At 61.0% G+C, this 115,343-nt stretch carries 96 protein-coding genes and 1 tRNA gene (2 of these 97 running past the window's edge); 36 read left to right on the forward strand and 61 right to left on the reverse strand.

Annotated elements, in window-relative coordinates; genetic code table 11:
- The 3 genes from CKW40_RS42745 to CKW40_RS03605 form a co-directional block, all read right to left on the reverse strand.
- A protein-coding gene (locus CKW40_RS42745) for a hypothetical protein (protein ID WP_143748241.1) crosses the window boundary here: on the reverse strand, positions 1-39 show its 5' end (the start). It extends 252 nt beyond the left edge of the window; 39 of the gene's 291 nt are visible here — the first part of the coding sequence; it begins with the start codon at positions 37-39; its stop codon lies off the left edge, out of view.
- Between the two features lie 506 nt (positions 40-545).
- Complete coding sequence (locus tag CKW40_RS03595) at positions 546-974, reverse strand: hypothetical protein (protein ID WP_095198573.1); 429 nt, start codon at positions 972-974, stop codon at positions 546-548.
- Positions 975-2,638: 1,664 nt separating this feature from the next.
- Positions 2,639-2,860 (reverse strand): DUF6471 domain-containing protein, encoded by a 222-nt coding sequence (locus CKW40_RS03605; RefSeq protein ID WP_095198575.1) that lies wholly within the window; start codon positions 2,858-2,860, stop codon positions 2,639-2,641.
- Positions 2,861-2,984: 124 nt separating this feature from the next.
- On the opposite strand from CKW40_RS03605, the gene CKW40_RS03610 reads away from it, so the two are divergent.
- The 3 genes from CKW40_RS03610 (at position 2,985) to CKW40_RS03620 (ending at position 6,064) form a co-directional block, all read left to right on the forward strand.
- On the forward strand, positions 2,985-3,203 hold the full coding sequence (locus CKW40_RS03610; RefSeq protein WP_095198576.1) for a hypothetical protein: 219 nt from the start codon (positions 2,985-2,987) through the stop codon (positions 3,201-3,203).
- Positions 3,204-3,265: 62 nt separating this feature from the next.
- The gene (locus CKW40_RS03615) at positions 3,266-3,952 is read left to right on the forward strand and encodes a hypothetical protein (protein ID WP_095198577.1); all 687 of its coding nucleotides are present in this window, start codon (positions 3,266-3,268) and stop codon (positions 3,950-3,952) included.
- An 840-nt stretch (positions 3,953-4,792) separates the two neighbouring features.
- Complete coding sequence (locus CKW40_RS03620; RefSeq protein ID WP_244571077.1) at positions 4,793-6,064, forward strand: site-specific integrase; 1,272 nt, start codon at positions 4,793-4,795, stop codon at positions 6,062-6,064.
- 259 nt (positions 6,065-6,323) lie between these two features.
- On the opposite strand, the gene CKW40_RS03625 is transcribed toward CKW40_RS03620, so the two are convergent.
- Complete coding sequence (locus tag CKW40_RS03625; RefSeq protein WP_095198579.1) at positions 6,324-6,578, reverse strand: hypothetical protein; 255 nt, start codon at positions 6,576-6,578, stop codon at positions 6,324-6,326.
- 338 nt (positions 6,579-6,916) lie between these two features.
- On the opposite strand from CKW40_RS03625, the gene CKW40_RS03630 reads away from it, so the two are divergent.
- From CKW40_RS03630 to CKW40_RS03650, 5 genes are all read left to right on the forward strand, one after another.
- Positions 6,917-7,225, forward strand: coding sequence for a hypothetical protein (locus tag CKW40_RS03630; RefSeq protein WP_143748243.1), 309 nt, complete (start codon positions 6,917-6,919; stop codon positions 7,223-7,225).
- Positions 7,226-7,351: 126 nt separating this feature from the next.
- Complete coding sequence (locus tag CKW40_RS03635; protein ID WP_095198581.1) at positions 7,352-7,633, forward strand: hypothetical protein; 282 nt, start codon at positions 7,352-7,354, stop codon at positions 7,631-7,633.
- A 691-nt stretch (positions 7,634-8,324) separates the two neighbouring features.
- Entirely contained in the window at positions 8,325-8,453 is a 129-nt protein-coding gene (locus tag CKW40_RS45565; protein ID WP_342202917.1) for a hypothetical protein, read from the forward strand.
- Between the two features lie 4 nt (positions 8,454-8,457).
- A complete protein-coding gene (locus CKW40_RS03645; RefSeq protein WP_095198582.1) occupies positions 8,458-8,874 on the forward strand; it encodes a hypothetical protein in 417 nt (138 codons plus the stop codon).
- A gap of 331 nt (positions 8,875-9,205) precedes the next feature.
- The gene (locus tag CKW40_RS03650) at positions 9,206-9,550 is read left to right on the forward strand and encodes a hypothetical protein (protein ID WP_095198583.1); all 345 of its coding nucleotides are present in this window, start codon (positions 9,206-9,208) and stop codon (positions 9,548-9,550) included.
- Positions 9,551-9,590: 40 nt separating this feature from the next.
- Here CKW40_RS03650 and CKW40_RS03655 read toward each other — a convergent pair whose 3' ends face one another.
- The 4 genes from CKW40_RS03655 to CKW40_RS03670 all read right to left on the reverse strand — a co-directional run bounded on the left by CKW40_RS03655 (position 9,591) and on the right by CKW40_RS03670 (position 15,021).
- On the reverse strand, positions 9,591-11,210 hold the full coding sequence (locus CKW40_RS03655) for an ABC transporter ATP-binding protein (RefSeq protein ID WP_095199118.1): 1,620 nt from the start codon (positions 11,208-11,210) through the stop codon (positions 9,591-9,593).
- A gap of 17 nt (positions 11,211-11,227) precedes the next feature.
- Entirely contained in the window at positions 11,228-12,349 is a 1,122-nt protein-coding gene (locus CKW40_RS03660) for an ABC transporter permease (protein WP_095198584.1), read from the reverse strand.
- Positions 12,342-13,265 carry an ABC transporter permease subunit gene (locus tag CKW40_RS03665; protein WP_095198585.1) on the reverse strand — a complete coding sequence of 308 codons (924 nt, stop codon included), beginning with the start codon at positions 13,263-13,265 and terminating at the stop codon, positions 12,342-12,344. The genes CKW40_RS03660 and CKW40_RS03665 overlap by 8 nt, the downstream gene beginning before the upstream one ends.
- A gap of 163 nt (positions 13,266-13,428) precedes the next feature.
- Positions 13,429-15,021: a peptide ABC transporter substrate-binding protein gene (locus tag CKW40_RS03670; RefSeq protein ID WP_095198586.1), complete on the reverse strand. Its 1,593-nt coding sequence runs from the start codon at positions 15,019-15,021 to the stop codon at positions 13,429-13,431.
- A 283-nt stretch (positions 15,022-15,304) separates the two neighbouring features.
- Between CKW40_RS03670 and CKW40_RS03675 the strand changes: the two genes are divergently transcribed.
- Positions 15,305-15,751, forward strand: a complete 447-nt coding sequence (locus tag CKW40_RS03675; RefSeq protein ID WP_095198587.1) for a TadE/TadG family type IV pilus assembly protein — start codon at positions 15,305-15,307, stop codon at positions 15,749-15,751.
- Positions 15,752-17,521: a Tad domain-containing protein gene (locus CKW40_RS03680; protein WP_095198588.1), complete on the forward strand. Its 1,770-nt coding sequence runs from the start codon at positions 15,752-15,754 to the stop codon at positions 17,519-17,521. It begins immediately after the preceding gene.
- A gap of 38 nt (positions 17,522-17,559) precedes the next feature.
- On the opposite strand, the gene bglA is transcribed toward CKW40_RS03680, so the two are convergent.
- From bglA to CKW40_RS03730, 10 genes are all read right to left on the reverse strand, one after another.
- Positions 17,560-19,218, reverse strand: coding sequence for a beta-galactosidase BglA (gene bglA / locus CKW40_RS03685; protein ID WP_095198589.1), 1,659 nt, complete (start codon positions 19,216-19,218; stop codon positions 17,560-17,562).
- Positions 19,208-21,211 (reverse strand): glycogen debranching protein GlgX, encoded by a 2,004-nt coding sequence (glgX, locus tag CKW40_RS03690; protein ID WP_095198590.1) that lies wholly within the window; start codon positions 21,209-21,211, stop codon positions 19,208-19,210. The genes bglA and glgX overlap by 11 nt, the downstream gene beginning before the upstream one ends.
- A gap of 172 nt (positions 21,212-21,383) precedes the next feature.
- Positions 21,384-23,012: an alpha-D-glucose phosphate-specific phosphoglucomutase gene (locus CKW40_RS03695; protein WP_095198591.1), complete on the reverse strand. Its 1,629-nt coding sequence runs from the start codon at positions 23,010-23,012 to the stop codon at positions 21,384-21,386.
- A gap of 3 nt (positions 23,013-23,015) precedes the next feature.
- Positions 23,016-24,461 (reverse strand): glycogen synthase GlgA, encoded by a 1,446-nt coding sequence (gene glgA, locus CKW40_RS03700; RefSeq protein ID WP_095198592.1) that lies wholly within the window; start codon positions 24,459-24,461, stop codon positions 23,016-23,018.
- A gap of 70 nt (positions 24,462-24,531) precedes the next feature.
- Positions 24,532-25,797: a glucose-1-phosphate adenylyltransferase gene (gene glgC, locus CKW40_RS03705; protein WP_095198593.1), complete on the reverse strand. Its 1,266-nt coding sequence runs from the start codon at positions 25,795-25,797 to the stop codon at positions 24,532-24,534.
- Between the two features lie 54 nt (positions 25,798-25,851).
- Complete coding sequence (glgB, locus tag CKW40_RS03710; protein WP_095199119.1) at positions 25,852-28,065, reverse strand: 1,4-alpha-glucan branching protein GlgB; 2,214 nt, start codon at positions 28,063-28,065, stop codon at positions 25,852-25,854.
- A gap of 106 nt (positions 28,066-28,171) precedes the next feature.
- On the reverse strand, positions 28,172-30,640 hold the full coding sequence (locus tag CKW40_RS03715; RefSeq protein ID WP_095198594.1) for a glycogen/starch/alpha-glucan phosphorylase: 2,469 nt from the start codon (positions 30,638-30,640) through the stop codon (positions 28,172-28,174).
- A 131-nt stretch (positions 30,641-30,771) separates the two neighbouring features.
- Positions 30,772-31,581, reverse strand: a complete 810-nt coding sequence (locus tag CKW40_RS03720; protein ID WP_244571078.1) for an ATP-binding cassette domain-containing protein — start codon at positions 31,579-31,581, stop codon at positions 30,772-30,774.
- Positions 31,557-32,618 carry an ABC transporter permease gene (locus tag CKW40_RS03725; protein WP_095198595.1) on the reverse strand — a complete coding sequence of 354 codons (1,062 nt, stop codon included), beginning with the start codon at positions 32,616-32,618 and terminating at the stop codon, positions 31,557-31,559. The genes CKW40_RS03720 and CKW40_RS03725 overlap by 25 nt, the downstream gene beginning before the upstream one ends.
- A 160-nt stretch (positions 32,619-32,778) precedes the next feature.
- On the reverse strand, positions 32,779-33,756 hold the full coding sequence (locus CKW40_RS03730) for a sugar ABC transporter substrate-binding protein (protein WP_167448946.1): 978 nt from the start codon (positions 33,754-33,756) through the stop codon (positions 32,779-32,781).
- A gap of 267 nt (positions 33,757-34,023) precedes the next feature.
- Between CKW40_RS03730 and CKW40_RS03735 the strand changes: the two genes are divergently transcribed.
- The 4 genes from CKW40_RS03735 to CKW40_RS03750 all read left to right on the forward strand — a co-directional run bounded on the left by CKW40_RS03735 (position 34,024) and on the right by CKW40_RS03750 (position 38,022).
- The gene (locus CKW40_RS03735) at positions 34,024-35,250 is read left to right on the forward strand and encodes an ROK family transcriptional regulator (RefSeq protein WP_095198596.1); all 1,227 of its coding nucleotides are present in this window, start codon (positions 34,024-34,026) and stop codon (positions 35,248-35,250) included.
- The gene (locus CKW40_RS03740; protein WP_095198597.1) at positions 35,251-35,697 is read left to right on the forward strand and encodes an RbsD/FucU family protein; all 447 of its coding nucleotides are present in this window, start codon (positions 35,251-35,253) and stop codon (positions 35,695-35,697) included.
- Complete coding sequence (locus CKW40_RS03745) at positions 35,694-36,617, forward strand: carbohydrate kinase family protein (protein WP_095198598.1); 924 nt, start codon at positions 35,694-35,696, stop codon at positions 36,615-36,617. Before CKW40_RS03740 ends, CKW40_RS03745 begins: the two co-directional genes overlap by 4 nt.
- A 262-nt stretch (positions 36,618-36,879) precedes the next feature.
- The gene (locus tag CKW40_RS03750) at positions 36,880-38,022 is read left to right on the forward strand and encodes a DegT/DnrJ/EryC1/StrS family aminotransferase (protein ID WP_095198599.1); all 1,143 of its coding nucleotides are present in this window, start codon (positions 36,880-36,882) and stop codon (positions 38,020-38,022) included.
- Positions 38,023-38,098: 76 nt separating this feature from the next.
- Here CKW40_RS03750 and cysQ read toward each other — a convergent pair whose 3' ends face one another.
- The 3 genes from cysQ to cysD are packed head-to-tail and all read right to left on the reverse strand — an operon-like array spanning position 38,099 to position 41,746.
- Complete coding sequence (cysQ, locus tag CKW40_RS03755; protein WP_179297849.1) at positions 38,099-38,890, reverse strand: 3'(2'),5'-bisphosphate nucleotidase CysQ; 792 nt, start codon at positions 38,888-38,890, stop codon at positions 38,099-38,101.
- Positions 38,891-38,900: 10 nt separating this feature from the next.
- Positions 38,901-40,838 carry a sulfate adenylyltransferase subunit CysN gene (gene cysN / locus CKW40_RS03760; RefSeq protein WP_179297818.1) on the reverse strand — a complete coding sequence of 646 codons (1,938 nt, stop codon included), beginning with the start codon at positions 40,836-40,838 and terminating at the stop codon, positions 38,901-38,903.
- Positions 40,839-40,840: 2 nt separating this feature from the next.
- Positions 40,841-41,746, reverse strand: coding sequence for a sulfate adenylyltransferase subunit CysD (gene cysD / locus CKW40_RS03765; protein WP_095198602.1), 906 nt, complete (start codon positions 41,744-41,746; stop codon positions 40,841-40,843).
- A 494-nt stretch (positions 41,747-42,240) separates the two neighbouring features.
- On the opposite strand from cysD, the gene CKW40_RS03770 reads away from it, so the two are divergent.
- Together CKW40_RS03770 and CKW40_RS03775 are read left to right on the forward strand one after the other, a co-directional pair.
- On the forward strand, positions 42,241-43,593 hold the full coding sequence (locus tag CKW40_RS03770) for an O-antigen ligase family protein (protein ID WP_095198603.1): 1,353 nt from the start codon (positions 42,241-42,243) through the stop codon (positions 43,591-43,593).
- Positions 43,594-43,611: 18 nt separating this feature from the next.
- The gene (locus CKW40_RS03775; RefSeq protein ID WP_095198604.1) at positions 43,612-44,547 is read left to right on the forward strand and encodes a UDP-glucose 4-epimerase family protein; all 936 of its coding nucleotides are present in this window, start codon (positions 43,612-43,614) and stop codon (positions 44,545-44,547) included.
- On the opposite strand, the gene CKW40_RS03780 is transcribed toward CKW40_RS03775, so the two are convergent.
- The 5 genes from CKW40_RS03780 to CKW40_RS03800 all read right to left on the reverse strand — a co-directional run bounded on the left by CKW40_RS03780 (position 44,544) and on the right by CKW40_RS03800 (position 54,111).
- Positions 44,544-45,098: a sugar transferase gene (locus CKW40_RS03780; protein WP_179297819.1), complete on the reverse strand. Its 555-nt coding sequence runs from the start codon at positions 45,096-45,098 to the stop codon at positions 44,544-44,546. The genes CKW40_RS03775 and CKW40_RS03780 overlap by 4 nt on opposite strands.
- Positions 45,099-45,177: 79 nt before the next feature.
- Positions 45,178-47,166, reverse strand: a complete 1,989-nt coding sequence (locus CKW40_RS03785) for a nucleoside-diphosphate sugar epimerase/dehydratase (RefSeq protein ID WP_179297820.1) — start codon at positions 47,164-47,166, stop codon at positions 45,178-45,180.
- A gap of 485 nt (positions 47,167-47,651) precedes the next feature.
- Positions 47,652-52,229, reverse strand: a complete 4,578-nt coding sequence (locus CKW40_RS03790) for an FkbM family methyltransferase (protein ID WP_143748244.1) — start codon at positions 52,227-52,229, stop codon at positions 47,652-47,654.
- Positions 52,230-52,552: 323 nt separating this feature from the next.
- Entirely contained in the window at positions 52,553-53,293 is a 741-nt protein-coding gene (locus CKW40_RS03795; protein ID WP_095198607.1) for an ABC transporter ATP-binding protein, read from the reverse strand.
- An 8-nt stretch (positions 53,294-53,301) separates the two neighbouring features.
- A complete protein-coding gene (locus tag CKW40_RS03800) occupies positions 53,302-54,111 on the reverse strand; it encodes an ABC transporter permease (protein WP_095198608.1) in 810 nt (269 codons plus the stop codon).
- A 365-nt stretch (positions 54,112-54,476) separates the two neighbouring features.
- Here CKW40_RS03800 and CKW40_RS03805 point away from each other — a divergent pair, with 365 nt between their 5' ends.
- From CKW40_RS03805 to CKW40_RS03820, 4 genes are all read left to right on the forward strand, one after another.
- Positions 54,477-55,595 carry a glycosyltransferase family 4 protein gene (locus tag CKW40_RS03805; RefSeq protein WP_095198609.1) on the forward strand — a complete coding sequence of 373 codons (1,119 nt, stop codon included), beginning with the start codon at positions 54,477-54,479 and terminating at the stop codon, positions 55,593-55,595.
- 1 nt (position 55,596) lies between these two features.
- Positions 55,597-56,712 (forward strand): glycosyltransferase family 4 protein, encoded by a 1,116-nt coding sequence (locus tag CKW40_RS03810; protein ID WP_095198610.1) that lies wholly within the window; start codon positions 55,597-55,599, stop codon positions 56,710-56,712.
- 198 nt (positions 56,713-56,910) lie between these two features.
- Positions 56,911-59,247, forward strand: coding sequence for a glycosyltransferase (locus CKW40_RS03815; protein ID WP_095198611.1), 2,337 nt, complete (start codon positions 56,911-56,913; stop codon positions 59,245-59,247).
- A 38-nt stretch (positions 59,248-59,285) separates the two neighbouring features.
- The gene (locus tag CKW40_RS03820) at positions 59,286-60,422 is read left to right on the forward strand and encodes a glycosyltransferase (protein WP_095198612.1); all 1,137 of its coding nucleotides are present in this window, start codon (positions 59,286-59,288) and stop codon (positions 60,420-60,422) included.
- On the opposite strand, the gene CKW40_RS03825 is transcribed toward CKW40_RS03820, so the two are convergent.
- Positions 60,419-62,158 carry an FkbM family methyltransferase gene (locus CKW40_RS03825; protein WP_179297821.1) on the reverse strand — a complete coding sequence of 580 codons (1,740 nt, stop codon included), beginning with the start codon at positions 62,156-62,158 and terminating at the stop codon, positions 60,419-60,421. The two genes, CKW40_RS03820 and CKW40_RS03825, sit on opposite strands and share 4 nt — an antisense overlap.
- A gap of 597 nt (positions 62,159-62,755) precedes the next feature.
- Between CKW40_RS03825 and CKW40_RS03830 the strand changes: the two genes are divergently transcribed.
- Positions 62,756-64,357, forward strand: coding sequence for a glycosyltransferase family 4 protein (locus tag CKW40_RS03830; protein ID WP_179297822.1), 1,602 nt, complete (start codon positions 62,756-62,758; stop codon positions 64,355-64,357).
- Positions 64,358-64,386: 29 nt separating this feature from the next.
- Here CKW40_RS03830 and CKW40_RS03835 read toward each other — a convergent pair whose 3' ends face one another.
- The 15 genes from CKW40_RS03835 to CKW40_RS03905 all read right to left on the reverse strand — a co-directional run bounded on the left by CKW40_RS03835 (position 64,387) and on the right by CKW40_RS03905 (position 79,687).
- Positions 64,387-65,172 carry a hypothetical protein gene (locus tag CKW40_RS03835; RefSeq protein ID WP_143748245.1) on the reverse strand — a complete coding sequence of 262 codons (786 nt, stop codon included), beginning with the start codon at positions 65,170-65,172 and terminating at the stop codon, positions 64,387-64,389.
- 239 nt (positions 65,173-65,411) lie between these two features.
- Positions 65,412-66,152, reverse strand: coding sequence for an ABC transporter ATP-binding protein (locus tag CKW40_RS03840; protein WP_095198616.1), 741 nt, complete (start codon positions 66,150-66,152; stop codon positions 65,412-65,414).
- 8 nt (positions 66,153-66,160) lie between these two features.
- Entirely contained in the window at positions 66,161-66,970 is an 810-nt protein-coding gene (locus tag CKW40_RS03845; protein WP_095198608.1) for an ABC transporter permease, read from the reverse strand.
- A 63-nt stretch (positions 66,971-67,033) separates the two neighbouring features.
- Entirely contained in the window at positions 67,034-67,738 is a 705-nt protein-coding gene (locus tag CKW40_RS03850) for a hypothetical protein (protein ID WP_095198617.1), read from the reverse strand.
- 123 nt (positions 67,739-67,861) lie between these two features.
- The gene (locus tag CKW40_RS03855; RefSeq protein ID WP_095198618.1) at positions 67,862-69,106 is read right to left on the reverse strand and encodes a class I SAM-dependent methyltransferase; all 1,245 of its coding nucleotides are present in this window, start codon (positions 69,104-69,106) and stop codon (positions 67,862-67,864) included.
- A gap of 63 nt (positions 69,107-69,169) precedes the next feature.
- Entirely contained in the window at positions 69,170-70,126 is a 957-nt protein-coding gene (locus tag CKW40_RS03860) for an NAD-dependent epimerase/dehydratase family protein (RefSeq protein WP_095198619.1), read from the reverse strand.
- A gap of 21 nt (positions 70,127-70,147) precedes the next feature.
- Complete coding sequence (gene gmd / locus CKW40_RS03865) at positions 70,148-71,137, reverse strand: GDP-mannose 4,6-dehydratase (protein WP_095198620.1); 990 nt, start codon at positions 71,135-71,137, stop codon at positions 70,148-70,150.
- 109 nt (positions 71,138-71,246) lie between these two features.
- Positions 71,247-72,662, reverse strand: coding sequence for a mannose-1-phosphate guanylyltransferase/mannose-6-phosphate isomerase (locus tag CKW40_RS03870; RefSeq protein ID WP_198421136.1), 1,416 nt, complete (start codon positions 72,660-72,662; stop codon positions 71,247-71,249).
- A 3-nt stretch (positions 72,663-72,665) separates the two neighbouring features.
- Entirely contained in the window at positions 72,666-74,093 is a 1,428-nt protein-coding gene (locus tag CKW40_RS03875; protein ID WP_244571079.1) for a phosphomannomutase, read from the reverse strand.
- A gap of 430 nt (positions 74,094-74,523) precedes the next feature.
- The gene (gene rfbD, locus CKW40_RS03880) at positions 74,524-75,411 is read right to left on the reverse strand and encodes a dTDP-4-dehydrorhamnose reductase (RefSeq protein ID WP_095198622.1); all 888 of its coding nucleotides are present in this window, start codon (positions 75,409-75,411) and stop codon (positions 74,524-74,526) included.
- Positions 75,408-76,478, reverse strand: a complete 1,071-nt coding sequence (gene rfbB / locus CKW40_RS03885) for a dTDP-glucose 4,6-dehydratase (protein ID WP_095198623.1) — start codon at positions 76,476-76,478, stop codon at positions 75,408-75,410. Before rfbB ends, rfbD begins: the two co-directional genes overlap by 4 nt.
- Complete coding sequence (gene rfbC / locus CKW40_RS03890) at positions 76,478-77,029, reverse strand: dTDP-4-dehydrorhamnose 3,5-epimerase (RefSeq protein ID WP_095198624.1); 552 nt, start codon at positions 77,027-77,029, stop codon at positions 76,478-76,480. Before rfbC ends, rfbB begins: the two co-directional genes overlap by 1 nt.
- Before the next feature lie 3 nt (positions 77,030-77,032).
- Entirely contained in the window at positions 77,033-77,914 is an 882-nt protein-coding gene (gene rfbA, locus CKW40_RS03895) for a glucose-1-phosphate thymidylyltransferase RfbA (RefSeq protein WP_095198625.1), read from the reverse strand.
- A gap of 83 nt (positions 77,915-77,997) precedes the next feature.
- Positions 77,998-79,032: an NAD-dependent epimerase gene (locus CKW40_RS03900; protein ID WP_095198626.1), complete on the reverse strand. Its 1,035-nt coding sequence runs from the start codon at positions 79,030-79,032 to the stop codon at positions 77,998-78,000.
- 64 nt (positions 79,033-79,096) lie between these two features.
- Entirely contained in the window at positions 79,097-79,687 is a 591-nt protein-coding gene (locus CKW40_RS03905; RefSeq protein WP_095198627.1) for a biotin transporter BioY, read from the reverse strand.
- Between the two features lie 115 nt (positions 79,688-79,802).
- On the opposite strand from CKW40_RS03905, the gene CKW40_RS03910 reads away from it, so the two are divergent.
- Positions 79,803-80,711, forward strand: coding sequence for an MBL fold metallo-hydrolase (locus CKW40_RS03910; RefSeq protein WP_095198628.1), 909 nt, complete (start codon positions 79,803-79,805; stop codon positions 80,709-80,711).
- Positions 80,712-80,745: 34 nt separating this feature from the next.
- Here the strand turns inward: CKW40_RS03910 and CKW40_RS03915 are convergent, their stop codons facing one another.
- Genes CKW40_RS03915 through CKW40_RS03935 form a run of 5 tightly spaced genes read right to left on the reverse strand, consistent with a single transcriptional unit; the run spans position 80,746 to position 85,467 of the window.
- Positions 80,746-81,666 carry a phosphorylase family protein gene (locus tag CKW40_RS03915; RefSeq protein WP_095198629.1) on the reverse strand — a complete coding sequence of 307 codons (921 nt, stop codon included), beginning with the start codon at positions 81,664-81,666 and terminating at the stop codon, positions 80,746-80,748.
- 14 nt (positions 81,667-81,680) lie between these two features.
- Entirely contained in the window at positions 81,681-82,472 is a 792-nt protein-coding gene (locus tag CKW40_RS03920) for an ABC transporter permease (RefSeq protein ID WP_095198630.1), read from the reverse strand.
- Positions 82,465-83,352, reverse strand: coding sequence for an ABC transporter permease (locus CKW40_RS03925; protein WP_095198631.1), 888 nt, complete (start codon positions 83,350-83,352; stop codon positions 82,465-82,467). Before CKW40_RS03925 ends, CKW40_RS03920 begins: the two co-directional genes overlap by 8 nt.
- Positions 83,349-84,386 (reverse strand): ABC transporter ATP-binding protein, encoded by a 1,038-nt coding sequence (locus tag CKW40_RS03930; protein ID WP_095198632.1) that lies wholly within the window; start codon positions 84,384-84,386, stop codon positions 83,349-83,351. Before CKW40_RS03930 ends, CKW40_RS03925 begins: the two co-directional genes overlap by 4 nt.
- Before the next feature lie 37 nt (positions 84,387-84,423).
- Positions 84,424-85,467 carry an ABC transporter substrate-binding protein gene (locus CKW40_RS03935; protein ID WP_095198633.1) on the reverse strand — a complete coding sequence of 348 codons (1,044 nt, stop codon included), beginning with the start codon at positions 85,465-85,467 and terminating at the stop codon, positions 84,424-84,426.
- A gap of 213 nt (positions 85,468-85,680) precedes the next feature.
- On the opposite strand from CKW40_RS03935, the gene CKW40_RS03940 reads away from it, so the two are divergent.
- Positions 85,681-86,679: a LacI family DNA-binding transcriptional regulator gene (locus CKW40_RS03940; protein WP_095199124.1), complete on the forward strand. Its 999-nt coding sequence runs from the start codon at positions 85,681-85,683 to the stop codon at positions 86,677-86,679.
- A gap of 71 nt (positions 86,680-86,750) precedes the next feature.
- Here the strand turns inward: CKW40_RS03940 and CKW40_RS03945 are convergent, their stop codons facing one another.
- Positions 86,751-87,536 carry a DUF1499 domain-containing protein gene (locus CKW40_RS03945; RefSeq protein WP_095198634.1) on the reverse strand — a complete coding sequence of 262 codons (786 nt, stop codon included), beginning with the start codon at positions 87,534-87,536 and terminating at the stop codon, positions 86,751-86,753.
- A gap of 80 nt (positions 87,537-87,616) precedes the next feature.
- Complete coding sequence (locus tag CKW40_RS03950) at positions 87,617-89,245, reverse strand: fatty-acid--CoA ligase (RefSeq protein WP_095198635.1); 1,629 nt, start codon at positions 89,243-89,245, stop codon at positions 87,617-87,619.
- Positions 89,246-89,565: 320 nt separating this feature from the next.
- On the opposite strand from CKW40_RS03950, the gene CKW40_RS03955 reads away from it, so the two are divergent.
- Both CKW40_RS03955 and CKW40_RS03960 read left to right on the forward strand, forming a co-directional pair.
- Positions 89,566-89,922: a hypothetical protein gene (locus CKW40_RS03955; protein ID WP_095198636.1), complete on the forward strand. Its 357-nt coding sequence runs from the start codon at positions 89,566-89,568 to the stop codon at positions 89,920-89,922.
- Between the two features lie 130 nt (positions 89,923-90,052).
- Positions 90,053-90,442, forward strand: a complete 390-nt coding sequence (locus tag CKW40_RS03960) for a DUF427 domain-containing protein (protein WP_095198637.1) — start codon at positions 90,053-90,055, stop codon at positions 90,440-90,442.
- A 32-nt stretch (positions 90,443-90,474) separates the two neighbouring features.
- Here the strand turns inward: CKW40_RS03960 and CKW40_RS03965 are convergent, their stop codons facing one another.
- The 3 genes from CKW40_RS03965 to ppdK form a co-directional block, all read right to left on the reverse strand.
- Complete coding sequence (locus CKW40_RS03965; RefSeq protein ID WP_095199125.1) at positions 90,475-91,215, reverse strand: polysaccharide deacetylase family protein; 741 nt, start codon at positions 91,213-91,215, stop codon at positions 90,475-90,477.
- A 177-nt stretch (positions 91,216-91,392) separates the two neighbouring features.
- The gene (locus tag CKW40_RS03970) at positions 91,393-92,496 is read right to left on the reverse strand and encodes a glycosyltransferase family 9 protein (protein ID WP_095198638.1); all 1,104 of its coding nucleotides are present in this window, start codon (positions 92,494-92,496) and stop codon (positions 91,393-91,395) included.
- A gap of 119 nt (positions 92,497-92,615) precedes the next feature.
- Positions 92,616-95,294 (reverse strand): pyruvate, phosphate dikinase, encoded by a 2,679-nt coding sequence (gene ppdK, locus CKW40_RS03975; protein ID WP_095198639.1) that lies wholly within the window; start codon positions 95,292-95,294, stop codon positions 92,616-92,618.
- 225 nt (positions 95,295-95,519) lie between these two features.
- Between ppdK and CKW40_RS03980 the strand changes: the two genes are divergently transcribed.
- A complete protein-coding gene (locus tag CKW40_RS03980) occupies positions 95,520-95,864 on the forward strand; it encodes a VOC family protein (RefSeq protein WP_095198640.1) in 345 nt (114 codons plus the stop codon).
- A gap of 228 nt (positions 95,865-96,092) precedes the next feature.
- Positions 96,093-96,167, forward strand: a tRNA-Gln gene (locus CKW40_RS03985).
- Positions 96,168-96,226: 59 nt separating this feature from the next.
- On the opposite strand, the gene CKW40_RS03990 is transcribed toward CKW40_RS03985, so the two are convergent.
- Entirely contained in the window at positions 96,227-96,928 is a 702-nt protein-coding gene (locus tag CKW40_RS03990) for a WbqC family protein (RefSeq protein ID WP_095198641.1), read from the reverse strand.
- 59 nt (positions 96,929-96,987) lie between these two features.
- Complete coding sequence (gene rffA, locus CKW40_RS03995; RefSeq protein ID WP_095198642.1) at positions 96,988-98,166, reverse strand: dTDP-4-amino-4,6-dideoxygalactose transaminase; 1,179 nt, start codon at positions 98,164-98,166, stop codon at positions 96,988-96,990.
- 250 nt (positions 98,167-98,416) lie between these two features.
- Between rffA and CKW40_RS04000 the strand changes: the two genes are divergently transcribed.
- Complete coding sequence (locus tag CKW40_RS04000; RefSeq protein ID WP_095199126.1) at positions 98,417-99,421, forward strand: glycosyltransferase family 2 protein; 1,005 nt, start codon at positions 98,417-98,419, stop codon at positions 99,419-99,421.
- On the opposite strand, the gene CKW40_RS04005 is transcribed toward CKW40_RS04000, so the two are convergent.
- The gene (locus tag CKW40_RS04005; RefSeq protein WP_179297823.1) at positions 99,389-100,402 is read right to left on the reverse strand and encodes a class I SAM-dependent methyltransferase; all 1,014 of its coding nucleotides are present in this window, start codon (positions 100,400-100,402) and stop codon (positions 99,389-99,391) included. The genes CKW40_RS04000 and CKW40_RS04005 overlap by 33 nt on opposite strands.
- 85 nt (positions 100,403-100,487) lie before the next feature.
- On the opposite strand from CKW40_RS04005, the gene CKW40_RS04010 reads away from it, so the two are divergent.
- The 5 genes from CKW40_RS04010 (at position 100,488) to CKW40_RS04030 (ending at position 104,559) form a co-directional block, all read left to right on the forward strand.
- Positions 100,488-101,141 (forward strand): class I SAM-dependent methyltransferase, encoded by a 654-nt coding sequence (locus CKW40_RS04010; RefSeq protein ID WP_179297824.1) that lies wholly within the window; start codon positions 100,488-100,490, stop codon positions 101,139-101,141.
- Entirely contained in the window at positions 101,138-101,803 is a 666-nt protein-coding gene (locus CKW40_RS04015; protein WP_095198645.1) for an acetyltransferase, read from the forward strand. The genes CKW40_RS04010 and CKW40_RS04015 overlap by 4 nt, the downstream gene beginning before the upstream one ends.
- Entirely contained in the window at positions 101,800-102,726 is a 927-nt protein-coding gene (locus CKW40_RS04020; RefSeq protein WP_143748246.1) for a glycoside hydrolase family protein, read from the forward strand. The genes CKW40_RS04015 and CKW40_RS04020 overlap by 4 nt, the downstream gene beginning before the upstream one ends.
- Before the next feature lie 47 nt (positions 102,727-102,773).
- Positions 102,774-103,676: a glycoside hydrolase family protein gene (locus CKW40_RS04025; RefSeq protein ID WP_244571081.1), complete on the forward strand. Its 903-nt coding sequence runs from the start codon at positions 102,774-102,776 to the stop codon at positions 103,674-103,676.
- 127 nt (positions 103,677-103,803) lie between these two features.
- Positions 103,804-104,559: a class I SAM-dependent methyltransferase gene (locus tag CKW40_RS04030; protein WP_244571082.1), complete on the forward strand. Its 756-nt coding sequence runs from the start codon at positions 103,804-103,806 to the stop codon at positions 104,557-104,559.
- Between the two features lie 43 nt (positions 104,560-104,602).
- On the opposite strand, the gene CKW40_RS04035 is transcribed toward CKW40_RS04030, so the two are convergent.
- Entirely contained in the window at positions 104,603-105,091 is a 489-nt protein-coding gene (locus CKW40_RS04035; RefSeq protein ID WP_143748247.1) for a DMT family transporter, read from the reverse strand.
- Positions 105,092-105,351: 260 nt separating this feature from the next.
- Here CKW40_RS04035 and CKW40_RS04040 point away from each other — a divergent pair, with 260 nt between their 5' ends.
- Positions 105,352-107,436, forward strand: a complete 2,085-nt coding sequence (locus CKW40_RS04040) for a hypothetical protein (protein WP_095198650.1) — start codon at positions 105,352-105,354, stop codon at positions 107,434-107,436.
- A 40-nt stretch (positions 107,437-107,476) separates the two neighbouring features.
- Here CKW40_RS04040 and CKW40_RS04045 read toward each other — a convergent pair whose 3' ends face one another.
- Together CKW40_RS04045 and CKW40_RS04050 are read right to left on the reverse strand one after the other, a co-directional pair.
- On the reverse strand, positions 107,477-108,292 hold the full coding sequence (locus CKW40_RS04045; protein WP_095198651.1) for a phytanoyl-CoA dioxygenase family protein: 816 nt from the start codon (positions 108,290-108,292) through the stop codon (positions 107,477-107,479).
- Entirely contained in the window at positions 108,289-109,290 is a 1,002-nt protein-coding gene (locus CKW40_RS04050; RefSeq protein WP_179297825.1) for a class I SAM-dependent methyltransferase, read from the reverse strand. Before CKW40_RS04050 ends, CKW40_RS04045 begins: the two co-directional genes overlap by 4 nt.
- 395 nt (positions 109,291-109,685) lie before the next feature.
- Here CKW40_RS04050 and CKW40_RS04055 point away from each other — a divergent pair, with 395 nt between their 5' ends.
- A complete protein-coding gene (locus tag CKW40_RS04055) occupies positions 109,686-110,054 on the forward strand; it encodes a VanZ family protein (RefSeq protein ID WP_095198653.1) in 369 nt (122 codons plus the stop codon).
- A 45-nt stretch (positions 110,055-110,099) separates the two neighbouring features.
- Here the strand turns inward: CKW40_RS04055 and smc are convergent, their stop codons facing one another.
- From smc to CKW40_RS04070, 3 genes are all read right to left on the reverse strand, one after another.
- Entirely contained in the window at positions 110,100-113,558 is a 3,459-nt protein-coding gene (gene smc / locus CKW40_RS04060; protein WP_095198654.1) for a chromosome segregation protein SMC, read from the reverse strand.
- Between the two features lie 57 nt (positions 113,559-113,615).
- Positions 113,616-114,359 carry a DsbA family protein gene (locus CKW40_RS04065; RefSeq protein ID WP_095198655.1) on the reverse strand — a complete coding sequence of 248 codons (744 nt, stop codon included), beginning with the start codon at positions 114,357-114,359 and terminating at the stop codon, positions 113,616-113,618.
- Between the two features lie 154 nt (positions 114,360-114,513).
- Entirely contained in the window at positions 114,514-115,023 is a 510-nt protein-coding gene (locus tag CKW40_RS04070) for a DUF721 domain-containing protein (protein WP_095198656.1), read from the reverse strand.
- 53 nt (positions 115,024-115,076) lie between these two features.
- Here CKW40_RS04070 and mutY point away from each other — a divergent pair, with 53 nt between their 5' ends.
- Positions 115,077-115,343, forward strand: the beginning of a protein-coding gene (gene mutY / locus CKW40_RS04075) for an A/G-specific adenine glycosylase (RefSeq protein ID WP_095198657.1). The gene runs 852 nt beyond the window's last position; the window shows 267 of its 1,119 coding nt (coding positions 1-267); its start codon is at positions 115,077-115,079; its stop codon lies off the right edge, out of view.

Consider the following 115,343-nt stretch of genomic DNA (forward strand, 5'->3'; position numbering starts at 1 on the left):
CTTCTTGGAGGACATCGCTGACGAGAATGCCAGATGCATTGAGTTCCTCACGAGCTGCCGCTGATATCGCGTTGATCTGCGGCAGATCTGCCCCGCAACCGACGCCTGTGTTCAACAGCTGATTGCGCCCGAGATCGCGCCGCACAAAGCTATAGGTGGTTCCCCTGTACCGCACGGAGTGCCTCTCCTCGAAAGGCCTCCACCATTGGCGAGAGCTGCGGATCGCGACAAGCCGTCCAGGATCGTTCTCAGAACGGTGCAAAAGCGCACGTTGGACTAGTTGCCGATGGCGTCCCAGAGCGTGCTGTTGCCCTGCTCGCGCTCGCTGTCGGCGCGGGCCATCTTAGCTCCTGCGATGAAGCTCGCCGGGGAGCTCGTTGTCGTGAACATCCGCACGACAGTGGCCGACCTGGTAGTCGTGATTGAAGGCCCCCATGCCTTCGCGGCCTTCGACGCGCTAGACGATAGGCATGACAAATCTCCGCCTGCGCCTCGTCCCCGCCAGGACGAGGACTAGAGCGGGTTGCTGTTACTGTTGGTGGGACCTAGGTGGCGCTGGCGCGCCGGAGGATCTCGGCCACGACTTCGGGCCGGTACCACTTCGCGAGCTCGACCTCGTCGAGGTTCCCTTCCTCGACCAGCATCTGGATCTCCTCGACCTCTTGGTCGCTGAAATCGGCCGTTGCGGTGTCGCGAGGGTCGCGCCACGTCACGGGCGGGAGGTCTTGGTATTTGTAGTCGCGCTCCTTCACCACTTTCCAGTGGTGGGGCTCGATGCATCGTGGCTCAAGGCAGGTGGGACGGATTGAAATCCGTGGGAAATCCACCAGATTGAGCAGCACACGGGCGGGGTTGCCGAAGTCGTGGAGGTGTGGGCGCCGGCCGCGCATTGGACCATCCCAGATCAGGTGGTTGCCCTCAATGTGGGACTTCCGGTCAACTCTCTCACGCAGCGTCGTTTTGGGTCTGGCCATGGGTGCTCACATAGTGACGCGGGAATAAACCGAACAGCCTGAGTGCCCAACTCGTAAGACCATTATTTTATACATACTATAGTCAAACTTTTTGGGCCCCCCTGCGATTTCAAGTACCGTTCTGTTAGGTTTATTATTTCCCCGCGTTGGGGAATGGAGGGAGAATAAAAGAACTTATAATAGCGAAAAAAGCCACGCAATTAGAATGGCTTATTCCAGTTTCTTAATCTAGCGCCTGACGTCGATTGCCTCGAGCACCCTACCGGCCCGTCTGCGAACGCTGGCCTCGTCGAGGTAGCGGATGGCTTGATGGCCCCAAGCGCGGTCGGGATTCGTCCGTGTCGGGGCCAAGTGTGATTGTCTTGCCAATCCCGCAAACTGGCGGCTATGCAATCAAAATCGTGAAGCCGCACACGCAATGAAAATTTGGTAGACAGCCGAACTGGTTTGCCCGCCGCCGCTACACCCCGCCGTAAGGCGGGATATCCACATTCTCACGCGCATCTGCAGTACAACGATCGTCGTTGCCCCAAAGAAAGCGTGTTTGCAGGTGAGAGGCAATCGACCAGAGCAGCCTGACGCTCTGGCGTCCACCTCCACCTCCCGCTACGCCCAGACTTACGCCACGCAAGGACAGCTCACATGGCGCACAACCGCCTCCTCATGTCTGCTTGCGGCGCGTGTGACACGCCGCAAGCATGCACCGCCAAATGAGCGGTGATTTAAGGTTCCAACCTAAAGTGGAGGATAGCGATGGTTGTCCTCTCCTCGCATTCTGTCGCTTGCGCGCCATCTTCCCTAGAGCGGCGGAGAACTGGACCAAGGTTGCGCCCACTCCATGGCCCCTTTGGTCGCGTTTAGCTGCAGCAGACCTCCCTGCGGCTGCTAAGCTCTGCAAACTCGGCAAAGCAAGGGCTGCAAGGGGCCTGCCGAGGTTAGTGCTTCACGATTGGAGCTACAGGCACGTTTGCCAGATCGTGTTGCCCGACCCACTGGTATCCCCACACGATCGAAGCGGGCTCAGGCAGATCTTCCAACCTGACCTCCGGAACATTTGCGTCCTGACACGAAAGCAGAATGGCATCGTGATCGGGGAGATCGTCAACGATGTGGGTGAGCCAAGGGCGGATGTGAAGGCTTCCGTCCCAGAGCGTGAAGGCAGCGAACGGCCAATTCCTGTAAAGGACCGTGTGGCTGGCCTTCACCACTTTGTAATAGAAAAAGCCCCCTCCCCCAGAGAGGTAAACGCCGGTAGAAGGGACAGCGTCATCCTCTTCCTCGCGCCGAAGCAAAATAGGCTCCTTCGGAAGTGTGGTTTCCCATCAATGGTAACCGGCTGAGGCAGGAGGCCATGCTGAGCCATTCGCAGAACATCTTCTTTGCGCATGCCAAGCATTTCGGAGACTTCAATTACTGTCAAATATTCGTCGGACATGTGTTTCCTTTCATTACGTGTGTCCGACCGGGATGTGGCGCCGTCGCGCTTCACGCGCTAGGTACGTTCTTCGCAATACTATAGGGTAAGTGAACTACTTCCGCCGGGACCATCGACCCGTACGTGGCCACGCCTGCGCCACAGCCTGACTCAGGTCCAATGTCCGAACTACCCAGTGCTGCTATTGCTGCCTCTACATCACTGCAGGGGGGAGGCGCAGGCGCCAACGTCAATCGAGCTTCAGCCTCTGCGACCCTATCGCCTTGAGGCACTGCGCGAAGAAGACGGCACTGAAGCGTCCACGTGAGAGCTTGTTGCGGATGTTGGCCGCCTTTTCCTCGACGCCAATGGCAGCCAACTTCTCGGCCAGGTCGGCGTAGCTCAGGCCCTGAAGCTTTAGCTCGGCTTTCAACACCCCGCTGATCAGTCGCTCCCACTCGGTCTCGGTCATCCAAACATTCTCCTGCAAAAAATCTTCGGCGGCCTATTGAACGCAATTTTGCGCCACTTATGTATCGTAAACAGTGCAAACGCACCGTATACGATCAACAACTACCGCTAAGGAAACTCACAACATGACCATCGACCACACAACAGCAAAAGTGCTGACCGACCTCCTGCGCGAACTCTCCTCGGAACTGGACCTTCATCACGAAGATGACCAGTTCCCCGCCCTTAAGCCAACGATCGAAGCGCTGCGAAGGGCTGCTACCCTGATGACGGACGCCGGCCACAAGAACCCGAAAGTCTACCACCATGTTATGCGCCGCTTCGAACGGGCGACTCGCTCTTAACATAGCGATCGGACAGCGGAATTTCACGGCGCCCAGCCACCCTCCTCCACAGGACTTTCAAAATGACCGAACCATTCGACCGTTCCATATCAAGCTCCGACTATTTGGCCACGGCGCGCGACCGCCACCAGGACGGAACATCGAGACTGAACGAGGATCTGGCCCAGATGCTCGAAGATGACTACGCCTGCGGCCTAAACCAAGAGCACGTCGACGTCCTGATCTATCCCGCCAACTGGAGCCCCCTCGTACGCCAGGAGAACAGACCGCCCCGGGTATTTCTTAACGCCAGGATCAACCAGAAGGGCAACGCCGAGATCAACTGGGCGCGCGGCGACCACGACATCCTCTATGACGAGGACTTTCTGGCAAGGTACGCAGATGCGGCTCAGTCTGCACACTCGGTCCCATGGCGGGGCATCGGGGAACTGATGTGGTGGAAGGGCTTCGAGCTCCTGGTCAGCAATGTAATCATCCGCAGATCGCCTGTGGCCACGGCTCTCCTGTACGCCCACGCTGCCAGCCTCAACGAGCTTGCTTCAGTCCTTACCCAGCACCTGAACCTGGTCGGAGCGACGACGCTCAACTTCACCTATCAGGATGGCGAAATCACCGCGGCCGACTTCGTGCCGACCATTCCCTCTGATCGGCTCAGAGAGATGATCCAGGAGCGAGGCCGGCGGAAGGCGGCAACGCTTCGAGAGGCCGTCGAGCGCATCGCTAAGTTTGACCCTAAGGATCCTGGATGATCCTCCCACACTCTGCTACCTCTCCCTCCTTCTTCAAGCAGCCGATGTTTGTCCAATGTTCTTCTTCGGCGCCACGTTCGCCCACGGCTCTCGCAGCGTTCTTCGGGTCTGCCGATTGGCAGTCCTACCACCCAACGATCCATCGGCACCTCGCGGGCGACACCTTCTCGGCCGAGCTGTCCCGCTGCAGGCGCGAGGAGCAGCGGCACAGTCAGCTGGATTTTCTGCTGACATTTCTCTCCTGCAGCTCAACCGCCGGCCTGAAGGTTTTGGAACCGGCTCGATCGCGGATCTTTCGATCACATTCGCGCCTGGTGGCGGACGGGTGAAGGTGTACACGATATTCTGTGCTGACCAGCAGGGTTTGCGCGGGAATGGACCTATTTACGGCCCGAAAATATTTTTGCGTTTTCGGGTAATAGCACTCGCCGCCGGACGGTCCGCGGTCGAGAAAGCCGCTCCCCCTATAGTACCACGCCCAAGGGCCATAGAACCGTATTGTCCAGCGAACTAGATCAGGCTGGCTCCGCCATCAATGGCCTCCACACACCAGCGTGTCTTCTGATCTATGACCAACCGCATTTTTGAGAAAAGCAATCACCCTGACCAAAGCGCGCCGCTCCGGCTGGACATAGCCGCTCGCATCGCTTTCCCCGACGGTACTATGGGGGCGCCAGGGCTGCGCAAGGAGCGGGATGCTGGCCGACTAGTAACAGAGATGATCGCGGGGAAGGAATATGTCACCTTGGCCGCGATCGCCGAGATGAGGGAAAGATGTCGAGGACTTCGAAAGGGGCACGCCTCGTCTGGCGGGACGAAAGCAGGAAGCAGGACGGGTCCTTGCGGAGCCGGGCCGGCTGGTTCATCCGTGACGGCAACACATTCATCAGCGCTTGCGGCGGCACTGGCAACCGCGAACACGCTGAGAAAAGGCTCGCCAGCTACATCACCGAAAAGTACCAGCCAGTCCGCGAGCACGGTCGTGATCCCGCTACGGTCGCAATAGCCGACGCCATTAGTGTCTACCTAACAGATGTCGCGCCACATCACGCCAAGCCAAAGGAAACCGCTGGTCGTATGGTCTCGGTGCTGAACTGGTTCGGCGATATGATGATCGGCGACATCGACGGCAAGGTCTGCCGCGACTACGCTAAAGCGCACGGCGGCGGTGCGGCCGCTAGGCGGCAGCTGGAGGATTTGCGGTCGGCGCTCAACAACTATCATCGAGAAGGCTACATAACCTCGACGCCGGCGATCGTCCTGCCGCCAAAGTCCGCGTCAAGGGACCGTTGGCTCACTCGTGATGAGGCGGCGGCGTTGATACGCGCCGCTTGGCGGATGCGTCAGTCCTGGAAGGGCCAGCCTAGCGACCGGCGCACAGGACGCCACGTCGCTCGCTTCATCCTGGTCGCTCTTTATACCGGGACTCGATCAGCCGCGATCTGCGGCGCCGCTGTGAGACCAACTGATGGGGCAGGCCATGTGGATCTCGAACGAGGCGTGTTCTATCGTCGCGCAACTGGTCGCCTTGAGACGAAGAAGCGGCAGCCACCGGTGCGCCTACCCGATCGTCTGCTTGCCCATGTCAGGAGATGGTCAGTCACGCCACTGGAGATCAAGACCAAGGGCCGGGGCAAAAGCTCAAATATCGGTCGAATGATCGCTCACGACTATGTGGTGGAGTGGAACGGCAAGCCAGTCCAGTCAATCAAGAAGGCCTTTCGCTCGGTGGTCGAGGCTGCCCGGCTCGGCTGGTACGACGACGTTGCATCGCAGGACGGCACCACCAAGCGGGTGTTCCGCACGGACGTGACCCCGCACATCTTCCGCCACACTGCGGCTACATGGCTGATGCAGCAAGGCGCTGATCCTTGGGCCGCCGCTGGCTTCCTTGGCATGACCGTCGAGGTGCTGATCCAGACGTACGGTCACCATCATCCAGACTTCCAGGCGGATGCCGCCGAGGCGATCGTCTCCAAGTCGCGGTCCAGAAATGCTTCAAAAAACGTGGTCCGCATGCCGATGGCACAGAAGACGAACGCCCCCACAACTCCCCACAGATACCCCACAGCTATGTCAGAAACAAAGGTGAACAAAGGTCGCCGGCCATAACGAAGAATGGCGGAAATCCAGGCTTTTGCTGGCAGATCCCGTCGTTCGGGACGAGGGGGTCGCAGGTTCAAATCCTGCCACTCCGACCAGAAAAACAACGTGTTAGCGCATCCCGACTTTGGCGCTCAAACTGATATCACAGCTGAAAATACGGCGAGATGAGCTGCCTCCTCGGCGCGGCCCTTCCCTTTGTCGCCAATGCGCTACGCCAGTGGGCTTGTTGAAAACGCTGACGACGTCGGCGGCTGCAGTCTGTCGGTCATTGCGCGTGAATTTTCACCCGCCGCGCGGCATTCAACAACGCCGCGCCATCCGTGTCGATCGTGTCGACAAGTTCGCTGGCCTGGTCGACGCTGATGCCTGTTTCATTGGACAGGAACCAGACGCGGAAGCTCCTGTCTTCAGGTGGAAAAGGGGCGACGAACTCCCTGCCATCGTTTCGGTCTTCGGCTGATAGCCTGCGGCGCTTTCGCAGTGTCCGCTTCGGCTGGTCATCTTCCGATGAAAGGTCCATGGGCATATCGGACGTCGAGCTTATCGCAGGCCGAAGAAGCTCAATATCACTAGTACGATGACCACCGCTCCAACGAGCCAAATTATATTGTTCATGATCCTTCTCCTGTTGCCTGGAAAGCTCGCGCCTCTGGTGGAGAAACGCGTGCCGATCAGCCTTTGTCCGGCTGATCTTCTGCCGATGCCAAGCGATGGCGTTGGCCGTGAGGACAGAACAATTAGATGCACCTAATGTTCCGTCGCATGGGCAAGATCGAGCAATGGCCTATTGAATTGCCTTTATATTAGCTATGGCGCATGTTCTGTCCTGAGGGACTGCCGGTGATGCCTGGAGCCGCCATGGAAAAACTGGTTCTCACAGCAGCATTGGCGCTTGCCTGCCATTGCTCGCCGTCCCACGCGGACGACGAGCGGTCATGCGAAATCGTGGCGGCGTCAGCCCAGCTTTCCGGCAAGACCAACTGTAGAGACGGCGATGTCGCCACCATCTCCGGCATGAGCACCAAAGAGGTGCCGGAAGCGATAGCCCGATATTGCGATTTCTGGGCACAGATCGTCGTGTTGCCCGATGCGAGCACGACCGATGCATCGAGCCACTTCGTTGTTTGCAAGTACCGTCAGCGAGGGGCGGCCCCTTCTCGGCCTTAGGCTAAGCGATAGCCCGTCCTTCGACTTTCCGGAGGCTTCCGAGACTTGTCCTGGGACAGCCCGGAACCAAAGGGGCCAGCGGCAGTTATCCGACGAAGGGCTAATCAAGATAATGGAGAAATTGCAATGAGATCGATGATCATGTGCGCTTTGGCGCTTTCCATCGGATTGCCGGCTGTCGCGTCGGCGGCCCAAACCGACGTAATCATCAAGACCCACCATCGTCACCACAGCAACGTCAAGATCATCAACGAGAACGGCCAGCGTCTGCATCACCGCCACCACGGCACCGTCGCGTTCTATGATCACGGCCGCCGGCACCATCGTCCGGATACCGTCATCGTCACCGGCGCCGTCTCCAAGCGCCATCACCATCGCCCCGTCGTAATCGAAAACAACGATTACTGATCGACGCCGAAGGCTCGGCTCTTTGTAGCCGAGCCTTCCGGCAAGATTTTTTGGAGTGGCCCCGCACTCACAGGTCGATGACCATTGATGTCTGGGTCTCTTGAGAAAATCCGAGATGCGTAAAGCGCCATTCAGCTCCTCCGAAAAGGTCACACAATCTCACCTCGTTGGCTGGAATGCACAGGCCGCGGCGCCTGCCGACATTTAGGGTTCGCTCGCCACACGGATGCGGCGGGCGAACCCTATCGGCGCAGGAAGGGACGTAGCTGCGCCAATCTGCAAATCCATTCGATCTTTCCGATGGTCAGCTATGGGTCATTCCAATCGCCATGAAAGTGATGGCCGCCGCAAAGATCAGTGCGAGCAACCAGCGCGCTTGGCCAACACTCTTGTCCATCAACTTCCTCCTGACGTGCGGTGGACAACGGCTACGAACAGTGGCCGTTCCGAACAGCACCACAGGTAAGACCATTGCATTTTGCGGCCGGACTAAAGTCTGGGGTTCCACCGGACCGAAGCCCAGCCAGGGAACGTTTGCGCTGCGGCCCTGTTCGGTTGCTGGACCCGAAGATAATCAGACGAGCAGAACTGGATGAACGTCACCATGTCTAACATTGAGGCCATAAGATCCGATGCCTTGGGAACGCGCGTAGCGGACCTTAGGACCAGAATGCAGCATGCCCGAATTACCATGAGCGAAATGAAGACCTTCCAAAGGGTCGCGGCCATGATGGAGGACGGGCGGGGCAGCATTGACCATGACGATTTGATCGCCGCGTCCTTCGTTACCGACACGTTGCTCGACAAGAAAACGCCCTGAGACCATGCGGACAATCAGCAAGCTTTTTGATTCCCATGCTGAAGCAGCCCGGGTTGCTGGAGAACTGGTGGCGGTCGGTGTTCCTCGCGTTCAGATTGCCATTATCGGGCCCTACCGGGACGAAGTCACGGTTCTGAGTTCCCCGAGTGTCATCCTTGCGGCATTGGCCTGCCTGAGCGCCATGGCCGTTTGCGGCGTCAGTCCTCTTCCGGCAGGATTGCCGGCAACAGCACTGGTTTGCGCGGTCTGTGCTGGCGGGTTGCTCGGCACATTCATCACCACTGCGGCAATGCCGGATGATCGGAGCGTTGCCGACGGGATCGTCTTGGTGACGGCGCATGTTGATGAAAATGCAACCGACATCGCTCAAGCAGTGCTTGGCGGTTGCACTCCCACCGCATTGATCGCCGAAGCGGCGTGAGTTTCCAGGGAAACTGAGGGAAAGGCGCGGCACGAAGGCGGGTTGCCACAACCAACCGGAACCGCGGAGGTTTGCATCGGCCAAGGACCGACGAAAAGCCGCCCCGGCGTCAACCGAGGCGGACTCTCTCCGTTTCCAGTGATTGCATTTAGACACTCGACAGACACCAACTTCGAGCGATCGCGAACGTTCCCGCATTTGGCTGGAACTCCGTGCATTCATGTATCCACAGGGTTCTGTCGCGAGCACAATCTTTGACGAAATAATCGTCGGCTCCAGATAGTTCGGTGGATATGATGAAGCCCGTGAAACTGGCGCGCCGGATGTGGACATGAATTTTATTTCAACGACAGCCTCGGCACCGGTTCTTGTGATTGCGATGTTTCTGGTTACCGGCTGCTCGTCGATCGGCAGGACGGTCGATCCGGCGAAGTACGACAGTATGAGTTGCACCGAGCTCAACAGCGCGCTGGGCGAAAACGCCAGCGAAATCTCGCAAACCGCAATCACCCGCGGCAAGGTCGCCAACGCCAGTGTTCCGCGCTGGCTGCTTGGTGGCTCGCGCGTGAAAACCGCTGTCGCCAACCGCGAAACAGCCAGGATCGACCGGCTGAAACAGCAGCAGGATGCCATTGCTGCCGTACGCGCGCGCAAGTGCCCCAAATCAGCAGGCTGAGCGAACAGCCCCGATGATTGCCCTTAGCTGAAGTGACGCCTCACGCGCTTAGCCGAAAGCGCGTCACATCGATCGCCGCGGCCATCAGCGTCTGCGTGTAAACGTGCTGCGGATTGCTGAAGATCGCCTCGGTCGGCCCCTCCTCGACGATCTTGCCCTGTTTCATGACGATGATGTAGTCGGCCATGGCGCGCACGACCGAAAGATCGTGGCTGATGAACAGGTAGGACAGTTCATGGTCGGCCTGCAGCTTGCGCAGCAGTTCGACGATCTGTTTCTGCACCGATCGGTCGAGCGCCGAGGTCGGCTCGTCCAGCACGACCATTTTGGGCTTCAGGATCATGGCCCGCGCTATGGCGATGCGCTGCCGCTGGCCGCCTGAGAATTCATGCGGGTAGCGGTTGCGGGCGTTGGGATCGAGGCCGACCTCGAGCAAGGCCTCGACCGCGCGCTGGTCGCGCTGCTTGCCCGAAAGATTGGGCTCATGCACCAGCAGCCCTTCTGTGATGACCTGGCCGACGGTCATGCGCGGCGACAGCGAGCCGAACGGATCCTGGAAGACGAGCTGCATCTGGCGCCGCAGCGGCCGCATCTGCTGCCGGTCGGCGGTGGAAATGTCGCGATCGCCGAAACGGATCAAGCCATCGCTCGGCAGCAGCCGCAGCAGGGCGCGGCCGAGCGTCGATTTGCCCGATCCGGATTCGCCGACGATGCCGATGGTCTGGTTGCGCTGCAGCCGGATCGAGATGTCATCGACGGCGCGCAGCATTAGCGGTTCGCCGGCCAGGAACCCGCCGCCGATCTTGAATGTGACTTCGACATTCCTGCCTTCGAGCACCACGGGCGCATTGGCGGGCGGTGGCGCCTTGGTTCCCGTCGGCTCGGCCGCCAGCAGCATTTTTGTATAGGCATGCTGCGGGTTGACGAAGATCGCCTCGGCGTCACCCTCCTCGACCACCTCGCCCTGGCGCATGACATAGACCCGGTCGGCAAAGCGCCGGACGATGCCGAGATCATGGGTGATGAAGACGATCGCCATGCCGAGCTTGCGCTGCAGTTCTGCGAGCAGCATCAGGATCTGCGCCTGGATGGTGACGTCGAGCGCCGTCGTCGGCTCGTCGGCGATCAGTATGTCGGGATCATTGGCGAGCGCCATGGCGATCATGACGCGCTGGCGCTGGCCGCCGGACATTTCGTGCGGATAGGATTTCATCCGCCGCTCGGGATCGGGAATATGCACCAGCCGCAAGAGCTTGAGCGCCTCCTCGCGTGCCTCGGCGGCATTCAGGCCGCGATGCCGGCGGATCGGTTCGATCAGCTGGTTGCCGATCGAATAGAGCGGATCGAGCGAGGTCATCGGCTCCTGGAAGATCATGCTGATCTTGGCGCCGCGCACCTTGTTCAGGTCGGATTTGCTCAGGGTGAGCAGGTTGCGGCCGCGATAGTCGACGCTGCCGGTGGCTTCGCCATTCGAAGCCAGCAGGCTCATCGCCGCCATCATCGTCTGGCTCTTGCCGGAGCCGGATTCACCGACCACGGCAACGGTCTCGCCCGCGTTGACGTGGATGTTGATGCCCTTCACCGCTTCGACGGCGCCGTCGAGCGTGCGGAAGCGGACGCGCAAATCCTTGACGCTGAGGATCGTTTCGGGAGTGGCCATGTCAGCGATCCCCATCTTTATCGATCCCTCGGGTCAAGTGCGTCGCGCAGGCCGTCGCCGACGAAATTGAGCGCAAACAGCGTCGAGACGAGGAAGAAGGCGGGGAACAGCAGCAGCCAGTTGGCGGTGCCGATGTTCTTGGCGCCGACCGAAATCAGCACGCCCCAGCTGGTCATCGGCTCCTGCACGCCGAGCCCGAGGAACGACAGGAAACTCTCCAGGATGATGACCTGCGGCACCAGCAGGGTCATGTAGATCACCACCGGGCCGAGCAGATTGGGGATGACGTGGCGCAGCAGGATGCCGCGCTGGCCGACACCCATGGCTTCCGCCGCCTGGACATATTCCTGGCGGCGGATCGACAGTGCCTGGCCGCGCACGATACGGGCCATGTCGAGCCACAGCACCGCACCCACGGCCAGGAACATCAGCACGAAGTTGCGGCCGAAGAACACCACCAGCATGATGACGAAGAAGATGAACGGCAAGGAATAGAGCACATCGACGATGCGCATCATCACCTCGTCGATCTTGCCGCCGGAAAAGCCGGCGGCAGCACCATAGATGACGCCAATCACCACCGCCACGACGCCGGCGAGCAGGCCGATGGCGAGCGAGATGCGCCCGGCCATCAGCGTGCGCGAAAGAAGATCGCGGCCGGTGTTGTCGGTGCCGAACAGGAAATATTGCTGCTTGACCGACGTGCTCATCGTCACTTCGAGCCCGTCGGCCGACTTGCTCTCGATCTTGGTGTCGTCAAAGGCATCGGAACGGTCGAGGTAGCGGATGTTGCGATCATCGACCGGCTTGGTCGAGGTGACCGTGACTGTGACGTGGCTGCCTTCCTGATGCCACTCCTTGAGATCGACCCGCATGCGCTTGATGGCATCCGTGAGTGCCCCTTGAATCATGTCGGCCTTCGGATAGGCCGACAGGCTTGGCGGCATGCGCACATAGTCGGCATAGATCGTCGTGTACTGATGCGGCACGAACCAGGGGCCGAACACACTGACGATCCCGATCAAGGCGAGGTAATAGAGGCTGAACATGGCGGCGCGGTTGGCCTTGAGGCGCGCCCAGGCGTCACCCCAGAGCGAACGGCCGACGATTGCGGGAGCTGTGGCTGCGATGTCAGTCATAGCGCACCCTCGGGTCGACGACCGCGTACATGACGTCGACGATCAGGTTGAAGATGATGGTGAAGATGGCGATCACCACCACCGTCCCCATCACCAGCGTATAATCGCGGTTGAGCGCGGCATCGACGAAATAGCGGCCGACGCCGGGAATGGAGAAGATCGTCTCGACGATCACCGAGCCAGTCAAAAGAGCCGCCGCCGCTGGACCGGTGAATGAGACGATCGGCAAGATGGCGCCGCGCAAGGCGTGCTTGACCACCACCGACCAGTCGGAGAGGCCGAGCGCGCGTGCCGTGCGGATATGGTGAGAGCGCAACGATTCAATCATCGAGCCGCGCATCAGGCGGGCAACGATGGCGATCTGCGGCAGTGCGAGCGTCAGCACAGGGCCGACCTTGTTGATGAAGGCGCCGTCCCCCCAGCCGCCGATCGGCAGCAGCTTCCAGGTCAGCCCGAACAGGAGCTGGATCACCGGCGCGATGACGAAGGTGGGGATGGTGCTGCCGGCCGTCGCCAGCGCAATCACCGTATAGTCGCCAAGCTTGTTCTGGTTGAGCGCGGCAATGGTGCCGAGCACGCTGCCAAGCAGCAGCGCCAGGATCAGGGCCGAGGCGCCGAGCTGGACGGAAATGGGCAGGCCCTTGGCAAACAGTTCGGTGACGGTGAAGTCCGGCATGTTGTAGCTCGGGCCGAAATTGCCGCGTAAGAGATTGCCGAGATAGTGGACATATTGCAGCCAGAGCGGATCGTTGAGGCCGAACTGGGCTTCAAGGTTGGCCTTGATCTCTGGGCTAAGCCCCCGCTCCTGGTTGAATGGGCCGCCTGGCGCGACGCGCATCAGGAAGAACGCCATCGTCACGATGACGAACAGCGTCGGTATGGCGGTCAAAAGCCGCCGGAATACATATCGCAGCATCGGTGCCCCACTTGATCCGGAACACGCCCATCCAGTTGGATGATTGTGCTCCAGCGTTCAAATCTTCGCACCGGATTTTCCGAAAATCGATTCCGTTTCCCGGCCGATGCGATGGCAAACCAGCACCGCCGCGCCTCTCGGGGCGCGGCGGCTTGGCCAGGGATCAGTCCTTGCTGACGAAGCGCGACGGATGGACGTCCATCACATTGTCGACGAAGCCATGCAGCTTCGAGGACACGATGTCGTGGTAGCTGTAGTAGAGAAGCGGGATCTGGCCGACATCGTCGACGAGAATGCGCTCGGCCTCGGAGAGCTCCTTCATGCGCTCCTCGGGCTTGCCGCCGGCGGCGGCCGCCTTGTCCATGGCCGCTTCATAGGCCGGGCTGTTGTAGTTCGAGTAGTTGTTGCCGCTCGCCTTGCGCGAGATGCCGAGGAAGGTTTCCGGGTCCTTGTAGTCGGCGATCCAGGCGGCACGCGCCACGTCATAGTCGCCCTTCTGCTCCAGGAAGGAGTAGTGGGTCTTGGTGTCGGTGTTGAGCAGCGTGACGTCGACGCCGAGGGGCTTCAGCTGTTCCTGGATGGCGACCGCGGTGTTCTTGTGGTTCTCCGAGGTGTTGTAGCGGATTTCCATCTTCAGCGGATGTTCGGGCGTATAGCCAAGTTTCTCGAGGATCTTCTTGGCCGCGTCCTCGCGGTCGATCTGCGGCATGTCGGCATATTTGGCCATTGCCGGCGTGTAGCCCTCGATGCCGGGAGGCACCATCGAATAGCCGGGCAGCATCGAGTTCTGCCAGACCTTTTCGGCGATGAAGTCGCGATCGATCGCCATCGAGATGGCGTTGCGCAGCTCAGGGTTGTTCCACGGCGCCTTGTCGGTCTTGATCGCGTAATAATAGGTGCCGAGATACGGGCCGACATGGATCTGGTCGCCGAACTTGGTCTTGAGGTCGGCGAGCTGTTCGGTCGGCAGATCGTCATAGCTGTCGAGCTCGCCCGCCTCGAAGCGCTTCATCGCCGAGGAGCGGTCTTCAGTCGGGATGTAGTTGACCACGTCGAACTTGACGGTCGCGGCGTCCCAGAATTTCGGATTCTTGACCAGTTTCATGTGGTCGTTGGGAACCCATTCGGCCAGCGTATAGGCGCCATTCGAGACGAGCTTGCCGGGCTTGATCCAGTCAGCGCCGAGCTTGTCAATCGAGGCCTTGCTGACCGGATAGGTCGCCTGATGGGTCAGCATCTCCAGGAAGTACGGCGTCGGCGCCTTCAGCGTCACTTCCAAGGTGTTGGCGTCGATCGCCTTGACGCCCATATCCTCGGGCTTGCCCTTCTTGGTGTTGAAATCCTCCGCACCCTTTACCGGGTACAGCATCGAGGCGTATTCGGCGCCGGTCGCCGGGTCTTCCAGCCGGTGGAAGGCGTAGACGAAGTCGTCCGCCGTCACCGGGCTGCCGTCCGACCACATGCCGTCCTTGCGCAGCTTGAAGGTGTAGACGGTGCCGTCATCCGATACCGTCCAGCTTTCGGCGGCGCCCGGAATGAGGTTGGCCTTCTCGTCCTGCATGACCAGGCCCTGGAACAGGTCGCGCAGCACATTGGCTTCATAGACCGTCGAAGTCTTGTGCGGGTCGACCGATTCCGATTCGGCGGCGGTGCCCCTGTTGTAGACGGTCTCGGCGAAAGCCGGCGTGTAGAATGCGCCGGCGACGACCGCCATGGTGGTGGCGAATACCGTCGCCTTCAGCATGTTTTTCAGCATGAAGTTCTCCCTGTCGGCGCTGCCGTTGGCGCGCCTTTTCGTGTTGACGCCCCGGAACCGATGCCTGGTTCCTTTGAGCGCGCCGCCGGTTCCCTCCGGCAGCTGGTGGCAGGAGACTAGACAGGAGGTAAGCTCTTTTCAACCGAGTACTGATTGACCCTAAGTCAATCCTCAGAATCGAAGAAGCAACGGCTAAATTAGAGCGGCATTTTCAATCACACACATCCCCAGGTTGTGCCTGGAGTTTTCGCTTTCTGCATGCGAACTTTGGCATGCTATTCGCATGGTTCAGAACCTCATTTCCCGGGTCCGAAGGCGCGCGTTCCGAACAGACAATTCGGGAACTTCCGCGGTCGAGTTCGCCCTGCTATCGCCGCTTTTTATCCTTCTTCTACTCGGAATGGTTGCGTACGGCATTTATTTTGGCGCTGCCAACTCTATACAGCAGATCGCGGCGGATGCCGCGCGGACGGCCATCGCCGGGCTGAACCAGACCGAGCGGCAGACGCTGGTGGCCAGCTACCTTACCAACAATGCCGGCGGATATCCGTTCGTGGACGCCAGCAAACTGACCTACCAGGCCAATGACAGCTTGGCCGATGGCAGCCAGTTCGTGGTGTCGATCTCATACGATGCCCGCAACCTGCCGATCTGGAACCTGTTCCCGGGCATAGCCATGCCGGGGACCACGATCACGCGCCAGTCGACAATCAGGGTCGGAGGTATCTGAATGTTGCTGCGCGCGCGCACGACGGTCGGCCGGATCGCCCAGCGTCTGCTGGCGGACAAGAAGGCGAACTTCGCCGTCATGACCGCCCTGAGCGCGCCGGTCGCGCTGGCGCTGGCCGCCGTGGCCATCGATGAGGCCTCAATCTACTCCGAGCGCCGGCAAGCCCAGGCGATGGTCGATCTGGCTGCGATCACCGCGGCCTCGAACATCAACAATGTCAACACTGCGGTCGTCACCACGCTTACCGACAACGGTATGCCGGGTGTCGTCGTTCAAGCCCCAGGCCAGACCATTGCCCCGGCTGTCGGGAAGACGGTGGTGACGGTGACGCAAGGCCGATATGCCTCGTCGACCACCAATGTCACCCAGCGCTTCCAGGCGGGCGTGACACCGTACAATGCGGTGCGTGTCACGCTGACGAAAATCCCTGCCCGCTATTTCGCGAGCTCGCTCATCCCCAGTCCGGTCATCGGCACCCAAGCCACCGCCAGCATGACGCCGCAGGCGACTTTCTCGGTCGGATCGAGACTGCTCAGCGTCAATGGCGGCATCCTCAACGCTTTGCTGAGTGGACTTCTCGGCGGCAACATCTCGCTCAGCGTCATGGACTATAACGGGCTGATCTCGGCCGATGTCAGCGTGCTTTCCTTCGTCAGTGCGCTCGCCACACAACTGAACATCACGGCCGGCACCTATTCGGACGTGCTGGCCTCGAAGGCAACAGTCGGCCAGATCGCCACGGCCATGGCCAATGTTCCCGGCCTCGGCAATACGGCCAAGGTCGCCCTGCAGACCATCGCCTCCAAGTCGACCAGCACGGTCAAGATCCCGCTCAGCAGTCTTATCGACCTCGGTTCCGTCGGCAGCCTGGGCCTTGGTCAACAGCCGTCCGGCCTCGGCGTCGACGCAAGCGCCATGGGGATGCTGACCGCCGCCGCCGTGCTGGCGAACGGCACCAACCAGGCCGCGATCAATCTCGGCGCCACCATCCCGGGGCTGCTCAACACCCAGCTCAGCATCGCCATTGGCCAGCCGGCGCAATCCTCGCCCTGGCTGGCGATCGATGGCATCGGCACTACCGTGCGGACAGCCCAGACGCGCATCAAACTGACGGCCTCCGTCGGTGTCGGCACGCCAGGTCTCGGCGGCGGCATCAGCCTGCTGGCCGTCAATCTGCCGCTCAACGTGGAAGTCGCCTATGCCGAAGCGAAGCTCACCGACATCAGCTGTCCGACAGGGCCCTCCAGCATCAGCGTCTCCATCGCCGCGCACCCCGGTATTGCCCAGCTGAACCTCGCCAACAGCAACAACCCGTCAGGTTTTGCAGATTTCAGCCAGCCGCAGACCTTCACCGATGCCGAGATCGCCGATGTGAGCCTTCATCTGTTGCTGATCAACATTCCCTTGATCCAGGTGATGGGCTCGGCCGCGACCGCGATCACCAACAACAGCCCGCAAACCTTGACCTTCAACGCGACCGACATCGCCAACAAGACGGTGAAAACCGTTTCGACGCGCAACATCTCGCAGTCGCTCACCACGTCGCTGGTCAACAACCTGTCGCTTTCGGCCAATGTGCTTGGTCTCGGCATCGATCTCACCGCCTTGCTCGGAACGGTCAAACCCGCGGTGGTGACACTGCTCAACGGTGTAACGGCGCCCGTCGACGACTTGCTCTACAATGTGCTGTCGGCCCTGGGTGTCGGTGTTGGCCAGGCTGACGTGCGTGTCACCGGGGCGACCTGCGGACGGGCGGTGCTCGTACAGTAGCCATTTGTGGCCAGGCAGATCGCTTGGCCGATCCGCCATCAGTCGAGCTGACCAAGGAAGCAACCGAGAGCCGGCAGCGAGAGCGCTTCCTTCCCGACACCAGCGCCGCTATCGAAGACAGCCGCAATAGCTCCGATATCCCTTGGCAACGGCCAATCCGCCGGCTCCCCAGCGAAATTGAAGACGCAGAGCAGCCTCTGCCCACCGCCTTCGCGGATGAAGGCGAGCACGTCGCCCTCGGCGTCGAGAAAGCGGATCGAACCGCTGACCAGCGCCGGATAGCGCCTGCGCAAGGCAAGCGTCGAGCGATAGGCGGACAGCACCGATTGCTCGTTGCCGTTCTGCACATCGGCGGCGCGGGCGCGATGGCTGGCCGGGACCGGCAGCCAGGGCTTGCCCGTTGAGAAACCCGCATTGTCGGCGCCGGCCTCCCAGACCATCGGCGTGCGGCAACCATCCCTGCCCTTCACACCCGGCCAGAAGCGGATGCCGACGGGGTCGCGCAGATCCTCATAGGCAAGCTCCGCCTCCTCCAGGCCGAGCTCCTCGCCCTGATAGAGGCAGATCGAGCCGCGCAGGCAGGCGAGCAGCATGATCGAGAATCTGGCCACCGCGTCGGCATCGCCGTCCGGCCCGGTCCAGCGGCTGACATGGCGCACCACGTCATGATTGGAAAACGCCCAGCAGACCCAGCCGTCAGCGACCGCATGTTCGAAGGCCTCGACACAGCCGCGCACATGCGCCGCCGAAAACTGCGCGCCGAGCAGATCGAAGGTGTAGCACATTTGCAGCTTGTCGCCGCCGGAGGTGTAGGCGGCCAGCGTCTGCAGCGAGCGACCCTCATCGCCGATTTCGCCGACAGCGGCGCGGTCCTGGTACTCATCAAGCAGTGCGCGGAAACGCCTGAGGAAGGCCAGGTTTTCCGGCTGCGTCTTGTCGAACAGATGCTCCTGGTAGAGGTAGGTGTTGGTCTCGCCATTGGTGCCGGCGACGCTCGACGCCAAAGGCGGATTGCTGCGCAGCCAGCGGTCATGGACATAGTAGTTGACCGTGTCGAGACGGAAACCGTCGACGCCACGCTCCAACCAGAAGCGCACCGTGTCCAGCAGCGCGTCCTGGACCTCCGGATTGTGGAAATTCAGGTCGGGCTGCGAGGCCAGGAAATTGTGCATGTAATATTGCCGGCGGGTCGAATCCCACTCCCAGGCCGGACCACCGAAGACGGACAGCCAGTTGTTGGGCGCGTTGCCGTCGGGTTTCGTATCGGCCCAGACGTACCAGTCGGCCTTGGGATTGTCGCGGCTGGCGCGGCTTTCGACGAACCATTCGTGTTTGTCGGACGAGTGGGAAATCACCTGGTCGATGATGAGCTTCAGGCCGAGCCGGTGCGCCTCGGCGACCAATGCGTCAAAATCCTCCAGCGTTCCGAACATCGGATCGACGTCGCGATAGTCCGACACGTCATAGCCCATATCGGCCATCGGCGACTTGAAGAAGGGCGACAGCCAGACGGCATCGACGCCGAGCGAGGCGATGTGGGCAAGCCTGGCGGTGATACCCCTTAGATCGCCGCTGCCGTCACCGGTCGTGTCCTGGAAGGAACGCGGATAGACCTGGTAGATGACGCAGCCGCGCCACCATTCGGTCCCCTGCTCCGCCCCGGGATCGGCCCAAGGGTTGGCATTGTCATCGGCCATTACGAACCTTCCCGGCGCGGCCCTTTGCGGTCCAGCGCTCGATCATGAAATTGACGCTGCGGCCCGGCAGCGGCCGCGCAAGATCGATCGCCTGCGTCTCTATCGCCGGTTGCCATCGGAACCCCTGCCGCTCGGGCAAGGTGAAGACGCATTGGCGACGATCGCCGTTGATGATGACGGCAAGGCGGCCGCCGGCATCGCCAAGCAGCATCACGAGGCGGTGCCGGGCGGGGTCGTTCCAGTCCGCCTCGGCAAGCGGCATGCCGGTCTCGGCCAACCAGACGACGTCTGGGATGCCGGAAGCATCGGCCGGTTCTCCAGTCAGGAAATGCGTCTCTGACAGGGCCGGTATGGCGCGGCGAAGCATGCCGAGTGCCGATGCGTAGCGCTCCAGCGCCTGGTCTCGTCCGGCCCAGTCGAGCCAGGTGATGGCATTGTCCTGCGCGTAGGCGTTGTTGTTACCCTGCTGCGTGCGGCCGAACTCGTCTCCGGCGGTCAGCATGATGGTGCCGCGCGAGGCAAACAGCGTGGCGAGCAGTGCACACTGGTCGCCGAAGCGGGCATCGGCGATCGCCGCGTCGCCCGTCTCGCCCTCGGCGCCATTGTTCCAGGACAGATTGTCGTTGTGGCCGTCGCGGTTCTGCTCGCCATTGGCGGCGTTGTGCTTGCGCTCATAGGCGACGATGTCGGCCAACGTCATGCCGTCATGGGCGGCGATGAAATTCACCGTGCGGCTGGCCGGTTGACCGGTTTTGCCAAAAACGTCGGACGAGCCGGCAAGCCGTGTCGCCAGCGCTCCGACCGCGCCGGCATCGCCACGCCAGAAGCGCCTGGCATCGTCGCGATAGCGATCGTTCCATTCAAGGAAGCGCGGCGGGAAGTTGCCGAGCTGATAGCCATCGGGACCGATGTCCCAGGGTTCGGCGATCAACACGCGATCGGCAAGCACGGGATCGCCGGCGATCGCCGCGAGCAAGGGCGCCGTGGGATCGAACGTGCCGTCTACGCGCCCCAGAACCGGCGCCAGATCGAAGCGGAAGCCGTCGACGCCGGCATGGCGAACGAAGTGACGGAGCGTGTCGAGCACCATGTCCCGCACCGCCGGGTGATCGCAGGCGACGGTGTTGCCGGTGCCGGTGTCATTGACCAGCCGGCCGTCAGCCTGGTGCCGGTAATAGGCCTGATTGTCGAGCCCGCGTAGTGACAGCGTCGGCCCCAGCCGGTCGCTTTCACCCGTGTGGTTGAAGACGAGATCGAGGATGGTGCCGATGCCGGCCTGACGCAGGGCGGCGACGGTGGCGCGCAATTCCGCCAGGCCGCCGGGAGCCAGGCGCGGGTCGAGCGCCATGAAGGTGACGGGGTTGTAGCCCCAGGCGTTGCTCAGACCCAGCGGCGGCAGATGCCGCTCGTCGATCGACGCCGTCACCGGCATCAGTTCGATGGCCGAGACGCCGAGGCGCTTCAGATGCGCGATGATGGCGGGGTGGGCGAGCGCAGCGATGGTGCCGCGCTGGGCTTCAGGCACATCCGGATGCAGCTTGGTGAAAGAGCGGACGTTGAGCTCATAGATCAGGCCGCCGGGCTGAAACAAGGGCGGCAAGGTAGGCACAGTGGGCAAGACCTTCGCCACGGTCTTGGGCATCAGCGGCGCGGTGTCGGAGCCCTCGTTGCGCCGCGCGGCGAGCCGCCAGTGATAGGCATAGGGCCGGTCGATTTCGACGGCGTAGGGATCGGCGAGCAGCTTGTCGGGATCGAACCACAGCCCGCGCTCGGGCGCATAGTCACCGTCAGCGCGAAAGCCATACCGCGTGCCTGCGGCAAGGCCGGAGACGACGAGCGCATGCACCCCGTCGCCTTCCGGCTGCAGTTCCAGCCGGTCGAGTTCGCGGTTTCCCTGCCCGTCGAAGATCGAGACCCAGAGGCGACGGGCCGACGAGGACCAGGCGGCGAACCGGATGCCTTCTGGGGTGACGGTGGCGCCGAGTTGGGTCATGCGGGCTCCCCCTTCTCCCCTTGTGGGAGAAGGTGTCGCCGAAGGCGACGGATGAGGGGTGCTCCAGCTTCGCAAGGACGGCGATCCTTCGCGCACCCCTCATCCGTCTCGGCGCTGCGCGCCGATCCACCTTCTCCCACAAGGGGAGAAGGAAAGACGCGCACCACCACTCTCAAGTAATCACGCTCGGCTTGTTGCGGCCGGTGTGGCTCTTGATCCCGGCAATGTCGTCGGCGGCGGCGATGAGGTCGGCGAGTGCTGCCTGCGTGTAGAGATCGTGCCTGGCCTTGTCCGGTTCGTAGCGCTCGATATAGACGCGCAGCGTCGCGCCTGACGTGCCGGTGCCGGAAAGCCGGAAGACGACGCGCGAGCCACCTTCGAACAGGATCCTGATGCCCTGGTGCTCGCTGGTCGAGCCGTCGACCGGGTCGTGATAGGCGAAGTCATCGGCCTTGGCGATCTTCAGGCCACGCACGCTGGTGCCGGGCAAAGAGCCGAGCTTGGCCCTGAGTTCGTCGACCAGCGCGTTGGCGCGGTCACTCTCGACCTCTTCATAGTCGTGGCGCGAATAGTAGTTGCGCCCATAGGCCGCCCAGTGCTCGGTGACGACCTGCTTGCAGCTTTCGCCGCGCGCGGCAAGGATGTTGAGCCACAAGAGCACGGCCCACAGCCCGTCCTTTTCGCGGACATGGTTGGAGCCGGTGCCGGCGCTCTCCTCGCCGCAGATCGTCGCCATGCCGGCGTCGAGCAGATTGCCGAAGAACTTCCAGCCGGTCGGCGTCTCGTAGATGCCGATGCCGAGTTTTTCGGCGACGCGGTCGGCCGCACCACTGGTCGGCATCGAACGGGCGATGCCCTTCAGCCCGTCCTTGTAGCCGGGCGCCAGGCGGGCATTGGCGGCAAGCATCGCCACCGAATCCGACGGGGTGACGAAAATGCCCTTGCCAATGATCAGATTGCGGTCACCGTCGCCGTCGGAGGCCGCACCGAAATCCGGCGCATCCGGACCCATCATCTCGTCATAGAGATGCTTGGCGTGGACCAGGTTCGGATCCGGGTGATGGCCGCCGAAATCCGGTAGCGGCTTGAAGTTGCGGCACGTGCCGTTGGGTGCGCCGAGCCGGTTTTCGAGGATCTCCTTGGCGTAGGGACCGGTCACGGCGTGCATGGCGTCGAAGCGCATGCGGAAGCCCGATTTGAACAGTTTGCGCAGCGCGTCGAAATCGAACAGGCTTTCCATCAGCTCGGCATAGTCGGCGACCGGATCGATGATCTCGACCGTCATGCCCGCGGCTTTGACCGTGCCGATCGTGTCGATGTCGATCGGATCGATGTCTGATATCTTGAAGCTCGAAATCGCCTTGGTCTTGGCGAAGATCGCGTCGGTCAGCTTTTCCGGCGCCGGGCCGCCATTTCCGGCGTTGTACTTGATGCCGAAGTCCTCATGCGGGCCGCCCGGATTGTGGCTGGCCGACAGGATGATGCCGCCGAAGGTCTTGTATTTGCGGATGACATGCGAGGCGGCCGGCGTCGACAATATGCCGCCCTGCCCGACCATCACCTTGCCGAAGCCGTTGGCGGCGGCCATGGCGATCGCCTTCTGGATGACCTCGCGGTTGTAGAAGCGGCCGTCGCCGCCGATCACCAGGGTCTTGCCCTTGAAGCCGTCGAGCGCGTCGAAGATCGACTGGATAAAGTTCTCGGCATAGTGCTCCTGCTGGAACACAGGCACCTTCTTGCGCAGGCCCGACGTGCCGGGCTTCTGGTCGGCATAGGGTTTGGTGGGGACAGTCCGTATCATGCTTCAGGCAACCCTTTTCGAAAGCAGCAGGCGATAGAGTTCGATGTATTTTTCCGCGCTTCGGTCCCACGACACGTCGGACTTCATGCCCTGGCACTGGATGGTCTCGAAGGCCGCGGGATTGGCATAGGCGTCGGCAAGGCGGCGTATGGCGTGCAGCATCGCGCCGCCATTGTTGGGAGCGAACTGGAACCCTGTCGCCACGCCGGCCGCCATCGCCGCTTCATTGGCGTCGATGATGGTGTCGGCAAGGCCGCCGGTGCGGGCAACCATCGGCACGCAGCCATAGCGCAGGCCGTAAAGCTGCGTCAGTCCGCAGGGTTCGAAGCGTGACGGGATGATGATGGCGTCGCAGCCGCCCTGCATTGTGTGCGACAGCCCCTCATCATAGCCGATGACCACGCCGATACGGCCACGGTGGCGTGCGGCAGCGGCAAGCAGCGCGCCTTCAAGGCCCGCGTCACCCGAGCCCAGTATGGCCAGCCGCGCGCCCGTCGCGACGACGCCGTCGATCACCGTTGCCAAAATATCCATGCCTTTCTGCCAGGTCAGCCGGCTGATGACACAGACAATCGGGCTGTCGTCGCGATCGAGGCCGAAGCGCTCTTCAACGGCCGCCCTGTTCGGCGCCCGTGCCTTGAGCGTGGCGGCCGTATAGTTCGACACCAGATGCTTGTCCGTCTCCGGATTCCAGATGGCGGTGTCGATGCCGTTGACGATGCCGTAGAGGTCGCTGGAGCGCATGTTGATCAGGCCGTCGAGGCCCATGCCGAATTCCGGCGAGCGTATTTCCTGCGCATAGGTGGGGCTGACCGTGGTGATCGCCCAGGCGGCCTGCAGGCCGGCCTTGAGGAAGCCGACGCCGCCATAATATTCGACGCCGTCAAGCGCCATCGCCACCGCCGGCAGGCCAAGCTCGCCAAAGATGCCGGCGCCGAACTGGCCCTGGAAGGCGAGATTGTGGACGGTCATCATCGATGGGACGCCGACCGCCTTGCCGTAGCGCATATAGGCCAGGGTCATCGCCGACTGCCAGTCATGGGCGTGGACGATGTCAGGTTGATAGCCCGATATGGCACCACCGGCGATATCGCCACCAACCTGGCTCAGCGCCGCGAAGCGCCGCCAATTGTCCGGCCAGTCCGCACCCGAAGCATTGCCGTAGGGGCCGCCCGGGCGGTCGAACAAATGCGGCGCGTCGAGCACGAACAGATCGAGCCCGGCAAGCTGGACGGCATGGACCGAAGCCTTGCCACCCTGCAGCAGTGGGTATTGGTAAACAGCCTTCTTTTTCTTGAAGCCGTCCATCACCACGGGAAAGCCTGGAATGAGCGTGCGCATGGTCACGCCCTTGGCTGCGAGCGCAATGGGCAGCGCGCCGGTCACGTCGGCAAGCCCGCCGGTTTTGATCAGCGGAAAAATCTCGGGCGTGACCGACAGAACCTGCATGCGTCTATCCCGATCCTGTTTTGAGCAATTGCCGCGGGAAAACCGTTCTCACACTTTTCCTGGAATTGCTCTAGAGCCCGAGCTTGTTGATCATGTCCTGCGTGACCAGGCAGATGCCTTTCTCCGAAACGCGGAAGCGCTTGGCGTCGAGAGCGGGATCCTCGCCGACGACCAGCCCCTCCGGTATCCTTACACCGTGGTCGATGACGACGCGCTTCAACTTTGCGTTCCGGCCGACATGAACGTCGGGCAGCATGACGACCTCTTCCAGCGTCGAATAGGAATTGATGCGCGCGCCGGTGAAGATCAGGCTCTTCTTCAGCGAAGCGCCGGAGACGATGCAATCGCCCGAGACCAGCGAGGAAACGGCCGAGCCGCGCCGGCCATCCTCGTCATGGACGAATTTTGCCGGCGGCTTCAACTCGGCATAGGTCCAGATCGGCCAGTCGCGGTCGTAGAGGTCGAGTTCCGGCGTCACGTCGGTCAGGTCGATATTGGCTTCCCAATAGGCGTCGACGGTGCCGACATCGCGCCAATAGGCTTCGTTCTCGGCGGTCGAACGCACACAGGACTTGGTGAAGCGGTGCGCGATCGCCTTACCGTGCTGGACGATATAGGGGATGATGTCCTTGCCGAAGTCGCGGCTGGAGCCGGGCTCGGCGGCGTCGCGGCGCAACTGCTCCATCAGGAACTTGGTCTTGAAGACGTAGATACCCATCGAGGCCAAAGCGAAGTCCGGATTGCCGGGAATTCCGGGCGGATCGGCGGGCTTTTCGACGAAGGCGATGATGTTGTCCTTGGCATCGACATGCATGACGCCGAAGCCGGTCGCTTCCATCCTCGGCACCTCAAGACAGCCGACCGTGACGTCGGCGCCGGCATCGACATGCTGGCGCAGCATCAGCTCATAGTCCATCTTGTAGATGTGGTCGCCGGCGAGGATGACCATGTATTCCGGGCCATAGGCCTCGATGATGTCGATGTTCTGGTAGACGGCGTCGGCCGTGCCTTCATACCACTGCGTTTCCGAGACGCGCTGGCTGGCCGGCAGGATGTCGAAGCTCTCGTTTCGTTCCGGCCGCAGGAAGTTCCAGCCGCGTTGCAGGTGGCGGATCAGCGAATGCGCCTTGTACTGCGTGGCGACGCCGAGGCGGCGAATGCCGGAGTTGAGCGCATTGGAGAGCGCGAAGTCGATGATGCGCGTCTTGCCGCCGAAATAGACCGCCGGCTTGGCGCGGCGGTCGGTCAGTTCCTTGAGGCGGCTGCCACGGCCGCCGGCCAGTACATAGGCCATGGCATCGCGCGCCAGCGGCTGGGTCCGTTTCAAGTCTGCCATTTCTACCCTCCCAAGTTACTCAAGTCTCGCCCTGTTACCTCGGCCTTGACGGGCTCAGTCGACAACGAGTTCAAGCATGATTGTCGACAGCGGCGGCAGAAGCATCGTTGCCGAGATGCTCTTGCCTTCCGCCCTTGCCTCGACCATGCCGCCATTGCCCATGCCGGAGCCGCCATATTCGGATGCGTCGGTGTTGATGATCTCGCGCCACTTGCCGGCCTTGGGCAGCGGTACGCGATAATTGTCGCGCGGCACCGGCGTGAAATTGGAGATCACGGCCACCGGGCTGCCGCCAGTTGCGTTGCGCACCCAGGCGAAAACCGAATTCTGGCTGTCGTCGACGATCAGCCAGGAAAACCCTTCCGGCTCGCAATCGCGGCCATGCAGCGCCGGGCGCGACCGGTAGAGATAGTTGAGATCGCGCACCGTCTGCCAGACGCCGCGATGCGGGCGGAAATCGAGCAGGTTCCAGTCCAGCGCACGCGCCTCGCTCCATTCGCGGCGCTGCGCGAACTCCTGTCCCATGAACAAGAGCTTCTTGCCGGGATAGCCCCACATGAAGCCGTAATAGGCCCGCAAGGTCGCGAATTTCTGCCAGTCGTCGCCGGCCATCTTGCCCAGTAGCGTGCCTTTGCCGTGCACGACCTCGTCATGCGAGAGCGGCAGCACGAAATTCTCCGAGAAGGCGTAGGTCAGGCCGAAGGTCAGGTCGTTGTGGTGGTGCTTGCGGAAAATCGGCTCCTTGGCAAAATACTCCAGCGTGTCGTGCATGAAGCCCATGTTCCACTTGAAGCCGAAACCCAGCCCGCCTTCATGCACCGGCGCCGAGACCTTCGGCCATGAGGTCGATTCCTCGGCGATGGTCATGACGCCGGGATGGTGGCCGTAGACCTCCTTGTTCATCTTCTGCAGGAAAGAGACCGCTTCGAGGTTCTCGCGGCCGCCCTTCTCGTTAGGGATCCACTCGCCGGCCTTGCGCGAATAGTCGAGGTAGAGCATCGAGGCGACCGCATCGACGCGCAAACCGTCGACATGGTATTTTTCGGCCCAGAACAGCGCGTTGTTGACGAGGAACGATATCACCTCGCGGCGGCCGAAATTGTAGATCGCGGTGTTCCAGTCGGGATGGAAACCCTTGCGCGGGTCCGCATGCTCGTAGAGCGCTGTACCGTCGAAATGGGCCAGGCCATGCGCGTCGACCGGGAAATGCGCCGGCACCCAGTCGAGGATGACGCCGACGCCAGCGCGGTGCGCGCCATCGACGAAACGGGCAAAGCCGTCCGGATCGCCGAAGCGGGCCGACGGCGCATAAAGACCGGTTGTCTGATAACCCCATGACGGGTCATAGGGATGTTCGGAGATCGGCATGAATTCGATGTGGGTGAAACCGGTTTCGACCGCATAGGGGATCAGCCGGTCGGCCAGTTCGTCCCATGACAGGAACGTGCCGTCGTCGCGAAGCTGCCAGGACCCGGCGTGGACCTCGTAGATGGAGATCGCTTCGCGCCGGTGATCGGCATTGCGCCAGAAATTGCGGTGCGCCTCGTCGCCCCACTCATGCGCCGGCGGCACGGCGACCACCGAAGCCGTGGCCGGACGCAGTTCGGACTTGAATGCAAACGGGTCGGCCTTCAGCGGCAGCCTGACGCCATCGGGGCCAATGATCTCGTATTTGTAGGGCCGCCCGGCGCCGATGTCGGGGATGAACACCTCCCAGATGCCGGTGTCGCGGCGATCGCGCATCGTATGGCGCCGGCCATCCCAGTCGTTGAAATCGCCGACCACCGAGACGCGTTTTGCATTGGGAGCCCAAACGGCGAAATGCACGCCGGTGGCGCCTTCATGCTCGATGACATGCGCGCCAAGCTTGTCGAACAGCCTGAGGTGCGACCCCTCGGCGATGTAGTAATCGTCCAATGGCCCGAGCACCGGGCCGAACGAATAGGGATCGGTCAGCCACCAGTCGCCGCCGGCATTGCGCGCGTGATAGCGCAGCGGCTGCCGTTTCTTGATCGACAGTCTGCCTTCGAAGAAGCCGGCGTCGTCGCGCCTCGACAATTGACCAGCCTCGATGCCCGTCAGCGTATAGGCGGTGACGGTTTCGGCATGCGGAACGAAGCAACGGGCAAACAGGCTTTTGCCGACCTCATGGACACCGAGGACCGCAAACGAATCTCCGTGCGTACCGGCGACAATCGCCGCAACATCGCTGGCTGGCGCCAGTCCGTCCGGCCCGCTTGTCGCAGCGGTCGCGCGCGGCTTCCTCATCAGGCAGTGTCCCTCCCAGGGCACCAGGTGTTTGTTTCTGATGATGCGCGTTGGCATTCAACCCGCATCACCGGGACCACATTGTTCGTGGCCTCATGCAATCACATCAGGCAGGCACGTTCCAGATTTCTTTCGCGTATTGGCGGATGGTGCGATCGGACGAGAACCAGCCGACGCGCGCGACATTGCGGATTGCCTTGGCATACCAGTCGGGGCTGTTGCGCCAGACAGCGTCGACATCCCGCTGGGCGGCGGCGTAGGCGTCGAAATCGGCGGCGACCATGAACCAGTCGCTGTTGTAGAGGCCGTTGATGAGGTCGCGGTAGCGATCGGGATCGTCGGGCGAGAAGACACCCGAGGAAACGGCCGCGACCGCCTGCGCCAGTTCGGGCGAGCCCTCGATCACGGCGCGCGGGTTGTAGCCATTGTTGCGCCGCTCGGCGACTTCGGCCGTCGTCAGGCCGAAGATGAAGATGTTGTCGTCGCCGACGCATTCCTTGATCTCGACATTGGCGCCGTCGAGCGTGCCGATGGTCAGCGCACCGTTCAGCGCGAACTTCATGTTGCCGGTGCCCGATGCTTCCATGCCCGCGGTCGAGATCTGCTCGGACAGGTCGGCGGCCGGCATCATGATTTCGGCCAGGCTGACATTGTAGTTCGGCACGAACACCACTTTCAGCAAACCGCGAACCGCCGGATCACGGTTGATCACCTTGGCGACATCGTTGGCGAGTTTGATGATCAGCTTGGCATTGTGATAGCTGGGCGCCGCCTTGCCGCCGAAGAATTTCACGCGCGGCATCCAGTCGCGTTCGGGATGCGAACGGATCTGGTCGTAGAGCGCGATCGCCTCGAGGATGTTCAGGAGCTGGCGCTTGTATTCATGGATGCGCTTGACCTGGATGTCGAACAGCGCCGAAGGGTCGACCTTGATGCCGAGCCGGTCGGCGACGAGATTGGCCAGCCGCACCTTGTTCTGCCGCTTGACGCCCGCGAATTTTTCCCGGAACGCGCTGTCATCGGCAAAGCCCTCGAGCCCTTTGATAGCGTCGATGTCGTCGAGAAAGCGGTCACCGATGGCCTCACGGGCGAGCGAGGTCAGCCCAGGATTGCACTGGATCAGCCAACGCCGCGGCGTGATGCCGTTGGTCTTGTTGTTGATGCGATCGGGATAGAGCTTGTGCAGGTCGGCGAACACCGTTTCCTTCATCAACTCGGTATGCAGCGCCGAGACACCATTGATCGAGTGCGAGCCGACAAAGGCAAGGTTGCCCATGCGCACGCGGCGGTCGCCATTCTCCTGGATCAGCGAGATGCGGCTGATCTGCTCGTCCGAGAACTGGTCGGTGGCGCGCGCCTCCAGAAGCACCTGCGCGTTGATGGCGTAGACGATCTGCATATGGCGCGGCAACAGCCGCTCGAACAGCGGCACCGGCCAGCTTTCCAACGCCTCGGGAAGAAGCGTGTGGTTGGTGTAGCCGAAGGTGCGCTTGGTGATGTCCCAGGCGAGATCGAAGTCCATGCCGTGGACATCCATCAAGAGCCGCATCAGCTCCGGCACCGCGATCGCCGGGTGGGTGTCGTTCAAGTGGATCGCCGCCTTGTCGGGCAGCGACTTCAGGTCGCCATATTGGCTGAGATGGCGTTGCACGATGTCCTGCAGCGAGGCGGTGGAGAAGAAATACTCCTGCCGCAGTCTGAGCTCCTGCCCGGCCTTATGGGAATCGGCAGGATAGAGAACGCGTGACAGCGCGTCCGCCTTGTTGCTTTCGGCCAGCGCGCCGATGTGATCGCCGGCATTGAACTTATCGAGCAGGATCGGATCGACCGGCATGCCCGACCACAGCCGCAGCGTGTTGACGCGGTTGCCCCGCCAGCCAACGACAGGCGTGTCGTAGGCGACGGCCAGAACATGCTCGGTCGGCTTCCAGACGTGACGCTCGAGCCGGCCGTCCTTCGAGGTGATGGACTCCACCGAACCGCCGAAACCGACTTCGAAGGAGCGTTCGCGCCGTTCGAATTCCCAGGGGTTGCCGTGATCGAGCCAGGTCTCGGGCAGTTCGACCTGCCAGCCTCCTTGAATCTCCTGGCGGAACATGCCGTTGGCGTAGCGGATGCCGTAGCCATGTGCGGGAATGTCGACGGTCGCCATGCTTTCCATGAAGCAGGCCGCGAGCCGGCCAAGGCCGCCATTGCCGAGTGCTGCATCGGGTTCGAGCGCCGCGATAAGATCGAGGTCGACACCGAGCGACGACAGCGCCTCGCGCATATTGGCCATCAGCCCAAGATTGGAGAAAGCGTCACGCATCAGGCGGCCGATGAGGAACTCCAGCGACAAATAGTAGACGCGCTTTTCCTGCTGGTCATAGGCCTCTTTCGTTGCCTGCATCCAGCGATCGACGATGCGGTCGCGCACGACCTTGATCGAGGCCGTCAGCCAGTCGTACTGGGTCGCGACGGTGGTGTCCTTGCCGACCCGGTATTTGAGGGCCACCAAGACTTCCCTTGCGAGCGTCTTCGGATCAGGATTTTCGAGCAGTGGAGGAAGGGTTTCGGATGTCATCGCGCGCGTCATGCTGCCTCTCGTGCGGTTGCAATGATCATACCGGCTTTCACCATTCATCCCAGCCCATGTTACTGCATTGCAACATATATTCAATCGATTTAGATGAGCGTGCGCCGGCTTACCCTGCGGCAATTTGACAATCAGGCGGCGAGCGCAGCCTCCGGAGGTGCCTTCGCGCCGGTCATGAAGGCGACGGCATCGGACATCGTATATTGCTTGGGATCGATGACGCACAGGCGACGGCCCAGGCGGTGAATGTGGATACGGTCGGCCACCTCGAAGACATGCGGCATGTTGTGTGAGATCAGCACGATCGGCAGGCCGCGCTTCTTGACGTCGAGGATCAGTTCAAGCACGCGGCGGCTTTCCTTGACGCCGAGGGCGGCCGTCGGTTCGTCCATGATCACCACGCGGCTGCCGAAGGCAGCGGCGCGTGCCACCGCCACGCCCTGGCGCTGGCCGCCCGACAGCGTCTCCACCGCCTGGCTGATGTTCTGGATGGTCATCAGTCCGAGTTCGGTGAGCTTGTCGCGGGCGCGCTTTTCCATCGCCGGGCGATCGAGCATGCGCAACCACTGGCCGAGGAAGCCGGGTTTGCGGATCTCGCGGCCGAGGAACATGTTGTCGGCGATCGACAGTGCCGGCGACAGCGCCAGGTTCTGGTAGACGGTCTCGATACCGGCTTCGCGGGCTTCCATCGGTGATTTGAAGGAAACGGCTTTGCCTTCAAGCCGGATTTCACCTTCGTCGGGCACGGCCGCACCGGAAATCGCCTTGATGAGCGACGATTTTCCGGCGCCATTGTCGCCGATGACGGCAAGGATTTCGCCGGGATAAAGGTCGAAGTCGGCATTGTCGAGAGCGGTGACGCGGCCATAGCGCTTGATCAGACCGCGCGCGGTGAGGATGGGTTCCTGGGTCATGACTATGCCGAAACCTTTCTGATCCATTGGTCGATCGCCACGGCGCCGATGATCAGCACACCGGTGAGCAGCACTTTCCATTGCGGATCGGCGCCCAGCATGTTGAGACCCATGGAGACGACGCCGACGATCATCGCGCCGAACAGCGTGCCCAGGATAGAGCCGCGCCCGCCGAACAGAGAAATACCGCCGATCACCGTCGCGGTGATGGCCTGCAGATTGTAGTCGGTGACGGCGGCGGACGGTGAGATCGAGCCGTTGCGGCCGACAGAAACCCAGGCAGCGAAAGCGGCGATCAGCCCGGCAAGGGTATAGACCGTCACCAGCACCTTCTTGGTCTGGATGCCCGACAGCTTCGCCGCCTCCTGGTCGTCGCCGACGGCGTAGACATGGCGGCCCCATGCCGTGTGGTTGAGCACGTACCAGAGGATCATCACGAGCACGACCGTGGCTATGACGCCGAGCGTCAGCACCGCCGTGCCGATCTTGAAGCTCAGAGCGAACAGATGCAGCAGCGGCGCCTGGGTGTCGACGTCGGTGTCGCGGATCGTCTCATTGGCCGAATAGATGAAGTTCGTGGCCATGACAATGTTCCAGGTGCCAAGCGTCACGATGAAGGGCGGCAGTTTCATATAGGCGACCAGCAACCCGTTGAGCAGCCCGCAGGCCGCACCCGCGGCAAGCCCGATCGCCACGGCGAGAATGGCCGGCATACCGTAGCTGACCGCGCAATTGCCCATGATCACGGCTGAAATCACCATGATGACGCCAATCGACAGGTCGATGCCGGCGGTCAGGATGACCAGTGTCTGCGCGGCACCCAGAATGCCGACGATGGCGATCTGCTGCAGGATCAGCGTCAGCGTATAGGACGAAAAGAAACGTCCGCCGATGGCGATGCCGAAAATGATGATCGACAGGACCAGCACGATCAGCGGCACTGCCGCCGGCGTCGAATGCAGAAAATGCTGGATGCGCTTGACGGCCGATTTGTGTTCGTCGAACGCGGCAACGCTGGTGTCGCTGCCCGAGAGAACCTTCTCGAATTCCTGAGCTTGAGCCATGTTTCCTCCCCGTGAGGTGTCAGCCTAGCGCTGACGCCCGTCCACGCCTTTCCGGTCTGCTGCCGGGATTGTTCGCGGTCACGCGACCCATCGTCCACCCGAAGCGGTCGGGGATCAAGCCCCAACCGCTCGAGTTCGGTAATTGCCGGTCAGACCAGCATCAGCCCCAGCACTTGGCGAGGCCTTCCTTGGTGTCGATGGACTTCACGCCGTTGGCCGGCTTGTCGGTCACCAAATTGACGCCGGTGTCGAAGAAGTTCTTGCCTTCGGTCGGCTTCGGCTTGGTTCCATCCTTGGCGAAGGCGGCGATCGCCTCGATGCCGAGCGCTGCCATCTGCAGCGGGTACTGCTGCGACGTCGCACCGATGACACCTTCGGTAACCGACTTCACGCCGGGGCAGCCGCCGTCGACGGAGACGATCAGCACCTGCTTTTCAAGACCGACGGCCTTGAGCGCCTGGTAGGCGCCGACAGCAGCCGGCTCGTTGATGGTGTGGATGACGTTGATGGTGTTGTCCTTCTGCAGAAGGTTCTCCATCGCCTTACGGCCGCCCTCCTCATTGCCGTTGGTGACGTCGTGGCCGACGATGCGCGGATCGGTCTCGTCGCCGATCTTGTTGGGATCCTTCACGTCGATGCCGTAGCCCATCATGAAGCCCTGGTCGCGCAGCACGTCGACCGTCGGCTGCGAAGGCGTCAGGTCGAGGAAGCCGATCTTGGCGTCCTTGGCCTTGTCGCCGAGCGTCGCCGCGGCCCAGGCGCCGATCAACTTGCCGGCTTCGAGATTGTCGGTGGCGAAGGTCGCGTCGGCCGCATCGATCGGATCGAGCGGCGTGTCGAGCGCGATCACCAGCAGGCCGGCGTCACGCGCCTTCTTCACGGTCGGCACGATGCCCTTGGTGTCGGATGCGGTGATCAGGATACCCTTGGCGCCGTCGGCAATGCAGCTTTCGATGGCCGCCACCTGGCTCTCGCTGTCGCCGTCGATCTTGCCGGCATAGGTCTTGAGGTCGACGCCGAGTTCCTTGGCCTTAGCGGTCGCGCCTTCCTTCATCTTGACGAAGAAGGGGTTCGTGTCGGTCTTGGTGATCAGGCAAGCGCCGACACCGGCCGCGGAAGCGGACGACGCAAACGCCATCAGACCCAGGGCGGCCGCGGCAAACACGGTCGATTTCAGCAGTTTTGTATTGGTCACGATCTTCCTCCCAGTGGAACCATTCCGGATGCCGGCCACCGGCATCTACGGCGCATCCTACGAATTTCTCCCAGCGTGGACGCCGCCTCAACAGACACCAGACCGCAGGCGCTGTCAATAATTAAATCACTCTTATTTATTATTGACAGCCTTGCGCCGTTCACTCATTCTGGCCCAAAAGCATTGAGGGGAAACGACGGGAGGAACAGGGTGGAGACCGCCACTGCGAGGCACGGTTCGCCCGAAGCGAATGACAGCCTGATTCACCGCGGCACCAACCAGAGCGGCATGCGCGACCACAACGAGCGGTTGGTGCTCTCGCTGGTGCGCCAGCATGGCAGCCTGGCGAAATCCGACATCGCCCGCATGACCGGACTTTCGGCGCAGACGGTTTCGGTCATCATGCGCGAACTGGAGGAAGAAGGCCTGCTCGTCCGCCAAGCGCCGTTGCGCGGCAAGATCGGCCAACCCTCCATTCCGATGGCGCTCAATCCGGAAGGCGCCTTCTTCATCGGCCTCAAGATCGGCCGCCGCAGCGCCGAACTGGTGCTGATCGATTTTCTTGGGCATGTGCGCTCGATGCTGCAGCACTCCTATCGCTATCCGGCTCCGCGCGAGACTGTAGAGTTCGTCACCGATGGCATGAAAAGGATGCGCGGCGAACTGACGCCTGCCCAGGACAAGCGCATCGCCGGCCTCGGCATCGCCATGCCGTTCGAACTGTGGAACTGGGCCGACACCGCCGGCGCGCCGCGCGACGTCATGGACGAATGGCGCCACCGCGACATCAGGGCCGACATCCAAGCGCAATGCGAGTTTCCGGTCTATCTGCAAAACGATGCCACCTCGGCCTGCGGCGCCGAGCTCGTCTTCGGCCAGGCGGGCGGCGCGCGTGACTTTGTCTATTTCTATATCGGCGCCTTTGCCGGCGGCGGCATCGTGCTGAATGGCCGGCTGTTCGGCGGCCCGACCGGCAATGCCGGCGCGCTCGGCTCGATGCCGGTGCCCGGACCGGACGGCAAGCCGACCCAGCTGATCGATGTGGCCTCGATCGCCATGCTGGAAAAAGCGCTCAATGCGCGCGGCGTCGAGGCCTCGCACCTGTGGACCTCGCCCGAAGACTGGGGCGACATCGGCTCCGAACTCGACGACTGGATCGCCAATGCCTCGCAGGCGCTTGCCTATGCCATCGTCGCCGCGGCCTCGGTCATCGATTTCGAGGCGGCGGTGGTCGACGGCTGGATGCCGCAGGCGGTGCGCCGCCGACTGGTCGATGCCATTGTCGCCGCCATCGCCACAATCGACGGCGAAGGCCTGAAACTCCCCGTCGTTCGCGAAGGAACTGTCGGCATCCATGCCCGGGCGCTCGGCGGCGCCAGCCTGCCGCTTTCCGAACGCTTTCTGATTGGTTCGACGACGATTTCCAGGAGCGCCTGAATGCTGATCGGAATCCCGGCGCTGCTCGGTCCGGACCTTCTGGCGACACTGCGCGCCATGGGCCATGGCGATGAGATCGCCCTGGTCGACGGAAACTATCCGGCAGAGGAGCAGGCAAGGCGCCTGGTCCGAGCCGACGGTCATCATCTCATCCCGGTGCTCGATGCGATCCTGAGCGTGCTGCCGGTCGACGACGCCGTTCCGGAAGCCCTGTTTCGCGCTTCAGTCAAAGGCAATCCCTCGATTGCCGATCCAGTCCATCACGAGATCGAGGCGATCTGCGCCAAGCGCGCGCCGGGCCGCAAGGTGGTTGCACTGGCCGGCGCCGACTTCTATGCACGGGTCAAATTGGCGCATGCCATCGTCGCGACAAGCGAGCCGAGGCTTTACGCCAACATCATCATCCGCAAGGGCGTGATCTATCCGCCGGAGACCAGAAAACCATGATCCTTTGCTGCGGCGAAGCCCTGATCGACATGCTGCCGCGCACCACGACGCAAGGTGAGCCGGCTTTTGCCCCCTATGTCGGCGGCGCGGTGTTCAACACGGCGATCGCGCTGGGACGACTCGGCGCGCCAGCCGGCTTCTTTTCCGGCCTGTCGTCCGACCTTTTCGGTGGCCAGTTCAGGGATGCGCTCGGCGCTAGCAAGGTCAGCTCCACCTATGCCCACACGTCGCCCAGGCCGACCACGCTCGCCTTCGTGCGGCTCACCAACGGTCAGGCGACCTACACATTCTACGACGAGAACACCGCCGGGCGCCTGCTGACGATCGATGACCTTCCGGCGCTCGGCAATGAGATCGAGGCCATGCTGTTCGGCGCCATCAGCCTGATCTCGGAGCCTGCCGGCAGTGCCTATGAGGAGTTCATGAAGCGCGAGCACGCGAGCCGCGTCATGATGCTCGACCCCAACATCCGACCGAACTTCATCCCGGACAAGGCAAAGCACCTCAGGCGCATTCGCGCCATGATGGCGATGGCCGACATCGTGAAGCTGTCGGATGAGGACCTGAACTGGTTTGGCGAAGCCGGCTCGCATGAGGATGTCATCCGCAATTGGCTCGACCGCGGCCCCAGGCTGATCGTCGTCACGCATGGCAGCGAAGGCGCGGTTGGTTACACCAGGGATCACGCCGTCACCGTGATGCCGGAAAAGGTCGAGGTGGTCGACACGGTCGGAGCCGGCGACACGTTCAACGCCGGCATCCTCGCCTCCTTGCACGAGCAGGGCCTGCTGACGAAAGCGGCAATCGCCGGTCTGTCGAAAGAAGCCATTCATAAGGCGCTGGCGCTTGGTGCCAAGGCAGCGGCAGTGACCGTGTCGCGCGCGGGCGCCAATCCGCCATGGCGGCATGAAATCGCCTGAGCAACGCTCACCTTAAGTTGAGCCAGCCGATCACTTTATGTTTCGCGGGGCCGCTCGGTGAGGCTACACGGGCGCAATTGCACCCGACGAAGCCCGGATTTCCGGCATCTTGCTAGGATTCACCTGAAATCAGCGGTAACAGACTGCAATATCCAGGCGATTGGTGGCCCCGGCTGCCCGGCTTTCTCGGCAGGCGCAACTCTGGTACCAGCGGGCCGTTATTTGGCTAAACCGCCTGATTGAAATCGTTTTTGAGGCTGACATGCAGTTCATCGATCTTGGCGCACAGCGCGAACGTATCCGCGACCGGCTGAAGGCCGCGATCGACCATGTCGTCGAGGACGGTCGCTACATCCTCGGGCCCCAGGTGGCGGAGTTCGAGAAGAAGCTCGCCGCCTATGTCGGCACCAAGCATGTCGTGGCCTGCGCCAACGGCACCGATGCGCTGCTGTTGCCGCTGTTTGCCGCCGGCATCGGCCCGGGCGATGCGGTGTTCGTGCCGAGCTTCACTTTCGCGGCCACCGCCGAAGTGGTGGCGCTGGCCAAGGCAGAGCCCGTCTTCATCGACGTCGATCCAGTGACCTACAACATCGACATCGCCAGCCTCGAAGCCGCCATCGCCATGATCAAGAAGGAAGGAAGGCTGAAGCCCAGGGCAATCATTCCTGTCGACCTGTTTGGCCTTGCCGCCGATTACGATGCGATCATGGCGATTGCCAACCGCGAAGGGCTTCTGGTGATCGAGGACGCCGCCCAGTCGATGGGCGGGTCGCTTGACGGCAAAATGTGCGGTGCTTTCGGCCATGTCGGCTCGACCAGCTTCTACCCGGCCAAGCCGCTTGGCTGCTATGGCGACGGCGGCGCGATGTTCACCAACGACGACGCGCTGGCCGACAAGCTCAGATCCTTCGCCTTCCACGGCAAGGGCGAGACGCAATATGACAATGTCCGCGTCGGCATCAATTCGCGGCTCGACACGCTGCAGGCGGCGATCCTCATCGAAAAGCTCGCCATTCTCGAAGACGAGATGGTGGCGCGCCAGGTGGTGGCAAACCGCTATGCCGAAGGGCTTGGCGATGTCGTCACGGCAGCCCGTAACCTCGACGGCAGCCGTTCTGCCTGGGCCCAATACGCCATCGAGACGCCCAAGCGCGACGGCCTGAAGGCGCATCTGAGCGAAAAGGGCATTCCGTCCGTCATCTATTACGTCAAGCCGCTGCACGCCCAGGTCGCCTATCGCGACTACCCACGCACGCCGACCGGTCTTGCCGTCTCGGAGGATCTGCCCAAGCGCATCCTGTGCCTGCCGATGCACCCCTATCTCAGCGAAGCCGACCAGGACCGGATCATCGAGACGATCCGCAACTACATCGGCTCGAACTCGGCGCAGGCCGCGGCCGAGTAATCAGCAGCCGGTCTATCTCTCTGTTCTTATGCATGTCGTGCGCCCAAAACCGAGGATCACTTTTGGGCGACATGCGTTAGACGGGGCTCGCCCCTGCCCTGCCGCTAGCGATGAAATGCGGGTTGGCGAAATCCTCGTCGTCGGCCTGGTCGCGTTTGCCGTAGGCCAAGAGCTTGCCATCCAGCGTGCGTGTCGTGCCGCCCGCCGCGCGCAGCACCGCGTCGCCCGCCGCGGTGTCCCATTCCATGGTGCGTCCGAAGCGCGGATAGACATCCGCCTCGGCGCTGGCGAGAAGACAGAATTTCAAGGACGAACCGACCGAGACGATCTCGGCGGCACCGAGGTCGCGAATATAGGCTTCGGTTTCCGGCGTGTTGTGGGAGCGGCTGGCCACCACGGCCAGCGGCGCTGCTGCCGTTCTCACCGAAATCGGCCGGCGGCCGACGATCTGGTAATCGCCATCGATTTCCAGGGATTCCGCCCTGCCCGGCCGGCCGGAAAAGAAACGTCCAGTGCAAGGTGCGAAGACGACGCCGACTTCCGGGACGCCATGGCGGACAAGCGCGATGTTGACGGTGAAATCGGTGCGGCGATTGACGAATTCCTTGGTGCCGTCGAGCGGGTCTATGAGGAAGAAGGCCTCGCCCAGATCGGTCGGCATTATTCCGGCCGCCGCTTCCTCCTCAGCCACGCAAGGAATCTCGGGAAATGCAGCGCGCAGCCCGGCGAGAATGATCTTTTCGCTCTCGCGGTCCGCCTCGGTCACCGGCGAGGCGTCCGACTTGCGGTCGACCGCGCAGCCGGCGTGGAAAACGCGCATGACCTCGCGGCCGGCCGCCAGAGCCAGTTGCTCGAAGATATCGAGCATCGACCTGTCGTCAGATACCGCCGCCGCTGTCATATTGGTCTTCGGCAATGTCACGCTCGTTCAGCCAGTGTTCCAGGGCATCTACCATCTCTTCCGCCGATCTGCCGAGCGTCTTCAGATGGATTTCCGGTTTTTCCGGCGCTTCGTATGGGGAATCGACGCCGGTGAAGTTCTTGATCTCGCCATTCAGCGCGCGGGCATAAAGGCCCTTCGGATCACGCCTGGCGCACTCCCCGAAGGGCGTGTCGACAAACACCTCGATGAACTCGCCATCGGCCATCAACTCGCGCGCCATGCGCCGCTCGGCGCTGAACGGCGAAATGAACGAAACAATGACGATCAACCCGGCATCGGCCATCAGCTTGGCCACTTCGGCGACACGACGGATATTCTCGACGCGGTCGGCATCGGTGAAGCCGAGATCGCGGTTGAGACCGTGACGGACATTGTCGCCATCCAGGATATAGGTGTGCCGGCCGGTGGCGAACAGCTTCTTCTCGAACAGATTGGCGATGGTCGACTTGCCGGAGCCCGAAAGCCCGGTGAACCAGAACACGGCGGGGCGCTGGTTCTTGATGTCGGCGCGCACGCGCTTGCCGACATCGAGCGATTGCCAGTGGATATTCTCGGCACGACGCAGCGAGTGCACGATCATGCCGGCGCCGACAGTGGCGTTCGAGATGCGATCGATCAGGATGAAGGCGCCGGTGGTGCGGTTCTCGGCGAAGGGATCGAAGGCGATCGGCGCCCGCGTCGAGATGTTGCAAATGCCGACTTCGTTCATCTCAAGCGACTTGGCCGCCTCATGGGCGAAGTCGTTGACATTGATGCGGTATTTCAGGTCGGTGACGGTGGCGCTGGTCTGGTCGGTTTCGGTGCGCAGGATGTAGGAACGACCCGGCAGCAACGCATGCTCGTCAAACCAGACGATGTTGGCGGCGAACTGATCGGCGACCTGCGGGCGAGCAGCCGGCGATACCAGCATGTTGCCTCTGGAGACCTCGACCTCGTCGTCGAGGACGAGCGTGATGGCCTGGCCGGCCACCGCCTGTTTGAGATCGCCGCCATAAGCGACAATGCGTTTGACATGCGAGGACTTGCCGGATTTGGCGACGACGACCTCGTCGCCTTGCGCGATGGCGCCGGACGCGATCGTGCCGGCAAAACCGCGGAAGTCGAGATTGGGGCGGTTGACGTACTGCACCGGAAAACGGAACGGCAGCTCGACAGCCGCCTCTTCGACCGAAACGGTCTCGAGGTGCTCGATCAGCGTCGGGCCGGAATACCATTGCATGTTGTCGGAGCGGCCGCTGACATTGTCGCCGTAGCGGGCCGACATCGGGATCGGCACGATGGTGTGGAAGCCGAGATCACGTGAGAATTGGCCGTAGTCTTCGACGATCCGGTCGAAAACCGCCTGGTCGAAATCGACGAGATCGATCTTGTTGACGGCCAGAACGATGTGACGGATGCCGAGCAGCGAGGCGATGATCGAATGGCGCCTTGTCTGACGTAGCACCCCTTGCCTTGCATCGATCAACACGATCGCCAGGTCGGCGGTCGAGGCGCCTGTCGCCATGTTGCGGGTGTACTGTTCGTGGCCGGGGGTGTCGGCGACGATGAACTTGCGCTTGGGCGTGGCGAAGAAGCGGTAAGCGACGTCGATGGTGATGCCTTGCTCGCGCTCGGCCTCGAGACCGTCGACCAGCAGCGCGAAATCGATGTCGTCGCCGGTGGTGCCGTGCTTGCGCGAATCGCGTTCGAGCGCGGCGAGCTGATCCTCGAAGATCTGCTTGGTGTCGGACAAAAGACGTCCGATCAGCGTCGACTTGCCGTCGTCGACGGAACCGCAGGTCAGGAAGCGCAGCAGCGACTTCTTCTCCTGCGCAGCCAGGTAGTCGCGGACGCTGTCGGTCGGGGCGAGGCTTTTTGCCATGATGTGACGCATGGTCAGAAATACCCCTCGCGCTTCTTCTTTTCCATCGAGCCTGCCTCATCGCGGTCGATCAGGCGGCCCTGCCGCTCGGAGGTGCGGGCGGTCAGCATCTCGCCAACGATGGCTTCGAGCGTGTCGGCATCGGATTCGATAGCGCCGGTGAGCGGATAGCAGCCAAGTGTGCGGAACCGGACCAGCCGGTTCTCGACCGTCTCGCCGGGGCGCAGTTTCATGCGATCGTCGTCCTTGAGGATCAGCATGCCGTCGCGCTCCACCACCGGCCGCTCCTTGGCGAAATAGAGCGGCACGATCGGGATGTTCTCCTGCAGGATGTACTGCCAGATATCGAGTTCGGTCCAGTTCGACAGCGGGAAGACGCGGATCGATTCGCCCGATGCGATGCGGGTGTTGAATATCTTCCACATTTCGGGGCGCTGGTTCTTCGGATCCCAGACATGCTGGGCATTGCGGAACGAGAATATGCGCTCCTTGGCGCGCGATTTCTCCTCGTCGCGGCGGGCGCCACCGAAGGCGGCATCGAAACCGTATTTGTCGAGCGCCTGGCGCAGCGCCACGGTCTTCATCACATGGGTGTGGGTGTTCGAGCCATGGTCGAACGGATTGATGTTGTCGCGCACGCCGTCTTCGTTGACATGCACCAAAAGGTCGAAGCCCAGTTTTTGCGCCATCTGATCGCGAAAAGCGATCATTTCACGGAATTTCCAGGTGGTGTCGACATGAAGGAACGGGAACGGCGGCTTGGCGGGATAGAACGCCTTCATTGCCAGATGCATCAGCACGGATGAATCCTTGCCGACCGAATAGAGCATGACCGGCTTGGAGAAGGCGGCCGCGACCTCGCGGAAAATGTGGATGGACTCGGCTTCAAGCCGCTGCAGATGCGTAAGTGCTATGGTCATAGACTGTGAGCGTTCTCTCGTGCCTTGCGCCAAAAGACCTTGCGTCAAATCATCGAGCCTTTTGCGCCCGGTTCAAGCTTCGCTTCTGGACAAAGTGTTTTCGTGCGGGCGTTCTAGCAGATCGGCGCACGGCAGAACAATGCAAGACCAGTCCAGCAGCGGTCGGTTCGGGAATGAATTTTCCACGCTTTCGCCATAACCCGAAAATTTCTGTTCGCAAGGCCGCCAACCGGGAAAAGGCAGGAAAAATATTGCTCGGGATGACCTGACGACAAACACCCCTGGCGCCCTTTGCCAATCGACGGGCGCCGGGCCGCCGATTTTCCGTGACAACAAGCCCCGGCGCACTATCGAAAAGACAGCCCAGCCGTTATACAACCCGCGGAAGCGGGCAAGATGCGTCATCAGGCATGGGCAATTTCGAGGCGAGCATATTCGGTTCCGCTGAACAGGATGTGCCGCATAGAGCTACTCGAGAATAGCGAGCCCGAAACTTGAACCGGCTATCGTCCATAAGACCGCAACTCACGCCGTCGCGGATCAATATCTACTTCTCCATTCTTTGCTTCTTTTTTCCACCGGTCCTGGGATCGCTGGTCAGCTTCGTGTTCAATGGCGGCGGCCTGTGGTCCGTCCTGTTGATCGCCCTGAAGAAGAGGCGCTTCAACATCGACAGGGCGATGATGGCGCTGACGATCGCGATCTATGCGTATTGCGCGGCCAATATCGTGGCGTCCATCGTCAACAACGCGATCGTCCAGGACGCGCCACGCCTTATTCCGCTCGTGACCTTCCTGCTTTTCCCCATCTCCTATTCGACCTGGAGCATCACGCAGAAAACCACGCTCGTCCGCATCATCGTGCTCAGCAGCCTGGCCGCCTGTTTCGTCGCGCTGCTGCTGGCCGTTATCCAGCAATATTGGGTGGGGATGAGGGCCAAGGGCGGGGCCGGCAATGCGATCGTGTTCGCGGAGGTGCTTTGCCTTGCCGTAATGGTCTGTGTGGCCGGCGCCTTGTCGGGTATCGAGAGACACAGGAACGCCCTCATCTGCGCAGCCCTTGGCGGAACGATCGCCATCATCTACTCCGGTACGCGCATTATCTGGCTTTCGCTGCTGATCGCCGGCATCGCCGTCCTGCTGATCAACCAACAGAGGCTGAAAGGAAGGAATGCCATTCGCCTGCTGCTGCTGCTGGTGGCGGTCGGCGCCGTGATCGCTGCCGTCGGTTTCCAGACGATATCCGGGCGTGTCGACTTTATGCGTTCCGACTTGGACGCGCTCGCCACCCATGGTGACTACACGACGCCCATCGGATTGCGATTCGCCTTGTGGGATATCGGCCTGAAGGCGTTTCGTGAGATGCCCTTGTTCGGACATGGAGTGGGTGCCACCCAAACCTTGATAAAACAGGGCTTCCGCGATCAGTTCGGAATGGATGCAGGCTTCAGCCATTTCCACAACGGCATCCTGACCGCCTTGGTGCAGGCGGGAATCCTGGGCGCGGTGACGCTGGCGGCGATCTTTGTCGTTGCCGCCAGGAATGCCGCCTTGGTCCTGCGAAACAGCACCGATCCGATCGAGCGGTTCGGCGCCACCATGATTGTCATCGTGGTGATCACCTATCTCACGGCCGGAATGACAGGCATCCTGGTCGGCCACGACATTCTGGACTCGATGCTGATGGTCTTCCTGGTGTCGGGAACGTATCTCGCCTCCGGACGTCAGGCTCCGTTGCCGCAAGATCAGGCACTTGCGCCGATGACGGACGAACGAGAGCATGCGCCAGTGGCGGAAGAAGTCCTTCCGCCAGCAATGAAAGACCAGGCGCTTCCATCCACCCAATAGGCGTTCAGGGCAAATGCAATGAAAGTCCTGGTCACAGGCGCGACGGGCTTTATCGGCCGTCAGGTGGTCAGCCAGCTTCTAAAGGCCGGCGCCGAGCTTCGCCTCGCGTCCCGCCACCCGGAGAGGCTTGGTCCCGGACATGACGCCGTGCAGATGCCCGGTTTCGATGCGCCGACGGCTGCCTTCCTGGCGTTGACCAGGGACGTTACGGATGTCGTTCATTGCGCGGGTCTGAACAATGATGAAGGCAGCGCCACCGATGCCGATTTTCGCGCGGCCAATGCGGAATTGAGCGCAAGGCTGGCGCAAACGGCGGCCGAACAGGCAAGCGGACGGTTCATCCAGCTCTCCTCGATCCGGGCCGTGATCGGCGCGCGCGTCAGCGCAACGATCGACGCGGACACGATACCCGATCCGCAATGCGCCTATGGGCGCTCGAAGCGCGAAGCAGAGATCAGAGTGCTGGACGCCTATGCGTCGCATGGCCGTTCCGACGCGACCGTGCTGCGACTGCCTCCGGTCTACGGAAGCGGCATGAAAGGAAACCTGGCGACACTGATGCGCGTGGCCGACACGGCTCTGCCGCTGCCGACAGGCGCACTGACGGGAACCCGCTCGCTGCTGTCATCGCAATCCGCGGCAGGAGCGATATGGCATCTGCTCAGCCATTCGGGGCCGCTGCGCCCGATCTATATTGCCAGCGATGCGCCGCCGGTCTCGATCGCTGATATCGTCGGCGCTTTTCGCAGCGGTTTGCGACGGCCGACGCGCCTGGTGCCCGTGCCGGCCGGGCCGTTGCGGGCAGCCGCGATCCTGCTGGGCAAGCGGACGTCCTGGGACAGCTTGACCGCTACACAGATATGCGACCCTTCCTTGCTCGTATCGGAAGGCTGGCTGCCGGAAACCGGCACGCTGGAGCGGCTGGCCGAGATCGCGCGGCTCGGAAACGCTTAATCGCCGCCGTTGCGATAGAGCGTTCCAAACAGGATGCGAAGATCGAGCCAGAACGACGCCGCCTTGAGATAGGCGGCATCCGTTTCGGCCAGAAGCTGCGGGTTCGACATGTCGATGCCCCTGATCTGGGCCATGCCGGTAATGCCTGGACGTGCTGCCAAAACCCCCAGCCGCCTGCGACGCTCGATCAGTTCCGTCTGTGTCGGCAGACAAGGACGCGGCCCGACCAGGCTCATCTCGCCCTTGAGAACATTCCAGAATTGCGGCAGCTCATCGAGCTTGAACTTACGCAAGGTCCTTCCGACCGCGGTCACGGCATTCGCCGGCGCTTCGTGCGAGGGCAAGGACGGCGTTCCCTGAACCATCGTCCGCAACTTGTGGCAGCGAAACAACGCACCATCGCGGCCGACCCGCGTTTGCGAAAAAATCACCGGACCAGGCGACGATGCCCGCACCGCAAGGACGCAGAGCAACAGAACAGGCGACGTCACCACCAACAACAGGGCTGTCGCGACGAGATCGAAGGCTCGCTTCAGTCCCTTCACGGCCATCCCCCGATCACTAAAACCGCCGGCCGCGGGATCGATATCCCAGCAAGATCTCGCCGTCCAACCGTCAGCTGCAACGTCTCTAACCTGCTTGCCCGACTGTTCTCGTGCCAGTTTCCTGCCGCGTGTCGGGTGCTGATGTCTCCGGCCGATGGAGTTCCGCCAACACGGCAAGGGCGGAAGCCTTGTCCTGGTTCTTCATTGCCCCCTGCAGCGCAGCCAGTGCGGCCTGAACCGCCGGCCACGCCACGACATCGGTCCTGAGACCGAAGATCTTGGCGATGTCGAGCGTGACGATCTCTTCATTGGCGCCCTGCAGCGTCTCATGCAGCTTCTCGCCGGGCCTGATGCCGGTGAAGCGGATCGGGATATCCGCATAGGGCGTCTTGCCGGCCATGCGGATCATGGTTTCGGCGACTTCCAGAATCGGCACGGGCTTGCCCATGTCGAGCATGTAGATGGCATAGTCGTCCTTGCCGTTACGCGACTGTGCGTCGGCGGCGGCCATGATGACGAGGTCGACAGCTTCCGCCACCGTCATGAAATAACGCGTCATGCGTCGATCGGTAATCGTGACTGGGCCGCCGGCTTCGATCTGTGCCTGGAAGATGGTCGCCACCGAACCATTGGAGCCAAACACGTTGCCGAACCGCACGGCTATGAACTTGGTGCCGGAACGGCGCCCATCCGCCGCGATTGCATGGCTTTCGTGCAGAGAGCTGACGAGCTGCTCGGCGGCTCTCTTGGTGATGCCAAGCACGGAGGTCGGATCCACGGCCTTGTCGCTCGAGATGAGCAGGAACTGCGGGACGCCGCATTTGGCGGCAACCTCAGCGCAGACAAGCGTGCCGAAAACATTGGTCTGAATGGCCGATTCCCAGTTTTCCTCGAGCAGCGGAACGTGCTTGAGCGCCGCGGCATGGAAGATGATGTCCGGTTTGAATTCCGTGACGACACGGGTCATCTGGCGCCGATCCGCGACATCGACAATACGGACCTTCAGGCGATCATGGTCCTTCTCGTCGACATACTGGCTCAACTGGAAGATGCCGAACTCGGAATTGTCGGCGACCAGCACCGCCCCTGCCCCCAGCTCCAGCGACCGCTTGACCAGTGTGCGGCCGATAGACCCGGCGCCTCCGGTCACCAGGACGCGCTTGCCGCCGACGAAAGCGCCAATGCGTTCGATATCGGACGGCACCGTCGGACGGCGCAGGATCGTTTCCATCTCGACTTCGTCGAGAACGATCTTTCCCTCCTGCCCTAGTTGCGAAAGCCTCGAGAACTGCACGACGGCTATGCCGCCATGGCGGGCGACACGCACAAGCTCGGAATATTCCTCGATCTCATGCTCGACGCCGCTGCCGAAAATAAGCAGGTCGATGCTCTTGGTGCCGGCGGCGTAGTCCTCCAGCACATCGATCAGACGCGGCCGGGACGCCACCACGGGAACACCTTGAATCCGTGTGCCCAATGGCGCACCGCGCTCGGTCGCCATGATGCCGGCAATGGAATAGTCGGCCGGCTCTGCCGTGCGTGTGAAGCGGATGATCAGGTCGGCCTCGCCAAGCCGACCGACGAACAGCGCCCGCCTGGCCTGCGTTTTATTGGCCTTCTGGGTGAGGATGCCCCAACTCGCGCCGTCGCGAAGAAATCGGTAGAACAGCCGAGGCGCCGATATGATGGTGAAGGAGACGAGGAAGAAGACGATGAATTGACGCTCGTTGAGGCCAGCCACGGGCTCGAGGAAACGAGACATCAGCGAAACGGTATAAAGCACAACCGTCAGAATCGCGCAGCTCTTCAGAATGTTGAAAAAGTCCGGGGTCGAGGCAAAGCGCCAGATCGTGGTGTAGAGACCACAATATCTGAACAGCAGGTGGCTTATGAGAACGACCCCAGCCCAGGTGACAAAGCCTTCGTAGGAGAATGCATCGAACGAAAGGTCTGACCTGGAGAGGACGAGACTAAGCGCCACCGCAACCAGGACCATGGCCATATCCTGGATCATGATGAAGGCGCGCCGCATCTTCGGCCGACTTCCGGATACGGCTTTTACATAGGAAGTCATTGGCCAGTACTATACTCCAGGCAAGGATTCGAACATTACAGCCTCGCGCGATCGAATGACATCCCTCACAGATCGCTCGTTTCGAAGTTCTAATCCTCAGCCCCCGCTGCAATCATCGCATAGCGTGGAGTTGCAGCCATCGCCAGAGTTTTTTTGATTTCCGGTTGGGCAGAGCGTCAGGCGGCATGGCTACCGCTCCCCGCTTTAGCGCGCCGCCGGCTTCGGGAGACTGAACCGCCTGTCCTTGCGCGCAAAGCCGCAGTCAATCAGATGGCATCGATGGCTTCTGATTCGTGGCATGCATAAGACCAGTCAATCGCCTGAAGGGAGCAGGCAATCGGTGCTTGAGCGATACGGAGGCTCTACACCGCGCAGCCCTTGCGTATCTTTATCTCGACCTCGTAGAGCGGACTACCTGCCCTTCTTGCTCCTATGACGTCAGCTCCCATCCACACTGTGACACCTAAATCCGTCAGGGCATAGCGTCACGTATCGAACCCGGTTTCCCTACCGAGTTGCATCACCACATTGAAGAAGCGCTTGGACAAGACATTCCAGCTATGCTGCCCGACCCAAGCGAGCTGATCTTCCCTGCGTGCCAACAGTATATTGGGATCAGCGGCCCTCTCAGAGATGCAGTTGGCGATCTGTCCCGGCTCCGTCGACGGCATAAAATCCACCACAGACCGAACATCTTCGAAAATTGAGAGGGGCGAGCAGAGCACTGGAGTGCCTGACGTGAGGCATGTGCGGACTGCGGCACTGCTCGATTCAGTTGTATGCTGGTATGCCAAAACGATCAAATCGAGATTCGACAGAAGCTGCTGCAACTCCCCACCGGGGATGAAGTCGGTCCTAAAGACCACCGAGTCTCCAAGCCTCAATTGCTCTATCAGATCCTTGCACTGCGACGCATACCGTTGGGACCTTTCGTCCAATGCGCTCGTGTACAGATGCAAGCGATAGCGCGGTGCACCTTCGTTCAAAATCGACATCGCCCGTATCAGATTTTCAATGCCTTTATGCGGCAACAGAAAACCGAACGTTCCAATTTCGAAAATTGCACGATCCTGTTCCTTCGGACGAGGCTCATTCGCGGTTACAGCCACTCCATGTGGGAATAAGGTCGCGTTTCCAAGGAGGAAGGGTGACCGGCTCTTGATCGAGTTCAGATCATTGACCGAGTGAACGTAGATATGAACTCGCAAATCCCTAAAAGCCGCGATGTTTTTCCCGTTCAAATGATCGCAGAAATTGCTTGCGTTGTGCAGGAAGATGACGACTCTTTTGTTCCTTGCAGTCGACGCATCAACAATTTCGGCCAGACTATCTATGGTCATAAATGACGGCTGGTGCTGGATCACCACAACGTCGACCGACTCATCATTCGCCACGAGTTCGGCCAACCCGTCAACTTCACGTGGCCTCCAGGTACGCAGTATCTCGCAGTCGTCTGGACGCGTAAATTCTGTTGGGGTCGCTTGCGACGCATACACCTTCAGTTCGGACTTATCAAAACTGGAGACAAGATTGCGAACGTATTCAGCAATGCCACATCTGGTGTTCCAGCTAGAAACAATGCCAAGCCGAACCTGTGTGGAAGCGGCCAAGCCAGAGGGATTGCTTCGTAGGTCCTCCAAAAAACCTGCCGTGCGTTTTGCCACATGCGACCAACGAAACCTAGACAGCAAGCGTTCACGAAAGTCATCGACCATCGACATGCGCTCGTCAGCGTTGGTCTCGAACGCCTGTCGAAGCAAACGACGGAGGTGATCCACGCTGGGCTCCGCCCAATAGGAATCCGTCAACCCAAAATGGGTGCCAGCATACTGAAACGTATAGTCAATTAGCCAAGGGTAATCTTCTCCCAACATGTCCATATGACCGCCATGCCCGGTCGTTATGACTGGAACACCTGCGAACAACGCCTCCGCGACCGTAAGCCCGAATCCCTCGCCGCGGCTGGGCGCTACAACAGCCTGGGCGTTCGCATAAAGATCCGAAATCCGACCGTCATCCGCCCAGTCTTCATTGATCAGGACGATGGTTGGACAATCGCCATTCACCCGGTAGGCGGACACCAACGCCTCGGCATCATTGTGGGGATTCGGGAACGTCTTGATCACCAGTTCCACTGCTTCGTTGTTGGAAAATTCCTTGGCATAAGCCTCCAAAAGCACGTCGAGCCCCTTCCTAGGGAAACAACTCGAAATGTGAAGGAAGGTAAATTTTGTCGAGCTTCGTTGCCTGGGGGTTGAAACTCGCTCAGTCCCGAGATGATCAACGCCAAGGCCGGTCACCAGTACGGGAATTCGCAAGCCATGATCTAAAAGAATCTTTTTGACGTAAGCAGACATAACCGTGATGCCGCTGAGGGAATCATTAAAGAGATCAATGGCCCGGAGATCGAAACTCGACTCTTCCCAGCCAAACGAATGATATACATTGATATCCCCCGCCATTCCCGCAGCGGTTATCGGATAGGTGTACCGCAGCACGGTCGATGGTGCGAAGCCCGGCGGCTGCGAAGCGCGATAGAGGGACCACGTCGTCGCATCTACCTGACTTTCGCGTATGGAAAAATTGTCCCCCTCAGTAGGTGACGGGCCAAGGGCCACCTGCCCACCGAGACGCTTCAGATTCAGGGCAATTGCCCTGTTGACGATCGCGAGACTGTAGGAGCCGACAAAGGGACCCTGGACAATCACCGGCCCCGGAAATGGGTCATCCAAGGCCTGCAAGTCCAACTGAACACCCTTCAGCTTAGCGGCCTCAATCAGCCCCACAATTTCCGGTAAAGCTTCTTGAAACGCAGGTATGTGATTGTACGTCATGAATAGCCGACGCAAAGTAATCCAGCCTAAGTTACTTGAGTTGTTCTTCAATACTTCTCTAATATAGTGGACGACGCCCTGAACACTCTTGGTGCGGTATCGATCAACTAAGTCCGATGGAACCCCCAACATTTCGAACTTCTGGTACATTTCAGGAAAACGCTCCAGAACCCAGAGGTCTGCGTATTTCATCCACGACACGTTCATGTTTACGACCACAGCCGGCGAGCCGACCCAATAGGCCGGCCGCTCAAGGAGATGGTTTAGAACGTAGTTTGTGGAAGGCACACATGTGGGTAGAGACGTAAAGGGATCTCCCTTGGTGTTCTGAGTATATGCTGCAACGGCATGATCCTTGCGGAAAACGCAGCAATAGATAGCGGTAAAGAAATTGTCCGTGTTGGCGGCGATCTGCCACAAATGTCGCACGAAAACGCTGTCGGTCGGCTCAGCTATCGGCACTTGAGCGCGAATAATCCCCTCGACACCACCCGCTTGTTTGATGTCCATATTCGTGTACGAGTAGTTCGTATAGATGATCTCTGTCTCAGGGTGGCGCTCAATAGCGCCCAGGATCGCCCTGATCCCGTCTTCCATAACAATGTCGTCGTCCCCGACAATCCAGACGTACTTGCCGCGGGCATGGCCGGCGGTAACACCAAGATTTCCCAGCATTCCCACGTTCAACGGATTTTTAACATAATTAAAACTGTAGCGGCCCAACAAGTCGGACACGACCTTAGACGTATCATCTTCAGATGCATTGTCGCAGACGAGAACCTCCACTTTGTCGCCAAACTGACCTGCGAGAGTAAGCAGCGCCTCTAGAGAGTGCTTTAACCAAACAGCTCTATTGTAGGTCGTGATACAGATTGAGAGCAGTGGATACCCGTCAGCGCCGTATGGCTCTATTCTCACCTCCTGTTGATCGACAGCGGTGGCTGACCTGGCTAGATTGTTCCTATACCTCGCTTGGATTCCTCTGCCGGCATCTGGTCGAGAACGGCCCTGCTCGTTTGACGACGCGCGAAAGTCAGGGCGCGCCTGGCCAAACGCCAACATCTTTCGCTTTATTGGCGGCGCCACCGAAGCCAAGGCCAAGATGGCCGGCTTGGTAGTCGGATGACGTCGGACGAACATCAGCGCTGACTCAACTCGCGGTCGCAGCGCCTCTCTAGAGGCTAGGGTTAAATGCGAAACAGCACGTTTGTACGCAGCCGCCATTCTGGCCAGACTGGACATGCGAAGATACGCAACCTCTGCCCTAAGCGTGCCTATCTCTGTCTGGTATAGATTGATGCGTTCGCGATTTTCAGTCCTTATAGTTGCAATCGCAGACTTCAATCCAGCTTCAAATGACTTAGCGGTTGCAGATAGCGCTGCCGTCAGATCAGCTTCTCTCTGCGTCGCCAACTGAGCAAAGGTGCTACGTTCCACCTCGGATGAACGAAGCTTCTCAGCGGTGCCTTGCAGTTCTTTCTGAAGGTTCCCTGCTCTCTCGTGAGCCTCTTTGATTCTTGCACTAAGATCGACAACAAAAGGAGAGCGATCCGTCAATGAAAATTCGTCAAAGAAATTCGGTCCAGGGCCGAACGATTTAATTAGATCGTTATGATCTTCGTGAACATAGAATCGATTAAGGCCATCAAAATAGGAAAATATATATCCTCTTTTTATCGCCTCTTGCTCCCAGCTTTCATAGTTGACCTCGGGAGAGTTTGGGAAGGTGCTCTCTATGATCAAAACCCAAGGACGAATTGCCGACGATCCCCAGCTTTCCAGGGCATCTCGTTCCATTCCCTCGACATCCAATTTGAGCCAGTGAATGTCGCGCCCCTGAGCGTCCTCGAGAACAGAAGCCAATGTCCTGGTCGGCACGGTTATCTTGTTGGGCTTCCAGCCTGCCTGTCTGTGGATTTCAGCGTAGCTCGCCACCCCTGTGCTCATTCCCGTGTCTTCTATTTCGAAGAGATCGACTTGGTCAGGTATGCAACTTACGGCAGCTTCGACAACCAGTTCATCTGGCCTTGCCTCGCGCAGCCTCTGAACGAAGCCGTGAATCGGCTCCACATGAATTCCCCGCCAGCCACGTTCATAGAACGCGAGACTCACAGAATCTTTGATCGGGTCGTGCGCTCCCACGTCCACATAGTATCCGTTTCGGATATGCTTCAACGCGCGCCAAAGGATAACATCTTCGAAGTTCTGAGCGTATGATAGAAAGCTCAAATTGGTCCCTTTCGGCGAATACACGATTCTATAGACTGTCCGCGTGTCAGAGCTTCACCGAAAGCGGTAATTTGAAATGAACAAGACAGTCGTGTGGTTGGGCGGCTCAGCCGCATTTGGCCTCTGTGTTTTGCCGCGCCCGCGTGAAACCTAGCCGCAGAATTGACTGTTCCGCAAGTGATAAGTACGGCTGGCGTCACTGTTTCCACCCTCCGTGACGGGCGTAGAATGAACTGGCCACCTCAACCTGTCTAAGGGCATCTTGTAGGGCAGCCCTTGTGGGTCGGCTCCAGCATTTGTCACCCAATCGTTGAGCGGCCATGTCAGCCGAAATAGGCTGGCAGAACCTCATTGGTGGGACCATCCATGCGCACACGGCCATGTTCCATCCATAGAATGCGGTTGCAATTCTTTCGAAGCAGCTCGCGTGAGTGGCTGGCAAGGACAAGTATCTTGGTCGTCTCCACGATCTCGCGCAGCCGCCTGTCGGCCTTGTGCTTGAAGTCCTCGTCGCCGGTCGAAAGCCATTCGTCCATGACCAGGATTTCCGGCCGGATCGCCGTCGAGGTCGAGAACGCCAGGCGTAGCTGCATGCCTGACGAATAGGTCCGGAACGGCATGTCCAGAAAATCGCCCAGTCCGGTGAACTCGGCGATGTCATCGAATTGCTCGCGCAATTCGTTCGGCCGCATGCCCATCATCGCCGCCCGCAGCCTGATGTTCTCGCGGCCCGTCGCTTCCGGGTCGATGCCCAGCGAGATGTTGATAAGCGATACGCATTCACCGTGGATTGTGGCCGAGCCGCTCGTTGGCTTGTAGATGCCCGACAGCACGCGCAGCAGTGTCGTCTTGCCAGAACCGTTGTGGCCGATGAGCCCGATCCGGTCCCCCTCGTTCACGGCAAAGCTCACATCCTCCAGTCCGCGCACGATGACATGGCCATCGACCCGGCGGTCGATCGCGCCGCCCGTGGCGACGCTCAACACCCTGTTCTTGAGTGAGCGGCTTGCCGCGTTGAAGACCGGGAATTCGACCGAGACACCGGCCAATATGATGGAAGCCATAGCAGGGATCATAGCCAATAGGGGATGCGGTGACGATAACGGCCGAACAGCAACAGGGCGACCGTCCAGCCAACGATCGCAAACACGATGCACGCCATCCAGCTCGTCGCGGATGGAAGTTCGCCCAGAAGCGGATCCCTCACAACGCTGATGAGATGGTAGAAAGGATTGAGGTCCAGCAACAGCCGCGAAATGCCCTCGGGAAGCGTTCGCGGCATCCACATGATCGGGGTCAGGTACAAGATGACCTGCAGGAGATTCTGCATCACCTGCGTCATGTCGCGGTAGCGTGCGCACAGCACACCCAAAATGAGCATGATCCAGAGCAGGTTGAGCGACAAAATGACAAAGCCGGGCAGCGCAAGCAAAACGTCCCATGTCGGCATGCGCCCGACGGCCAGCAGGACGAGCGGGTATATGAGAATGTTGTGGCCCAGAATGATGGCGTTGCGGTAGAGCGTCCGCAGCACGTGCGTAAACAAGGGCATACGCACCTGAAGGATGATGCCCTCGGCCCCGATAAAGGCCATGCATCCCTCGTTGATCGACGACGAAATGTACCCCCAGAAGATCAAGCTGACGCAAATGTAGGGGAGAAACTCCTGCATCGGCGTGCGAAAGAGGGTGCCAAAGACGAAGCCGAGCGCGCCGATCAGCACGCCCATGTTGATGGTCAGCCAAAACGCTCCGACCCGCGAGCGCCGGTAGCGCTGGGCCACGTCCTGCCAACTGAACGTCGTCGCCAGGTGGTGTTTCTTCAGCGCGGCGCTTATGTCGGCGAAGGCTTCTGCGAGGACGCCCGTTTTAGTCGGCAGCATATGTCTCGATCATGTGTTCTGCCCAAGCCCGGCTGTGCGATACATTATTGCCCCGGCGACATCAAGTTGATGAACCGCCTTTATCAAACTCATCGAGCAAAGCACGAGCCACAACAAAATCTCACGGCGCAGGCCTTCCAATGAGATCCGTTGGGACTACGAACGGCCGCCGCATCGTCTCATCATGTCTGCGCTATTCCCTGCTCACGAGCTCGCGCTCGTCGCAGGCGATGTTGCAATGGAGTTCGACTCTGCTATGCGGAAGGAGCGCCGGGCTCATGAAAAGTCGGGATCAAGGCCCAAACCTGATATCGCGGCGAAATGCTTGCCGCCACCGCATACAGTTCAGTGTACCCAGATCGTAGATGAAAATCGGAATCGACGCACGCAACCTTGTGCCTGGCCTCACGGGTATCGGAAGATACGTCGTCGAGATGACGCGGGCGCTCGTCGCAGCCGGACACCGACCAATTCTCTATCTGCCCGAGTCGCCGGCCAACGGCCTCGGTGAGCTCGTTGGAGCCGATATGCGCGTGGCGGCTTTCCCAGGCGCTGCCGCTCGCATGATCTGGTCGCAGACGGCACTGCCACGCGCCGCGGCCAACGACGCGGTCGATGTCTTTTGGGGGCCAGCGCACCGGCTTCCCTTCCGTTTGCCGGCGCCGATGCCGCGGGTGGTCACAATTCATGACCTGGTTTGGGCCTATGCGCCCAAAACCATGCGTTGGCAGACATGGGGCGCGGAGCGCGCCTTTGTGGGCGCAGCAGTGCGCCGGGCTGATGCAATTGTGGTGGACTCGCATTCAACGGAAGGCGCGCTCCGCGAGAGGTACCCTAGCCTGGAAGCTCCCGTGACAACGATCTATCCCGGCTACACCCGCCTTGTGCCGGGCGACATTGCGGCCGTGCGCACGCGTTTTGGAATCGACCGGCCCTATCTGCTGTTTGTAGGGACCCTTGAGCCGCGCAAGAATCTCATTCGCCTTTTGCAGGCCTGGGCCAGCCTCGACCCGCAGGTCCGTTCCGGACATCTGCTGGTTATCGCTGGTGGGCAGGGTTGGCACCTCGGCGATCTTCGGTCTCGCCTGGCGGATCTTGGTATTTCCGATCAAGTGCGGCTCACCGGGTACCTGGATGACACCGATCTGGCATCGCTCTATGCTGGAGCTCGGGCGCTTACGATGCCGTCGCTCTATGAAGGGTTCGGCCTGCCCATTCTGGAGGCAAACGGTTTTGGGGTACCGGTTCTGACCTCCAACGTCTCTTCAATGCCCGAAGTTGCTGGCGCAGGCGCCTTGCTGATCGATCCGCTGTCAGTCAGCGATCTCACCGCAAAGCTGCATCAACTGCTGACCGACGATCGCGACCTTGCACGACGAGCCGCGATCGCCAAGGCCAACGCGGCGCGTTTCGACTGGCATCTCAGCGCAAGGCGTTTGATCGCGGTTTTCGATCAAGCCATTGCCAAGCGGAAAAGCCGCTGACATGCGCGTCCTCCACTTTTTCAAGACGTACTGGCCTGACACGTTCGGCGGCATGGAACGAGCAATCCATGCAATTGCCTGTGGAACGTCGAAACTGGGCGTTGAGCCAACGGTGCTTTCACTGAGCCGCACGCCGGAGAAGAACAGCGTCTTCTTCGACGGGCATTGGGCCTACAAGGCACGCCTCGATCTGGAGGTCGCTTCGACAGGTTTTTCGCTCGGTGCCTTCAAGCGCTTCGGCGAACTGGCGGCGCAAGCCGATGTCATTCACTATCACTTCCCCTGGCCCTTCATGGACCTGGTTCATTTCGGCATGCGGGTGCGAAAGCCAACCGTGGTCACTTATCAGTCTGATATAGTCAAGCAGAGCGCACTGCTGCAGATTTATCGTCCGCTGATGCATCTCTTCCTCAACAGCGTTGACCGCATTGTCGTGGCCTCGCCCAATTATCTGGAAACGAGCGCTGTCCTGCGAGGACGGCGTGCCAAGACAATCGTCATTCCGAACGGCCTGGACGTGAAGGATTATCCGGCCCCTTCCGAAGCACGGCTGCAACAATGGCGTGCGCGGTTTCCAGGCAAATTTTTCCTGTTCACCGGCGTACTGCGTTACTACAAGGGCCTGCATGTCCTGATCGAGGCGGCGCGCCTGAGCAGCTATCCGGTCGTTATCGTCGGCTCAGGTCCGATGGAGCAGGCCCTACACGGGCAAGCTGAAGTAGACGGCCTGTCGAATGTGCATTTTGTCGGCGCGCTGGAAGAAGCGGACAAGATCGCGCTTCTGACCCTGTGCAGCGGGGTCGTCTTCCCGTCCCATCTGCGCTCGGAAGCTTTTGGGTTGTCTCTTGTCGAGGCAGCGATGTTCGGCAAACCCATGATCTCTTGCGAGATCGGCACTGGCACAAGTTTCATCAACCTGGACAAGGTGACGGGATTGGTCGTCCCACCCGCCGATGCGCCGGTCTTGGCCGCAGCCATGGCTCAGATGTGGAAGGACCCGGACATGGCGAAACGCTTCGGGGAAAATGCAGTAGAGCGATATGAGAACCTGTTCACGTCCGAGAAAATGGCAATCTCCTATACGAAGCTCTACCAGGATCTCGTTCGGAATATCTAATATTTCCTTGGCGACAACAAATAAATCTGATGTCACCGCGCCTTTTACGTCGGGCGATTATAGCGATAATCAAGATTCCCCTCGGCTCTTATATTAATCAGAACTAAATATCGAATCGATCTCCGTGCGGCCTCACCCCATAGGCGCGATATCCCAGACCCTTTTCGCTTGTCATTTTCCGTTTGCAGCGAGTACGTAATGGCTAAGACTGCGCTGGGTTGCGGCATGGACAACTGCGAAATTGTATTCGATTTGAGATGCCTGCAAGACCCTTCCTACAAGGATCGCGGCGTCGGCAAGCTGTCGGCGAATCTGGTCAGGGCAGTCGGCCAGCTTCGCGAAAGGGTTGGAGTGTCGACTCTCGGGCTGGTCGATCCCGCCTTGCCGCCGCTCGAGGATCGTTTCCTTCATCTCGTCGATCGGGTTCGCAGCAACGCCTATCTGGGTGTCAAAGGATGTTCGACAGTGTTCTTCGAACTGTCCCCCATGACCCATGATCCGTTCTTCCTGGGCCGCATCGTGAACGACCCCGATATTCTCAAGCTCGCGATTGTCTACGACTTCATCCCGCTCATGAAGCCGGAACGTTACCTGCCAACGGCTTCCAATCGCCTCGACTATCACACCCAGCTGATCTGGCTTTCCCGCTACGATCATTTCTTCCCCATATCGCAGCATACATCCGACGAGCTGCAACGCCTTCTCGGCGTAGACCCGTTGCGCATTACCAAGACCGGAGCGCCGATAGACAGCGCCTTCGAGCGCGCCGACGCATCCGGGCGGCGGGAAAGATTTTCCGAGCGTTATGTTCTTGCTTGCGGCGGAGCCGAACCTCGAAAGAATGTCGAGTGCCCGATCCTCGCTCATGCCGGAAGCGCCGTGATGCAAGACGCCGGCATCCGGCTCGTGGTCAACGGGAACTACCCGCCGGTTTGGCAGGCAATCTTGCGCGATTTGTACACCGGCAATGGCGGCAGGCCCGAGCTTCTCGTCTTCCCTGGTTTTGTCGACGAAGATGAACTCGTATCGATCTACCGCGGCGCGCTTTGCACGGTCGTTGCAACGCACATGGAAGGGTTCTCGATTCCGGTCGTCGAGGCAATGGCGGCCGGCTCAGCGGTAATCGCGTCTGCCATCCCGGCTCACAAGGAACTGATCGGGCGCGACGATTTGATGTTTTCTCCGGATAACGCGGAGGAACTCAGAAAGAAGCTCGAAGCGATTGCCGTCGATCAGGCTTTGCGCACCGAGATCGTCCAGGATCAGTCGACACGGTGGCAGCGGTTTCGGGCCGACAAGATCGCTGGTGAATTCTGGTCGACGGTGGGCGATTTGATTACGCGCCGTCAGCCGAAGCCCACCGTGCTTAGAGGTGCACGACCACAAATTGCGTTCCTCAGTCCGATGCCGCCTGACCAATCAGGGGTTGCGGACTATTCCGCCGCATCGATCAAAGAGCTTGGGAAACTGGCCGATGTCCATGTATTCTCAAGACTCGCGCCTATGACCACACCTGATGGAGCAGCATCGGCGCAGCAGATCACCACCCTTCCCTGCTTGTCTTCGGGCTTTGATCGCGTGGTTGGGGTGGTAGGGAACTCACATTTTCATCTGGAAGTGTTCCAGCTGCTTGAGCGCTATGGCGGCGCTTGCATCGAGCACGACAATCGCCTCCTCGGCTTCTATGCAGGGCTCTTCGGGCGGTCGCGCACCTGCGCCGTTGCGGAACGCGAGCTCGGGCGATCTGTAACCGAGGACGAAATCATTTCTTGGCTGCAGGATGAGTCGAGGCTGCGGGCAACGTTTCTCGGGGAAATCGCCGAATGGGCTTCGCCGATGTTCGTCCACTCGCGGGTGACGGCCCGGATTGTTCAAGAGCGTTTTTCCAAGACGGCGGTCTACCTACCTTTTTCCATCTATCGGCAATGGGAGAATGATCCGACCGATCAAAGGTTGAAATCGGCAGCCAGACAGAGTCTCGGCATCGCCGCAAAAGAATTCGCAATCGTCTCTCTTGGTTTTGTTCACTCCACGAAAGCGGTCGAAGAGTGCATTTGGGCTGTTGACCTCGTGCGAAGCTGGAACATTCCGGTAAAATTATATTTTGTTGGCGAGCTTGCAGGAGATGAAGGGCCTTTCAAGGATATGGTCTCCCAGCTCGGCTTGACAGATCATGTAGTGTTTTCATCGAGCTTTATCCGTGAGACGCAATATCGAGACTATTTGCTCGCGGCTGATGCAGCGATTCAGTTGAGAACCCATCGCTTCGGAGGCTTGTCCGGCGCACTGCTCGACTGCATCACCGTTGGGCTGCCCACCGTTACAAACGAGGACTTGGCTATGGCGATGGAGGCTCCGACATACGTCGCTACCGTGCCAGATCACCCGAGCCCGGTTCTCATCGCAGAAGCGCTGGCCGGGATCAGCCAGGCAGGCGTCAATCGGTCTCAATTCGATGAGGAGCGGCGACGCTACTGCGAAGTTCGTAGTTTCAAGAACTACGCACGGCTGCTGTGCGAGGGGCTTGGATTCTGAGACTGTCGCCGATCGCCAAGGACCGTAAGAGAAGAGCATTGTCACAAGCCCCAATCTTCGTCGATCTGACCGAGTTGACGAGCCATCCGTTACGCACGGGGATCCAGCGGGTAGAACGCGAGATTTTGCGCCGCTGGAGCGGTCCGCGGCCGCTCGTCCCGTGTCGGTTCGACTCGGAGAAAGCGATTTTCTGCCCGCTCCCCGAGACGGTGGTGGAAATACTCACCGGCGACGGCGAGCACTCCGTAGAGGATGAAACAGAACGACTTCTGCCACATCTCCAGAAGGGCACGCCGATTTCCATGACCGACCTCAAAGCCGGCCTGCACAACCCCGAGGTGTTTTTCGACCTGCAACGCGCCGAAGCATACCGGGCCTTGTGCCGTGAGGGCACCGCCTCGGTCAGTTGGCTGGTGTACGATTTCCTACCCTATCTTCATCCGCAGGACTGGGAGCCGCGTACGACAGGGCGACTGATGCACTATGTGCGTGCGCTTCGCGAAGTACCGCGCGCAGCGTTTATCAGTGAACAGACCCGCCACGAGTACGTGCATCGCGTCATACGAAAGGCTGGCCGCGCAGGTCCCGCGATCCCGCTCGGAGGCGATGGCATTGCGATGCCCCGGCAAACGTTCGACGCCAAAAAGCGGATGTTCACATATGTCGGGACGATCGAGCCGAGGAAAAACGTTGCCGATATTCTCGAGGCCTTCGAACTGGTTTGGCAGCAGGAAGTCGACGTCGAATTGACCATCATTGGTCGGATAGAAAGCCGATCGACACGCGAGCCTGGGATCCTGGAACGCCTCAAGGCCGAACCGCGGTTCAGATATCTGGGTCACGCTAGCGATGATGCGATCCGGCAAACCCTGCAAAAAACCAGAGCAACCCTGTTTGTCAGTTCACTGGAGGGCTTTGGCATCCCGCCCTATGAAAGCCTGGCAAGCGGCATTCCGGTCATTGCATCCGCGAACCTGCCAAGCCTCGACGTGTTGCCGCGAGGCGGCCGCGTCGTCCTCGACGAGATAAGCCCCGAGGCGATTGCGAGCGCGGTGCGTCAACTGCTTGATGATCCGTTCGCGGAAAGGCTTTGGGGTGAGGTGACGAGACTGCGAATACCGACTTGGGACGGGTTTGTGCAGACACTCGCATCGTGGCTGCACGACGCAGGCTAACGTCCTCGCGGCGGGTTTGACGCGATCGTCAGGGCGAGCGCTTCCAGGCTCCTCACGAGTTGAGCCTGCTCCTGCCGCAACGCCTGGATGTCATCCGAGCGTGCATGATTATCCAGGCTCCTCACGAGTTGAGCCTGCTCCTGCCGCAACGCCTGGATGTCATCCGAGCGTGCATGATTATCCAAGCTCCTCGCAAGCTGAGCCTGCTCCTGTCGCAACGCCTGAATCTCATTCGAGCGCGCGTGATGAAGGGCCTCTTGTGAGCGATCGAGGCGTTCGTGGACGGGCTGCAACAGAAATGTTCTGATCCGCCACATGACCGGACGCACGAAAGGCCTGAAAAGGACCTTGTAGACACCGAGAGCCCCCTTCTTCACGGTTGAGCGCAGGCGACCTGGAGCAGGGCTGGAGGGCGGCTCATAGCTGGCTGGTGAAACCATGGAACTCTCCGCAGGAGTGACAGCAGCCGCGTTATCACGACCGACAGTATGATGAAACCGGCGTAAAAGCCGCGCCAATGGCAGAACGCTCCCCAGGGCGCGCGGCCCCCCCTCATCGCGAAGCTCAAGGACGATACGATCGTAACGCGCGGCAAGAGAGGTCGCGGAAGCGAGTGAATGACGTTCCTGCTCCAGCTGCCTGGACAGGGCGGCAATATGGGCCGCCAGGCGCCTGCCGTCCTCCTCCGCCCGCTCGCGTTCTTGCTCCAGTTGCTTGGACAGGGCTGCCGCGTGGGCCGTCAGGCGCATGCCCTCGGTCCCCGCCTGCTGCTGTTCTTGCTCCAGCTGCGCGGACAGGGCTGCCGCTTGTGCTGTCAGGCGCTTGCGTTCGGCGTCCGCCAGCTTTTGTTCCCGCGCCAGGCGTTTGGACAGAGCCGCTGCGTGGACTGTCAGACGCTGGCTTTCAGCCTCCGCCCGTTCAATTGCCGCCGTGAGCTCAGCCGATCGTTCTTGAATGTCCGCGCTCTTTTGGCGTTGAGCTTCGCATTCCGCGGAGAATTGATCTCGCTGCGCAATGATCTCACTGCGTTCGGCCGTCAGTTGCTTGACTGCCACGCCTGAATGCCATTGTTCGAATGTCAAATGGCCGTCGAGAACGTTTACCGGCACCTGGAAGTGGCGGAGCAGCTCTTTGCTCTCTGCCCTCACATAAAAGACATTGATGCCGTCGAAATACGCACGCAGGAACCCGTTTGCGAGCAGGACAGGCTCCCAATTCTGATTGACGAGTTCGTTCGACCATGGGGCAGTCGCTTCAATCACCAGCACCAGCGGTCGAATCAAGCGCCAGTCTGTCGCTCGAATGATTGCAGCTTCCGACCCTTCCGCATCGATCTTGAGAAAATTGATCTCTTGTCCGATGGCATGCTGGGCGACCAGGCTGTCGAGCGTCACAGCCCGGACTCGAAGCATCTCTCCTTCGCCGTCCGCCGTGACCGGCCCCTCGGCCACTTTGGACATGCCGGGATCGGATTGATTCTCGAAGAAATCAACTTCACCCTCCTGATCCGTGACGACGGCCCTTACATTTGTGTCGCGCGGTCGTTCCCGCGCCAGCTCGTCGAAGACCGCTCCCGGTTCGACATTTATGCCGGACCATCCGCGATCGTAGAAGGTCTTGGTGACGGATCCTATGGTTGGGTGATAGGCGCCGATGTCGATGTAGAAACCGGTCGCGGCATCCTTGAAAACGCGCTCGAGCAAAACGTCTTCACAATTTTGGGCGTAGCTGATCATAGCGGGCGCTGCCGGTGGGGGCGTTGCGTCGGCGCCCATGGTTTTTCCTTAGATCTCATTCGAATCGAAAAAGCTCCATTGGTCCCGCAGCTTCGCTGTCTAACTTAGCTGAAGCCGGCTGACATTAGTGGGAAACTCTCAACCGAGGTAGGTCGGCTGCCCCCTTTGGACCGTCAATCGGCACGCCACGGCTGCGATGGACGGCAGTGACCCCGCATAGCTCCAGCACGGCTCTTGGTCGGATCAATCTGGCCAGATTTTTCATCTCAATTCACCTCTTGGGATTGCATCGTCCGTGCTACCCCTTTGACGATCCGTGCGGTCGGCTCCGCCTGCGCTTTGCTGGTGGCATGCTGCCGTGTCCGAAAATTGTCGAACTGCTTGCTGAAAGCGGGACATCGGCTAAAACCCCGCCAATGGATCAGGGCATTTCTCCCATACGCGGCTTCGCGATCTGCACGGCGCCACGGTCGGGCAGCAATTTCCTGTCGTAGCGCTGATAAGTTATAGAGTTGGCGCCATGCGCCGTGGACTGCCCGAGCGGACAGTTCGTCGTAAGGAGCCAGCCGATCCATGACCTTCGAACAGCCGCTGACGGTGCTGATCGCCAACATTTATCTGACAGGCCGGTCGGGAACCGAGATCGTCACCCGGGAGGTCGCCTTTGCCCTCTTGCGCGCCGGGCACAGACCGATCGTCTATGCACCAGGGCTGGGACCGATCGCGGAAGAGATCCAGGCTCGCGGCATACCTGTCACCGACGACATCTCGACCATCGCCGCAGACATCGACATCATCCACGGCAACCACACCCAGGTTACCGCGATCGCCACGGCGCGCTTCCCGAATGCCCCGGCACTCTACTTCGCACACGATTTCGTCGCCTGGCACAGCGCCCCACCGCTTCTCGCCAACGTCTGCAGATACGTGGCCGTCGACGACACGGTTGCCGAACGGCTGCAGTTTGAAGCCGGCATTCCGGCCGACCGTATCGTCACGCTGCTCAATGCCGTCGACACCGACCGTTTCGTGCCCGGGCCGCCGCTGCCGGAACGTCCGCGCCGAGCCCTGGCTTTCGCCAAGAACACGCAGCATTTGCACGCGGTGCGGGCCGCCTGCGCGGAGCGCGGCATCGAGCTGGACGCGATAGGAGCCTCCATCGGCAGCATCGTCAGCGAACCCGAAACGCTGCTGCCGCAATATGACCTCGTCTTCGCTTCGGCGCTAAGCGCTCTCGAAGCCATGGCATGCGGTCGCGCTGTCATCGTTTGCGACGGCCGCGGCCTTGCCGGAATGGCTCGTTCCGAGACTTGGGATGGATGGCGGCGGCGCAACTTTGGATTGCGGGTGCTGCAACAGCGCCTGTCGCCCGAGGCAATCGCAGCCGAGATCGACCGCTACGATGCGGTCGACGCCGCGGAAATCTCGAAGAGAACCCGCCAAGAGGCAAGCATGTCAAAATGGTTGAATGCTTGCCTGTCGCTCTATGGCGAAGCAATCAGCCAAAACCGCGCCGCACCTGCGGACAAGGACGAGCTGAACCTTTCACTGGCGCGTCATATGCAGACCTGGCTGCCGAAGCCTGGACCGATATGGCCGTGGATGACGGAGCGTGAGGATCTGCTGGGGCAACTGGCTCGCGTGCAGGCCGAGTTGGAACTGGCCGAGTTGGAACTGGCCGAACTGGCACAGGCCAAGCTGGAGCAGGCCGAGCCGGAGCCAACCGAGCCGGAGCAGGCTGGGCTGGAACCGGTCGAGGCGAACAAAGTGGTATCATGCGCCCAGGCCGACGACCCCGAAAGATTTGTGCGCCTGACGGGATTCTCCGCGGTTGAACACTGGGGAGTCTGGACTGACGGCGACCTGGCGACAGTCGAATTCAAAATCTCCTCCGCGGCTGCGCCAACCTCGTTAAGACTGGGTCTGGTGCCGTTTCTTCATGAGAACCATCCGGAAGTCGTCGCTGAGCTTTTCATCAACGGAATGTGGATTGAACGACGGGTGTTCGGACCGACTGCTGGTGCGCCGCTTTTCCGTCCGCAAGACTGGCAGGTAGCCTTGCCATCCGAAGCTGCGCTGAACCGGAGGCTCACTGTGGGCCTGCGGATTGAGAATCCGGCAAGTCCACTGCAGGTGGGTCTGTCGGGCGATCGACGGCGGCTTGGACTGGGGCTGTGCCTGATCGAACTTGGCCAATGAGGTCCTGACCTTCGGCCAGGATCCGGGATTCAAGCCGCCAGTTGCCTGGCCAGTGGCTCGACGTGTTCCTTGAAGCGAAGCACTGTCTTGTAGTAGCCGCTTTTCACGCGCTCCGTGCCCCAACGCTCATAGGCTGGCGGCTGCTCGGAACATTCTGAAATGTCCAGATGGTAGTCGACCGGTGTGAGGCGTTCCACACTGAAGCTGGTAAGGCCGTGCACCGCGCGCAGGCGGTCGGCCTCCTCGGTCAATTCCGGATAATTGTCGACGGCCCTGAGCTTGCGGTCGAATGCCCCGGCGTCGAGATGAAGCTCTATTCCCTCTCGTGTGGAGGGTTGACGCCTCAGTACGACCGCCTCGAGCGGAAATTCGAGATTGGGCAGATCGCGACCATCTCGGTCGTGCAGCCGCGCCAGCGCCGCATTGACGAGCAGCCGGCAGACGTCATGCCCCGGATTGAACCCCTCGACCGCGTCGGCGGCGACATAGTCGATCGCCTCGCCGGCCAGAATCGTGGCTATTTCGTCAACCAGCGCCCTGAACATCTCCGCTTCGCCGGCCAGAATGGCCCGGTAGAGATCGCGGTCCGCCATCCTGCCGAAGAACGTTGCCGCGGGACGCGAGCCGGCGCCGGCCAGCACTTCGGCCGTGCGGTCGAGCCGGCCGGCATCGAGATGACCCGAGCCGTCTGTCAGCACCAAGACCAGCGGCTTGCTGGTTTCCATCCAGTGATGGACCCGCAATTCATGCCCCGGATGGGCAACGATCAATGCAGCTCTTTTGCCGTGCCACCAGCTCTGCTCGTTGCTAACCACGAGTGCGCCCCGAGGCTATGGGATGCATCATCGCAAGGCCTGGATTCGGATTGACGCAAATTTCCTGCGATAGGCTCGAGGCGGCGGTAACGGCGGATGCATCCCGTGCAGGCATTGCCTCGATTTTCATTGTTTCTCCGTACATTTCATCAGAATCGTACGAGTTCCAATGACCGCATGACTATTGATTGCTATTGTCTGCCTTAGTGGAGATCGTTCTACCTCCATTCGAAAAACTATCAACCGAAATAGGCTGTCAGAACCTCATTGGTGGGGCCATCCATGCGAACACGGCCATGATCCATCCACAGGATGCGGTTGCAATTCTTTTGCAGCAGTTCGCGTGAGTGGCTGGCAAGGACAAGGATCTTGGTCGTCTCGACGATCTCGCGCAGCCGCCTGTCGGCCTTGTGCTTGAAGTCCTCGTCGCCGGTCGAAAGCCATTCGTCCATGACCAGGATTTCCGGCCGGATCGCCGTCGAGGTCGAGAACGCCAGGCGTAGCTGCATGCCCGACGAGTAGGTCCGGAACGGCATGTCCAGAAAATCGCCCAGTCCGGTGAACTCGGCGATGTCATCGAATTGCTCGCGCAATTCGTTCGGCCGCATGCCCATCATCGCCGCCCGCAGCCTGATGTTCTCGCGGCCCGTCGCTTCCGGGTCGATGCCCAGCGAGATGTTGATAAGCGATACGCATTCGCCGTGGATTTCCGCCGAGCCGCTCGTCGGCCTGTAGATGCCCGACAGCACGCGCAGCAGCGTCGTCTTGCCGGAACCGTTGTGGCCGACGAGGCCGATCCGGTCCCCCTCGTTCACGCAAAAGCTCACATCCTCCAGTCCGCGCACGATGACATGGCCATCGACCCGGCGGTCGATCGCGCCGCCCGTGGCGACGCTCAACACCCTGTTCTTGAGTGAGCGGCTTGCCGCGTTGAAGACCGGGAATTCGACCGAGACACCGGCCAATATGATGGAAGCCATAGCAGGGATCATAGCCAATAGGGGATGCGGTGACGATAACGGCCGAACAGCAACAGGGCGACCGTCCAGCCAACGATCGCAAACACGATGCACGCCATCCAGCTCGTCGCGGATGGAAGTTCGCCCAGAAGCGGATCCCTCACAACGCTGATGAGATGGTAGAAAGGATTGAGGTCCAGCAACAGCCGCGAAATGCCCTCGGGAAGCGTTCGCGGCATCCACATGATCGGGGTCAGGTACAAGATGACCTGCAGGAGATTCTGCATCACCTGCGTCATGTCGCGGTAGCGTGCGCACAGCACACCCAAAATGAGCATGATCCAGAGCAGGTTGAGCGACAAAATGACAAAGCCGGGCAGCGCAAGCAAAACGTCCCATGTCGGCATGCGCCCGACGGCCAGCAGGACGAGCGGGTATATGAGAATGTTGTGGCCCAGAATGATGGCGTTGCGGTAGAGCGTCCGCAGCACGTGCGTAAACAAGGGCATACGCACCTGAAGGATGATGCCCTCGGCCCCGATAAAGGCCATGCATCCCTCGTTGATCGACGACGAAATGTACCCCCAGAAGATCAAGCTGACGCAAATGTAGGGGAGAAACTCCTGCATCGGCGTGCGAAAGAGGGTGCCAAAGACGAAGCCGAGCGCGCCGATCAGCACGCCCATGTTGATGGTCAGCCAAAACGCTCCGACCCGCGAGCGCCGGTAGCGCTGGGCCACGTCCTGCCAACTGAACGTCGTCGCCAGGTGGTGTTTCTTCAGCGCGGCGCTTATGTCGGCGAAGGCTTCTGCGAGGACGCCTGTCTTAGTCGGCAGCATATGTCGAGATGTCCCGATCGTGTGTTCTGCCCAGGCCCGGCGGTGTGCGAAAGGTTCGATACATTATTGCCCTGGCGACATCAAGTTACGGTCTAGTCGTATGAGGTCGCCGTTCTTGTCTAACCAGGGGGCTAACCGCTTGCGGATATCCGCCAAAACATCAGGCTTCGTAATGAACTGGTTGCGGTCTGAGATATGTCGACGATGGAAAAAAGTCTCTTCGTCATAGTAAGTCCACCCGCCGTCGACGACCTGGCGCTTCCTGCTCTCGATTTCCTTCAGAAGGTACGAAACACGGCGTTTGCTCAAATTGTGGCAATCCTTAGCCCATTCCAACAGGCTGTAGTCCGGACAAACATAGCGACCCACTTTCCATGTGGAGAGAAGCCTTCGATTCTCAATCTCGTCCATACTAAGGATGAGCGAGTACGCCGCTATGCGTTCATAGAGGCGCATCCACGGCAGCATCACCGTATCGACCACGTCCGCAGGTTCTCCTCCGAACGTGTTTAGCCACGAGAGAACCGCGCTTTCCGGCTTTCGGATGGTGCAGATCGATTTTACCGAGCCGCTCCGCAGCAAAGAGAGCAGCTCATCGTCGGCATCATGGGCCTTGTAGATAGCATGGGCAGTCTCGTTTGACGTAAACTGTGCGCGTTTGTCGGAAGTGACCGAAGCAACACTACCTCTCCGTGAAAGGGCCCGCCTGACAACGTTGAACGAGTAGGTAGATCCGCTGCGCGGCATTCCGGCAATGAAAATCAGCATTCTTGTCACGCAGTTTGACGGTTAGCCAAGTCGACCGATCCTAGAAACCACAAGAAATAATGATTTCAACCTTCTGTCGTTTTTCCACCTTCTAGAAATCGGCGATATCCTTGAAAACCCTGTCTATATTATCTCGATCTCAGGGAACGGAAAAATAAACCTGCCACCGTCGGCGAGATATTCGCGTTCACGACGCAGGATACCGTCCTTGAAATGCCAAGGCAGGACCAGAAAATAGTCCGGCTTCATCGCGCGCGCTTCGGCTTCAGAAATGATCGGTATGTGCGTCCCAGGGGTCATGCGGCCAAACTTTTCCGGATTGACTTCGGCGATGGCCGGGATCTCGGCTTGCGTGAAGTTGCAGAATTGCAGGACGACATTGCCCTTGGTCGAAGCGCCGTAGCCCAGCACTTTCTTGCCGTCGGCCACGAGTGTCCTGATCAGACGTGACAGGTCGTCCTTGTGCCGGAACACGCGCTCCTCGAAGTCGCGAAAGGGCCGCGGCGTAGCCAGTCCCATGCGGTCTTCCTGCTCCAGCAGCCAATCGATGACCGGCTGATCGGGTCTGAGGCTTGTGTTGCCCTTGTGGGTGGCCGTGACCGCGAAACTGCCGCCGTTGATGTTGTTCATGACAACGTTGACGACCTTGAGGCCAGCCGCTTCCAGTATCTTGGCCACAACGCCGAGGGAATAGTACTCGACATGCTCGTGGCAAATCGTGTCATAGGAGTTGAGGCGAAGCATGGATGGCATGTAGCTTTGCTCGAAATGCCAGATGCCGTCTTCGGCAAGGACCTCGGCCACCTGACGCGCAAAGGCGATGGGATCCTCAAGATCGTAGAACATCGCGATGGACGTCACGATCTTGGCTCGCTTTTGTGAGATGCTCCGATATGCCTCGGCCGAAAAAAAGTCAGGCACCAGTTTCACATCGTCCGGATAATACTGCGCAAATTTCTTGCCCGTCGGATCGATGCCTATGCGCGTCAACCCCGCGGTCGAATAGGCCTTGAGGGTCGTGCAATCATTGCTCCCGATGTCGAGAACGACGTCACCGCCACGTGGCGAGGCGAGCCTCTCCAGGAAGCGAACCTTGTGCGTCAGATGATCGACCATCGACTGGTTGAGGCCCGAGCGATAGCCGTAATTGTCGCCGTACATTTCGCTCGGCTCATAGGAATGTTTCAACTGCAGAAGTCCGCTGGACGGAGACCAGACCAGCTCGAGCGGCCCTTTGGTCACGGGCTCAGACGCCGATTTGGGAAACACTCCGGTGAGCGCCTGCTCGCCAAGATTGAGCACGGAGACGAGATCCTTGTCCTTGCCGACACGGCAGGTCTCGATGGCGTGATACCTTACCTCGTTCATGAATTCTGACTCTCAATTGGTTGGTGAAAGGGTATTGATTCAAAGGGCATTGACTGCGGTTCTCTACGCTTGGGCCACCCGTGCGCGGCAATCCTTCAGAACCGCGGCAAGGGCCTCCTCGAAAGGATGCTCAGGCACCCAGCCAAGACGCGTTCGGGCGCGGGTTGCATCCCCCACAATGCACGGCAGATCACTCGGTCGCAGCCGCAGCGGATCTTGTTCGGTGACGATCTTGACACTGCTTCGCGCCAAGAGCTGGTCCAAAATATCTCCCATCCGCCACGAGATGCCCGAAGCAACATTGAAGATGGTGTTTGGCACGAGACCGTCGCTGTTCAAGGCGACGCGCGCATAAGCACTGGCGACGTCTCGCGCATCCAGGAAATCCCGCTGTGCGTCAAGATTGCCGACGCGAATGACCGGCGGGGCCAAGCCTGCTTCAATCCGCGCGATCTGCATGGCGAAGGCAGGCACGGCAAATGCCTCGGTTTGCCCTGGTCCCGTGTGATTGAAGGGCCGCAGACGAATGCATTTAAGGCCGTCACGGGAAAGCGCACCCAAAGCGAGGTCGGCCGCGGCCTTGGTCACGGCATAGTCGTCCATCGGCGCAAGCAGCGCATTTTCGTCAAGCGGCTGGCCAGCCTTTGCGCTCTCGCCATAGACCAGGCCCGACCCGACATAGATCAACCAACATCCCGGTGCCTCGTCAAGAATGGCGTGGGCCACGTTGAGCGCGCCCTGGACGTGGATGCGCCATGTGTTTTCAGGGTCAGCCTGGGCGGCGCCAAGGGCGGCGACGGCCGCCAGGTGGATAACGTGCGTCGGCTTGTGACGAGCAATAGCCTCGTGAACAGCAACCTTGTCCGTCACGTCGAGTGCCAGGATTTGACCAAGCACGGGATGCGGTCCTGCGTCCTTGGAGGTCGCAATAACCGTCAAATCGCGACCGCAGATGCTCCGCAACGCTTCATGGACATAGGGACCGACAAAGCCCCGTGCGCCGGTGATCAAAACTCGCATGCCGACCTCGCTAACCGCACCTCAAAGGTGTTGGTCACGTCTTACACGCTCAAGATCGGCTTCGACCATCTCAATGACGAGCTCCTTGAGGCTCGTCTTTGCCTCCCAGCCCAACTTCTCTTTGGCCTTGGTCGGATTGCCATGCAGAACTTCGACTTCCGCAGGCCGCAGGAAGCGTTCGTCGATGGAAACGTGATCCTCCATATTGAGACCGGCATGTTCGAAGGCGAGCTTGCAGAAGTCCCGAACCGACACGGTCTTGCCCGTCGCGACCACATAGTCGCTTGCCGTGTCTTGCTGGACCATCAGCCACATGGCTTCCACATAGTCGCGTGCGTGACCCCAATCGCGCTTGGCGTCCAAATTGCCGAGCGCCAGCTTGTCCTGCAGCCCAAGCTTAATACGCGCGACGGCGTCGGTAATCTTGCGGGTGACGAATTCTATGCCGCGCAGGGGCGATTCATGATTGAAGAGGATGCCGCTCGACGCGTGGAGCCCAAAGCTCTCGCGGTAATTCACAGTCATCCAATGTGCATAGAGCTTGGCCGCAGCGTAGGGAGAGCGCGGATAAAACGGGGTCTTTTCCGACTGGATCGGTTCCTGGATCAGCCCAAACATTTCCGAAGAGGATGCCTGGTAGAAACGGGTTTCGGGACACGTTATCCGCACCGCCTCCAGCACGTTGGCTGCGCCAATGCCCGTCACGTTGCCCGTCAAAAGCGGTTGTTGCCAAGACGATTTGACGAAAGATTGAGCGGCAAGATTGTAGACTTCGGCCGGGCGAACGTCCTGGAGTACCCGGATGAGGCCGGAGAGATCCGTCAGATTGCCGTCGTGAAGCACGATCTTGTCGGCGATGCCAAGCCATTTGAGCCGTGAACCGACCACATCGGCCGAGGCGCTACGCCGCAAAAGGCCGTGGACCTCGTATCCCTTTTCAAGCAGGAACTTCGAGAGATAGGCTCCATCCTGCCCGGTCACGCCGGTGATAAACGCTGTTTTGGAATTCATGGTGAACCTGTCTCTACCTTCTTGATCGCTATTTCAGGATTGCAGACCATCTGCCCAAAAACGGAAACCGTACTCAATTCACAGACGTGCCCGATGGGTTGTCTTCAGGTTACGTGCGGCCATAAACATCATCGAACCGCACGATATCGTCTTCGCCAAGATATTCCCCGCTTTGCACTTCGATCATGACGAGGGGAAGAATGCCGGGATTTTCGAGGCGGTGCTTGTGGCCGCAGGGGATATAGGTGGACTGGTTGGTCGCCAGCAGGATTTCACTCTGGCCGTTGACGACCTTCGCAGTCCCGCTCACCACCACCCAGTGCTCGGAACGGTGATGATGCGCCTGAAGGCTGAGGCGCGCGTTCGGCTTCACCTCGATCCGCTTGATCTTGAAGCGCGGTCCTTCCTCCAGGACGGTGTAGGTGCCCCATGGGCGATGCACGGTGCGATGCACGGTTGCCGCCTCATGCCCCTCCGTCTTGAGGCGATTGTAGAGATCCTTGACTTCCTGCGCCTTGTCCTTGTGGGCAATAAGAAGCGCATCCGGCGTGTCGACGATCAACAGATCCGAGACGCCGACAAGACCGACAAGCCGGTCTTCGCTGTGCACGTAGCAGTTCGTCACACCATGGAGCATCGTCTCGCCGGTCGTGCGGTTGCCGCTGTCGTCTGCTGGAACAAGCTTCGACAGAACGGTCCATGAGCCGATGTCGGACCAATCGAAGCTGCAGGGCACGAAACCCACGTTCTTTGCTTTCTCCATGACCGCATAGTCGATGGAAACAGCAGGAACGGCCGCGAAACCATCCTTGTCTATCTCAACAGTGGTGCGGTCCGCGGCATCGCTTGTCCTGGCCGCCTCGAGCGCCGTGCGCGCATTGGACAACACATCCGGACACAGTTCCTGCATCGCGGCGATCATGGAGCGGGCCGCAAAACAGAACATGCCCGAATTCCAGAAAAAACGACCGCTGGCGATAAATTGCGCCGCTCGTTCCGCATTCGGCTTTTCCACGAACCGAAGGACCGTATCTCCCTCGGCCTCGATATAGCCAAACCCGGTTTCAGGGCTCTCGGCCTTCATGCCAAACGTGACGATCCGTCCCGTGACCGCGATCGCCGCCGCCTTCGCCACGGCCGCACCAAAGCCGGCTTCATCCAGGATCAGGTGATCGGCAGGCAGCACAACCAGAACCGCGTCTGGATTGTCGCGCGCGACCTGCAACGCGGCGAGCGCGACCGCGGCCGCCGTGTCACGACCGAAAGGCTCCAGCAAGAACGTGTTCTTTATACCTGGCGCCGCCACCTCCGCATACTCGTCCGCCGTCAGGAACAGCAGGTCGCGGTTGGTGACCGTCACTATTTGATCAACGCCTGCAAGTCCGGCCGCGCGGGCGTAGGTCTTGCGAATGAGGGTTCCCCCTCCCGGCAAGGGAATAAAGGGTTTTGGATGCAACGCACGAGAAATAGGCCAGAGGCGGGAACCGACACCGCCACTTATGATGACAGGAACGATATTGGTCAAACTTCAGCTTTCCAAGATTTGAGTTCGGCCGAGGTCAAGACCCCAACCGAGCAATTCGTCTGCGCGGGATTCTGTCTTTGCCTCAATGTAGCACCGCAATTCGGGCGCGTTGCCAGACGCACGGAAGTGAACAACCTCTCCGTTGCGGGCGGTGATACGCACGCCGTCGCGATTGTCAATATCCGCGACACCCCCGAGAACCTCGAAAAGAGCGCCGGTATAGACAGCATCCGTCGCCAGTCTTTTGAGGAAAGAGGCGCTGTCTTCCGCCGAAACGCCTTCAAGCCGGCCGCTCGTCGCGGCGAGGAATCCGAAACCGGCCGCGATCTCGGCGAGCGGGCGACCTGTCGCCGCAATCGTTGAAAGCGCACAGAGAATTGGCAACAGCGAATCCCGGGTCAGCAAGGCTGCGAGCGTGCGGCCATCCTTCTCGACGGACGAACCTAGAAGAACGCCGCCATTTGCTTCGAACCCCACTACGCATTTCGCCCCTTGAGCGAGGGCCGTGCCGATGCCTTCGATAACATAGGGCGAGCCTATGCGTGTGCGCACCACCGTTGCGAAATGCCCGCAACGCTCCAGGGCAGAATTGGAACTGACCGGCGTAACGATGCAGTCGGCATCCAGAAAACGCGCCGTGATCGCGCCAATCAGGTCGCCGCGCACGAAACTGCCATGCGCATCCGCCACAAGCGGCCGGTCGCCATCGCCATCAGCGGACACGATGGCATCGAACGGCTCCGTCGCCGCCCAGTTTTTGAGAAGCGATAGATCCTCTTGCCTGAGCGCTTCGGTATCCACCGGAATGAAATGGGCGGACCTGCCCAGGGGTGCCGCCTCAGCCCCCAGTGCACGAAGCATATCGACAATGATGTCCCTTGCCACGGACGAATGCTGGTAGACGCCGACACGGAGACCGGAGAGGCTACCGCTCTGAAAGAAGGCGAGAAAATGATCCCTGTAGCCTGCGGCCGGTTCGGAGCCCAGCTGTACGGGTTCAACTGACGGCTCTGGTCGATTGGCGACCTCCAAGCCTGCGTGGATTGCCACAATCTCAAGCTCATCGCGCTTGTCGATCTCACCGTCCGCCCGGTAGAATTTGAGCCCATTCCTGTCGTCGGGAATGTGGCTGCCGGTCACCATGATCGCCGGAGCGTTTTTGCCGGTGGCATAAAGGGCGAGTGCCGGCGTCGGCAAGGCGCCGCAATCGACCGGCTCCAAACCGGCTTCGGCGATCGCGGCATGGACAATCCCCGCAATCTCGGGACTGGAAGAGCGAAGGTCACGTCCAACGAGGATCTTGTCGCCCGCGCTCAAGACACCACGCCCCAAAAGCATGCGTGCGAACGCAATTGTATAAGTGCGCGCCGGTGGTCCCCTGAGCTCGCTGACGAGACCGCGCAGCCCGCTGGTGCCGAACTTCAAAGCCACGGATAGCCACCTTTTTCCAGCAATGCCGCCCCGGCACGAATTGCAGCAAGGCCTTGCCACAGCCTGTGACAGCATGAAGGCTGGTGAGCGACACCATCGGACAGCGCGCTACTATAGATCAAAGCCAGCGACCTGATCTTCATATACGGACAGTTTTTGCTTAGAGACCGCTAATATTACTGGGTACAGCCGGTTCTCATTGCCTCGAGCAAGGAGCATTCCTTTCAAGAAGCTCTCCGTGAATTGCCAAGCCCCCACCTGACACCCAAGTTGCCCGTGCTTAGGTTTCGCGCAATGGCTTGTCAATCTCGGACACGGGACCGAGTTCGATTTCAACACGCGGCGGGGGATTCAGGCGACAGCGACCGTGAAGGCTACGGACCAAGCCTTAGGAATAGGCAAATCAAGCGCTGATTGAACCGCGAGATCTTTACGGACGATCCAGGATGCGGCGCACGACCCGCTTGGTGGATTCTCGCCACTCCGGCGCGCCCCATCCAAATACGGCCGCGAATTTCGCGCTCGACAGCCGCGAATTGGCTGGACGCCGCGCCTTGGTCGGATAGTCCTTGGTGGCGATATCGCGCACATCAGCCCAGGGACCGCCAGACGCCTGGCTCGTATCCAGAATATGACGGGCAAAGCCGCTCCAGTTGGTCTCGCCCGTGCCGGCCAGATGATAGACGCCAAAGGCATCAAAGTCCTTGTCGCCATGCAGCATCGCCGCCGCATGCAAAATGGCGTCGGCGATGTCGAGCGCCGAGGTGGGGTTGCCCCACTGATCGGCCACCACCGAAATCTCGTCGCGGTCGGCGGCCAGCCGCAGCATGGTTTTCACGAAATTCCTGCCGAACGGGCTGTAGACCCAGGCGGTGCGCAGGATCAGGTGGCGCGGGCCGGCGGCGGCCACTGCCTGTTCGCCGGCGAGCTTGGAGGCGCCGTAAACGCCGAGCGGTGCCGTCGCGTCGGTCTCGATATAGGGACGAGAAGCGCTGCCGTCGAAGACGTAATCGGTCGAAAGGTGGATGATTGGAACACCGAGCCGCGCTGCCGCTTCAGCCACCTTGCCAGCGCCGGTTGCGTTGACCGCAAAGGCCAGATCGGGCTCGTCCTCGGCCTGATCTACCGCCGTGTAAGCAGCGGCCGACACGACGATATCCGGCTTTGCAACCACGATGGCGTCGATAACGGTCTCGGGTCTTGCCAGGTCGAGCTCCGGGCGGCCGATGGCGACGACCTCCACGCCGGCGTGCGCCTGACCGGCCTCCAGCAGGCTTGCCGCGACCTGGCCGTCGCGTCCGGTGACGACGAGCCTCACGCGCCACCCTTGCGCGCTTCGCCCAGCCTCTCACCGGCATAGCGCTGTTCGCGGATCGGCCCCCACCACCATTTGTTATCGAGGAACCAGTCCACGGTTCTGGCCAGGCCGCTGTCGAAATTCTCCCTGGGCGCCCAGCCGAGTTCGCGGCCGATCTTGGAGGCATCGATGGCGTAGCGGCGGTCATGGCCGGGACGGTCGGTGACGAAGGAGATAAGCTCGCGATAGCGCTTGCCGCCGCTGCGGGGACGCTTGACATCGAGCAGGTCGCAGATCGTCTCGACGACGGTGAGGTTCGTCCGTTCCGAATTGCCGCCGACATTGTAGCTTTCGCCCGGCGTCCCCTTGGTGGCCACCAGTTCCAGGGCCCGCGCGTGATCCTCGACGAACAGCCAGTCGCGCACATTGGCGCCGGCGCCGTAGACCGGCAGTGGTTTTTCGTCGAGCGCGTTGAGGATGACGAGCGGGATCAGTTTTTCGGGGAAATGATAGGGCCCGTAATTGTTCGAACAGTTGGAGAGCACGACCGGCAGGCCGTAGGTCTCGTGCCAGGCCCGCACCAGATGGTCCGAGGCTGCCTTCGAGGCGGAATAGGGCGAGGACGGTGCGTAAGGCGTCTCCTCGACGAACATGCCGCCATCGAAAGGCAGATCGCCGAACACCTCGTCGGTGGAGACATGATGGAAGCGAAAGCGGCCTTTCCGGTCGTCGGCAAGGCCGCGCCAATATTCGAGCGCCGCATTGAGGATGCGGTAGGTGCCGACGATATTGGTCTCGATGAAGGCGCCAGGCCCGTCGATCGAACGGTCGACATGGCTCTCGGCGGCGAGGTTCATGACGATGTCGATATCGTCACGGCGCAGTATCTCGAGCACCGCCCTCTCGTCGCAGATATCGGCATGGGCGAAGCGATAATTATGCGCGTTCTCGATCGGCCGCAGCGAGGCCAGGTTGCCGGCGTAGGTGAGCTTGTCGAGATTGGTCACCCGGTAGGCCGGATTGGCGCACAGATGCCGACATACCGCCGAACCGATGAAGCCAGCCCCGCCTGTCACCAGAAAGTTCATCAGGCAAACACCTCTGCGGCAGCAAGCATCGGCGCCTTGAGGTCCTTATCCGAAAGCTGGAACCCGCCAGCGATGGACGGCCACTTGATACCGATGGCGGGATCATCGAAACGGATAGAGCGGTCGTGCTCGGGCGAATAGGTGTCGGTCACCTTATACAGGACCTCCGTGTCGGGCACGAGCGTCACAAAGCCATGCGCGAAACCCTTTGGCACCAGAATCTGGTTGCCCTTTTCGGCCGAAATCTCGTGACCGGCCCATTTCCCAAAGGTTTTCGAACCGCGACGGATATCGACCGCGACGTCGAGGATACTGCCGCGAATGACGCGCAGCAGCTTGTCCTGGGCCCGCGGTGCGAGCTGATAATGAAGCCCGCGCAAGACGCCTGCCGCGGCAGAATAGGAATGGTTGTCCTGCACGAAAACCAAGTCAATGCCTGCCTGCGCAAAGCGCTCGGCATTGTATGTTTCCATAAAGAAACCACGTGCATCGCCATGCCGCTTTGGAACGATTTCCAGCACGCCTTCGAGGCCGAGGGACCTGATCTCCAACGCTCAGCCCTCCGACAGATCGGCGACGCGCCGGCGCAGATAGGCGGCATATTCATTTTTGCCCAACCGGGTTGCGCGCTGCAGCACTTGCTCTGCCGTCAGCCAACCCTGCTCGAAGGCGATCTCCTCAGGGCAAGCGACCTTGATGCCTTGCCGATGTTCGATCGTGCGCACGAAGGAAGACGCGTCGTTCAGACTGTCATGGGTTCCTGTGTCGAGCCAGGCATAGCCGCGCCCCAGCCGGTGCACATGCAGCAGGCCGCGATCAAGATAGGCGTTGTTGACCGCCGTGATCTCGAGCTCGCCGCGGGCGGAAGGTTGAATGGACGAAGCGATGTCGACGACGGTGTTGTCGTAGAAATACAGCCCTGTGACGGCCCAGTTGGATCTCGGCTTTTGCGGCTTTTCCTCGATGGTGAGCGCGGTTCCGGTGGCCTTGTCGAAGGATACGACACCATACCGTTCAGGATCATCGACGCGGTAGGCGAACACCGAAGCGCCGGTGTCGCGCGCAGCGGCGGTGCGGCAAAGCTGTGACAGCCCGTCGCCAAAATAGATGTTGTCGCCCAGGATCATCGACACGCTGTCCTTGCCGATGAAGTCGCGGCCGATGATGAAAGCTTCGGCAAGCCCATTGGGGTGCGGCTGCTCCGCATAGGAGATATCCAGCCCAAAATCCGATCCGTCGCCGAGCAATTCACGGAAAACGGGCAGATCTCGCGGTGTCGAAATAACCAGGATCTCGCGAATTTCCGCGAGCATCAGTACGCTCAGCGGATAATAGATCATCGGCTTGTCATATACCGGAAGAATTTGCTTAGAGACTGCCAGCGTCAGCGGATAAAGGCGTGTTCCACTACCTCCCGCAAGGATAATTCCTTTCAAGAAGCTCTCCCCGACATGCCCAAATCCCCTCGGCAGCAGTGGTAGCCATACTACACCCGGAAAAAGCTGCTGCCAGCGCCGGCTTATATCCTAGAGTCGTTACCAAAATACGCCTGGTACCACTCAACGAACCGCCCTACCCCGTCGGACACGGACGTGCCGGGGCGATAGCCGACGGCGTCTTGCAGCGCCGAGGTGTCGGCGAAGGTGTCCGGCACGTCGCCGGCCTGCAGCGGCAAGAGCTCGATGATGGCCTTGCGGCCGAGCGCGTTTTCCAGCGCCTCGACATAGGCGGTCAGCTTCACCGGATTGTTGTTGCCGATGTTGAAGATGCGCCAAGGCGCGATGCTCGTTGCCGGGTCCGGATGGCCGGAATCCCAGGCAGGGTTGCCGGCGGCAGGACTGTCGCTGGCTCGGATCACGCCTTCGGCGATGTCATCGATATAGGTGAAGTCGCGCGTGTGGTTGCCGTTGTTGAACAGCTTGATCGGCTCGCCGGCCAGGATGCTCCTGGTGAACAGGAACAGCGCCATGTCGGGACGCCCCCAGGGGCCGTACACCGTGAAGAAACGCAGCCCCGTGGTCGGCAGTCCGAACAGATGGCTGTAGCTGTGTGCCATCAGTTCGTTGGCGCGCTTGGTCGCGGCGTAGAACTGCAGCGGATGATCGGCCGGGCGGTGCTCGGAAAACGGCATGTCGGTGTTGGCGCCGTAGACGCTCGAGGTGCTGGCATAGGTCAGGTGCGCTATGCCGCCATTGCGGCAGGCCTCCAGCATGTTGGTGAAAGCGACGATGTTGCTTTCGACATAGGCGCGCGGGTTTTCCAGGCTGTAGCGCACCCCGGCCTGGGCAGCGAGGTGGATCACGCGGTCGAAGGCGTGGTCGGCAAAGCAGCCGTCCACGATGCCCCTGTCGGCAAGATTGCCGTGGATGAAATGATAGCCGGAATTGGTGCTTCGGCTTGCCTCGACCAGCAGCCGCAGCCGCGCCTGCTTGAGCGCCGGATCGTAGTAATCGTTGACGCTGTCGATGCCGACAACCTCGTCGCCACGCTGCAGGAGCCGCCTGGCGACATGATAGCCTATGAAGCCGGCGGCGCCGGTGACCAGAACCTTCATCGGAAGCGCCCGCCCTCGAGAATGGACCCCTGACGTCTATGGCACGCCAAGCTTCCTACAGACCTCAGGAGCGCTTCAGCAGCGACCACACGGCCGGCACAAGGCTGCCCGCCAGCGCAACCTTGATCAGGTCGCCGACGATGAACGGCACGACGCCGAACTGCCAGGACTTTTCCGGACCGATGAGCAGCGCCAGCCAGGCAAAGCCCATCGCCATCATCACCACTTCGGCAACCAGCATCGCGTTGAAAAGCTTGATCGGGTGGCGATCCCAGCCGCGATCGGCGGCCCAGCCGACAATCGCCGCCATGACCACGAAACCCGCGAGATAGCCACCCGTCGGGCCAACCATGTAGGCAAGGCCAATGCCCTTCTCCGGCGTGCCCTGGAAGACGGGGAAGCCCATCGCGCCTTCCGCCATATAGAGCAGCAGCGTGGCGACGCCGAGCCGCATGCCGAAGGCGGCGGCGATCAGGAGGACGGCGAGCGTCTGCATCGAGATGTCGACGGGCCCCAGCACAACCTTGGTCTTGGCCGATAGGGTCAAAAGCAGCGTTCCCGCGATCGCCAGGAAAAGCTGCGTTGCCAGTCGCGCCGCGCCTTCTTGCGGCAAAGCCAGAGAAACAAGCGGGCGCATCGTCGTTGCAGTTGCCATGGTCTTCCCCAATCCGGTCTGTCGCGATCCAATAATCGCGGTCTCAGCGTTTTCCTATATTGGCTTGCGTGCTATGCGGCAATCGGTTTTGCCGTTGCGGGAACAATGTGCCGATATGGCTCTCAAATTCGATACCAGCTTCGATCCGCACTACGGCCAGGGCGTGAACGTGGCGCCGGACGTCCAGCGCGTCACGGTCCGAAATCCCAGCCCCTTCACTTTTCATGGCACCAACAGCTATGTCGTCGGGCGCGACACGCTGGCGGTGATCGATCCCGGGCCGGACGACGAGACGCATCTTCAAACCTTGCTCGAAATCATCGCCGGCAGGCCGGTCAGCCATATCTTCGTCAGCCACACGCATCGCGACCATTCCCCGCTGGCGGCCCGGCTGAAGGAGCGCACCGGCGCTTTGGTGATGGCGGAGGGGCCACACCGGCCGGCAAGGCCATTGCGTATTGGCGAGACCAATGCGCTCGACGCCAGCGCCGACACCGCCTTCGTTCCCGACGTCGCGCTGCCGGACGATGCCTTGGTCGCCGGCGATGGTTGGACGATCCGCACGGTTCTGACCCCCGGCCACACCGCCAATCACGCGGTGTTCGCGCTGGAAGGAACCGGCATCCTGTTTTCGGCAGATCATGTGATGGCGTGGGCGACATCCATCGTCGCGCCGCCGGACGGGGCGATGGCCGATTACATGGCATCGCTAGACAGGCTGATCGAGCGCGACGACCGCCTGCTGCTGCCTGGCCATGGCGGGCCGGTGACGAAGCCGCGCGCTTTCATGCGCGGGCTGAAGACGCATCGCAAGATGCGCGAGCGGGCCATATTGGAGCGGGTCAGAGCCGGCGACCGGACGATTCCCGACATGGTCAAGGCGATCTATCGCGACACCGATCCCCGGCTGCATGGCGCCGCCGGACTGTCGGTGCTTGCGCATCTCGAGGACCTGGTGGCGCGCGGCATGGTGTCGACGGAAGCCGCCCCTGCCATCGACGGTATTTTCATGCCGGCTGGCTAATCCAAGCCTCGCCACGACCTTGCACTGCCCTGCCTCAGAACCGGCTGGACCGTTCTTCTGGCTGAGGCGACTTCAACCCCTGGCAAGAGCATTCCGGATTGGCCGGGAGTCGTGCGGCGGTTTCCAGCGCGACCCGCGAGGCTGTCATGGACAGGTTCGGCAACACGTCTTCGTGCAGCAGTTGCTGGCGATTGCGGTCCATATAGTCGTTGAAGCCTGCCGTCACGAACGCCAAAGGCACGAAACACGCGCCGATCTCCCGCGACAAGGTGGCTTCGGGGGCGATCGAATGGTTGAGCACATCCGCCCCCATGCTGCGAAACGCCAGGGCCTCGGCCGGGGTGGTCAGCCGCGGCCCGTAACAGTGGGCGGCGACCAACTGCTGTTCGATGCCATGAACACGGCATTCGGCTGGCCAATGACGGCGGGCGGTTTCGACCAGAACCGCCGCGCATCTTGGACATACGATCTGCTTGCCCGAGCAGTCGAAGCTCTGGCGGCCAGGAAGCAGCGAAAACGGTGTCTGCGTCAGTTCGATGATATCGGCGTTCACCACCATGTCACCGGGCTTGATGGCCTTGTTTACGGCGCCAATGGTCGAGCAGGATAGGACCTGTCGGACACCCGCGCGCATCAACACCCAGAACGCGCGGCGATGGCAGGAATGATCGATATGGTCGCGGGGATTGCCGTGGGAATACATGCACAAGGCGCGTTTCGTTTTGCCTTCGGCGGTAATCGACGCATCGAACTCGAGCAGCTTCCAGTTGTCGGTGCAGCCGAAAGGCGTTTCAAAACTCATGTCGCGCTGCAAGGTGCGCACGCCATCGACCTGGACATCTTCCGGGAAGGCAAGCCCCCAGTTTGCCGACCCGGTGATGATCGCCAACCCCACCTGGGGTATGTCCGTGGGTTGATCCGTCATTTCGGCGGTTGCGTGATGATGGGCAGGCATGTTTCCAGTCTCGGTCAGGATTTTTGGCGAAGGGTCACGATCAGGACGACGACAACGACGATGGCGGTCCACAATGTCGAGATCGCCGCGATGGTCGGATCGATCTGATCGCGTAGCGACAGGAACATGAGCTTCGGCAGGGTGCTGTTGCGACCACTGGCGACGAAGATCGAAATGACGGACTCGTCGAGTGACGTCAGGAAGGCCATCAGTGTCGCCGACAACAGGCTGATTTGAAGTTGCGGAACGATTATTCCGCCGATGGCCCTCGCCCAGTCCGCGCCAAGGCTGCGCGCCGCCTGGACCTGGTTCCAGTCAAAGCGGGCCACGGCAGGCAACAGCACAATGCACGCCACCGGAATGGCCAGCACCACATGTCCGACCAGCACGCCGAACAGCGTTCCGACCAGGCCTTGCGCCGCCAGCACGAAGAAGAGGCCGATCGCAAGCAGGATTCCCGGCACGATGGAGGGCGCGAGCAGAACACCTTGAATGGCTGAGGCGGTCTTTCCGCCGAGCCGGTTGATCGAGATGCAGGCCAGCAGCCCTAGAGGCACCGCGACCATCGCCGTCAACGTCCCAAGGATCAGGCTCGTCCTCAGTCCGGCCATCCATGTCGCCGAACCGAAGAAATTCTCGTACCAGCGCAACGAGTATGCGCGCGGCGGAAACTCAAGAAGATCGGACGCCGAAAAGGAGAGTGGCACGACCACCAGCGTCGGCAGCATCAAGAAAGCCATTGCGAGCGCGGAAAAGCCCCACAGGAAGATGCGGGCCAGCCTGTTGTCGGGATAGGCTTCAAGCATGAGCCGCACCGACTTTGTTGCGCGCCACCAGTCGCCGCGCCACCAGGAACATCACACCGACGAGCGCCATGAGAACGAGCAGCAGAATGCCCAGGACGCTCGCCGAACCCCAGTCCTGAAAGGTCGACAGCGTGCGCTCGATCCGGATGGAAAGAGGATTTACCTTGCCGCCGCCCAGCACCGCCGGCGTGATGAAAAAACCTATGGTGTAGATGAAAACGATCATCGAACCCGAGACGATGCCGCCAGCCGAAAGGGGCAGAATGACGGTGCGGATCACCTGCCCGAGCGTCGCTCCCATGCTCGCCGATGCGCGAACGAGGTTTGCGTCGATATCGCGCATCGCGGCATAAACAGGCAGCAGAAAGAGCGGCAGCATGTAGTGGACCATGCCGATCAGCGTTCCCGTGAAGTTGTAGACCAGCGGCAATGGCTCCGCTGTCAGGCCCGAGCCCGTCAAAGCCGCGTTGATCAGGCCATCGCGCCGCAACAGCACCAGCCAGCCATAGGTGCGCACCAGAATGGAGGTCCACAACGGCAGCATGACGAAGGCCATCAGCAAATTGGCCACCCTTGGCCTGACGCTGGCCAGAGCGAGCGCCAGGGGGGTGCCTAGAAGGATGCAGAACGCCAGCGTCCCCAGGGACAGATCAACGGTTGTTATGAGTGCCGACCATGTCAGTCCACTCGAAAGCACCTTCTCGTAATTGCCGACAGTGTACTCGCCCCCTGTGGTCAGGAAGGATTGCCGGATAATCCAGAGGATGGGCAGTATCGCCGCCAGTCCGACGATGAGAAGCGCCGGTAGCGAAAGCGCAAGGAAGAACCGCCGTTCGCTTCGCGCATCGGCGGCGAGCGCAGGATCGGCGGCAATGGTCACGCTATCGCTCCCGGTATGGCGTGAGCTTTCGCTGCCGATGCAAACACGGTCACCCGCTGACCGGTGGCAAGCTCGGCGCAGCCGCCGGCAAGTGCCGACGGAATGCAGACAAGAACCTCCTGCCCACCGTCAGGTGCCAACGTCAAAAGCCAGTTCTCGCCGCGAAACGCCTTGGCGCGCAGCATTCCTTCGAGCGCCACTGCGTCTGGCCCAGCGAGCCTGGCATCCAGGTGGAAGCTTTCTGCGCGGATCATCAGGGTCTCGTGTGATGCATCGCCGCCGTCGATTGTGCGCACTGAGCCCGGGGCCAGAATGTTGGCCTCGCCCATGAACTGCGCGACGAAGCGGGTCGACGGACGATCATAGATTCGCTGCGGCGTATCGATCTGCTGGATGCGGCCGGAATTCATCACCGCAACCCGGTCGGACATGGTCAGCGCCTCGCGCTGGTCATGCGTCACATAGATCGTGGTTATCCCCAGATCATCGTGCAGACGCCTAATCTCGTACTGCATGGTTTCGCGCAGATTCCTGTCGAGCGCCGACAGCGGCTCGTCCATCAACATCACGCGTGGTTCGAAGACGATGGCCCGCGCCAGCGCCACCCGCTGGCGCTGGCCGCCGGACAGCGCGGCAATGTTGCGCTCCGACAGACCTTCCAGCTTCACGCGGGCCAAGGTGTCAAGCGCCCGCTGCCGAGCCTCCGCTTTCGGCGTCTTACGCAGCGCCAACGGATACTCGACATTCGCCAGGACGTTCATGTGGGGAAACAGGGCATAGTTCTGGAATACGATGCCGATGTCGCGCTTGTTGGGGGCCAGGCGGGTGATGTCCCGATCCCCCAACAGAAGCTTGCCGGAATCGGGCCGGACAAACCCGGCCAGAGCCATGAGCAAAGTGGTCTTGCCAGATCCGGACGGCCCCAGCAGCGTCAAGAATTCGCCAGCCCGAATGTCGAGCGATACATCGTCCAGCGCGACGTAAGATCCATAGGTCTTGCGCACGCTGTCGATGGTGATCGGGAGCGACTTCATGATGGGCTCGAACGTCTAGAGCTGATGCACCATAGACTCAGCGACTCATCATTTCATCAAAGGCTTTTTGAGCGGCCTCGCCGTTCTTGACCCACCAGTCAGCGTTCGAAAACACCGAGGTGCCGGCGTTTTCAGGCGCCGTCGCCAGGGTTTTCAGGCGATCTTCGGGGATGAGACCACCCTCATAGCCGGCAGGATTGACCGGACCATAGGCGATGAAGTCGGTCAGCTTCGCCACCCGTGCGGGCTGCGTCATCGCCGCGATGAGCTTCATGGCCGCTTCCTTGTTCGGCGCCCCCTTCGGCACCCCAAGGCAGTCCGTGCCGATGACGGAACCTTTGAATGTGTAGTCAACCGACCCGCCATCCGCCTTCACCGTCTGGGCTCGCCCATTCCAGGTAACGACCAGATCCGCCTCGCCGTCCTTCAGCAATTGCGCCGACTGCGCTCCGGAGGTCCACCACACGGAGACATTCGGTTTGATCGCTTCAAGCCGCTTGATGGCGCGCGCCAGGCCCTCAGGTGTGCTGAGCGTGGGATAGACGTCCGCCGGCGCCACGCCGTCGGAGAGAAGCGCGATCTCGATCAGGTCCTGCGCATTGGCGCGCAGCGCGCGACGGCCCGGGAATTTGGCAACGTCCCAGAACTCCGCCCAGGTCTTTGGCGGATTCTCGCCATAGGTCTTGGTGCTCCACGACATGACGGTGCCATAAGAGTCGAACGGATAGCAGTAGTCGGACTTTGCGCCGGCCGGCACGGACTTGGGATCGATGATCTTGTAGTCAAGCGGCTCCAGCAGCGACTGCGCGGCCGCCTGCGCGCCTTCCGGCGAGCCGAGGTGGATGATGTCGGTGGTGACCGCACCCGCGGTGACCTGCATCTTCAACGCGGCAAGGCCATCGCTCTGCGTCTCCTCGCGAACATCATAGCCAAGTTCCTTTGCGGCGGGCGCCCACATCGCCTCCTTCATAGCGTTGCCATAATCGCCGCCCGCGGTCGTGATGGTGACTGATTGGGCATAGACGGGCACGGCGGCCGAGACTGCGATCGCCGCCAACGAAATGCGTAATAACCGGGACATGTGTTCTCCTCCAGGATTCGTCGAAATATCGCCTTATGTGGGCTTTTTTTGAAATCGTAACGTTACGATTACCGCGAAACGCCTCAGAGTCAAGCTGCTTCTAGGCGGACTCGGTCAGTTTCGGCGAGCCCGGATTTGACCCCCGGGTCGAATCCGGTAACGTTACGATGCCAAGCAAATCAGCCGGCGCTTTCGCAAATGAAGTCGGGCGACATGGCCAATCTAAAACAGATCGCGGCGGAACTTTCCCTTTCGGTGACCACGGTATCACGCGCGTTGAAGGACGGGCCGGAGGTGCATCCCTCGACCGTGGCGCGCGTCAAGGAGGTGGCGAAGCGGGTCGGCTATGTCCCGAACCATCACGGCCGCGCGCTGAAAACCGGACAGACCCTGACGCTGACGGCGGTGCTGCCGATGGAAACACGCGACTACCTGTCGGATCTGGCGAAGCTTCCTTTGATCGAAGGACTGACGCTGGCGGCGCGGCAAGCGGGCTATAGTCTGTCCATCTATTCCACCACGCCCGACGACGATCCCGTCGAAAGCGTGCAGCGCCTGCTTCAGGCGCACAGCGCGGACGGCCTGATCATCACGCGCATGGTCTCGGGCGATCCGCGCGTCAAGCTGCTGCTGGATCAGGGCATACCGTTCGTCGCGTTTGGAAGAACCGACCTGGACATCGCCTATCCCTATGTCGATATCGACAATGAACAGATCGCCTATGAGGCGACCCGGCGGCTCATGGACAAGGGCTGTCGACGCATCGCTCTACAACTTCTCGTGCAGAAGGATCAGGCGAGCGCCACGCGTCTCGCCGGCTATAGAAGGGCGATGGCCGAGGCCGGTATCCCGATCGACCAATCGCTGATCGGTGACGGCACGTTCACAATGGAATCGAGCGCGGCCTGGTTCGATCGCCTGCTGGCGTCGTCAGATCCTCCCACTGGCCTGGCATGCGCCAACGAACTGGGCCTTCTGGGCGCGTTGCACGCTCTCGGCAGACGGGGTCTGGTGCCGGGCCGCGACGTTCACATCGTCACCCGTGACAATACGCGTCTGGCGCGTTTCCTGCCGGCGAACATCGGCGTTCATTCCGTGGACATGGCAGATGTCGGGCACAAACTTATCGAGGTCCTCGAGAGCCGGATCGCCAATCCGCTTGGTCCGGTCGCGACGATCTTGCTGCAAGGCAGGTTCGAGCCGGCCGAATAGTCCGCTCGCAGACTGAAGCCACATTTGTGCGGCACGGCGAAAATCCGCCTGGCCTCAAGACGTTCTGGACTTCACTCGGCAGGCGCCGCCCCGACCTGGCCGGCGACCTCCTGATCCAGTTCCGCCAGGAAATCGGTGATGCGCTGGGCATTGTCGCCAAGGTCGTAGCGGCCGTAGCGCGAAGCAGAGCGCATGTCGACGATCACCGTATCGCCGTCGTCCGTCACGCGGATCGCGACATCGGCCGGAAGGCCGAGCACGAAGCCCTTGGCGACGGCGGTGATGGTCACATCGCTTTGCCCGGCAAGGTCGGGATAGGGTTCGGAAAGCTCCCAACTGCGCCGGTCGAGCACGGTTTCGACGGCATTGACGATGGTTTCGAATGGCAGGTCGTAGCTGCGCGCGGTGACCAGCGGATAGCTGTCGGCCTGCAGCCGCTGTTCGCCCGGCGTCGATGGGACAAGCACGTTCATGTTCTTCGTCCGGTCGCTGACGTCGAGCGCGGGCGGATCGTCGAAATCGGTCGTGATGTCCCGGAGCGGCGGATAGATCGTCGCCCAGTAGGCGGCGACGCCGTAGGGGACCAGCACCAGCAGTGCCAGCAAGGCGCCGACTGTCAGGTCGCGGCCACCGCGGTCACCAAATTTCCATAGCCTCGAAAAGGCAAAGGCGGCAAACAGCAGGGCCAGCGCCGCCAGCAGCGCGACAATGCCCAGCACCCACAGGAACACCGGCGTTTCGATAAGATCGAAGCGGTGGCCGACGAAGTCGGTCAGCAAAAGCACCGCTGAAAATGCGCCGGTGCGCCGCGACCAGCCGGCAGCCTTCGACGTTCGCCGTTCGGGAATGCTAGCCATTGTTCTCTGCGTTGCCCCAACCCGGACGGAGGTTTAGTGAATTTTCGCGGCGGCTTGAAGCCGAAACACGCAACATCCCGTCAATCCGTCGGCAAGCGGTAGTCCCTGAACTGCTGGCGCAAGGTGATCTTCTGGATCTTGCCGGTGGCGGTATGCGGTATTTCGCCGACGAAAGCGACATCGTCGGGCATCCACCACTTGGCCACCTTGCCGTTCATGAAGCCGAGAATGTCCGCCTTGGTCGGCTCCTTGCCCGGCTTGGCAACGACGACCAGCAAGGGCCGCTCGCCCCATTTCGAATGATGGACGCCGATGGCCGCTGCTTCCGCCACGTCCGGATGGCCGACGGCCAGATTCTCAAGGTCGATGGTCGAAATCCATTCGCCGCCGGACTTGATGACGTCCTTGGCCCGATCGGTGATCTGCATGTAGCCGCCGGCATCGATATGGGCGACGTCTCCGGTGTCGAACCAGCCATCCTCGTCGAATTGCTCCGCGCCGACGCCACCATAATAGGCGCGGGCGACGGCCGGGCCGCGCACCTTCAGGCGGCCAAAGGTCTTGCCATCCCAGGGTTGCGCATTGTTCTCGTCATCGGTCACCTTCATTTCGACGCCGAAGGGCGGGTAGCCCTGCTTCTGCTTGACATCGAGCCGGGCCTCGCCCTGGAGATCGTCATATTCGGGCTTCAAGGTGCACAGCGTGCCGAGCGGCGACATTTCGGTCATGCCCCAGGCATGGATGACCTGGACGTCGTAATTGTCCTGGAATTTCGTCATGATCGCGCGCGGGCAGGACGAGCCGCCGATGACGACCTTGTTCAGATAAGGCAGCTTCTTGCCGGTCTCCTCCAGATACTGCAGCAGCATCATCCAGACCGTCGGCACGGCGGCGCTGAAGGTCACCTTCTCGGTGTCGAGCAATTCATAGATCGAGGCGCCGTCCATCTTGCAGCCGGGCATGACCAGCTTGGCGCCGATCATCGGGCCGCTCTGGCCAAGGCCCCAGGCATTGGCGTGGAACATCGGCACCACCGGCAGGATCGTGTCGCGCGACGACAGGCCCATCGCGTCGGGCATGGCGGCGATCATGGCGTGCAGCACGTTCGAGCGGTGGCTGTAGACGACGCCCTTGGGATCGCCTGTGGTGCCCGATGTGTAGCACATGCCGGCGGCGGTACCTTCATCGAAGGTCTTCCAGGCGAAATCGCCATCGACTTCGTCAAGCCAGTCCTCATAGGCGACGGCATTGGGCAAGGTCGTTTGCGGCATATGCGCCTTGTCGGTCAGCACAATCACCTTTTTCAGCGATTTGACGGCACCGGCGATCTTCTCGAGCAACGGTACGAAGGTGAGGTCGACGAAGACGGCCTTGTCCTCGGCATTGTTCATGATCCAGACGATCTGCTCAGGAAACAGGCGCGGATTGAGTGTATGATAGATCGCGCCGACGCCCATGATGCCGTACCAGGCCTCGATATGGCGCGCCGTGTTCCAGGCCAGCGTGGCGATGCGGTCGCCCAACCCGTAGCCGTCCCGCTCCAGGCGCTGGGCGACCTTGAGGGAACGACGGTGGATGTCGGCATAGGTGGTGCGCACGATCGGTCCCTCGATCGAGCGCGACACGATCTCGCGCACCCCATGCTGCCGTTCAGCGTTGTCGATAAGCTTGTGGCACAGCAGCGGCCATTCCTGCATCAGCCCCAGCATCCCGTTCCTCCTCCCTCGCGCATTTTGCGTCATGGCTTTTGGCGCATTGTGAAGCGAACCGGCGGATTGTCCAGTCACCCGCTTGCGCGGGACACGAATTTCAAGGCCGGTGCCGCAACGGCAAGCGGTTGAATTCCGGCATGTTTTGGATTTCAGGCCGCTGCTCCCTCGTGCCACCGAGATGGCGGGAGGGTCAAAACCACCATTGTGTCGGCATTGCCTTGCGAAATGACCGGGAAATCCGCCACAATCCGGCCATCGTCCGCGTTAAGTTTCGTTAACGGGCAAAGGGGTGCGATTGGCGACTGAAAGAGGTTCGCATGGACACGCAGCTCGACGACAAAGTGCTTGAGAGCACACTTGCCGAAAGCCTGGCCGATCTGGGGCCGGACGAAAAGACTGTTTCCGAAGACGAATTTGTTGAAGTTGTCGGCGGCGCGCTCGAAGCGGTCGGCGGCACGCTGCTTTTCAAGATGTGCGTCCAGAACGAAGGAGAAGGCCAGCACGTCGCGGCCGCATCCGTCGGTGCTGGCGGCAATCGCCAATTCCTGCTGCTGACATTGCCGACCGGCGGCGGCTCGCTGAAAGTCGAGACCGTTTCGAGGAGCAGCAACCCGGTGGCGGGCATCGCGGCCGCCTATGCCGGACTGATGGACGCCTTCAAGACCGCCGCCTGAGCCTCGGCGGACGCCCGAAAGCGCTGTAGCGCCACGCCTCGGCGACCGGCGCCGGTCTTCGTGATGTGAACGGACCTTGCGCAACAGCCCTACCCGCCACACCTTAGGGGCGAGGTAAGGAGAAACCAGCATGGACAAGATCGCCAACCCGGCACCCGGCTTCCAGCGCAATCCCGACAAGATCATCACCATCGAGCCCTATATCGGCACCGTCACTGTGCGCGTCGGCGATACGGTCATCGCGTCATCCAGCAAGGCCAAGGTGCTGACGGAGGCTCCCTATTCCCCGGCCTTCTACATTCCGTTCGCCGACATCGATTTCGACAAGCTCAGCAGCACGCAGCACTCGACCCATTGCCCCTATAAGGGCGACGCCAGCTATTGGAGCGTGCTGCCTGCCGGCGAAACCGGCCAGAATGCGATGTGGGCCTACGAGCGGCCCTTCGACGAAATGACTGAAATCCGCGACCACGGCGCGTTCTACGCCAGCAAGGTCAGCATCGAAGCCAAGCCGGGCTGAGCAGGCGTCAGTTCCAGCACATCCCTTCGAGATTAGTCGGTGGTGCCGTGATTGCCGGTGCCATCGGCATCGTCGAGACGCACGAAGGTCATGCCCTTGTCCTTGAGCGCCAGCAGGCCCTGAACCACGCCCTCGCCGGCAGCGTGGGTCGGCTGGTTTATGTGGGCGATGATGACGTCACCGTCCTTGGCCGCAGCGATACGCCTGGTGGTTTCCTTGGCGCCCAGCAGTGAGCCGCCGTCGCCATTGATCGAGAAGCCGGCGATCTTGAAACCGAGCTTGCGGATCATCGCGATCGCCGAAGGGCTATATTCGGCGGTTGCGCCGCGGAACCATTTCGGTGCCGGCTCACCGGTCCTGGCAAGCGCCGCGGCCCCCGACTCAACCTCGGCCAGCACGGCCTCCGGGCTGCCGGCGCTCTTTATGCCATAGATCTTCTGCGGCGTGTCGACTGCTGGAATATGGCGCCCGCCGTGATTTTCCAGTTCGAAAAGGTCGGGATGCGCCCGCATGATCTCGACGGCCGCGGCGTTCCGCTTCAGCCAGATGCCGGTGACGAAAATGGTGGCCGGGATCTTGTTTTCCACCAGCGCCGAGAGAATGCGTGTGTCGGTCTGTCCGCCGCAGGCATCGAGCGTGAGTGCAACGCGGCCGGCCCCACTTGCCGCGGGCTTGATGTGCAGCGTGGGTTCGACCAACGGCGCGGCCTGGGCGCTGGCTGCCATCGCCGCCGACATGGCGATCATGCAGAGATGTCTTTGCAGCAGACGCATCAAACCGAATTCCTGACTTGCGATTTTTTGAAGACCGGCGATTTCAAGCCGGCATCTCAATACCCGCATGAAGGCGGAAATCGGGACGATGGATAGCAGAAAAATGCCTGGCGCGGCAATTTGACCGCCCGCCTGGTGGCACAAGCCATTCGACAGCCCTCAACAATCGCTCGCCGTTCAGACAGCGCGTTCCCGCTTCATCTCGGTGCGCGCCAGGAGCTCGCGCGCCGCTTCGACGACAGGCTTTACCTCCAGGCGCCAGACGCAGCACGCCTTGCTGGGGTCCTTCGGACGGCACAGCCCTCTGGCAACGCAGTCGCACGGCATCGACGGCCGAAGCGCGATGCTGGGCACGCCGACAGGCCCCCAGCGCGATGGATGCGTCAGGCCGAAAAGCCCGACAACCGGCGTGCCCGTGGCGGCGGCCATGTGCATCGGGCCGCTCTCATTGCCAAGAAACAGCCGCGCCTGTTTGAGGACAGCCAGCAAGGTCTCTAGCGACAGCGACCCGACAAGGTCGACGACCGGCGCCGCCGTCCTGGCTATGATCCGCGCGGCGGCCTCGCGTTCGTCCGGACCTCCCACCAGGGCAATGCCCAATCCGCTGTCGGCTACGATCTCGTCGATGGCCTCGGCAAACCGTTCCGGCTGCCATTGCCGGCCCTTGAAGCTCGCGCCCGCATGCACGGCGATGAAGCCGTTTGGGTTGAGACGATGCTTGCCCAGAAGCGCCAGGGCTTTCAGGGTCTCCGATGGCAGTGGCTGAAGGTTCGGCACCGTCACACGCAGATCGATGCCGAGCGCCTCAAGGGGCGAAAGATAGCGATAGACAAAATGCTGGCCACCAAACCCCTGTGGTTTTGCAAACACATTGGCGGGTTGCCGCTCCAGCAGCTTCAGGGGCCTTTCGGGAGGATTGTAGCCGACGCGCGTCTTTGCGTTGACGAGCCCGCTGACGAGGCGCGAGGTCTTGGAATCGGTCAGGTCGATCGTCAGGTCGAAGCGGAAGCCGCGCAGCGCCCGCACCATGGCATAGAGCTCTTTTGCGCGCTCCAGCGGGGTGTCGCGCATGCGGGACCGGCTGAACGTGACCACTTCGGAGGCGATGCCATGCGCGATCACGAAGCTTTTGAAGCGCGCTTCGCAAAGGAAGACGATCCTGGCACCGGGGAATTCGAGCTGCAGGTTCCTGGCGAGCGTCGAGGCGAGGACGATATCGCCGATGAACTTCGTTTGAATGACCAGGATCGAGCGAAACGGCGCGGGTGAGATCTGCAACATGTGATTCCACGGACAATTGGCGGGCGATCCGCAAATTGGGCAGGAACAATGTCGAGATTACGCAACGTCTTCAGCACGTTCACGTGAGGTTTCATACAAAACCGTAAGCTTTGATCTCCCTATCCACGCCCCGTCTTTGCCACCTGTACCGCGGCCTGCGCGGCCGCCAGCCTGGCGATCGGCACGCGATAGGGCGAGCACGAGACATAGTCGAGCCCGACCTCTTCACAGAAACGGATCGAGGCGGGATCGCCGCCATGTTCGCCGCAGATGCCGAGCTTGATCTCCGGCCGCGTCGCCCTGCCCTTTTGCGCAGCCATGCGCACCAGTTCGCCGACGCCGTCTATGTCGAGCGAGACGAATGGATCCTGCTCGATGATGCCCTTCTGGCGGTAGGTTTCCAGGAACGAGGCCGCATCGTCGCGCGAGATGCCGAAAGTGGTCTGGGTAAGATCGTTGGTGCCGAAGGAGAAGAACTCGGCAGACTCGGCGATGACATGGGCACGGATCGCCGCGCGCGGCAGTTCGATCATCGTGCCTGTGAGGTACTCGATCTTGACGCCGGTCTCCTCAATGACGCTCTTGGCGACCGCATCGATGCGCGCCTTGACGTAATCGAGTTCCTTCACCAGACCGACCAGCGGCACCATGATCTCGGGGACGACCAGCGCACCGGCCTTCTTGCCGGCCTCGACGGCGGCCTCGAAAATGGCGCGCGCCTGCATCTCGGCGATCTCGGGATAGGAGACGGCCAGGCGGCAACCGCGATGGCCGAGCATCGGGTTGAATTCATGCAGGGCTTCGGTGCGCTGCCTGAGCTTGTCGGGCGACACGTTCATGGCGGCGGCGACCTCGGCGATTTCGGCCTCGGTCTTGGGGAGGAATTCATGCAGCGGCGGATCGAGCAGGCGGATCGTCACCGGCAGACCGGCCATGATCTCGAACAGTTCGAGGAAATCCGAGCGCTGCATGGGCAAAAGCTTGGCAAGGGCGGTGCGCCGGTCCTTCTCGGTGTCGGCCAGGATCATCTCGCGCATGGCGACGATACGGTCGCCATCGAAGAACATGTGCTCGGTACGGCAAAGTCCGATGCCTTCGGCGCCGAAAGAGCGCGCCATGCGGGCATCCAGCGGTGTTTCGGCGTTGGTGCGCACCTTCATGCGGCGCACGGCGTCCGCCCATTCCATGATGGCGGCGAAATCGCCGGACAGTTCCGGCTGCAGCATCGCCACTGCGCCCTTCAGCACCTGGCCGTTGCCGCCGTCGATGGTGATGATGTCGCCCTTGCGGAAGGTCTGCCCCATCGAGAGCAGCGTGCCGGCCTTGTAGTCGACACGCAGCGAGCCGGCACCGGACACGCAAGGCTTGCCCATGCCGCGCGCAACCACCGCCGCGTGGCTGGTCATGCCGCCACGCGTGGTCAGGATGCCTTCCGAGGCATGCATGCCGTGGATGTCCTCGGGGCTGGTCTCGATGCGCACCAGGATCGCCTTGCGGCCTTGTGCCTTGAGGTCCTCGGCATCGCCGGAGGAAAACACGATCTCGCCGGTGGCAGCGCCGGGCGACGCCGGCAGGCCGACGCCGATGACGTCACGCGCGGCCTTCGGGTCGATGGTCGGGTGCAGCAATTGGTCGAGCGACGCCGGATCGATGCGGGCGACGGCTTCCTCCTTGGTGATCAGCCCGTCCCTGGCCATTTCGACCGCAATCTTCAGCGCCGCCTTGGCGGTGCGCTTGCCCGACCGGGTCTGCAGCATCCACAACTTGCCGCGCTCGATGGTGAATTCGAGGTCCTGCATGTCGCGGTAGTGCTTTTCCAGACTGTCGGAGATGGTGACGAAAGACTGGAAGGCGTCCGGCATCAGCTTCTGCAGCGACGGCTTGTCGGAGCCGGCGGCGATGCGGGCCGCCTCGGTGATGTTCTGCGGCGTGCGGATGCCGGCGACGACATCCTCGCCCTGCGCGTTGACCAGGAACTCGCCATAAAGCTGCTTTTCGCCGGTCGACGGGTTACGGGTGAAGGCGACGCCGGTGGCCGAGGTCTCGCCCATATTGCCGAACACCATGGCCTGGACGTTGACCGCCGTGCCCCAGCTTTCGGGGATGTCGTGCAGACGCCGGTAGGTGATGGCACGGTTGTTCATCCAGCTTGAGAACACGGCGCCGATGGCGCCCCAGAGCTGCTCTTGCGGGTCCTGCGGGAATGGCCTGCCGAGCTCTTCCTCGACCTTGGCCTTGTAGAGCGCGATCACGGCTTGCCATTCGATGGCCGTCAGCTCGGTGTCGAGCTCGTGGCCGAGGCTGGCCTTCTGGTCTTCGAGTATCTCCTCGAACACCTCGTGATCGAGGCCCATGACCACGTCCGAGTACATCTGGATGAAGCGGCGGTAGCTGTCATAGGCAAAGCGCGCATCGCCGGAATCGGTGGCCAGCGCCTCGACGGTCTCGTCGTTGAGGCCGAGATTGAGCACGGTGTCCATCATGCCAGGCATCGAAGCGCGGGCTCCGGAGCGCACCGACACAAGCAGCAGCTTCGACGGATCGCCGAACCGGCGGCCGGTCAGCCGGCCGATCTGATCGAGCGCCACCGCGACGTCGGCTTCCAACCCCGCCGGATAGGCGCGGCCATTGGCATAATAGGCATTGCAGACCTCCGATGTGATGGTGAAGCCCGGCGGCACCGGCAGGCCCAGGCTGCACATCTCGGCCAGATTGGCGCCTTTGCCGCCCAGCAGATTCTTGTCGCCGGCACGGCCTTCCGCCGCACCATCGCCAAAGGTGAAAACCCACTTGGTCATGCTTTGCTCTCCGGTTGCAGGAGATTGGAAAGATTGGCGAAACGGAAAGTTCCACCCAGGTCCGACTTTGGAGCGATATGATGCTGCAGTGCGAAAGGCAAGCGCCGGCAAAGCCGTCCTGCCGCTACAATCGATTAAGAAAAAGCCTTGCCCGGACATGCGGCAAAAAGACTTGCCACCTCAGAGCCCGACGACTAGAACATAAAGGGAACAAAGAGGTGCCCCATGAAACTGACTGGAAAACTCGACTATCTGGAAATGCCGGCGACCGGCGGCACGCTGGACCGGTTGAAGGCTTTTTACAGTTCTGCCTTTGCCTGGTCGTTCACCGACTACGGGCCGACCTATTCAGCCTTTGCCGAGGGCCTGGATGGCGGTTTTCAAGCCGACGCCGCAGAAGCACCGGGCAAGCCGCTGCCTGTGCTCTACAGTGACAATCTCGAGGAAACGCTGAGCGCCGTCGAAAGTGCAGGCGGTACGGTCGTCAAGCCGATCTTCGCGTTTCCCGGTGGCCGGCGCTTCCACTTCGTCGATCCGGCCGGCAATGAGCTGGCTGTCTGGGGTGACTAGAGCAGTTCACCGTTTCACGGAAACGGTGAACTGCTCTAACTCTTTGTTTTGACGCAATTCCGGACGGAAAACCGCCCACACTTTTCCTGGAATTGCTTTAGCCCGCTCGGGCAGGATCTGGCGGCTTTTGTGGATTGCTTGATTTGAGCGTTCTTGCCATTGCCATAAGGATTGTGCTTTTCGGCTGCTCTGCTAATAACGCGCCGCACAAGCGACTCTGACGGCTATTGGGGCGTCGCCAAGTGGTAAGGCATCGGTTTTTGGTACCGACATTCCCAGGTTCGAATCCTGGCGCCCCAGCCAATCAATGATTGCGTATCAAAATCAGTAAGTTACCAAATTTTCCGATCAAGGCGCCTGAACTAGGCCCGCTTGGCAACGAACCTCATGAACTGGGGGGACTGCTTTCCGCAGTTGAACAGCAGATCGAGGATCGACACCTGGTGTATGAATCCTGTCCAGAGTTGGGGATAGGCAGGATAGCCCTCGTAGTCGAACCACTCGAGATCGATGCCCTTGAGCTCGAAGACGTCGGGCACGATGTAATCCTTGGCGGACGGCCCCGAAACGTAGACCGTCCCTCCCGCCTGGGCGCAAATGTCGGCCAACCGCTCGGTTTTGGCACCGTTAAGCTGGTACGCGCTGGACGAGGTGATGGCCGTGGTGATCCCCAAATACCCGCATATTGCCGCGATAAAGCAGCGGTTCAGCTCCGATATGTGCGTGTAGTGGCGGCTATAGAGCGGCTCCAGCCATTCGGCTATTTCCGAAAAGCAGCTTGCCCGGCGGTAGTTCAGCTGTAGCTGCCGCCAGTGCGACTGAGCCCAGTCGGCGCCGTCTATCTCGGTCTCGAGGATCTTCTGAAGGTATCGTCCCTTGGTCACGACAGGCACGGTCAGCCATTGGGCCCCGGCAGGTGTCTTGATCTTGTTGCGATTGCGCCAGTCGCGCCGGGTATATTGCATGTCGTCGTAGAGGATGAACTCGTCGACCGAAGCGATGAGGTCGAAATATCCCTTCCAGGGGATATAGTTGGACTGGAGAATGGCCACCCGCTTCGTCATCTGCTCACAGCTTCACGCACCAAGAGTCCCCGGGGCAGCTCAACGTCCTTGCGGGTTGTTCAGCGATGAACGGCGCTCAGCACCGCGGCCACGCCCTCCTGGGCAGCGAGACTGAGGCCAAACCACAGCGGCAGCCTGATCAGGCGTGCGGCGGCATCGGTGGTGACGCGCAGTTCGCCGTGGGTCCGACAGTAGCGTCGGCCTGCCGGCGATTCGTGCAGCGGAACATAGTGGAAAATGGCGTCGATGCCATTTTCCCGAAGACGGGCCAGCACGCCACGCCTGTCGACTCCTCCGGGCAGCAGCACGTAGTAGAGATGCGCATTGTGTTCGCACTCGGCCGGGACAATTGGTCGACGAAGCTGCCCGGCCTGCTCCAGCGGTGCCAGCAGCTCGTGATAGCGGTCCCATACCCGCAAGCGCTCCGCGGTGATCGCCTCCGCATCCTCGAGCTGGGCGAGCAGGAATGCCGCCAGCAAATCGCTGGGAAGATAGGAGGAGCCGACGTCTTGCCAAGTGTATTTGTCGACCTCGCCGCGGAAGAACCGGCCGCGGTCTGTTCCCTTTTCGCGGATGATCTCGGCCCGTTGGCTGAGCTCGGGGTCATTGATCAGCAGCGCCCCGCCCTCACCGGAAATCAGGTTCTTGGTCTCATGGAAGCTTAGCGTCCCCAAATCGCCAATGCTGCCGAGCGACCGCCCCTTGTAGCGCGCCATCGCGCCCTGGGCAGCATCTTCGACGACCTTCAGCCCGTGCCGGTGCGCGATATCGAGTATGGCGTCCATCTCGCAGCCCACTCCAGCATAGTGGACCACCACGATCGCCCGTGTCCTCGGGGTTATCGCGGCCTCTATCAGACGCTCGTCGAGGTTGAGGGTATCCTCTCTTATATCGACGAATACGGGTACGCCGCCCCGCAGCACAAATGCATTTGCCGTCGATGTGAAGGTGTAGGACGGCATGATGATTTCGTCGCCGGGAACGATATCCAGCAGGAGAGCCGACATCTCCAGCGCCGCCGTGCATGAATGGGTCAGAAGCGCCTTTGCGCACCCGACATGCTCCTCGATCCAGGCATGGCAGCGCTTGGTGAAAGCCCCGTCACCGGACATGTGCTGGGCTACCCGCGCCTCCGCGATGTAGAGCATCTCCCGTCCGGTCAAATGCAAGCGATTGAATGCAACAGGCAGCGACCCGGCAGTCCGCAAAGGCTTGTTCAAAGAATCGGACACTGTCATCCCCCCGCCAAACGGCGCTACTGGTAGAGCCGAAAGAAAGTACCTCCTGTACTTCAACCGGGACAGTTCCATTAATTGCCGGCTTGAGCAAGCCAACTTGGGAAATTGGGCACAAGAACATCCGATTTCGGCGCCAAGGGCGTAGAATGAAGGAAGCCAGGTTGACGGTGTTGCTTTTCCTGGGGCAACGATAGCTGAAATGAGACGTCGGGCGGAAAGCGCCTGGCGCAGCAACGGACCCGTTCGCCTCATGAAGCTTTCCGTCGTCAGCACGCTCTACAAGTCAGAGTCCCATATCGCCGAGTTTTGCGACCGGATCTCTGCCGTGGCGAACCGCCTGGTCGGGGATGAATTCGAGATCATCCTCGTCAATGACGGCTCTCCCGATGGCAGCCTGGATCTGGCCGTCGCGCGCAGCGCGGTTGACCGGCATGTGACCGTCATCGACCTGTCGCGGAACTTCGGCCACCACAAGGCGATCATGACCGGGTTGGCTCATGCCGAGGGCGATCGGGTGTTCCTCATCGACAGCGATCTCGAGGAAGAGCCCGAGTGGCTGCTGCCCTTTGCCGACCAGATGTCGGAGCACAAGCTCGATGTGGTCTATGGCGTGCAGGGGTCTCGCCGTGGCGGCACCTTCGAACGATGGACCGGCGCGATATTCTTCTCAATCAATGACTGGCTGAGCGACTTCCATCTGCCGCGCAATCTGGTGATCGCGCGGCTCATGACTCGCGCCTATGTCGCCGCGCTCGTGAGCCATCAGGATCATGAGTTTATCATCGCTCATCTGTTTCAGCTGACTGGTTTCCGGCAGGATTCACAACTCGTCGTCAAGCACGCTTTGTCGCCCACGACCTATTCGATCAGTCGCCGCATTCAAATGGCGGTGCGCTATCTTATGACGACATCGACCAAAATTCTTTATCTGATACTGTATTTTGGTCTTACAATTTCAATTTTGTCGGTATTGACGATGGCGTTTTATCTCATGAGATATGCCGTCTACGGCGTAGGTGTTACCGGATTTACCTCCATAATAATTTCCATATGGTTCTTTGGCGGCATGACGATGCTCGTCCTTGGTCTTCTTAGTGTTTACATCGCCAACATATTGTCCGAAACCAAACGTCGTCCCTACACGATAATTCGGGATATTCATCGTGGTGCTGCGACGGGCATCGAGGGGCAAGCCGATGGTGTTGCCGCCGCTGAAGATCGGTCATCCCTTGGGCCGGAGAGGGTTCGCGACTAGCTGGTCGGCGGCGCCATCGCACGGGGCATTCTGCACGGCTCTGCCAAGCGTTTTTTCCAGCCAGGCGACCACGGATATCCCTTCAGTCGCCGCCGCATCCAGCACTTGGTCGCGCAATTGGGGGGCAACACCCTCCAGTTTGCCGAAATAGCGGGTCCGGTGCGATCCGCCCCGTCGCCCGGGGAATGTGACGTCGAGATCGAGCGGTGGCTCTCCCTGGCCCTTCACGAAGCTGATCAGATAGAAGGACCCACCGAGAATCCACCGGCAGGTGACCTCTCGCGCGGCGGCCGGAATGCATTCCAGCGGCGCGCGATGACGAAACAGGGGATTGGAGTTTTCCAGGATCCTGGCGAATTCGCTGTTTGCCAACCAGGGCGCAATTCCTTCGTCGCCGACCACGACCCGCCCGTTCGGCCTCACGACGCGGGTGATTTCCGCCAAAGCTTGCTTGTGGTCGGGGAACAGGTTGAAGCCGCCGAAATGAAAGGCAGCATCGAAAAACCCGTCCGCGAAAGGCAGGCGCATCACATCGGCGCAGAACAACTGCAGGCGTGAGGTGTCCTTCCCCGCACGGCGCAGGCGATCGCGGCCCGTCAGCAGCATTTCGAGGGACAGGTCGCCAGCAAATACGTCAACGGGCATATCGAGCAGATGGATGGTGTCGCGGCAGGTCCCGCAACCGATCTCCAGCACTCTGCTGTCCGGTCGAAGCTCGAGTTGAGCAAACATGTCCCTGCGCGTTTGCTCCTCGTCCGCAAGCAGGGTGGCAAACATTGCCGCGATGCCGCGATCATATTCGCTTGCCCGGTCGCGGTAATAGGCCTGGCTCTCGGAGGAGGCCTGCACCTGGCCGGAGCGGATGAGCAGTTGCGGGATGCCGTCGATCAGGGGATAGCGCTCATCCGGCCCGCCCAGCAACGCGGAGCCGTCCGGCGCCTCTGTCAGAGGCTGCCTTGTCGAGGGGGAAACAAAGCTCAATGCCCGTATCATTCGCGGCTCTGTCCACTTACTATCGGTCACGATATACGATTCTCCGCGCCACAACCCACCGATGGTTATGCCCATGACGTCTATTGGCGCCCCGGCAACGGACAAAAGCGGGGCAATGCTGCTTGAAGTCGCCCGCTACTATGGCGACAAGGTGCAGGCGCACGGCGCCAGCCCCAAGGGTGTGGACTGGAATACGGAAGAAGGCCAGATCCTTCGCTTCAGACAATTGGCATCGTTGATCGATCTGCCGGGCGACTTCACGGTGAACGATCTAGGGTGCGGCTACGGTGCTTTGCTGCCGTTCCTCGCAGATCGCTTTCCCGGCGTACGATACTATGGCTGCGATGTGGCTGCAGAGATGATCGAAGCGGCAACCACACTTTTTGGTGATCATCCACAAGCGCAGTTTGCCGTCGAATCTGTGCCGGCGCAGGTTGCCGATTTCGGCTTCGCGAGCGGTATCTTCAACGTCAGGCTGACACGCCCGGACGATGAATGGGCGGCTTATCTGGAGGCAACGCTGGATGTCCTCCATGCCACCAGCCGACGCGGCTTCGCCTTCAATTGCCTTACCTCCTATTCGGATCCGGACAAGAGAAGAGCCGATCTCTTCTATGCCGATCCAACGCAGCTTTTCGACATCTGCAAGAAAAAATATGCGCAGCGCGTGGCACTGCTGCACGACTATGGTCTCTATGAATTCACCATCCTGGTCAGGAAGTCATGAAGCGGCGCATCGTCATATTCGGAGCCGGCGATATCGCTGAACTCGCTCACTACTATTTCACGCACGATTCCTCCTACGATGTCGCCGCCTTCACCGTGGACAGTGCATTCCTGACCCAGGACCGGCTGGCGGGCCTTCCTGTCGTGCCCTTCGAGGCTTTGACCCGGGACTATCCGCCGAGCAGCCATAGTGTGTTCGTGGCGCTCAGCTACAGCAGATTGAACGAGGTTCGCCGGGAAAAATATCTGGCGCTCAAAGCGTTGGGCTACGATTTCGTGAGCTACATCAGTTCCAGGGCAACCATCCTCAACGACGGCAAAATCGGCGAAAACTGCTTCATTCTCGAGCACAACGTCGTCCAGCCTTTCGCATCGATCGGCAACAATGTGACGCTGTGGAGCGGCAATCACATCGGGCACCACTCGCGCATTGCCGATCATTGCTTTCTCGCCTCGCATATCGTGGTCTCAGGCGGGGTCGATATCGGCGAGGCCTGCTTCCTTGGTGTCAACGCGACGCTACGCGATCATATCCGTGTGGGCGAGAGGTGCGTGATCGGCGCGGGAGCGCTAATTCTGGCGGATGCGGCGCCCGACGGCGTCTATCTCGGCAACGCGACGGAGCGGTCGAAAGTGCCGAGTTCACGGTTGAGAAAGATATGACGCGATTACGTTTCAGGCGCGTCGGCTTGGCATGCCGGCCGGGCGGCTCGCCCTGGGAGCGGTCGCATTGCCAGAACCCCTTTGTCCAAAGGCTGGGCCACGAAAGATACCGCATTCATTTTGCAAGTCGCGATGACAGCAATCGCTCGCGAGGCGGCTGGGCCGAGGTCACCGCGACTGCCGACGGATTGACCCAGACCGCCCGCTCGGAGCGCCCATCGCTGGATATTGGCCAGCCGGGGACATTCGATGATTCCGGTGCGATGCCAGGCTGCCTCGTCGATCACGAAGGCCGCTTGTTGCTCTACTATACCGGCTGGTCGCTCACCCGCACGGTGCCATTCACCTTCGCCATCGGGATCGCGGAATCACGTGACGGAGGCCGTCATTTCGATCGCCTGTCCGAAGCGCCGGTCCTCGGTCGCAACCATTACGATCCTCTGCTTGCCGGCGCGCCCTGGGTGCTCGTTGAAGATGGCAATTTCCGCATGTGGTATGTGTCGGGACTGCGATGGGAGGTCGACCCAGAAGGGAAGAATGCTCCGATCCACTACTACACCGTCAAACACGCGACGAGCCGCGACGGCATGAATTGGGCGACCAACGAGCACGTCTGCCTGCCCTTCCATGAGGGAGAGCACGCCATCGCCCGACCGGTCGTCCAGAGGACGGATGCCGGCTACGAAATGCTCTATTGTGCAAGGCGTTTAGGCGAAACGTACCGCGTGTACCGCGCCACATCCGTCGACGGGATTCACTGGGAGCGCGACAGGATGCCACTGCTCGACACCAGCGCCAGCGGATGGGATTGCGAAATGGTCTGCTATGCCAGCCTGCTGCACACTGCCGGGGCCAGCTTCCTGCTTTACAATGGCAATGGTTATGGCAGGGATGGGGTCGGCGCCGCCATCCTGGAACCATGACGAAGCGGTCGACAGCGCCGAGTTCGCGGCTCAGAGGGATATGACCGGTGCGATGGGAGAAGCTCGGCCGGCTGTTTTGTCCGACCGGTGATATCGCGTGGATGCGCTCGCACGCCACCATGCCGATCGCCGAGCACGTATCGGGCGATCTGTTCAGGATTTATTTCGGCTCTCGGGATGCATCGCAACGCTCGCATACTGGCTATGTCATCGTTGACCTGTCGTCGCCGGCGCGCATCCACGAGGTCGCTCAGTCGCCTGTTCTGGTGCCGGGCAATCTCGGCGAATTCGATGACAGCGGCGCCCTGGCGAGCTGGCTCACGGTCGCGGGTCCGACGCGGTATCTCTACTATGTCGGCTGGAACCTGGGCGTGACCGTTCCCTTCCGCAATGCCATCGGCCTCGCCACAGCGCCGGCCGACGGTTCGTTTTCACGTTTCGCCGCGGGTCCGCTGCTTGATCGCACGATGACTGAGCCGCATTTTGTCGGCAGTTGCTGCGTGCTGCGTGAGGCCGGCCTCTGGCATATGTGGTACACGTCCTGCCTCGATTGGCGCCCATCAGCGAACGGCCCGATCCACCGCTACCACATCAAATATGCGCGTTCCGACGATGGCATCGATTGGCACCGTGACGGACGGGTCGCCATCGATTTCGCGAGCGAACAGGAATATGCGATATCTCGCCCCGCGGTTGTGAGAGACGGCGACCTATGGCGCATGTGGTATGCCTATCGCGGCGAGAGCTATCGCATCGGCTACGCCGAGTCCGCCGACGGCCTGAACTGGACCCGGCTCGACCACGCTGCGGGCATCGTACGCTCGGAGTCGGGTTGGGATTCGGAAATGATCGAGTATCCGTTTGTGTTCGATCATGGAGGACAGCGCTATATGCTTTACAACGGCAATGGCTACGGGAAGAGCGGCTTCGGCCTGGCCGCGCTCGTCTAGCAAGGCTTGAGCCGACATGATCGTTTGCCCGCGCTGCAGTCTAAAACATGCGGTCCAGGACGAGATCTGCCCGGGCTGCGGCTTCGTTCCGGCGAGCCGGAACGGCTTCCCCGCATGGGCACCCGAAATGGCAAACGAAGGCGGGGGGTTCCACGAGACCTTCTTTGCCGAACTCGCCCGGCGCGAGGCCGGGAATTTCTGGTTCGAGGCGCGCAATGTCATCATCGTTCGCACGCTGCGGCGGTTCTTTCCACAATTGCGGTCGTTCCTCGAGATCGGCTGTGGCACGGGCTTTGTCCTGAGCGGCATCGCCCACGCCTTTCCCGAGGTCCGGCTTGTCGGGACCGAAATCTTCATTGCAGGGCTGCCCTTTGCCGCCGCCCGCGTGCCGTCGGCAAGCTTTGCGCAGATGGACGCAAGACGATTGCCCTATGCCGCGGAATTCGACGTGGTGGGGGCGTTCGACGTGATCGAGCACATCGAGGAAGATGTCGACGTGCTGGGGAATCTGAAACGCGCGGTGAAGCCCGGAGGGGGCGTGATCATTTCCGTGCCGCAGCACAAATGGCTTTGGAGCGACATCGACAAACAGTCGTTTCATTTCCGGCGCTATGAAAAACGGGAGCTGCATGAAAGGATCGAAGGCGTGGGGCTCGAGATCGTCTACAGCACATCGTTCGTGTCGCTTCTGTTGCCGCTGATGTTCCTGTCACGGCGGCGCAAGAGCAAGAGCCCCGAGTTGGACGCCGGCAGGGAATTGCGCCTTGGGCGAGCCACAAATGCCTCTTTGCGGGCGGTGATGGGGATCGAAAGCCTGATCCTGGCGACGGGCATCACCCTTCCTGTCGGCGGCTCCCGGCTGGTGGTGGCGAAGCGTCCGTAGCAGGTTGCGCTCGTCGCGAAAGCAGCCTTGCGAGCGCGCAGCCCTAAGGCAACCGGGTCGCCGCCAGCACCACACCGAGGACGATCAAGCCATTGCCCGCGAGGGACTGCCAGCTGAACCGTTCGTGCAGGAACACGATCGAACCGGCGAAAATCAGGGGATAGGACAGGGCTGCAAACGGGAAGGCCACCGATAGCGGAATTCTCGATATCCCTGCGTACCAGAAGAGACTGGAGGCCACGAGGCCAAGGCCTCCTATCCAAACCTGCCAGTCGGCGAGCAAACCAAGCAGATAGGGCCAGCCCGCCTCGAAGCTGAACGGCACCGTGCCATGTTCGGTCAGGCGCGACTTGATGATGATTTGGGCCATGGTGAGCAAAGATACGGCCGCAACAATGAGGGCAATGCCGGTGGCACGGTTATCCAGTTTGCTTCTCCATTTTGCTCGAATCGGCCGGCGCTTTGACATTGGACTGTAGCATGCCAGCTGTCCATTTTGGGCTGGGTTGCGGCCGCAGGCGCGAAGCACCATCCCGGCAGTCTCTCCGTCCAGCAAGACCGTTGATACCGGCTTCTATTGTCTTGTGCAGGTTGACAAAGGCAAAGCCAAACGGTCCATCTAGGCTAGTTGTCGTGCCCGGCCCTGGTTTCGAGCGGCGTGCATGGCTTCGAGCAATTCCAGGAAAAAGCGTGTAGCGGTTTTCCCATAGGAGTTGTGTCAAAACAAAGAGTTAGAGCGGCTCGCCGTTTCCGTGAAACGGTGAACTGCTCTAGGGGGAGCCCAACCGAACCATGGCAATCCAGGAGCAGTCCCGGACAATCCCGGCTGAGCAGAATCTGCCGGCCGAGAGATTGTCCAAAGCCAGGTCCTATTGGCTTCCAGCCGCAGTATTAATTCTGGCGATCAATTTCTGCTTCCTCGTATTCTACGTTTTCGTGGAATACAAAAAACTGTTTCACTCCGACAGCGCGATGAAGGTCTTGCTGGCGCGAGAAATCGTCAACAGTCATAATTTCTTCCCGTCAGACTGGTACTATGGAAACAATGACATTGTCGTCGTATTCGGCCATCTGTTTATCATACCGGCCCTGGCTTTTCTTCCTGCCGGCTTTACAGTTCATGCGATCTCGGGCCTCGTCACATCCATACTCGTGCTGCACAGCGTCTGGCTTGCTGCCGGCCTGGCGCCGATCGGTAAGACACGGCGGACGCTGATAACCGCTTCAGTGGCGGCGGGAATATCCGGAGTTCTGGCGGAAAATCTCTACGGACAGGCGTCATACGGCACAATTCTCTACATGTCGCTGTACTCGATCTACTGCCTCGTCAGGTTGATGAGAGAGAAGTCGACGAAGGACGTCGTCCTATGGAGCGTTTTGCTCTGCCTGCTGATTACAGCCGAGTTCTGGGGCAATCCGCAGCGCGCGATCGTTACCATCGGGGTGCCGCTCGTCGCCGCCGCGCTGTGGTCGATCCACAGGCTGGGAGTGCATAACGCAAGTGTGGGAAGAGCATCCTTGGTGGGTGCGACCGCTTCGATCTGCGCAGCGATAGGTGCCGGGACCATCCTCTATGGAGTGACCTTTGCGCATGTAAACAATGCCGCGCGCGACGCGTCCTCCGTCCAATGGCTGCCATACGAGGCGATCGTCAGCAACCTTCTGGTCCTGGGCAAGGAGGTCCTGGCGGTTTTCGGCGGGTCTCCACCGGGAGGCAGCGGCCTTCTGACCGTGATCGGTCTCTACGGCGCGCTGCGATTGATTGTGGCGGTCATGCTGGTGGCCTTGATCGTGCGGTCGGTGGCAACATCGGCGAGGCCGGGCGACGCGGTCAGACCGCTCGCCATCTATGGATCGGTGGCGCTTCTGTCGGTGTGCCTTCTGCAAGTGGCAACGACCATTCCAAACCTTGCCGATCCGATCGGCAGCTCCCGTTACCTGGTACCGGCGCTGGTCACGATGGCCATCGTGGCGTTGGCCACGCCTCTCGACATGCGCCTGAGACCCATCGAGTTCCTCAGCGTAGCGGTGGTCCTTGCCGGATTGCTGACAAGTGCGTACCCGACATTTGTCAGGTCGGATACGCTGTCGCATCTGAACCTGGTGCCGCAGAAACCCCGTGCCACCGATTTGTCGGCCTTGGCTCGCTACCTCCAGGCCAATGGGCTGACCTATGGCTACGCCACCTATTGGAACGCCGGCTCGGTCAGCGTGTTGTCCGATGAGCATGTCCTGGTTCGGCAGATCACCGTGGACAGCGCCCTGCCGATGCCCATGCGTTTCCTGTCCGCGGACCGTTGGTACGATGCCGATACGTGGAAGGGCGAGACGTTTCTTCTGCTGGCACAGGAGGACGCAAACAAGATCGACTGGAAGCAGTTGGCGGCGCTCGGACTACCCGTTTCGCGGAAACTTCAATTCGGCGATCTTGGCATCTTTGTGTTCGCAGAAAACATTGCCGCGAAGCTGCCGGGTTGGGATGTCCGGTTCATGCAGCCGGTAACATTTCATGCCGACGCCCAGGCGCTTACGCAAGTGGGCTCCCTGCAAGAGCGCGGCGGCGGGAAGGCTCTGGTTGCGCCGCCGGAAGCGAACGGCGCGCTGTACTATGGTCCTTATGTGAGTGTCGCCCCGGGAAGGTATCGCCTTACCTTTGACGTCGAAGCGAGCAGCAGTCCTGCCGCCACGCTGCGCCTTGACGCGGCTGCATCGCCGGGCGGGATCGTTTTGGTTCAGGAGGATCTGACGGAAAGTCACGGCCCCCAACAGCTGCTTTTCTCGCTCGACCACACATCGGTTATGGAGTTTCGAGTCTGGGCTCTGGGAAACGGCGCGGTGGCGTTCAAATCGGTCACCATAGAGCGGGCAAGCCCGTAGCGGCGGAAGCAGGGCGTGCCCGGTGCCGCCTTTGCGGGATCTACTTTTTCGCGCGCGCGTCGAACCACGCGTTCACCGAGCGATACTCGTCCAGACCAAATCCGAGAATCTTCTTCTGATCCGCGCTCAGTCCCGGGAAATCGCACAGGACCGACGGGAGATGAAGCTGCTGCCGCAGCATCGGGATGGTGAAGACGTGGTTCACACCGCGCCGGTTCCTGTCGGTGTGGTTGGTCGAGCCGGCGTGGTAGAGCATGCAGTCCAGAATGATGAATGTCCCCCGCGGCACGGTCACCTGGATCTGACGCCGCCGCACCGTCTCGTCCGAGGGAAAATCCTCGCGATGATGGCTGGCGGGTATGACCCGGGTGGCGCCATTTTCAGCCGTGAAATCGTCAAGCGCAAACAGGGCACTTATTGCGAGTGGCCGCGAACTGACGAAGTGCTGGTAGGGAAGGTCGCGATGGTAGGACGCTTGTCCGTATTTGCTCTTGTTGGCGCGGTTGATTAGCCCATTGATCTGATTGACGATGTAGTAGCCGCCGAGCATCCTTGAGAGCAACTGCGCCAGCCGCTCATTGAAGGCTATGGTCATGAACGCTGGAGCGTATTTTGGGAGGACACGGATCGTGTCCCGCTCGCCGATCGCCGAAAGGTCGTAGCCCGCGGTTGCAGCTTGCTCAGCATATTCCACTTCAGCGGCGTCAAAGTCACGGGACAAAGCGTCCAGTTGCGCGCCCGTCAACCCTGCGTCGAGCGTCGTATAGCCGGTGAGCCGGAGATCCTCGATCAGAACGTCGATCTCGTCGCGTACGACCGCGGTTTCCTTGATCCCGTAGTGATCGATCTCGGTCACAGCTGCTCCTTGAGAAAGCTGGAGAAGAGGTAGGGATGGACAATCTGTGCGCCGCTGCCTCGAAACCTTCCGGCCACCGCCGGCCAGCTTCGCGGATTCACAGCGGCCACCATGATAGTCCGGGGATGCGTGGAAGCATACTCGTTGGCTCTCAGCCACGGCCGGTCGTCGAGAGTTGCCGCGAGTGGCTCGTCAGTCAGGAATGCTTCGGCTCCTTTGACAAGCTGGGGAGCATAGGCCCGCAGCAGATTCCGGAACTCCCCGGCTCCAAACATCGCGTAGGGCCTGTTGTTCAGCCACTCCAACGCGCCATCATCAATTTCCGACCAGCCCTTCAGGAAATCCGATCGCGCCTGCGCCAGCGACAGGTACTGGATATCCGTGGGAGCCTGCGGTGCGTTCGCATCGGGATTCAGGAGGGTCAGTCGAAAGCCCTTTTGCTGTCCACGCAGCGCAATGCTTCCAATGACATGCAGTCCCGCTGCCGCAGCAACCATCCGCAGGGACAGTTGGGAGAAACTCGAGACATGATCAAGGAACAACAACTCCGTGTCGGCAACATCGCCGTCCGGGCAGATCACCACCACGTGGCCTCCATCCGAGAGGGCACGCCTGGACACGGAAAGGAACGCCTCCGGATTGAGGGCGTGCTCAAGGACGTTTACCGAGAGGCAGAGGTCGTACCGTCCGCCAATTTCACCGAGAGCTTCTTCGGCATAGCCCTGGCGGATCGTCGCTTGTGCTTGATCCCGCTGCCCGGCCGACGCGACCAGTTGAGACGCCGCTTCGAAACCCAGCGCTTCCCTCAATTGCCATCGCCGCGCAAGGTCTTCGAGCAAGGCACCGGTCCCCGCCCCGAACTCAACGACGCTTCTGGGGCGAAGCGCGCGCCCGAGAAGCGTGACAGCGGATTCGTCTATGCAATCGGCATAGCCTTGTGCCCGAGCTGCATCGGCGGCCGGATCGACCAGGCCGAGATCATATCCGTCGCTGTACATGGCGTCCCGGTCTTCAGGTCTCAGCGGGGTGACATGAAAGCCATGTCCGCACCTCAGACACGAGGCCTTCTCAAGGGGGCGGTTGAGAATTGCGCCATCGCTCGTCATGGAAAGCGATGGATGGGGTAACGCCAGCCTCATCGGTGCGCCGGCCCCGCAAGCAGGACAAACGAATTCATTCAAACTATCGCCCTCCACCACTTCCATATTCGGCCAATGGCCATCCGGCGTAAATCCCCCAACGCGCCTCGAGGTCTCGCCTACCCGCACCGGCGAAGGTTCGTTGCTTTTGTGACCATGCGATGCCATCGTAGCACTCTGCGCTGCCCTTGCTCGTGCATCGGAACCACCGGCAGGCTTCGATCTTTGGCGGTCGAAATCATTGTTGGATCACAATGGCATCCTGTTCAGTCGTCTTATGGACCGCCTTTGTCGTCACGCTCGTTGCGGTTCTGGTCCTCGCACTGCTGCCAGTGCCCGAGCTTCAGGAATTCGGGCTCGATATCGGTTTCGACAATGACAAGCTCAATCACGCCAGCGCATTCGCCACCCTGGCTGTTCTGGGAGGTCTTGGCTGGCCCAGGCGCAAAATCACGCTGGTCATTTTCCTGGCCCTGGTCGGGGCCGCGATCGAGGTCCTTCAGGGCACGACGCTGATAGACCGCGACCTCGACGTGTTCGACTGGGTTGCCGATTGCATCGGCATAGCAGGCGGCCTCGTGGTGGCGATGTGTGCAAATTGGGTCATGCACCGCAAAGGCTGATGGCCAATCGCATCTGGTCCCACGGGCCGGAGCAGCCCGGATGCGTCAGCTCGCCTCGCGCATCGCCTCGGCCGCCTGCAGATCGACCGACACCAGCTGGCTGACGCCCTGCTCGGCCATGGTCACACCGAACAGCCGGTCCATGCGCGCCATGGTGATCGGGTTGTGGGTGATGATGACGAAACGCGTCTCGGTGGTCTTGGCCATCTCGTCCATAAGATTGCAGAAGCGCTCGACATTGTGATCGTCGAGCGGCGCGTCGACTTCGTCGAGCACGCAGATCGGCGCCGGGTTGGTCAGGAAGACGGCGAAGATCAGCGACATCGCCGTCAGCGCCTGCTCGCCGCCCGACAGCAGCGTCATGGTCTGCGGCTTCTTGCCGGGCGGGCGGGCAAGGATTTCCAACCCTGCCTCGAGCGGATCCTCGGATTCGATCAGTTGCAATTCCGCCGTGCCGCCACCGAACAGATGCGAGAACAGCCGCTGGAAGTGGCTGTTGACGACATCGAAGGCGGCCAGCAGCCGCTCGCGGCCTTCGCGGTTGAGGCTCTGGATCGCTTGCCTGAGCTTGCGGATCGCCTCGATGATGTCCTCGCGCTCGGAAACGATCGCCTCCAGCCGGTCGGAGAGCTCCTTCTGCTCCTCCTCGGCGCGCAGATTGACGGCGCCGAGCCGTTCGCGCTCGATCTTCAGCCGGTCGAGCTGGCGTTCGATCTCGGCCATTTCGGGCATCGGATCGTCGGCTTCCAGGCCGGTGTGGCGGATGACCAGATGCGGTGGCGTGTTCAGCGTTTCCTGGATGCGCGCCTCGACCTCAAGGCGGCGCTCGTCGGCCGCCGTCAGCCGCTCCTCGGCACGCACGCGGGTTTCGCGCGCCTCGGCCAGCGACTGGATGGCTGATGTGGCTGCCTTGTCGAATTCGGCTTGCCTGTTCTCCGCCTCCTGCAAACGGTCGGCCGCTGCCTTGCGCAAGGTCTCGGCCTCGGTCAGCTGCGACAGCAGTGCACGCCGCTTGGCGTCGATCTCGTCGGGCGCATCGGCCAGCCGCTCGCGCTCGGCCTCGGCCTCGGCCTTGCGTTCACCGAGCGAGGCGATCTGCGTCGAGGCGTTTTCGGCGCGGACCAACCAGTTGCTGCGCTCGGCGCCAATGGCATCCAGCCGGCGCGTGCGCGCCTCGGCCTCACGCCGCAGTCCCTCGTGAACGGCCCGCGCGTCGGCCAGCGTGGCGCGGTCGCGGGAGACATTGGCCGAGGACTGTTCGAGCTGCAATTGCAGGTCGCCGAGATCGGGCGCGTCCTGCAGCAGCATTTCGGCCTCGACGAACGCCGCCGAGGTTTCCTCATGACTGTCGACGATGCGCGCGCGCGCTTCATCCAGTGCCGCGCGCCGGCTCGCCAGCTCGCCGCCGGCCTTCTCGGCCTCGGCCAGCGCGTTGCGGGCAGCGTCCAGCCGGTGCTGGGCGTCGCGTCCGGCCTGGCGCGTGTTGCGCTCGGCCTCGCTCGCCAGCCGAAGCGCCTGCTCGGCCTGTGCCAGCGCTTCCTCGGCCTGGCGCAGGACGAGCGTCGCCTGCACCGCTTCGGCATCGAGTTCGGCAAGCCGGTTCTTCTGCGCCAGCCTTTGGGCCGCGGCCGTCGGCGCATCGGCGCTGGCGGTCAGACCGTCCCAGCGCCACAGCGCGCCTTCACGGCTGACCAGACGCTGGCCCGGCGCGAGCAGCGCCTGCAGCCGGCGGCCGTCAGCGGCCTCGACTATGCCGATCTGCGCCAGGCGGCGGGCAAGCTGCGCCGGGGCACGAACCACGCTGGCAAGGCTCTTGATGCCTTCCGGCAGGGCCGCGTCGCCGGGCTGGATCTGGCTTTCGCCCCAATGCGCGGGCGCGCTGCGGTCGAGCGGCACGTCGAGGTCTTCGCCAAGGGCGGCACCCAGCGCCGTCTCGAAACCGCGCTCGACGCTGATCTGTTCGAGAACCGAGGGGAAGAGATCGCCGCTGGCGGCATTCAGGATCTTGGCCAGCGTGCGCGCTTCCGTCTCGATCCGCGCCAACTCGGCCCTGGCGTCCTGAAGCGGCGGGCGGGCGGCGCTTTCGGCGGCGCGGGCATCGATGACCGACTGCTCGGCCTGCGCCACCGCGGCCTCGGATTCCTCGAGAATCTCCATCGCCTGCTCGACCAGAACGCGCTTTTCGGCCGGGTCCGGCAGGCCGGCGACCTTGGAGAGAATATCCGACAATTCGCGGTCGACCTCGGCGAGCTGGCGGGCGAAGCGGTCGCAGCGCTCGGCGGTTTCGCGCAAAGTCCGTTCGATCTGATGGCGCGAGGCGGCGGCCTCGGCCCGTTCGGCGGTCAGCGCGGCGAGCCTGGCTTCGCTTTGCGCCAGCGTCGATGCCGCCTGCTCGAACGCCGCGCGAGTGGTGGCCTCGCGCTCGGCCGCCCCGGCGTTTTCTGAATTCAGCGCGGCCTCTTCGGTACGCAGGCGTTCGAGAACATCGGCATTGTCGCGCACCATCCGCTCCTCGCGGGCGATGTCGCCGTCGAGCTGCTGCAAGCGTCGTTCGATTTCGGCCTGGCGGTTGCGGATGCGGCCGGCCTCCTCCTCGATCTGCGACTTGGCGATCGACAGGCGCTGGAAGGCAGCGGCAGCCGCGGCTTCCGCGTCGCGCAAATCAGGCAGGCGGTGGGCGCCGATGCCTTGCTCCCTGGCGGCGGCCATCTGCGCCGCGGCGCGATCACCGACAAGTGCGGTGGCAACCGCCAGCGCCGAGCGCGCCTCGCCTTCCTGGGTCTTGGCCAGCGTCCAGCGCAGATGCAGCAATGTCGCTTCGGCCTTGCGGATATCGGCCGACAGGTTCTTGAAGCGCGACGCCTGGCGCGCCTGGCGCTTGAGGCTTTCGATCTGGCTTTCCAGTTCGCCGACGACATCGTCCAGCCGTTCGAGGTTCTGTTCGGCCGCCTTCAGCCGCAGTTCCGCCTCGTGGCGGCGGGTGTGCAGGCCGGAAATGCCGGCGGCCTCTTCAAGCAGCGCACGGCGCGCCTGCGGCTTGGCCTGGATCAACTCGCCGATACGGCCCTGCCCGACCATGGACGGCGAGCGTGCACCGGTCGACTGGTCGGCGAACAGAAGCTGCACATCCTTGGCGCGAGCTTCCTTGCCGTTGATGCGGTAGAGCGAGCCGGCCTCGCGCTCGATGCGGCGCGACACCTGCAATTCATCGGCGTCGTTGAAGGCGGCCGGTGCCGAGCGGTCGCTGTTGTCGAGGAAAAGCGTGACTTCGGCGGTGTTGCGCGCAGGCCGCGTGCCCGAGCCTGAAAAGATGACGTCGTCCATGCCGGACGCGCGCATGTTCTTGTAGGAGCTTTCGCCCATCACCCAGCGCAGCGCCTCGACAAGGTTCGACTTGCCGCAGCCGTTCGGCCCGACAATACCCGTCAGGCCGCGTTCGATGACGAACTCGCCGGGCTCGACGAAGGACTTGAAACCAAGGAGGCGGAGGCGCGAAAACTTCATTCACGCGCCCCATAAAGGCGAGCGCCGAAACGCTGCCGCTTCAGCGCTGACCTGATGTCAGAGCAGAGGGTCGATGATGGCCGACATTTCCTCAATCGACATCGCCCCTTTATAGGTCTTACCGTTGATGAAGAAGGTCGGTGTCGAGTCGACCTTGAATTCATTGGCGCCGCGCTTCTGGACCGATCTCACATCGTCCAGAAGTTTCTGGTCCGTCAAGCAGGCTTCGAAGGACTCCTGTGTAAAACCGGCGAGCTTCGAGATTTGCAGCAGCGCATCCTTGGTGTTCGACACGCCAACCCAGTTCGCCTGCTGCGCAAACAGCACGTCCACCATCGGGAAATAGTTATCCTTGGCGCAGCGTGCCAGCATGAAGCCGGCTTCCGCGCTCGGATCGAACGGGAATTCGCGCAGGATATAGCGCGCCCTGCCGGTGTCGATATACTTCCTCTTCAGGTCCGGGAAGGTGGTTGCGGCGAAATGCGCGCAGTGCGGACAGGTCATCGAGGCGTATTCGACGATGGTCACCTTGGCGTCATCCTTGCCGAGTTGCTTGTCAGGCAGCGCGCCCGGCTTCAGCAGTTCAGCCATGTCGACGTTGCCCTGAGACTCGGGAACCTGAGCGGCAGCCGGCGTTGCCGGCTTCGCGGGAGCGGCCGGATCGGCGGGCTTCACATCCGCCGCCTTGGCCTGTTCGCCGGAGTCGCTGCAGGCGGCGAGCAGGGCCACCGCCGGAATGGCGGCCAGCGAAGACAGGACGTTTCTGCGAGACAGACTTTTGCCGAACGGAGGACGGTTCATACGAATCACCTGACAAGGGTTGAATTTTGCAATGCAAAGGCACGAAAAGGCGAGAGTTGGCGCGAATTAAGGCATCTCCATCCCCAATCCAATCGCGAAACCTGACAGAGGCGATCACGAATGCGAGATGTTGACGACAAATCCATGACTGTCTTCAAGGGGTTTTTGACTTCCTTTCACCCAAAATGGTTGCGCCAAGCCTTTCCAGCGAGGCGCGCAGCCCGTCATCCTCGATCAGTTCGACCGTGCTGGACAACTTCGTCTTCTCCGCCGCCGTCAAGGGCCTGAAGGTCGGTTTAGGCCGTCCTTTGTCCGCCGTCACCGGTTTTTGCACGATCCTGATGCGGCCTATTGCCGTAAAGCCGAGGAAAGCGTTGACGCGGTTGATGATCTCGCCGGTCTCGTGCTGCAGGTGAAGTGCGGCCATGCCTTCGCAGGCAATGACCAGCACCGCCGGCTCGAACGGATCGTCCTCATGCAGGCGGCGCGGCCATTGAATCTTCTCGGGCCGCGAGCGACTGGCAAGGCGCGGTCCGGCGATCTCTTCCCAGGACTGGACGAGACCAATCGACATGCCTGCCCGCTTGCGCAGCACCGGATCGAGGATTTTGGTCGCAAGATCGCTCACCGGGACGGGATTGCCGTAGGGCGTTCTCCCTGCCATGTACGTTCTCCAGCCACGACCCCAGCAATATCGGCCAGGCCAATACACGATCAATGGCACCAGCAGACCAGACCCGCAAGGCCCAGACACGCAAGGCAATCCCAGACGATATCGCGTCGCGCCTGCTCGCCTGGTACGACGTGCATCATCGCGAGCTGCCGTGGCGCGTGAGCCCGCGCGACCATGCACGCGGCGTGCGGCCCGATCCCTACCGTATCTGGCTGTCGGAGGTCATGCTGCAGCAGACCACGGTCGAGGCGGTGAAATCCTATTTCCGCGCCTTTGTCGAGAAATGGCCCGATGTCGAAGCGCTGGCCGCG

The sequence above is a fragment of the Mesorhizobium carmichaelinearum genome (assembly GCF_900199455.1).
GTDB lineage: Bacteria > Pseudomonadota > Alphaproteobacteria > Rhizobiales > Rhizobiaceae > Mesorhizobium > Mesorhizobium carmichaelinearum.

Coding starts and splice junctions, on each gene's coding strand:
- CKW40_RS03595 (WP_095198573.1), bottom strand. CDS start 974: ATGGCCAGACCCAAAACGACGCTGCGTGAGAGAGTTGACCGGAAGTCC.
- CKW40_RS03605 (WP_095198575.1), bottom strand. CDS start 2,860: ATGACCGAGACCGAGTGGGAGCGACTGATCAGCGGGGTGTTGAAAGCC.
- CKW40_RS03610 (WP_095198576.1), top strand. CDS start 2,985: ATGACCATCGACCACACAACAGCAAAAGTGCTGACCGACCTCCTGCGC.
- CKW40_RS03615 (WP_095198577.1), top strand. CDS start 3,266: ATGACCGAACCATTCGACCGTTCCATATCAAGCTCCGACTATTTGGCC.
- CKW40_RS03625 (WP_095198579.1), bottom strand. CDS start 6,578: ATGGACCTTTCATCGGAAGATGACCAGCCGAAGCGGACACTGCGAAAG.
- CKW40_RS03630 (WP_143748243.1), top strand. CDS start 6,917: ATGGAAAAACTGGTTCTCACAGCAGCATTGGCGCTTGCCTGCCATTGC.
- CKW40_RS03635 (WP_095198581.1), top strand. CDS start 7,352: ATGAGATCGATGATCATGTGCGCTTTGGCGCTTTCCATCGGATTGCCG.
- CKW40_RS45565 (WP_342202917.1), top strand. CDS start 8,325: ATGAGCGAAATGAAGACCTTCCAAAGGGTCGCGGCCATGATGGAGGAC.
- CKW40_RS03645 (WP_095198582.1), top strand. CDS start 8,458: ATGCGGACAATCAGCAAGCTTTTTGATTCCCATGCTGAAGCAGCCCGG.
- CKW40_RS03650 (WP_095198583.1), top strand. CDS start 9,206: ATGAATTTTATTTCAACGACAGCCTCGGCACCGGTTCTTGTGATTGCG.
- CKW40_RS03655 (WP_095199118.1), bottom strand. CDS start 11,210: ATGGCCACTCCCGAAACGATCCTCAGCGTCAAGGATTTGCGCGTCCGC.
- CKW40_RS03660 (WP_095198584.1), bottom strand. CDS start 12,349: ATGACTGACATCGCAGCCACAGCTCCCGCAATCGTCGGCCGTTCGCTC.
- CKW40_RS03665 (WP_095198585.1), bottom strand. CDS start 13,265: ATGCTGCGATATGTATTCCGGCGGCTTTTGACCGCCATACCGACGCTG.
- CKW40_RS03670 (WP_095198586.1), bottom strand. CDS start 15,021: ATGCTGAAAAACATGCTGAAGGCGACGGTATTCGCCACCACCATGGCG.
- CKW40_RS03675 (WP_095198587.1), top strand. CDS start 15,305: ATGGTTCAGAACCTCATTTCCCGGGTCCGAAGGCGCGCGTTCCGAACA.
- CKW40_RS03680 (WP_095198588.1), top strand. CDS start 15,752: ATGTTGCTGCGCGCGCGCACGACGGTCGGCCGGATCGCCCAGCGTCTG.
- bglA (WP_095198589.1), bottom strand. CDS start 19,218: ATGGCCGATGACAATGCCAACCCTTGGGCCGATCCCGGGGCGGAGCAG.
- glgX (WP_095198590.1), bottom strand. CDS start 21,211: ATGACCCAACTCGGCGCCACCGTCACCCCAGAAGGCATCCGGTTCGCC.
- CKW40_RS03695 (WP_095198591.1), bottom strand. CDS start 23,012: ATGATACGGACTGTCCCCACCAAACCCTATGCCGACCAGAAGCCCGGC.
- glgA (WP_095198592.1), bottom strand. CDS start 24,461: ATGCAGGTTCTGTCGGTCACGCCCGAGATTTTTCCGCTGATCAAAACC.
- glgC (WP_095198593.1), bottom strand. CDS start 25,797: ATGGCAGACTTGAAACGGACCCAGCCGCTGGCGCGCGATGCCATGGCC.
- glgB (WP_095199119.1), bottom strand. CDS start 28,065: ATGAGGAAGCCGCGCGCGACCGCTGCGACAAGCGGGCCGGACGGACTG.
- CKW40_RS03715 (WP_095198594.1), bottom strand. CDS start 30,640: ATGACGCGCGCGATGACATCCGAAACCCTTCCTCCACTGCTCGAAAAT.
- CKW40_RS03720 (WP_244571078.1), bottom strand. CDS start 31,581: ATGGATCAGAAAGGTTTCGGCATAGTCATGACCCAGGAACCCATCCTC.
- CKW40_RS03725 (WP_095198595.1), bottom strand. CDS start 32,618: ATGGCTCAAGCTCAGGAATTCGAGAAGGTTCTCTCGGGCAGCGACACC.
- CKW40_RS03730 (WP_167448946.1), bottom strand. CDS start 33,756: ATGGCGTTTGCGTCGTCCGCTTCCGCGGCCGGTGTCGGCGCTTGCCTG.
- CKW40_RS03740 (WP_095198597.1), top strand. CDS start 35,251: ATGCTGATCGGAATCCCGGCGCTGCTCGGTCCGGACCTTCTGGCGACA.
- CKW40_RS03745 (WP_095198598.1), top strand. CDS start 35,694: ATGATCCTTTGCTGCGGCGAAGCCCTGATCGACATGCTGCCGCGCACC.
- CKW40_RS03750 (WP_095198599.1), top strand. CDS start 36,880: ATGCAGTTCATCGATCTTGGCGCACAGCGCGAACGTATCCGCGACCGG.
- cysQ (WP_179297849.1), bottom strand. CDS start 38,890: ATGCTCGATATCTTCGAGCAACTGGCTCTGGCGGCCGGCCGCGAGGTC.
- cysN (WP_179297818.1), bottom strand. CDS start 40,838: ATGCGTCACATCATGGCAAAAAGCCTCGCCCCGACCGACAGCGTCCGC.
- cysD (WP_095198602.1), bottom strand. CDS start 41,746: ATGACCATAGCACTTACGCATCTGCAGCGGCTTGAAGCCGAGTCCATC.
- CKW40_RS03775 (WP_095198604.1), top strand. CDS start 43,612: ATGAAAGTCCTGGTCACAGGCGCGACGGGCTTTATCGGCCGTCAGGTG.
- CKW40_RS03780 (WP_179297819.1), bottom strand. CDS start 45,098: ATGGCCGTGAAGGGACTGAAGCGAGCCTTCGATCTCGTCGCGACAGCC.
- CKW40_RS03785 (WP_179297820.1), bottom strand. CDS start 47,166: ATGACTTCCTATGTAAAAGCCGTATCCGGAAGTCGGCCGAAGATGCGG.
- CKW40_RS03795 (WP_095198607.1), bottom strand. CDS start 53,293: ATGGCTTCCATCATATTGGCCGGTGTCTCGGTCGAATTCCCGGTCTTC.
- CKW40_RS03800 (WP_095198608.1), bottom strand. CDS start 54,111: ATGCTGCCGACTAAAACGGGCGTCCTCGCAGAAGCCTTCGCCGACATA.
- CKW40_RS03805 (WP_095198609.1), top strand. CDS start 54,477: ATGAAAATCGGAATCGACGCACGCAACCTTGTGCCTGGCCTCACGGGT.
- CKW40_RS03810 (WP_095198610.1), top strand. CDS start 55,597: ATGCGCGTCCTCCACTTTTTCAAGACGTACTGGCCTGACACGTTCGGC.
- CKW40_RS03815 (WP_095198611.1), top strand. CDS start 56,911: ATGGCTAAGACTGCGCTGGGTTGCGGCATGGACAACTGCGAAATTGTA.
- CKW40_RS03825 (WP_179297821.1), bottom strand. CDS start 62,158: ATGATCAGCTACGCCCAAAATTGTGAAGACGTTTTGCTCGAGCGCGTT.
- CKW40_RS03840 (WP_095198616.1), bottom strand. CDS start 66,152: ATGGCTTCCATCATATTGGCCGGTGTCTCGGTCGAATTCCCGGTCTTC.
- CKW40_RS03845 (WP_095198608.1), bottom strand. CDS start 66,970: ATGCTGCCGACTAAGACAGGCGTCCTCGCAGAAGCCTTCGCCGACATA.
- CKW40_RS03850 (WP_095198617.1), bottom strand. CDS start 67,738: ATGCTGATTTTCATTGCCGGAATGCCGCGCAGCGGATCTACCTACTCG.
- CKW40_RS03855 (WP_095198618.1), bottom strand. CDS start 69,106: ATGAACGAGGTAAGGTATCACGCCATCGAGACCTGCCGTGTCGGCAAG.
- CKW40_RS03860 (WP_095198619.1), bottom strand. CDS start 70,126: ATGCGAGTTTTGATCACCGGCGCACGGGGCTTTGTCGGTCCCTATGTC.
- gmd (WP_095198620.1), bottom strand. CDS start 71,137: ATGAATTCCAAAACAGCGTTTATCACCGGCGTGACCGGGCAGGATGGA.
- rfbB (WP_095198623.1), bottom strand. CDS start 76,478: ATGAACTTTCTGGTGACAGGCGGGGCTGGCTTCATCGGTTCGGCGGTA.
- CKW40_RS03900 (WP_095198626.1), bottom strand. CDS start 79,032: ATGAAGGTTCTGGTCACCGGCGCCGCCGGCTTCATAGGCTATCATGTC.
- CKW40_RS03905 (WP_095198627.1), bottom strand. CDS start 79,687: ATGGCAACTGCAACGACGATGCGCCCGCTTGTTTCTCTGGCTTTGCCG.
- CKW40_RS03910 (WP_095198628.1), top strand. CDS start 79,803: ATGGCTCTCAAATTCGATACCAGCTTCGATCCGCACTACGGCCAGGGC.
- CKW40_RS03915 (WP_095198629.1), bottom strand. CDS start 81,666: ATGCCTGCCCATCATCACGCAACCGCCGAAATGACGGATCAACCCACG.
- CKW40_RS03920 (WP_095198630.1), bottom strand. CDS start 82,472: ATGCTTGAAGCCTATCCCGACAACAGGCTGGCCCGCATCTTCCTGTGG.
- CKW40_RS03930 (WP_095198632.1), bottom strand. CDS start 84,386: ATGAAGTCGCTCCCGATCACCATCGACAGCGTGCGCAAGACCTATGGA.
- CKW40_RS03935 (WP_095198633.1), bottom strand. CDS start 85,467: ATGTCCCGGTTATTACGCATTTCGTTGGCGGCGATCGCAGTCTCGGCC.
- CKW40_RS03940 (WP_095199124.1), top strand. CDS start 85,681: ATGGCCAATCTAAAACAGATCGCGGCGGAACTTTCCCTTTCGGTGACC.
- CKW40_RS03945 (WP_095198634.1), bottom strand. CDS start 87,536: ATGGCTAGCATTCCCGAACGGCGAACGTCGAAGGCTGCCGGCTGGTCG.
- CKW40_RS03950 (WP_095198635.1), bottom strand. CDS start 89,245: ATGCTGGGGCTGATGCAGGAATGGCCGCTGCTGTGCCACAAGCTTATC.
- CKW40_RS03955 (WP_095198636.1), top strand. CDS start 89,566: ATGGACACGCAGCTCGACGACAAAGTGCTTGAGAGCACACTTGCCGAA.
- CKW40_RS03960 (WP_095198637.1), top strand. CDS start 90,053: ATGGACAAGATCGCCAACCCGGCACCCGGCTTCCAGCGCAATCCCGAC.
- CKW40_RS03965 (WP_095199125.1), bottom strand. CDS start 91,215: ATGCGTCTGCTGCAAAGACATCTCTGCATGATCGCCATGTCGGCGGCG.
- CKW40_RS03970 (WP_095198638.1), bottom strand. CDS start 92,496: ATGTTGCAGATCTCACCCGCGCCGTTTCGCTCGATCCTGGTCATTCAA.
- ppdK (WP_095198639.1), bottom strand. CDS start 95,294: ATGACCAAGTGGGTTTTCACCTTTGGCGATGGTGCGGCGGAAGGCCGT.
- CKW40_RS03980 (WP_095198640.1), top strand. CDS start 95,520: ATGAAACTGACTGGAAAACTCGACTATCTGGAAATGCCGGCGACCGGC.
- CKW40_RS03990 (WP_095198641.1), bottom strand. CDS start 96,928: ATGACGAAGCGGGTGGCCATTCTCCAGTCCAACTATATCCCCTGGAAG.
- rffA (WP_095198642.1), bottom strand. CDS start 98,166: ATGACAGTGTCCGATTCTTTGAACAAGCCTTTGCGGACTGCCGGGTCG.
- CKW40_RS04000 (WP_095199126.1), top strand. CDS start 98,417: ATGAAGCTTTCCGTCGTCAGCACGCTCTACAAGTCAGAGTCCCATATC.
- CKW40_RS04010 (WP_179297824.1), top strand. CDS start 100,488: ATGACGTCTATTGGCGCCCCGGCAACGGACAAAAGCGGGGCAATGCTG.
- CKW40_RS04015 (WP_095198645.1), top strand. CDS start 101,138: ATGAAGCGGCGCATCGTCATATTCGGAGCCGGCGATATCGCTGAACTC.
- CKW40_RS04020 (WP_143748246.1), top strand. CDS start 101,800: ATGACGCGATTACGTTTCAGGCGCGTCGGCTTGGCATGCCGGCCGGGC.
- CKW40_RS04030 (WP_244571082.1), top strand. CDS start 103,804: ATGGCAAACGAAGGCGGGGGGTTCCACGAGACCTTCTTTGCCGAACTC.
- CKW40_RS04035 (WP_143748247.1), bottom strand. CDS start 105,091: ATGGTGCTTCGCGCCTGCGGCCGCAACCCAGCCCAAAATGGACAGCTG.
- CKW40_RS04040 (WP_095198650.1), top strand. CDS start 105,352: ATGGCAATCCAGGAGCAGTCCCGGACAATCCCGGCTGAGCAGAATCTG.
- CKW40_RS04050 (WP_179297825.1), bottom strand. CDS start 109,290: ATGTACAGCGACGGATATGATCTCGGCCTGGTCGATCCGGCCGCCGAT.
- CKW40_RS04055 (WP_095198653.1), top strand. CDS start 109,686: ATGGCATCCTGTTCAGTCGTCTTATGGACCGCCTTTGTCGTCACGCTC.
- smc (WP_095198654.1), bottom strand. CDS start 113,558: ATGAAGTTTTCGCGCCTCCGCCTCCTTGGTTTCAAGTCCTTCGTCGAG.
- CKW40_RS04065 (WP_095198655.1), bottom strand. CDS start 114,359: ATGAACCGTCCTCCGTTCGGCAAAAGTCTGTCTCGCAGAAACGTCCTG.
- CKW40_RS04070 (WP_095198656.1), bottom strand. CDS start 115,023: ATGGCAGGGAGAACGCCCTACGGCAATCCCGTCCCGGTGAGCGATCTT.